The sequence below is a fragment of the Rhizobium sp. NLR22b genome (genome assembly GCF_019685295.1).
Classification (GTDB): domain Bacteria; phylum Pseudomonadota; class Alphaproteobacteria; order Rhizobiales; family Rhizobiaceae; genus Rhizobium.
The window spans coordinates 230,687-344,154 of record NZ_JABDWM010000002.1 but is presented as its reverse complement, the minus strand read 5'-3'; the positions used below and the strand labels follow the sequence as shown (position 1 = coordinate 344,154).

Genomic DNA, 113,468 nt, shown 5'->3' with positions numbered 1-113,468 from the left:
CTCGCCTTTGCCCGCGGCGTCGGCGAATACGGCTCGGTCATCTTCATCGCCGGCAACCTGCCGTTCAAATCGGAAATCGCACCGCTGCTGATCATCATTAAACTCGAAGAATACAATTACGCGGCGGCCACCGGCATCGCAGCTATCATGCTGGTGATCTCGTTCGCCTTGTTGCTCGTCATCAACCTCATCCAGAGCTGGAGCAGGCGGAGGTACGGTTATGGCGCTTGATGCAACCCTTCAACCCGCGAAACTGCGTTCGGTGACCACCGAACACAGAATGGCGCGCTACACGCTGATCGCCGTTTCGCTGCTCTTCCTGCTGCTGATGCTGCTGCTGCCTCTCGCAGCCGTCTTCGTCGAGGCTTTCCGCAAAGGTGGCGGCCCGTTTATTGAAGCCCTCGGCGATGCCGAAACCTTCTCGGCGATCCGCCTGACGCTGACCGTCGCCGGCATCAGCGTACCGCTGAACCTCGCCTTCGGGGTCGCCGCCGCCTGGGCGATCGCCAAGTTCGAATTCAAGGGCAAGGCGGTCCTGACCACGCTGATCGACCTGCCCTTTTCGGTCTCGCCTGTTATTTCGGGCCTGGTCTTCGTGCTTCTGTTCGGCGCCAACACCTGGCTTGGCCACTGGCTCAGCGCCAATGACATCAAGATCCTGTTCGCTGTGCCTGGACTGGTGCTTGCCACCATGTTCGTCACCTTCCCCTTTGTCGCCCGCGAACTGATCCCGCTGATGCAGGAACAGGGCACGGCCGACGAAGAGGCGGCCCTCTCGCTCGGCGCCAGCGGTTGGCAGACCTTCTGGCACGTGACGCTGCCGAACATCAAATGGGGTCTGCTTTATGGCGTGCTGCTCTGCAACGCCCGCGCCATGGGTGAATTCGGCGCCGTGTCGGTCGTCTCCGGCCATATCCGCGGCCAGACGAACACCATGCCGCTACAGGTGGAGATTCTCTACAACGAGTATAATTTCACCGGCGCTTTTGCCGTCGCCACGCTTTTGGCCTTGCTCGCGCTCGTGACTCTTGTTTTGAAGACGCTGCTGGAAATGCGCTATAGCGCTGAAATCTCCGCCAGCCGGCGGCACTGAAGGATCTGGAATGGAAGTACGCGTTCAAAACATCCGCAAGGAATTCGATCGTTTTCCGGCGCTCCACGATGTCTCGCTCGACATCCGCTCCGGCGAGCTGATCGCACTGCTCGGCCCTTCGGGCTCCGGCAAGACGACATTGCTGCGTCTGATCGCCGGTCTGGAAAGCCCGACCGAGGGACAGATCTTCTTCGGTGAAGAGGATGCCTCGAAGAAATCGGTGCAGCAGCGCAATATCGGCTTCGTGTTCCAGCATTATGCCCTTTTCCGCTACATGACGGTGCTCGACAATGTCTCCTTTGGCCTGAGGGTCAGAAAAGGTTCGCGGCGGCCGGCGAAGGCCGATATCCGCCGGCGGGCGCTGGAACTGCTCGAACTCGTCCAGCTTTCCGGTCTAGAAAAGCGCTATCCCGCCCAGCTTTCCGGCGGCCAGCGTCAGCGCGTGGCGCTCGCCCGCGCCATGGCCGTCGAGCCGAACGTGCTGCTGCTCGACGAACCCTTCGGAGCGCTCGACGCCCAGGTGCGCAAGGACCTGCGCAAATGGCTGCGCCAGATCCACGACCGTACCGGCCACACCACCGTCTTCGTCACCCACGACCAGGACGAGGCGCTGGAGCTTGCCGACCGCGTCGTTGTCATGAGCCAGGGCGCGATCGAGCAGGTCGGAACGCCCGACGAAGTCTACGATTATCCGAATTCGCCCTTCGTCTTCGGCTTCATCGGCCAATCCAACTGCCTGCAGGTCGAGATATCGGACGGCGACATCCGCTTCGAAGGCCGCTCGCTCGGCCTCAATGCCGAAGGCGAGCCGGATGGACCGGCGCAGCTCTACTTCCGCCCGCATGATGTCAGGCTGTGCGAAACAGCCGAAAACTGCATCGCCGGCCAGCCCGTCTCCAGCCGCCGTGTCGCCGGCACGCGCCATATCGAACTCGATATCGGCAATGACCGGCCAAATATCGAAATTGAGCTGCCGCCGAGCGAGGCCGACAGGCTCGACCGCAACCGCGTCGCGTTCAAGCCGACTCGCTGGAAGCTGTTTCGCAGCTGATCTCGATTGCGCGCGTCTTTCCTGGCGCGCGCACGGCGCTTGCTTAATAATTCATTAACCCTCCGGATTTATGCACCAGTCGGTCGCAGGGATCAGCCGGAATCGCCCATGGCGAGAGTCCACCCGGCCTTTTGTGATCTCAGGTTGTTTGTAATTCAGTCATATGACGAGTAAAAGATTGTGCGCGTTAATCATAAAGGGCTGGACTAATCCCATAGGAGGCACCTGGCGTTGAGGGCGGAGATTTGCTTTGGAAAATCCCTGATCGGGATTTTACTCGCAGGACTGGCGGCTGCAGGCTGCACCACAACACCGAAGCCGGCGACGACGCCGGGAAAGACCAAACAGGCTCAAGCGGCGAAAGTCACTTTCAATTATACCGCCAAGGATCGCGACTGCCTGAAGCGTGCGATGTATTTCGAATCGCAGCATTCCGACGAGGATGGCTATCTGGCCGTCGGCACCGTCGTCATGAACAGGCTGACGTCAGGCGCCTACCCCCCATCGATCTGCGGTGTCGTCGCCCAGGCGAGGCAGTTTGCGCCCGGGGTCATGACGCGCGAGGTCAAGCCGCAGGCCGAACCGGAACTTGCCACCGCGGCCGATGCGATCCTGCTGAAGGGTGCGCGCCATCCCCAGGTGAAGGATGCGATGTTCTTTCACACCGACGGGCTGAAATTCCCCTACGACAACATGCACTATGTGACGGTCGCCGGCGGCAACGCCTTCTACGAGAAGCGCGATTCCAACGGCATGCTCGAAACGCCGCCGCCGCTGCCGTCTTATGAGGTAGCGATGAATTATGTGCCTGGCGAAAGCATACTGCCGCCGCAATTCGAGGCGCTGATACCTTCCGCCGTTCCCGTTCCTCTGCCGGCGCCCGATCCGATGGCGACGGCGAGCACGGCGCCGATGCAGATAATAACGGCTCCGGTGACCCAACCGGAAACCTCAACCGCGCCCGAGCCGGCAATGCGGATCGCGATCCCCACGCCCCGTCCCGCCTATGACAGCGTGATGCTGCGCGGCGAGATCCCGGTAAATGGCGGCTAAAACTAGATTTCGCACAGCAGGAAGAGCGCCTTAAGCGCGCTCTTCCCAGATCTTCGCAAGCTCCACGATCGTTGCGACCGCCTTTTCCATATCCTGACGGCTCACCCATTCGAGTGGTGAGTGGAAGGCATGGCCGCCGGCAAAAATGTTCGGGCACGGCAGCCCCATGAAGGAGAGGCGCGAGCCGTCCGTGCCGCCGCGAATGCTGCCGCGCACCGGCGCCATGCCGGCACGGCGCACGGCCTCAAGCGCGTTAGCGACAATCTCCGGATGGCGGTCGAGCACCGTCTTCATGTTGCGATATTGTTCCGTCACGTGGAAATGGTAGGTCGAGCCCGGATAGGCTGAGATCACCTGCTTGACGATGGTTTCGAGCATCGCCTCCTTTTGCAGGAGCCCTTCGTCAGTGAAGTCACGAATGATAAAGCTCAGCGAAGCCTTCTCCATCGAGCCGGTCACACCGACCGGATGGATGAAGCCCTGCTTGCCTTCCGTCGTCTCCGGCGCCAAGTCCTTCGGCAGCCGGTCGATGATGGCGCCGGCGATCTTGATGGCGTTCTCCATACGGTCCTTGGCAAAACCGGGATGGATCGCCACGCCTGTTATGCTGATGTCGACGCCGTCGGCCGAAAAGGTTTCGTCCTCGACGTGGCCCACCGTCTCGCCATCCATCGTATAAGCGAAGTCGGCTCCGAGCTTTTCCAGGTGGACCTTGTTGACGCCGCGACCAACTTCCTCGTCGGGCGTGAACAGGATCTTGATCGTTCCGTGCCGGATATCGGGATTGTCGACAAAAGTCTGGGCCGCGGTCATGATTTCTGCCAGTCCCGCCTTGTCATCGGCGCCGAGCAATGTCGTGCCGTCGGTCGTGACGATGTCATTGCCGATCTGGTTGTTCAGCTCCGGATGCTCGGCGACACGGATCACCCGGCTCGAATCGCCAGCAAGCTGGATATCCCCGCCGGCATAATTCCTGACGATCTGCGGCTTGACATCCGTGCCGCTGAAATCGGGCGCCGTATCCATATGCGAGCAGAAACAGATGACCGGCACAGCCTTGTCGCTATTGGCCGGAATGGTGGCATAGACATAGCCGTGTTCATCGAGATGCGCGTCGGAAAGCCCGATCTCGAGCAGTTCGTCGACCAGAACCCGCCCGAGATCCTTCTGCTTCTCGGTGGTCGGCTGAGTCGTTGAGGACGGATCGGATTGGGTGTCGATTACGACATAACGGAGGAAACGGTCGAGAACGGTGTCGGTCATATCAATCCAGTCCAGTGAGATCATCCAAGGATATAGCCCGACCGGGTAATGCGGCAAAAGATTTTTCAACTCGGCGAATGGTGCTGTTACGACGGCAGCTTCATCAATGGAGCACGGTTGGTCCGGCTCGCCGTGTGAAGCGACCATTGATCGCTGCGGTCTTGAACACCCGACAGCTACTTCCAATATTTTTGCCGGAGCAAGCTGGCATCGAAAGGAGGAAGAAAATGCCGTTGAACGATGTGCTCTGGACGCGTCCAGTGACGGTCCGGCTGCAGTGCGGTCTGGAACGAACATTTACCGGCGTCTATGATGCCTTGGATTTCCTGGAAAACGAATGGCCACTGGCCCATGGTGAACGCTATCAGCGTGCGGTCAAGACCTGTCGCGGTGCCCTCAACCGAGTTATTGCGCCATTGATTGCACGGGAGGCCTTCATGGCCGCGTGCTTCGAAGCCGGCATGCCGGCAGTTGCCGCTCCCTGGCAGGTGCAAGCCACCAGCCGCCCGGCCCGACCTACGCGTGTCGCTGCCCTCCGCTAAAGGCGGCGTAACCGGGAGGTCACATCGGACCTCGCGATGCCTGCCGCGCGGCCCCATGCGAGCCGCGCTGGCACAGAAGCCAGGTTTAGCGAACGGATTTGAAATTCTTCCGCAAACAGCTGGGGCTGTTATAGTGGTCATGGGATAACCTCCTTCGCTTGGCGTTCTGCGACGCGAGCGGAGGGGTAGGCGGTCGAGGTGAAGAATGCCGCCGGCATCGATTGAATTTTTGGCCGTGCCCCTTCCCTTTGAGGAATCTGGCCGGTCGCGCGGCGTTGGAACAACGATGTGCGCAATTTCGTTTGTGGACCGAATGTCCGGGAACAGCCATGGCCAGCGACAGCCTATCGAACTACCGATCCAAACGCGATTTCCAGAAGACCGCGGAGCCCAGCGGCGAGCAACGCGTGAAAAAGAGCAATCGCCGCCGGTTTGTCATTCAGAAGCACGATGCGACACGGCTGCACTACGACCTGCGGCTCGAGCTCGACGGCGTGTTCAAGAGCTGGGCTGTCACCAAAGGTCCATCGCTCGATCCGCACGACAAGCGCCTTGCGGTCGAGGTCGAAGATCATCCGCTCGATTATGGCGACTTCGAAGGCACGATTCCGAAAGGCCAGTATGGCGGCGGTACCGTCATGCTGTGGGATCGCGGCTATTGGGAGCCGGAGGGGAGGAAGACTCCCGAGCAGGCGCTTTCCAAGGGCGATTTCAAGTTCACACTCGAAGGCGAGCGCCTGCACGGGAGCTTCGTGCTGGTGCGCATGCGCAACGATCGCGAGCGCAGCACGCGTACCAACTGGCTGTTGATCAAGCATCATGACGAGTTCTCCGTCGAGGAGAACGGTGCTTTCGTCCTGGAAGAGAACGTCACCTCGGTGGCCTCGGGCCGCAGCATGGAAATGATCGCAGCCGGCAAGGGGCGCAAACCGACACCCTTCATGGTGGAAGGCGCCAAGGTCGAGGCTGACGCCGTCTGGGACAGTAATCACGGACTGGCCGCCGAGGGGCGGCAGGAGGCGAGAGGCGGAAAGCGCGCCGGCACCGCAACGGCGGTTGATCTTCCGAATTTCATCGCGCCGCAGCTTTGCGAGAAGCTGGAGCGGCCACCCGGCGGGAACGGCTGGATCCACGAGATCAAGTTCGATGGATACCGCATTCAGATGCGCGTGCTCGACGGCGAAGCGACGCTGAAAACCAGGAAAGGTCTCGACTGGACGGCCAAGTACCCCGAAATCGCTGAAGCGGCGTCAGCGCTTCCAGACTGCATAATCGATGGCGAAATCTGCGCTCTCGATGAGCACGGTGTACCTGACTTCGCCGCGCTGCAGGCGGCGCTGTCGGAAGGCAAGACCGGCAGCCTCGTCTACTTCGCCTTCGACCTGCTCTATGACGGCGGCGAGGATCTCCGCTCCAAGCCCCTCATGGAGCGCAAGACGCGGTTACAGGAGCTGCTCACGCAGGCTGGCAACGATCCTCGCATCCGCTACGTCGAGCATTTTACAGGCGGCGGCGACGCCGTGCTCAGGTCGGCGTGCAAGCTATCGCTGGAAGGTATTGTGTCGAAAAAGGCTGATGCCCCCTATCAGTCCGGTCGAACGGAGAGCTGGGCGAAGTCGAAATGCCGGGCGGGGCACGAGGTAGTCATCGGCGCCTATGCCAAGACCAACGGCAAGTTTCGTTCCCTTCTCGTCGGCGTTTTCAGCGACGATCATTTTGTCTATGTCGGCCGTGTCGGGACCGGCTACGGCGCCAAGAAAGTCGAAACGCTGCTTCCGAAACTGAAGGCGCTGGAGACGGCGAAGTCGCCGTTCACAGGTGTCGGCGCTCCGAAGAAGCAGGCTGAAGTCGTATGGGTGAAGCCCGAGCTTGTCGCCGAGATTGAATTCGAGGGCTGGACCGCCGACGGTCTCGTCCGGCAGGCCGCCTTCAAGGGCTTGCGTGAAGACAAGCCGGCCAGGGAAGTCGAGGCGGAGCGACCGTTAAGATCCTCCAAGGCCGAGATTGCGGAGACGGCTCCGCGGGCCGCACCAAAATCGACGCGCCGCGGGGGTCAGAAGGCCAATGTCATGGGTGTGCTGATTTCAAGCCCGGACAAACCATTGTGGCCGGATGCCAATGATGGTGAGCCGGTGACAAAGGAGGAATTGGCCCGCTATTACGAGGCGGTCGGCGACTGGATGATCGGCCACCTCAAGGGCAGGCCCTGCTCCATCATCCGCGCCCCGGACGGGATTGGCGGCGAGCAGTTCTTCCAGCGTCATGCGATGCCGGGGCAATCCAACCTGCTCGAATTGGTGAAGGTATTCGGCGACAAGAAGCCTTACCTGCAGATCGATCGCATCGAAGGGCTTGCGGCGGTCGCCCAGATCGCGGCGCTCGAGCTCCATCCGTGGAACTGCGAACCCGGCCAACCGGAAGTGCCTGGTCGCCTGGTATTCGATCTCGATCCCGGGCCCGACGTTCCCTTTTCCACGGTTGTTGCCGCTGCCCGCGAAATGCGCGATCGGCTGGAAGACCTCGGATTGATCAGCTTCTGCAAGACGACCGGCGGCAAGGGCTTGCATGTCGTGACCCCGCTTGCAGTCAACAAACGAAAACCGTTGTCATGGCCGGAGGCAAAGGGCTTCGCGCACGACGTCTGCCAGCAGATGGCCCGGAACAACCCCGATCTCTACCTGATCAAGATGACCAAGAGCCTGCGGGGCGGTCGCATTTTCCTCGATTACCTGCGCAATGATCGCATGGCGACGGCCGTGGCACCACTCTCCCCTCGGGCCCGCCCAGGGGCGACGGTGTCAATGCCTCTGACGTGGGCACAGGTGAAATCAGACCTCGACCCCAAAAGGTTCACGATCCGAACCGTGCCTGCTTTGCTGTCGAAGTCGTCCGCCTGGAAGGATTATTGCGAGGGGCAGCGTCCCTTGGAGCAAGCGATCAAGAGGCTCGGCCGCACCGGCAAGCATGCCGCCTGACACGGCTGATGGCCCGCGGCACTCATCTGATTGAAGTGGCATCAGTCAAATCGAAGACGGCGGCGTTATCCTGGATCTCGCGAAGGCCCTTGTATGAGGGGTGCCGTAGGCTGCCCTCACGCGTCCAGCCGCGAAACTCGATCTCGGCAATCAAGGTCGGTTGGGAAAAGACGAGGCGCTTTCCTTTCAGCGGCACGACGGGTTTTTTCGTCTGGAGGCGGTTCAACGTCTTGCGCAAATATTCCGCCTCGGTTCGGTTGAACCCCGTGCCGACGGATCCGACGTAAATCCAGTCGTTGCCCTTTCGGCCTGCAAGCAAAAGACTGCCGAGCCCGCCGCGCGTGCTGGCGGATTCCTCGTAACCGACGATCATGAAACTGTCGCTCTGAACGCACTTGATCTTCTGCCAGTCACCCAGCCGGCCACTCCGGTAAGGGCTGTCACTGCGCTTGGCAATGATGCCTTCGAGGCCCAGATGACATGCGTGTTCGAGCAGTTCCTCGCCACCCAGATCCAGTTCGTGCGAGAACCGAATGGCGCCGTCGTCGGTCTCAGGGACCAGATCCTCCAGAAGATGACGGCGCACCGACAGTTCCGTGCGCGTCAGGTCGTGACCGTCGAGATACAACAGATCGAAGGCGTAGAAGATGGATTCGGTCGAGATCCGCTTGCCGCCCCTGCCGCCGAGCGAGCGCTGCAAGGCTCCGAAGTCCGAGCGACCTTCTTCATCGAGGACGACGGCTTCTCCGTCGAGAATGCAGCTCGACACACCGAGCTCTTTTGCGGCTGCGGCGATGCTTGGAAAACGGTGGGTCCAGTCATGGCCGCCGCGGGTGAGAATACGAATAGCCTTTGGCTGGATGTGGACCGCCAATCGGTAGCCGTCCCACTTCACCTCGTAAAGCCAATCCGGCCCTTGCGGCACCGTCTGCTTCAGCAAGGCCAGGCACGGCTCCACTCTCAACGGCATTGCATCGAACGGCAGGTTTGGCTGGTCGGGATCACGCCGACGGACAGGTCGCGAGTGTATCGCGGAATTGGAATCGCGAAGCAGGGGGGCGGAGGGGCGCCGTGGTCTGGTCATCACTCAATGCCTGCCGGATCGGTTCTCGGCATCGACGGATTTGCGCAGCGCCTCCATGATGTTGATGACGTTGCTGGGAGCCGGTTCTGGCTTCTCCCTGCCCTTGGACTTGGCCTTGACAGGCTTTTTCATCTGTTTCTTCTTGGCTTCGATAAGCTCGAGCAATCTGTCCTGCACCGGGTCGGAGGCCATCTTCGGGTTCCAGTGCTGCGTCTGCTTCTTGATGAGCTGCTGGACCAGCGGCATCATCTGGCTGTCCGCCGGCTGATCGTCCACCCTATCGAAATAGTTTTCAGCGTCGCGCACCTCGTCGCCGTAACGGAGGGTCCAAAGGACGATGCCCTTGCCGCGAGGCTCCAGCATCACGGCCCGCTCGCGGCGCGCAATCACCAGCCGCGAGATGCCGACCATGTCCTCGGCGGCCATCGCGTCGCGGATCACCGAGAATGCCTCCTGGCCGACCGGATCGTCGGGTGAAAGATAGTAGGGCGTGTCGAGCCAGATCCATTCGACGGTGTTGCGCGGCGTAAAGACTTCAATATCGATCGTCTTGGTGCTTTCAAGCGCAACGTTCTCCAACTCATCGTCCTCAAGCAAGACATATTCGTTCTCACCGCGCTGATAGGCTTTTACTTCGTCTTCATCTTTCACGTCCTTACCGGTGACGGCGTCGACATAGTGGCTGACGACGCGGTTCTGGGTGGCGCGATTGAGCGTGTGAAAACGCACCTTCTCATTTTCAGAAGTGGCCGGCATCATCTGCACCGGGCAGGTGACGAGCGACAGTTTGAGGTAACCTTTCCAGTAAGGCCGGATCGCCATGGAAACCTCCGATCACCCGGCGCGGCGCTGGTGAGCGCCGGCCGGGCTGCGTGGTTTCGTCGTCGACGCGCGCGCGGCCTTCTGCCTGCTCTCTCCGGCATTGGCATTTGCAGCGGTGCGCTTCGCCTTGGCCGGCGTCGCCATGCCGGCGCTTTCGCGTAGCGCCTGTAGCAGGTCGCTCGGTTTGGGAGCCGGCGGCGCCTTTTTCTTCGGAAGGGTGCGGCCTTCGATCTTGGCCTTCACCAGCTCGCCCACGGCCGCTTCATATCGGTCGTCGAACTGCTTCGGGTCGAACTCGCCCTTCTTGGTGTTGATGATGTGCTTGGCAAGCTCCAGCATCTCGCCTTCGATCTTGAGATCCGGCATCTCCTCGAATGCCTTCTCCGAGGAGCGAACCTCATAATCGAAGTTCAAGGTTGAGCCGACCAGCCCTTTGCCATGGGGGCGGATGAGGAGAGTTCGCAGGCGGCGGAACAGCACCGTTCGGGCAATGGCCGCGACCTTGGCTTTTTCCATACCATCCCTCAGGAGTTTGAAAGCGTCGCTGCCCATCTTGTCGGGAGCCAGATAGTAAGGCTTGTCGAAATAGACGTCGTCGACCTCGTCAAAAGGAATGAACGCCTCCACCTTCAGCGTCTTGTCGCTTTCAGGAATGGCGGCCGAGACTTCCTCGGGCTCGAGCACGACATAGCGGCCGTCCTCGATCTCAAAACCCTTGACCTGGTCCTCGCGCTCGACCGGGTCGCCGGTCTCGCCGTCCACGAATTCTCGGCGCACCCGGTTGCCGGTCTTCCTGTTCAGTGTGTGAAACGCGATCCGCTCGGATGTGGAGGCGGCGGTGTAAAGGGCCACGGGGAAGGCCACCTCCCCGAACTTGATGAAGCCTTTCCAATTCGCTCTCGGGGCAACCATTTCGCACGCGCTCCTGCCGCAACCAGTGCGAGTCAACCGAATCACTTTACGATTGGTTCCGAATCAAAACGAATCAAATTTCAATAGCTTAGTAAGAATCATCCACGCGTTTTCCGAGTCTCGTTCATCCCGTTGAATCTGATCGATCTTTTTCTCTCGGGTGCTTTTTACAATGACAGCAACCAGCAGATAGGAACGCCTGAGGAGCTCGGCTGCTCAATCGATGCGGTGTCCCTCGCCGTCGAACACATGCAGATATTGGGGCGGGAAGGCGACATTGACCTTCGGCCCCGCCTTCAACGCTTCGCGGTCCAGAGTGAAGATCTTGAAGGGCAGGCCATGGAGGGCGAGGTGCAGGATAATGCCGAAGCCGGTGGGTTCGACGAGCTCGACATCGGTGCCAAGCCCCGTCCCGTCACTCGTCATCAGCACATGCTCCGGCCGGATGCCGAGCATCACCTTCGCGCCGTCTGCAAGCGGCAGCGGCCTTGCCAGCGGCACGATCGTCCCATCCTTCAGCTTGACGCCGCCTGCTTCATAGGTGGCGTCGAGGAAATTCATCCCCGGCGAACCGATGAAACCGGCGACGAAGAGGTTGGCGGGGCGATCGTAGAGTTCCAGCGGACTGCCGACCTGCTGCACCACGCCGCCGTGCATGGCGACGATCCGGTCGGCGAGCGTCATCGCCTCGATCTGGTCATGGGTGACATAAATCGAGGTTGCCTTCAACTCGCCATGCAGCTTCTTGATTTCGGCGCGCATCTGTTCGCGCAACCGCGCATCCAGATTGGACAGCGGTTCGTCGAACAGGAAGGCCTTCGGCTGGCGCACGATGGCGCGGCCCATGGCGACACGCTGGCGCTGACCGCCGGAGAGCGCCTTCGGCCGCCGTTCGAGCAGCGGATCGAGACCGAGCTTGGCGGCGGCCGCCGCCACCGCGCTGGTGATCTTCTCCTTGGCGGTCTTCCGCAGCCTGAGGCTGTAGCTCATATTGCCGGCGACGTTCATGTGCGGATAGAGCGCATAGGACTGGAACACCATGGCGATGTCGCGGTCCTTGGGATGCAGTTCGTTCACACGGGCGCCCGCAATACGGATCTCACCCGATGTGACGTCCTCCAGCCCGGCGATCATCCGCAACAGCGTGGACTTGCCGCAGCCGGAGGGACCGACGAGCACGACGAATTCGCCATCTCTGATCTCGAGGTCGACGCCGTGCAGCACCTGCACGTGGCCATAGGCTTTGCGGATATTCTGAATATCGATCGATGCCATTCGGTTTAACCCTTGACCGCGCCGGCCGTCAGGCCCTGGACGAGATAACGTTGGATGAGCAGGAAGAAGAGGCCGGCCGGAATGAGCGCCATGACGCCCGCCGCCATCATCTGCCCGAAATCCACCGAGAATTTCGAAACGAAGGTTAGAAGTCCCACAGGGAAGGTCGCCGCATCATTGCCGTTGATCAGCATCAGCGCAAACAGCAGTTCGCTCCAGGCGGCGGTGAAGACGAAGCCGAGCGTCGCGGCGATGCCTGGCAGCGTCAGCGGCAGGATGATCTGGCGGAAGGCCGTGAACTGCGTCGCCCCGTCGATCATCGCCGCCTCTTCGAGATCCTTGGGGATGCCGTCGAAGAAGGACTGCATCAGGAAGGTAGCGAAGGGCACGTTGAAGGCGGTGTAGACAATGACGAGCCCGGTCAGGCTGTTGGTCAGATGCAGGGGCGACAGGATCTTGAAGATCGGCGCGACCAGCATGACGAGCGGAAACATCTGGGTCAGCAGCATCAGCGCGACGATCCAGTATTTTGCGCGGAAATTGAAGCGCGACAGCGCGTAACCGGAGAGCGAGGCGCAGATCGTCACCGTCACCGCCGTCGAGGCCGAGACGATCAGGCTGTTCTTGAAGAAGGTGGGAAAGGCACTGTGCTGCAGCACGAAGGCATAATGATCCCAGCTCGTGCGCGACGGCCACATGCGCACGCCTTCCGTATAGAGCAGATCGTTCGGCGTCACCGAGACCTTGAGCAGCCAGAACAGCGGGAAGAGCGCGAAGGCGATGTAGCAGAGGATCGCTAAGTGATGCGCGATGGTGGGAAGGATTGATCGTTTCATGGTCTCAATCCTTGTTCAGCAGCGTCTGCCGCAGCAGGATGATCAGCATCGAATAGGCGAGCAGCAGCGCCAGCAGCACCAGTGCAATCGCCGAGGCATAACCGAAATCGAGCCGCTTGAAGGCCATGGTGAAGATATAACTCGCGACGATCTGCGTCCGGTCGGCCGGGCCGCCATTGGTCATGACGACGATGAGATCGGCGAAGTTGGAAATCCAGACGGTGCGGAGCAGCACGGTGATGGCGATCGTCGGCGCCAGAAACGGCAGGGTGATCGAGCGGAAACGCTGAAACCAGCCGGCACCATCGATCGAGGCGGCCTCGTAGAGATCGCGCGGAATCGCCTGCAGCGCCGCAAGCAGGGTGATGGCAAAGAAGGGAATGCCCCACCAGACATTGGCGACGATCGGCCCCCACATCGCATGATCGGGATCGGAGAGAATGTTGCCCGGCTCATGCATCAGCCCGAGTGCGAAGAGCCAGTGCGGGATCGGCCCGATGACCGGATTGAACAGCCAGGCCCAGTTGAGACCGGCGAGAAAGGACGGCACCGCCCAGGGCAGGAAAACCAGCGCCTGTGCGATCGCCCGGCCCGGGAAAGGCTTGTCGAGCAGCAACGCCAGAATGAGGCCGAAGATGAATTGCAAGACGACGGAGGCGCCGGTCCACCACAGCGTGTTCCTCAGCGCGCCGTAAAAGGCCGCGTCGCTCGACAACTCGCGGAAATGCTCGAGCCCGATGAAGCCGCCGGAAAAGGGATTGAGCAGCTGGATATCGCGGAAGGCATAGGACAGCCCGAGCGTCAGCGGCACCAGCATCACCGCAATGATCAGGATCAGCGACGGCGCGCTGTAGAGATAGGGCTCCGAAGCATCGGCAAGACGACGCAGCCACGGCCTGCGGTCGCGACGCATGTCGAGCATATCGGCGGAAATGGTCATCGGATTGCGGTTTCCATTGTCTTACCCGGTTGGGAATTTGTGACGCTTCTGAACGAAGAGACCGGAGCCCCCTCATCCGACCCTTCGGGCCACCTTCTCCCCGCTGGGGAGAAGGGGAATGAGGCGCCGCCACGAGTCTCTTCTCCCCAGCGGGGGTCCGAAGGACGGGTCGAGACCAGTGGCTCGACCCAGCCATAGGTGCCGGCAGGCGGATGAGGGGGCCCACAGCTCGAAGCCCCCTTTTTTCACTACTTCTTGCTCAAGAACTTCTGCTGCGCCTTGGTCAGATAATCCGCCCACTGATCCGCCAGATCCTTCGCCGAGATGTCGCCGAGCAAGGCCTGCTGCGAGGTCTTGATCGCCAGCGAATCCTTGAAGAAGGCGAACTCTTCCAGATAGGTCGGCATGACGGTCGGCACGGTGTTCGGATCCGCCAGTTCCTCGAACCAGCCCTTGAACTGGTCACCGGCATAGAAGGGATCCTTTTCGGCCGCGGTATAGGCCGGCAGGGCGCCGATGCGCTTGTTCCACTCGATATTGCCTTCCGGCCCTTCGAGTGTGGCGATCAGCTTCCAGGAGAGATCCTTGTTGGCGCTCGTCGAAAACATCGACCAACCGCCATAGCCGATGGTTGGGAAGGACTTGCCGTCAGGCCCCTTCGGCAGCGGCGCAACGCCGAAATCCTCCTTCTTCATGCGTTCGGCGATGGCGATCAGCGCGTCCGGATCCTGGTCGAGGAAGGCGCAGGTGCCGGAATAGAAACCGGCGACGACTTCGTTGAAGCCCCAGTTGACGCTGTCCTTCGGCGCATAGCCCTTCTTGTAGAGATCGACCATCCACTCGATGCCCTTTGCCCAGCCGGGGCTGTTCATGGTCGAGGTGCCGTCTTCCTTGAAGTACTTGTTGTCGCCCGCCATCGTGGCGGCGAAGATCATCCAGCCATTGAGGCCGCCCGGGCCGCCGCGCATGCAGTAGCCATATTTGCCCGGCAGCTTGGAGACCTTTTCGGACGCGGCAGTAAACTCGTCCAGCGTCTTCGGCGGCGCGGCGACACCAGCCTCCGAAAGCAGCTTCTTGTTGTAGAACATCGCCCTGAGATAGAAGCCGTAGGGCAGCATGTAGGCAGTATTCTTGACGTCGCGGCCGAGCTCGAGCGCGCGCGGCGTCAGCTCCTTGGTGTGCTCCCATTTTTCGAGATAGGGCTCAAGGCTTTCGAGCATGCCGTTATTGGCATAAAGCGACAGCCAGGTATCGGGCATCTCCATCACATCGGGCACGTCACCGGCCGACACCATGGTGGCGAATTTCTGGAAGGCTTCGTTCCAGGGCAGCGAGATGATGTCGACCTTGGTGCCGGGATTGGCGGCCTCGAACTTGCCGACGATCGATTTCAGCGTTTCTGTGCGCTCCGGGCTGGTGATGACTTCGACCAACTTCAGCGTCGTATCGGCGAACGCCGTACCCGCCATCATCGAAGCAAAGAGTGTCGAGATTATCAGCTTTTTCATGCTCAGTTCCCCCTTATAGGTCTCTCTTGTCAGGTTCTCTCTGGTTTCAGGATTATGAGGCGGCGGCGAGCGCCTCCTCGATGTCCCTCCACAGCGCCTCGGTTCCTTCGAGGCCGACATGGAGGCGTACGGATCGCGCGTGGATTCCGAAGGTTTGCGCGGAATTCGGCTGTGCCTTCTGCTGCAGCACCACCTCGCCCGGTACGATCAGGCTTTCATGCCCACCCCAGCTTACACCCAGTTTGAAGAGCTTGAGGCGATCGGCGAAGGCGCGGATATCGACGCCTTCTCGGAAAATGAACGAAAACAGGCCCGACGTGCCGTGGAGCCCGGCGGGCAGACGGTTGGCAAGCCCGGGGTGGCAGACCGTCTCCACCACATCGAGCTTCTGCAGCCGTCTGGCGATCTCCAGGGCGGAGGCTTCATGAGCCTTCATCCGCAGCGGCAGCGTGCGCAGGCCGCGGATCAACAGCCAGGCGTCGAAGGGTGAAAGCTTGCCGCCGAGATAAGGATAGGCCTCGGCCTTGACGCGCGCAATCATCGCCTTCGAGCCGGCGATGACGCCCGCCACCACGTCGCTGTGGCCGCCGAGATATTTGGAGGCGGAATGGATGACGAGATCGACGCCGAGCGTCAGAGGCCGCTGGAAGAACGGGCTCGCCCAGCTGTTGTCGATCATCGATACGACGCCGTGTCGCTTGGCAAGGGCCGCGAGCGCACCGACGTCATGCGCCTCCATGACCCAGCTCGTCGGGCTTTCCAGGTAGAGGAGCTTGGCGCCGGGCAGCGCCTTCGCCACCGCCTCCTCGTCGCGACCGTCGACATAGGTCACCTCGATCTTCATCCGCGTCAGGATGGTGCCGAACAGGCGGAAGGCATCGGGATAGACATGCCGGACGGCGACGATGCGGTCGCCCGGCTCGACAAAGCTCAGCACCGCCGACGAGATCGCCGCCATGCCGCTCGCGAAACCCAGCGCATCCTCCGCACCTTCGAGCTTGGCCAGCATTTCCTCGAAGGCGCGCACCGTCGGGTTCAGCCCGCGCGTATAGGTCGGCCGCACCTTCTCGCCGCGATAGACGGTGATCATTTCGTCATAATCGGAAAAGGTGAAAAGCGAGGTCTGGAAGATCGGCGGCACGACGGCGTCGGCGAAGTTGCCGTCGTCGTGGGCGGTGATAAGGGAAGCAAGATCGAACGGGTCTGCGCCGTTGCTCATTTGGACATTTCCTTGATGTCTTCCTCGACAATATCGAGAATTTTCAATGTCTCCGCCCGCGCCGCCTCGGCATCCCGAGCGGCGATCGCGTTAAAAAGCGTGCGGTGAAAGGGAAAGGACCGGCGAGCGAAATCCTGCCGGTCGAACGGATGCTCCCAGAAGCGCTCGAAGGTCTCGCGCATCTGTTCAAGCAACTGGCGAAACAGCGGATTGTGGGTGGCGTCGTAGACGGCGAGATGGAAGGCCAGATCCTCCGGCCCGGATGTGCCCTTCTCCAGATGCACCCGCTCCATCTCGTTGAGCTTCTCCTCGATGACGACGAGGTCTCTTGTCGTGCGCCGCCGGGCGGCGACCATGCCCGCCTCGCATTCGATGCCGCGGCGAACCTCCAGCGTCTGCAGCAGCGCATCGCGCAGATGCGCCGCGTCGAAAGACAGCGGCATATGGATCGTCGCCCGGGACACCGGCTTCAGCAGATAGGTGCCGCTGCCCTTGCGCGTCTCGATGACGCCGAGCGCCTGAAAATGCCGGATCGCCTCGCGAATGGTCGAACGGCCAACGGCAAGGGCCGCCATCAGCTCCCGCTCGGCCGGCAGCCGATCACCCGCCTGCAACCGCGCTTCCTCCACATAATCCGCCAGCGCATCGGTCACCTGACGCGCCCGGTCCATGACGGGAAGCGGCCGGATCACCGGCCTGTCGCTACGATTTGCCTTCATGGTTCCCCATTTTTTCTATCAGGCAGCCAGATCTGAATTGGTCTGACATCTTAGCATTTCGCAAACGGGGCAAGACGTCAAGCCGAGTTGTCTTTATAATAAGGCCGATCTTGCTGCGTCGCTCCCTGGGCAGAAGCGGTTCTACGGTTTGCCATTTTGCGTCGGTAGGTCACCACGTACCAGGGCAGCCTCCTGAAAGGCACCTTGAATTAAAACTCAGCTGATTTGGCCAAGCACATTATCAACAGGACCTAGGCAAGGATTGCCCCGTCACCGGGAGCGCCTAAAGCGTCGGCGCCTGCGACCTGCCCTAACCGCGATTTTCACAATCTCGCGCTCCTGTTTCACGAAGTCGCAACGAACGCTGCGAAGTACGGAGCACTCTCCGTTGGCGATGGGCACGGACGGATGAATGCAGATCCGACCCAGCCCTCTTCGGCTTTGAAAGCATCCTGGAGCAAAGGATAGCGCAAAACCTTGACATCCATATCGAGCGATCATGGACGCCTGATGAATAGTCAATTCGGCTTTCGCTTTTCCGTCTCGTGATCACGTAAGCCTTCCGGCTCGCCTGGGGCTTACAAGGGAGATGCATGGCATGGCCATCGCCATACCGAATGACACCCGCAATTCGGCAGCCTCCGTTTCGCGATTTTGTCCGGTGTTGTTCTCCGCGGCGGCAACAGAGGCGACGCCTAGTCCCTTCATCGGTCCTTAAGAAAAGGATGGCAGCTTTACCTCAAATTTGGGGGGTGCATATATGGTACATGGGTTGATGTGGCGGGCTCGCATTCAGACGAAGGTGCTCGCGCTTTTGGCGCCATTCGTCATTAGCCTATGCGCAGTAGGGTTGACGGGGTACTACGCGTCGAGCCTTCTCGAAGGTCGGATGGAGATCTCCAACCATATTTTGCAGTCTCTGAACGGGTTCAAGCTTGTTTCTTCAAGCATGACCGGCTTTCTGATGAAGCCGTCGCAGGAAGCTCGTGACACCGCGCTTGCGGACGCCCGAGAGCAATTGGCAAACCTGAAGCAGACGATCGAGACTCTAAGGCCGACGACCGATGTGGGGCTTCTCGACCGCGCGCTCGATCAGTCGCAAATCATCCCGCAAAAGATCGAAGCGATCTGGCAAATCGAAACGGGACAGCAGAAAATTCTCAGCGACGTGGACGCTGCTTCCGCGGCGCTTCTTGACCTGCAAGGGCAGGTTGGCAAGCGCTCGTTCATGCTGATGGCGAGTGCGAAAAAGATGGAAAATGCCAACAAGAGCGGCCTCAGCAACGCCGTCTCCATCACCGCGGCCGCCAGTGTTGCGACAAAACTTAGCAATGATTATACGAACGCTACAACGTCGGCTGACAAGCTTAGCCTTCTAGCCAAATATGCGCCCGATTTGCAGAAGACAAGGGAGCAGCTTTCGCCTGCGATAGGGACCGACAGAGAAGCCCTCGCAACGCAGTATGCCGCTGCGGTAGATGCCATCCTTAACGCTTCGAAGGCGTCGCCAGACACTTTGGATGTCCCGACAACGGATACCGCCATCGCTAATCTTGCTGCTATTGGGGACAGTCTCAAGACAATTGGCGACGACCTGATGCGGACCTCAGTACTCGCGCTTGCCGCGTCGGACAAGGATATCTCTCAGGCGACGAATGTCGGCAACCAACTGCGTGCTATCGTTAACAGCAATAACGAGATCCGCGTCGGCTTCGCCGAACTTGCAGGCAAGCCAGACGACGCGCGAGTGAAGAAAGTCCAGCAATCAATCTACATGTATCAGACCGAGCTCGGCCGTCTCGCCGGCGTGGTGACCGACGATCCGGTTTTTGCCGAGATTCCGAAGAAGGCTCAACCCGTTCTCGATCTGCTTGCGGCGAACGCGGCAGCGCTCTCCGACGGTGCGCTCCGCAAGCTTGCTGAGTTCGACCGCGCCGCGGAGCAGATCGACAACACCTGGAACCTGCTTGCGCAGTTCGCCGAGACGCAGAAGGAAAATGCTGGGCAGGATCGTCAACAGGCCAATAGGATATCCGGCGGCGCGATTGTCATCGGCATCCTAATTGCCATGGCCGCAGGTGCCGCGCTGGTCTTCACACTGAAGGGACCTATCGCCCAGATTACCGCAGCGATGCGCAAGATCGCCGAGGGAAGGCTCGACACCACAATAACGGGCGAGACACGGGCCGACGAAATCGGGGAAATGGCCCGTGCGCTTTCGGTCTTCAAACAAAATGCGCTGTCGAAAGTCGAAATGGAACAACAGGCCGAGATCGCGCGTCGTGAGGCAGAATCTGAGCGCGCCCGCAACGAACTCGAGCGACGTAACGCACAGGTTCAGGTTGATGCCGCAATCGAGGCGCTGGCGGAAGGGCTCACGCGGCTGTCGCGCGGGCAGTTGAATTTTGCGATCGATACGCCCTTTGCCCCTGAGCTCGATCGGATCCGCACCGATTTCAACATGTCGGTGGCGGGTCTCAGAGAGACCCTCTGCGAGATCCGTGAGACGTCTTCCCTCATTAGCAATAATGGCCGCCAGATGGCGGAAGCCGTCGAAGACTTGGCCAGTCGGACTGAAAAGCAGGCGGCTGCTCTTGAAGAAACCGCAGCGGCTGTGGAGGAGATTTCTTCCGCCGTCAACACCTCTTCAGGACGGGCAGCAGCAGCGCTGGCGCTTGTCCAACGCGCCAAACAAGGCGCCGACGCCTCGGCTTCGGTGGTCCAAAACGCAGTATCGGCTATGGGACGGATCGAGGACGCGTCGGGCAAGATCGTACAGATTGTCAGCGCCATCGATTCCATCGCTTTCCAGACCAATCTCTTGGCCCTGAATGCGGGAGTCGAAGCGGCGAGAGCGGGCGAGGCCGGCAAGGGCTTTGCAGTCGTGGCGCAGGAAGTGCGGGAGCTGGCGCAGCGATCGGCTCGCGCAGCCAAGGAAATCGGCGAGCTCATCAACAATTCTGTCCGAGAGGTTGCGTCGGGCTCCGAGTTCGTCGGCCGCACTGGCGATGCGCTGATGGAGATTTCCACCGAGATCGTCCACATCGTCGGCCATATTGAACTGATCGCCGCGTCAAGCCGCGATCAAGCGACGACACTCAATTCGATCAATGCGTCGGTGAACGATATTGATCGTATGACGCAGCAAAATGCGGCGATGGTGGAAGAGACCAATGCCGCCACGCAACAGCTATCGTCAGAGGCGCTCGCACTTACCGAGATGATCGCACGCTTTCAGCTTGAAGGCCCTGAGAGCCCGGCTTCTAGAGGCTACGAGGCCGCCGCATGACGGCAGCGTGTATTCGCAGACCCTTTGACTTGCTTTCAAATGTGAATCATCAGCGCCTGCTGCACGTCGTCATCAGCGTGAGCTCGGTATGCCACAAAGTCCCGACGATCACGATTTGTGGCCAACGGCTGTTGGTCAGGACTGAGCCAGTTAGGCGCATAAGGAGCATTGACGGTTCTGAACGCCGTCGGCATCGCTGCGGACGTGATTGTCACAGACCCATGGCCCAGTGACGCAGAAGAAGGCGAATTGGCGGCCTTATAGGTGTCGGCATCGCTCCTCGACCAAGGGCGCCGCAACACAATCTTTTTGCCTTGTCCACCAGTGGCGAGAGGCAGGAAGTGGCGCAGACGCGACATCAAATCCGACATGTCGTTTCCGCGAGGCAAAGGCTTTCCTGCTTCACGCCCAGAACGCATTGATGGAGTGGGCGACCTCTTAAGCGCAGTCGAGGCAGTTATCAAAGGAGTGTCAGACGCATCATACTCGTCGGGAGCTTTCGAAACATCAGCTTAGAGATGCTACCCACCCACCGGCGTCAGGTCAACGAGCGCCTTGATCGGCAGGTGATCCGAGGCGATGCGGGCGAGCGGTGTATCATGCGCCTCCACCTCGGAGATGATGCCCTTGCGGTTGGCGATGATGCGGTCGAGCGCCAGCAGCGGCAGGCCGGCGGGAAAACTCGGCACGGCGGGCGGCAGCTCGCCGAAGGCGGATTGGAAGGTGTTCAGCGACGAGCGGTCGCCGAGCCGCCATTCGTTGAGGTCGCCGAGCAGGATGGTCGGCATCTCGTGCCTGTCGTTGATCAGTTCGACGAGGGTCCGGGCCTGCTGGGCTCTGCTGTGGCGCAGCAGGCCGAAATGCGCGGCGATGATGCGCAGCACCCCGCCCTCCTCCAGCTCGATTTCGGCGACCAGCGCACCGCGCGGCTCCAGCCCCGGCAGCCTGACCTGGTGCACGTCATGCACCAGCCCCTTCTTGAACAGCACGACATTGCCGTGCCAGCCATGCGCCTTCGCCATTCCGGCGACCGGCACAGGGATTAGCCCCGTCTCCCGCTCCAGCCGGCCGAGGTCGAGAATGCCCGTGCGCTCGCCGAAGCGTGTGTCGGCTTCCTGCAGCGCGATCACGTCGGCACCGATTTCATGGATCACCCGGCTGGTGCGCTCCGGATCGAAGCGGCGATCAGTACCGACACACTTGTGGACATTGTAGGAGGCGATCAACGTTCCGGCGCTGCGCGGCCTTGCCTCCATATGCGCCGCGTCAAGCCGCTTTTTCCTGCTCCTGATCGAGGCGAGAATGCTGGCGGGAAGACTGTCTTTCCTGGCGTGCATCGGGAGGCGCACTTGTTCCGTTGATCAAAGAGGCTACTCACTCGGCAGTATAGGCGGCCGCGCGGAACTTGCCATGTCGGAATGCAAAAAATCCGTCAGAGATAGGGCGAACCCAGCCACAGGACCTTCTCGATCAGCCGCACCGGGAAGGGCCGCGCGCGTAAGCCTTCCAGCGTCACCAGCGTTGCCGATTTCAGGATTTCCTCGATATGCTCGTCGATCTCGGCGGCAAAGCCCTCATTCAGCACTTCGAGATCGACCTCGAAATTCAGCCTGAGCGAACGTGGATCGAGGTTGGAAGAGCCGACATAGGCCCAGGTGCCGTCGATCGTCAGAAGCTTCGAATGGCTGAAGCTGCCGGTCGAGCGCCAGATGCGGCAATAATTTTTGAGGATCTGATCGAATTGCGCCGTCATCGCCCGGTCGACCAGCATGAGATTGTTGAGAGCCGGCACGACGATATCGACTTCAACGCCGCGCCGCGCCGCCGTCACCAGGGCGCTGATCAGTTCGCGGTCCGGCAGGAAATAGGGCGACATGATGCGGATCGATTGACGCGCAACCGAAAAGGCGCCCATCAGCATCTTATGGTTGGTCTCGAGGCTGCGGTCCGGCCCTGAGGCGACGATGCGCATCAGGATGGGGTCGCCGGGGCTGCGCGGCGGCGGCTCGATGCGCCAGGCCTCGTCGTTCAACAGTTCGTCGGTGGTGAACCGCCAGTCTTCGGCGGCAAGATCGAAGAGATCGGTGACGACGGGGCCGGTGACGCTGAAATGCGTATCACGGGCAAAGGTCTCGCCCGTCGCCTCCTCGCTGAAACCCGCCCTGATATTCATGCCGCCGGTCAGCGCAATGCGTCCGTCGACGATCAGGATCTTGCGGTGGGTGCGCAGATTGGCATAGGGCAGCCGCAAGCCCATGATGACATTGCCGTTGAAGACGGCGACGGTGACGCCGCCCTCCTTGAGATGGCCGAGAATGCTCGGCACCGAATAACGCGCGCCGACGGCGTCGATCAGCACCCGGACCGTCACACCCCGCTTCACCGCGGCAATCAGCGCATCGGCGATCCGCAGACCAATGACATCACGGTCGAAGATGTAGGTTTCGAGCAGGATGCTGCGCCTCGCTTCATCGATGGCGGATTTCATCGCGGCATAGGCCTCATCGCCGGTCTCCAGCATGTCGATCGTATTGCCCGAGGTCAGCGGGTTGCGGGTCACCCGGTCGCCCAGCGTCTGCAGCGCCGCAAAGCGGCGGCCGAACTGGCTGATCACGGTCTCGGCGTCGGCGTCGAACGTCTCCAGCTCGTCGGTCCCCGGCGCGAGCAGCAGGGCGTCGCGGCGAATGCTCAGCGATTTGCGGCGGATGCGATTGATGCCGGCGATCGCGTAAAGCAGCGCACCGACGATTGGCGAGAGGATGATGACGCCGACCCAGCCGATTGCCGCGCGCACCTCCTCCTTGGTCATGGCGGCATGAATCGCCGCCGCGGCTCCCATGGCGATCGAAACGACAAAGAGGATATGCGGCCAGTAGGTCGACAGGAGATAGAACATCGCTGGCCAATATAGCCGCGAAACGGCGGCGTTCAATTATGCAGCCGCTCCCCCATGGCGCGAAATTTTTCTTCGGGATTGTTTTGCCGGGAGTCCCCGTTCGATCGCGGGAACAATCCCGGTTGAGATCGATTCCTCCTCAGGAGATGAGGATTGCCATCGTGAACATCGCCGCAAACATTGGTCCTGCCCTGGCGCTCGAAGTCGCGGATGCAGAAAGCATTACCGAACTCCGGCATCAGGCCGAGGACTGTACCCGCTGTGACCTTTATCGCAATGCGACGCAGATCGTCTTTGGTGAAGGCCCGGGAAAGGCCGAGATCGTCCTTGTCGGTGAGCAGCCGGGTGACCGCGAAGATATCACCGGCAGGCCCTTTGTCGGCCCGGCAGGCCATCTGCTCGACCTCTGTCTCGACGAGTCCGGTCTGGACCGTCAACGCTGCTACGTCACCAATGCCGTCAAGCACTTCAAGTTCACGCCCCGCGGCAAACGGCGCCTGCATGCGAAACCCAATGCCGGCGAGATAAGGCGTTGCGCCTGGTGGCTTGGCGCGGAGCTCAACATCCTGCAGCCGAAACTCGTGGTGGCGCTGGGCGCGAGCGCCCTCTATGCGCTGCTCGGGCCGAAGGCGAAATTGACGCCCGAGCGCGGTCATGTCCTGCAGCCTGCAAACCATCCCCCGGTTCTGGTGACAATCCACCCCTCTTATCTCCTGAGAATTCGCGATGAGGCCGAGCAGCAAAAGCAGCGCCAGGCATTCGTGTCAGATCTGCACAAGGCGGCGGAATTTCAACTTCGATGAATGCCGATTCTCAACCTTGATATGCTGCAATGCGAAATATTTGCGGTTGCGGTTCGATTTCGCTTGAAACCGGGCTCCTCCTCTGGAACCATCCTGCCAGTATCGCGTTCGAACGACGGCAAAATGTGACTGGAGATCAGCGATGGCAGAAACTCGGGAAGAGTGGATCAAGAAACGTGCATATGCCCTCTGGGAAGAAGAGGGCTATCCGACAGGGCGGGATTCCATCCATTGGGAACAGGCACGCCACGAGCGCGACGCGCTCGAAGGCTCCTCTTCCAACGGCAAAGAGGCCAAACCCAGGGTCAAGCGCGCCGCAACGACCACGAAGGCCGCCCCAGGCGCCAAGACAAACGGCGTCGTCACGCCGGCGCCCAAGCGGACTGCAAGCCGCAAGACGGCGACCTGAATATTGAAAACCGCTGACATCGTTGAAAGGGCGTCACCGTGGCGCCCTTCGGCCTCTCTTTGTCATATGTCTGAATCATCTGTGTTTTATGGAAGCTTGCAGGCGGGTTTTCCGCGCGGGGGGGTGAACAAGGGCCGGATGACGCTGCAAGCTTTGAGGCCTCCGAAAAAATTGAGCCTTCGCCCGCAAGCCGGGGATCATACAAAAACTGTTTATGGCGAAACGAGGGAGGCAGCCATGAACGATCGTATCGAAATGCTCGTCGTCGCGCCTCTTGCCGCCCGCAGCCACGCTTCCAACGTGTGAGCCATGGAAATATCGCTCCTGCTCATCGCCGCTCTGCTTTATCTCGGTCTGGCGCTCGGCTTCATCCTGGTCGTCGATAAGCTCGTCGGTCTGGTTTTCCGCGAGTCCCGTACGCCGCTGCAACTGCCCTCCTTCGACATCGGCCGCGCCTTCGCAGCGTCGCAGAAATTCCACCGGAAATAACGGTTCTCAGCTGGCGCCCGCGCGCGGTTAAAAAGTAGGGTGGATCTGGCGCATCGGCCCGAAAATCGGAATTGATTTTCGGAAAGCAGGATGAGATCGAGGACAATGGGACAGGCCCGAAGCGTTCAGCCGACGACATGGCTTTTTGCAGCGCGCTCCTTGCGCGACTTCGGCGACGGTTTCGTGGCCATCCTGTTGCCGGTCTATCTCCTTGCTCTTGGATTTTCGCCCCTGCAGGTCGGCGTCATTGCGACGACATCCCTCTTCGGATCCGCACTTTTGACGATCATCATCGGCTTTCTCGGCGCGCATCATGATCTCCGCCGCCTGCTTTTGGCCGCCGCCGGCCTGATGGTCGCCACCGGTCTCGCTATGCCGATGATCAGCGACTATGCGCTGCTGCTCGCCGTCGCCTTTGCCGGTACGATCAATCCGTCGGCAGGCAGCGTGAGCATCTTCGTGCCGCTTGAACATGCGGTCCTGGCCCGGGAGGTGACCAACGCCGATCGAACGAGAATGTTTGCGCGTTATAGCTTGGTCGGGGCGCTCGCAAGCGCCGGCGGCGCGCTTGCTGCGGCGCTGCCAGATGTCATGATGCGGCTCGGGATGACGCAACTGAGTTCGATCAGGCTGATGTTCGTTGTCTATGCGCTCGTCGGCATTCTCGGCGGCCTTCTTTATGCCCGCATACCGCCTCGCCCGGTGACGCACGAAGACCACAAGCCGGCGGCACTCGGGCCTTCGCGGGCCATTGTCATGAAGCTCGCAGCCCTCTTCAGTCTCGATGCCTTTGCCGGAGGTTTCGTGGTCCAGTCCTTGCTCGCGCTGTGGCTGTTCGAACGATTCGATCTTTCGCTATCCGAGGCTGGAGTGTTTTTCTTCTGGACGGGCGTGCTGTCGGCGTTTTCGTTTCCTGTCGCCGCCCGGCTATCGAAGCGGATTGGACTCGTGAACACCATGGTGTTCACCCACATCCCGTCCAGCCTTGCCCTCGGCCTTGCCGCATTCGCCCCCACCTTGCCACTGGTGCTTGCCTTGCTGCTGGTCCGGGCCGCGCTTTCGCAGATGGATGTGCCAACCCGTTCTTCCTACGTGATGGCTGTTGTCACTGAGGCGGAGCGAGCCGCTGCCGCAAGCTTCACATCGGTGCCGCGCAGCCTCGCATCGGCGGCCAGCCCTGCGCTGGCAGGTGCTCTTTTTGCCGCGTCTTATCGGGCCTGGCCGTTTGTCATCTGCGCCGGCCTGAAGATCATATACGACCTCTTGCTGTTGCTGCAGTTCCGCCATCTCAAGCCGCCCGAGGAATCCTGAAGTGCACTGCCTGCCTCGGGCGGAAGTTCATCGGCTACCGCCCGTAAAACGCAGCGCTGACGCTGCGCCGCGGGCGCGAGCAGCGTCAGCTGCAACGCGCCTATGCCCCTCAGGTTCGTATTCTGAGCGCTCGTTCCGTTCTGTCGGCGATTTGGGTCACGGCATAGGCGATCACCATGTAGATCACCACGGCAACCAGGAAGGCTTCGAGATAGTAGAAGTTCAGCGCCGCGGTCAACTGCGACTGTGCGAAGATGTCGACCACCTCGATGGCGAATCCTAGCGACAGCGCCTTCATGATCACCATGAAGGAGTTGGCGAGATCCGGGATGGCCGCGACGATAACCTGCGGCAGCATGACCCGGCGGAAGAGCTGGCTCTTCTTGTAGCCGAGCGAATAGGCGGCGTCCGCCTGCCCCGTGTCGAACGAGTTCAGCGCGCCCTTGACCACCTCCGCCTGGAAAGCCGCGACGCAGGCCGTCAGGGCGACGATGAGCGTCACCCAGTTCGGCGTCGAGTGACCATTGTACTCCACGCCGACGAGCGAGGTGAGGAACCGCAGCGTCGACGGAAGTCCATAATAGGCAAGGAAGATCACCACCACCATCGGGACGCCCTTGAACGCCACCTTGTAGGCGATCACGAGCTGGCGGAGCACCGGGATCCTCTGATACTCGACCATGGCGAACAAGCTGCCGACGACCGTCGACAGGACGAAGATGGCGAGCGCCATGACAAGCGTCAGCGGCACAGCGCCCAGGATCTCATAAAGGTCGGGGAGAAGAACTTCGCTGTCGAAAATCATGACTTCCTTCCTCGATCAGACGCTGGCCATCAATGGGGCACGGACTGTCTTTTCGCCTGGTACGTACCTGCCGGAGCGGCGCTCGAAGAGCCGAACGGTCGCCCAGGCGATGAGGCAAAGGACCGAGTACAGCACCGCCAGTACGAGGTAGGTCTCGAACTGATACTGGTTGTAGTCCCGCTCCATGACGAGGTGGGCGGTGGCCATGACGTCGGCCGCGCCGATGTACATGACAAGCGCCACGTTGTGGATCAGGTAGATGATCGAGTTTCCATACCCCGGCAGCGCAATATGGACGGCCTGCGGAGCGATGACGCGCAGCAGCTTATGGCGGAAGGTGTAGCCCAAGCTGTCCGCCGCATCGTGCTGGCCTCGCTCGACTGCGAGATAGGCCGGACGCATGACCTCCGAGAGATAGCCGCCATGGTAGAGGCTGAGGCCCAGCATGGCGGCGATCGTCGGCGAGACGAAGTCGCCGATACCGAATAGGCCGACGAGCACGGGGAGCCCGTAGAAGGCGACGAACAACTGAAGGACGACGGGAACGCTGCGCGCATAGGATACGTAGAGGTCGGCCAACTGGCTAATCACAAGGATCCTGCGCACCCGGAACGTCGTCGCGATCAATGCCAGCACGAAGCCGGCGGCCATGGCCGTGAATGTGATCGCAAGCGTCAGCGGCAATGCCGAAAGCAACTCGGGGATCATTATGGAAAGGTCCACTTGGGAACGCTCCTTCTTTCAGTCTTGGGCCTGGTCGCCGGCTTCGACGCCCGGCGTTACTTCATGTACGTGGTGATGTCCTCGCCGAACCATTTCTGCGAGAGCTTGGCGAGCGTGCCGTCGGCCTTGAGCTCCTTCAAAGCCTTGTCGATGCCGTCGGCGAGCGCCTTGTTCTCTTCCGAGCGGTGGATGAGCACGAAGGTATTATTGATCGCGACCGGCTCACTTGCCTGGACATTCAGCTTCTGCTGGTCGATCACGGTCTGCTCGCCGAGATTCGACGGCAGGACGAGCGCGTCATACTTGCCGTTCTCGACCTCCTTCAGGCGATCCGGATAGGGAATGCCGGCGCTCGAAGCCGTGATCTCGATCTTGTAGTCGGGGTTCTGCTCTTGCCATGCGGTCGCGAACTTGTAGATGCCGCCGCCCGCCGTCACCGGCACGATCTTCTTGCCGACGAGATCCTTCATCTCCTTGATGCCGCTGTCCTTGCGGCTGTAGATCTTGATCAGGCTGGCGCCGATCGGCGCTTCCGGAATGAGGAACTGCTTTTCGCGGGCGGGAGCACGGTAGTAGCCGCCGGTTGCGACATCGTACTTGCCGGTCGCGAGGCCCGTCTCCTGCGCGATGTCGGCAGCACCCTCCATCACGAACTTGTACTGCGGCAGCTTGGCGTTGATCGCCTTCAAGACGTCGGGCTCGTAGCCCTGCGGTTCGACGCCGATCGCGCCCCAGGAGAGCGGCTTCGATTCCGCCGCGGTGGCGATCTTGATCGTCCGAACGTCCTCGGCGAAGGACGCGGTTGCGAACGCGATCGCGACGCCTGCTACGGCGAGACCGAGACCACGGCGGGAGATTGAACTCATGGAAGTCATTTCAGGCATCCTTTCTTACTGGATCGCGCGTTCGGAATTGAGAAACTGAGCGAGGCGCGGGTTGGACGGCGTGTCGAAGATTTCGGACGGACTGCCGTCGGCTGCGACGACACCCCGGTCCATGAAGACGATGCGGTTCGAGATGTTTTTGGCGAACTGCATCTCGTGCGTGACGAGAAGCGAGGTGATGCCCGAGGACGTTACATCCTTGATCACCTTGAGAACCTCGTTCACGAGTTCGGGATCGAGCGACGAGGTCGGCTCGTCGAAGAGCATCACGTCCGGTTTGACCGCGAGCGCTCTGGCGATGCCCGTTCTCTGGAGCTGCCCGCCGGAAAGCTGCGACGGGTAGTTGTCGAGCTTGTCGGAAAGCCCCACCCGCTCAAGCTCCTGCAGCGCGATGGCGCGGGCTTCGTCCTTGGCCTTGCCCTGTACGACCATCAGCGGATCCATGACGTTCTGAATAACCGTCATGTTCTTGAAGACGTTGAACTGCTGGAACACCATCGCGGTGCGCAGACGGATCGCCCGAACGGCGGTCTTGTCCGGCCGCGCGAAGTCCATCCTGATATCGTCGAAGGCAATCGTTCCGGATGCCGGCTTCGCTAGATGGTTGATGCACTTCAACAGCGTCGTCTTGCCGGTTCCGCTGGGACCGATGATCGAAACCACGTCACCTCGTTTCACCGAGAGATCGACGCCATTCAGGATCTGCGTGCGACCGTAGGACAGCTTCAGGTTCTTGATCTCAAGCATTTCGGATCTCAGGTCCTTTCGGAAGATAGTTCGGAAAGCGCTTCGGTCTCGGCATCGAACCACTCGTCGCCGAGAAGTTCCGGCGTGTCGAAGGCCCGGAGGTTTGCAAAGTGCTTCTCGCGGTCTTCGACGAAGAGCGATCGGACGACGCCGCGCGCCAGGCGGTCGGCGCCCTCGCTGATTGCAGGGATGTCGCCGGTGAGCTTGCCGTGGCTGAGGGTCGCCGGGAAGTTGAAGCAATGAATCTTCGAGAGAACCGGGCAGGAACCCGGTTCCCTCTCAAGGAACTCGAAAGCCTCGCCAAGATCGGGCGATCCTTCAAGCTCCGCATTCGCCATCCCGGCCGGCGTCGGAAAGCGGTCGCGCCAAAGTCGGATGTGGGGTTCGAAGACGGCCAGTTCCGGCCGATTGGTCAGATCGATCTTGAAGCCGGTCCCGAAGATCAAGAAGTCGAGGGGGTAGCTGGCCTTCGACGTCGTCACGAGGAGCTGGTCGCCGTCCTGCTGCAGGCCGGTGATCGGGCTTTGGAGATGAAGGTGGGCCTGCTCGAAGGAGCTGACGCGCAGCACGCTCGGACGCGGCGGTGGCGTCTGCTGGCTCATGGCGTAGTCGAGGAAGCGCCACTTCCATTCGTCCGGCAGTCCGGCGAAGCCATGGACGACGCCCTGGCTGCCGATGCCGGTGAACTTGTTGATCCGCGGCAGTTCCTTGCGGCGGACGAACATGTCGAGGCGGGCGACACCGGCTTCGAGCGCCGTCGCGGCGTTGTCCATCGCCGACGCACCCGCACCGATCACCCCTACCCGCTTGCCGCGCAGCGCTGCGAAGTCGATCGCATCGGCGGTGTGCGCCCAGAACCTGCGATCGATATTTTCGGCGATGTCGGGCACGAAGGGGCCGCCGAGACCGTCGCGGCCGGTTGCAAGAACCACATGGCGGGCGATGATCGTTTCCGTGCGGCCATTCTCGCTGCAGGCGAGGTCGAGCATGCCGTCGTCGCGCGGCAGGATCGCATCGACCGAGACGCCGTTGCGCACCGGCAGCTCGAGCACCTTCCGATACCAGATCAGGTAGTCCATCCACGTCTCGCGCGGCGCCCGGTCGAGTGCCACCCACGCCGCGCTTCCAAAGCGCGCTTCATAATAGGCCCGGAAGGTGAGCGCCGGCAGTCCCATCGCGGGACCGGTGAGTTGTTTGGGAGATCGAAGGGTACGCATCCGGGCGAAAGTGACCCACGGCCCTTCCTCCCCGGCAGGTGCCTTGTCGAGGGTGACATGGTTGGCGACGCCAAGGCGCTTCAGCATTCCGGAAGCGACGAGGCCTGCCATGCCGCCGCCGATGATGACGACGTCGATGACAGGCTTGCCATCAACTTCACGCGCCGGAACCCAGGCCTTGGCAGGCAGTTCCAGCCAGGTGAGGTCCTGACGCAGACGCGCTTCGAGGGCGTGAAGATTGTCCGGATGTGTGGAGAGATCGCTCATGCGGGCGCTCCTTCGGGAATTGCCGCCTGCCCGTAAACCGTGTCCGCCAAGGTTTCGATGCCATTCGCCTCCAGCAGGCGGCAGCCGGGCATCTTCAATGCCTCGAGTCGCGCGGCATCGATTACGGCGGCGACGGTCGGTGCGAGCGGCAACGCCGCCGCCGTAATCGCACCGAACAGGAACGGAATGGCCTGGTCGAGCACGCGCATGACGATGCCATCGAGGGGCACGCCGCAGACGGTCGCGGGCTCGACGATGGCAATGCCAAGTCCTGCGCGCACCAGCGAGAGCGCAGTCAGCGAGGCGTTGACGTCGATGATGCGATCCGGCGCCACCCCTGCCCGTTCCAGCGCCTCGTCGACGCGATGACGAAGCCGATAGGGGTTCGCAAGCGTGATGATGCGACGCTCCGCCAGATCGGCCAGGCGAACGACATCGTTCGCAGCGAGAGGATCGTCGGCGCCGATGGCAATCACGCACGGTGCTTCCGCGATCCAGTGGATGTCAAGACCGGGATGTTCGAGCGGCAGGCTCGATATGCCGAGATCGGCCGACCGGGCGAGAACCGCCTGCACGACGTTTTCGGCGGCGAGCGCCTGGACGTGGAGATGACGCGGGATCAGGTCGGGCGAGACGGCCGCCAAAGCCTTCGGCAGGATTCCTGCAGCAAGGGATGGCGTTGCCGCGATGGTCAAGGTCGCGGGCTCGTCAAGACCGATTGCCTCGGCCCGTTCGCGGATGTGGGTCAGGCTGGCGAGATGACGTTCGACCTCGGCATGGAAGCGCAGTCCGCGCGACGTCGGCTGGATGCGCGGACCGCTTCGGTGGAGGAGCGCATAGCCCAGATCGGCTTCCAGATCCTGGATCTGCCGCGTCACGGCTGGCTGCGAACGGCCGAGCAGCCGGGCTGCGCCGGTGACGCTGCCAGCCGACATCACTGCCGCGAAGGCTTCGAGTTGCCGAATGTCGAACGGGTTTCTATTCATATTCAACATGAACTCCCGCCAGCCATGCTTTTGGAAGCATGGGCTTCCCATAATTTGAGCGGATAGTAGATAATTATTTCGCATGGATTGCAAGCCTTCATGCTATTTTGACATAATGAACAGACCCGATCTAATGCTCTCCAGCGAGATGAAAGGAGCCTGCCTTGACGCTCATCCAAACTCTTGCCGCCGTCAGACCCGGTTCGGCCCTTGCCGAAGCCATGGGAAAGCGGGCGGAGATCCTGCGCCTCAGCGAAGCCGCCCACGACGCAGTCCTTCTTCCGCGTGATCCCGGTGGCCTGTCGTATGGTCTCAGGGCGGCGCTTGCCGCCCGTATGGCCCGTCATAACCACAACGAAAAACTGGCGAAGCACTACGACGAACTGGTGAAACGTGCCGCCGAGGCATCGACAGCGCCGCTCGCTAAGCCGGGTACTAGCGCAACCGATGAACGCATCGCAGAGATCGTCCGCCATGCGGACCGACTGACGGTCGCGCCGCAGGAAGCGACCCGCGACCACATAGAAGGATTGCGCCGTGCGGGAACGACCGACGCCGACATCGTCCGGCTGTCGGAGCTTGCGGCCTTCGTAAATTATCAGGTTCGAGTCATCGCAGGGCTGGCGCTGATCGGAGGAAGACAATGAGCGAAGTCGTCCACACCTTCACCACCCAGGTTCCGCGCTGGCAGCCTTACGTCATTCCAGTCGATCTTGAAACTGCGACCGCCGAGCAGCGGGAGGCAATGCAGGTCACGCCCTCCAACAAGGGCATCTCCCCCTACGTCCTGACGCTTGCGCACGACCCGGAATCCCTCGCTGTCCGCTCACCCCTGTTCAACCTGATCATGTACGGGAAGGACGGGCTTTCACCGGGAGAACGCGAACTAGGCGCCACTGCTGCTTCCGTCGTCAATCGCTGCGTCTACTGCGCCGCCGTCCATGCCTCCCGGTTCATCAGCCATACCAAGCGGACTGACGTGATCGACGCCATTTTCGCCGATGGGCTCGACGCCGAACTCGATGAGCACCTTCAAACCATCTTCGATTTCTCCGCCCATCTGTCGATGACGCCGCCGAAAGCAACGCAAGCTGACGCGCAGGCGCTGACGGACGTCGGTCTTTCCGAGCTTGAGGCCCTGGACCTCGTGCTGTCGTCCGCCATATTCGGCTGGGCGAACCGCCTGATGCATACGCTCGGCGAACCAGTCAAGGACTAGGTGCTTTGGCAGGCAGAAGTTCCACATCGCGTCCCGGTCTGGAGTTGATCCGTCGCGCCCGGAGCTGATTCGCATAAGTTAGAAAACTGAGCTGTCTGACGGTTGAAGCTTCTTGAACCGCTGCCTATCGAATTGAGGTCGTCGCAGCCCACGACGACTTCGCGCCGGCGCGACGGAGCAGTGTGGCCGCCGGCATTCATACCTGGCCCCGGAATTAGGCGGTGAGGTTTGAATGCCACGCCGCTGGGGGTGCACCGCGGATTCGGCGTAGGCGTCACCGCATGCGCATCAGGTCCACAGCGCGATTGCTGATGATTGCTTCCATCGAAAAATAGCCGGTCACTGTCGCAAGATCGAAGTTTGTTATCAGCTTCTGGTAGAACGCATCATAGCCCGACATTCCTTTGGTGATGACCTTGATCAGGTAGTCCCAGTCGCCGCCTATTCGGTAGAAATCGACGACTTCCGGCATCCGGTCGACGTGCTTGCGAAAATCTTCCGACCATTCCTTTGAGTGATGGCGAGTTCGGATCATGACGATCACCGTGAGATCAAAACCGAGCGCTTCGAAATCGATGGAGGCGCGCGATCCTTTGATGATGCCTGTCGCATAAAGGCGCTGAAGCCGGCGCCAGCAAGCATTCTGCGACAGTCCGACCTGCTCGGCCAAGTCACGTTGAGAAAGCGAAGAATCCCGCTGCGCGCACGTCAGAATCCTCAGATCAATTTCGTCGATTTTCAAATTATTATCGATCATACGACCCAACCTTATCCCATTCATCCAAAAAATTGGTGAAGTTTTCAACGGTGATGCAGATTAGAATCGTTGTCAAACCCTTCGCGGAGGATGACGATGCACGAGCTGGCGGCGCACTATCCATCAAAAGAACTCTCCACTGTTCTCGGCAAGTTCAAGAGTGATCTCAACCGAGATGACCCCATCGGCAGGTTCAGGGCGGGGCTGATAGGCTCAAAGGCGAAGGTCGACGGCCCGTTCGGCCCCAGGGATCTCGTCTATGCCGACTATGTGGCTTCGGGACGCGCCCTCAGACAGATCGAAGAATTCATCCTCGAAGACGTCCTTCCCTACTACGCGAACAGCCATACCGAGGCGTCCTATTGCGGAGGGATGATGACCCGGCTTCGACGGGAAGCCCGCTCAATCATTGGAGAGCTCTGCGGTGCCGATCGACAGCATGCCGTCATTTTTGCGGGATCCGGCGCGACGGCGGGCCTCAATCGCCTGGTGAACCTGCTGGGCGTCACCGATGCGATCGCGGCCGGCAAAAGCGTGCGCGTCATCCTCGGCCCATATGAACACCACTCGAACATCCTGCCTTGGCGCGAGAGCGGAGCGGAGGTCATCGAAATTGTCGAGGGCAACGACGGTGGCCCCGATCCGGTCATGTTGCAGAAGGGCCTTGAGAACACCCCAGCAGATTTGACCATTTGCTCGTTCTCTGCCGCATCGAACGTCACTGGCATCCTGACCGACGTCACGGCGCTCACGAAGATTGCAAAGGCTGCAGGCGCCAAAGTGGTCTGGGACTACGCGGGGGCCGGACCATACGTTCCGATTGCGATGACTCCCGACCATGGTGCCGAAATCGACGCCATCGTCGTGTCACCCCACAAGTTCCTGGGCGGCCCAGGGGCTTCCGGCGTATTGGTCGTGCGGCACGACGCGGTGGTGGCGAGCAGGCCATCCTGGTCCGGTGGCGGCACGGTCAAATTCGTTTCACCCACGGGTCACGATTACAGCGACAGCCTGGAGTCTCGGGAGGAAGCGGGAACGCCCAACGTCATCGGCGACATCCGTGCGGCGCTCGCCTTCCTGGTCAAGGATGCGATCGGACTCGATGCAATCAAGCGGCTGAATGACGAATACACGCGGCGCGCCTTCACCGCGTGGAAGGACGTTTCGGAGATCGAACTGCTTGGCTCCACCTCTATTGCACGCTTGCCGATCTTTTCGTTTCGCGTGCGCGATGGCAAGGGCAGCTACATCCACCAGCAATTGGTCACCCGCATGCTCAGCGACCGGTTTGGCATTCAGGCCCGTGGCGGCTGCGCCTGCGCTGGTCCTTACGTGCATCGGCTGCTTTCGATAGACGCCCGGACGTCGCAGCGCATGCGGCAGGCGATCTTGGCTGGCAACGAAATCGAGAAGCCCGGATTCACGCGGCTCAACTTGAGCGTCCTGGCATCGGACGAAACGGTTGCCTTCATCCTGGATTCGGTCGCGCAACTCGCGCGGGATGCATCGGCCTATGTCGGGCAATACACCTTCGATCCGGCGCGCGCGATTTTCTCACCGGTCGCGTCCGGTCGACAGGAGGCGGCCTGTGCGTAGACCTGATGTCGCCGCCTTCTTCGACCCGCGTACCTTCTCGATTCAATACGTGGTCAGCGATCCGCAAACCAGGGCCTGTGCGATCATCGACCCGGTTCTCGACTTCGATGAGAAGTCAGGATCGACGACGACCCACAACGCCGAGATGCTGTTGGGTCACATTCGGGACCAGGACCTGCGCCTGCACTGGATCCTCGACACGCATCCGCATGCCGATCACCTTTCGGCCGCCGCCTATCTGAAGGAGGTGACCGGCGCGCCAACGGCGATCGGGAGCCGCATCACGGATGTTCAGAAAATCTGGTCGAAGATCTACAACCGGCCTGATCTTCCCGTCGACGGCAGCCAGTGGGATCGGCTCTTCTTCGATGGAGACACCTTCTCTGTTGGGAACATCGAGGTCGGCGTCATGTATTCGCCCGGCCACACCCTTGCCTCGATCACCTACACAGCGGGCGACGCCGTGTTCGTTCATGACACTGTCTTCATGCCGGACAGCGGCACTGCCCGCGCGGATTTTCCAGGCGGTAGCGCCAGGTCACTCTGGTTGAGCATTCAGAACATCCTGACATTACCCGGCGATACGCGCCTCTTTGTGGGACATGACTATCAGCCCGGCGGCCGGCAACCACTCTGGGAAAGCACAGTAGAACGTCAGAGGGCGGAAAACATCCATGTTGCGCGATGTGCTTGCGCCGATGCGTTCGTCAACCTTCGGGAGGCGCGTGATCGGACGCTGCCAATGCCGAAGCTCATACTTCACGCGCTGCAAGTCAACATCAACGGCGGCCGGCTACCGGAACCCGAAGGAAACGGCCTTCGCTACCTCAAGCTCCCGATGGGTGCCTTTCAAGGTTCCGTCTGGTCCTGAGCAACCCGATCGCTGTTCTCGGCGATACGGCACCTCGTCCGCTTACTGAACATTCTATGCTCGAGCAGGATCCTGAAAATGGCGCTAGATCTTTTTCAATATGGCATGGGGACCCTCAGCGGCGCCTTGGTTGGCTTCACCCTCGCCCTTTTGGGCGGCGGAGGCTCCATCCTTGCAGTCCCGCTTCTTGTGCATGCCGTAGGGCTGACCGACGCCCATACCGCCATTGCCACCAGCGCCGTTGCCGTTGCTTCGAATGCGTTGATCAGCCTGGTCATGCACGCGCGCCGAGGAACGGTGATATGGCGGTATGCGGGACTTTACTGCGCGACTGGGACCGTCGGGGCGCTGCTCGGAGCATCGATCGGAAAGATGCTCGATGGGAAGCATCTACTTTTGTATTTCTCGGGGCTGATGATCGCCATCGCCATCTTGATGCTGCGTCGAATAAGCGTCGCCAGCGAAGATACCTGTATCTTCGAACCTCGGAACACCACCAAGGTTCTTGCGATCGGTGGTGGAAGCGGCGTCGTCTCCGGTTTTTTCGGAATCGGCGGCGGCTTCCTGATCGTCCCCGGCCTGGTGTTTTCCACCGGAATGCCGACGATCAATGCGGTGTCGACCTCTTTGGTCGCGATCGTGGCGTTCGGTTCGACTACGGCTGCCACCTATTCCATCTCAGGTCTCGTCGACTGGCCGCTCGCCGCGGTCTTCATCGCGGGAGGCGCGTTTGGCGCCGTCCTCGGCTGCAAGCTTGTGCACCGCCTTAGGCCCTATCAATCTGCGCTCAACAGTGTTTTTGCGGGCGCCATTCTCACGTTCGGCATCGCCATGGCGTGGAGCACCCTCCTCGGATAGGTCGCCGTTAGCCCCGGTCAATGTGCTTGTGCTTCCACATTCCCTTCAGATTGCCGAGCAGCGGCTTGCCGGCACCTGCATGTAACGGTTTAACGAGTCGGCTCCCGGCGTTCGAGCTTGCCCTATCCTCTCCAGGGGGATAGGAATGGCGGTTTCGAACCTGGAGCAGGCAATGCTTTCGACTATCAAGGAATTGTTCGATTTCGGCCGGGCGGGCCAGGCGCATTCGCACGTCCACGGCGCGCATGGGCACTCGCACGGTGAGGGCGGACACGGCCACACGCACGGCGTCGTCGACCCGAGCATCGCCTCCTCCGAGCGCGGCATCTGGGCCATCAAATGGTCCTTCGTCATTCTGGCGATCACCGCAGCGCTGCAGCTGGTCGTCGTCTTCTATTCGGGCAGCGTTGCGCTCCTTGCGGACACCATCCACAATGTCGGCGACGCCGCGACGGCCATTCCGCTGTGGATCGCCTTTTCGCTCGTCCGTCGGGCGCCGACGAAGACTTTCAACTACGGTCTCGGCCGCGTCGAGGAGTACGCCGGCCTCGTTATCGTTCTCATCATTCTCTTCAGCGCGCTCGTCGCCGGCTACGAAGCGATCGACCGCCTCTTGAATCCGCAGCCGATTACACAGCTCGCCGCGGTCGCAATCGCGGGCGTCGTCGGCTTCGTCGGTAATGAGGCAGTCGCGGTGTTCCGCATCCGGGTGGGCCGCGAGATGAACAGCGCAGCGCTGATTGCCGACGGTTACCATGCGCGCACCGACGGCCTGACAAGTCTTGCGGTCGTGCTCGGCGCGATCGGCGTCTGGCTTGGCTTCCCGCTCGCCGACCCCATTGTCGGCCTCATGATTACGCTGGCGATCTTCGGCATCGTCTGGCAGTCCGCGAGGGCCATTGTCACCCGTAGCCTGGATGGCGTCGAACCGGGGATCACGGACGATATCCGCCATGCAGCCGAACGCATCAGAGGTATCGACGAGATCATCGACGTAAAGGCCCGCTGGCTTGGCCATAAGCTCTTCACCGACGTGGTCATCGCCGTCGATCGGTCGAAGACCGTTTCGGAGGCGAACGCCATCGCGACCGCCCTGCGCCGCGAGTTGCAGGGACATCTGCCCTCGCTTGGAAACGCCACAATCCAGTTCGACGACGGCGGCGCGACCCCGGCTTCGGCTTCCGCGGCGCACGAGCATCAGCCGGCACATGCCGCACCTGACCATCATCACGCGCCCGCTCCGTTCACGGTGAGTTCCCGATTGGCGACCGGACTGCTGGAGATCGTCGACACGCCGGACGGCGAGCGCCTACGCCTTTCGATCTCGAAGCACGTCAAGGGACTCGAGGCCGTGGTGGAGATCGCCCGCGATGGCAGTGTCGAACGGCTGCCGCTTCTTCCTTCGCCGACCGATCATCATGCTTTGGTAAGCGCCGTCGCCCCGGCCGAACCGCACGAGTTCGACGCCATGCTGAAGCTGATGGCGGGCGTCGAGATCGACGACCTTCCCTTCCGGATGGAAGAGCCGGAAGGCCATCATCACTGACTTGTCCCGGGGGCGGTCGCCGGCGTAAGATCGAGCCGCCTTCCCCTCGGAAGGATCGAGAACATGGACACGATGAGCGAACCGCACACCCACGCCACCCATCCGGAGATCGTCAAACGCCTGAAGCGGGCCGAAGGCCACCTCCGAAGCGTCATCGCGATGATCGAGGGCGGCAAGCCGTGCCTCGACATCGCGCAACAGCTTTCCGCCGTCGAGAAGGCCATCGTCAACGCCAAGCGCACGCTGATCCAGGACCATCTCGACCATTGCCTCGAAGACACCGTCGGCGCCCTCCCCCGCGATAAGCGGCAGTCGATCGACGAGTTCAAGACGATCACGAAATATCTTTGACTGCATGGCCGACCTGCTGGCCTATCTGGGATTGTTCGCGACCGCCTTCGGGGCTGCGACGATCATGCCGATGCAGTCGGAAGCCGTTCTGGTCGGCCTCCTCCTGTCCGAGAAATTCCCTGTCTTCTGGTTGCTCGTCGTTGCCAGTCTCGGCAATGTTCTCGGTGCACTGGCGAACTGGCTGCTCGGCCGCGGCATCGAACGCTTTCGGGAGAAACGGTGGTTTCCAGTGGGACCGACGGCCCTCGACCGGGCGCAGCTATGGTATCGTCGCTTCGGCAAATGGTCGCTGCTCGCAAGCTGGCTGCCAATCGTCGGCGACCCGATTACGGTCGTGGCCGGTCTCTTGCGGGAGCCCCTGCCGACCTTCCTGCTGTTGGTGACCGTCGCCAAAGTGGGGCGATATCTGGTGCTTGCAGCAGTGACAACGGGGCTGGCCTGATGTTTCAGCAGATCATCGACATCCAGCGGGAAATTTACCTGACCTTTGCCGGCCATATAAAGGACTTCGCCGCGGGCAGTGGCTGGGCATCGTTTCTGGCCTTCCTGCCGATGGGCGTCGTCTTCGGGGCCGTTCATGCGATGACCCCCGGCCACAGCAAATCGGTGCTCGCCACCTATCTGGCGGGCTCGTCCGCAAAAGCGCATCGGGCGCTCTTCGTGTCGCTCGCGCTGTCTTTCACCCATGTCACGATGGCCGTGGTGATCGCGCTGCTCGCCCTTCCCCTGATATCGCCCTCATTCGTCGACGCCGGGTCGTCGCCGGCACTCGAGGTCGTCAGTCGCGGGCTGCTGGGCGTCATCGGTCTCTGGATGGTGCTGACCGCGCTCCTCCGGCATAGCCACTCGCACGCTCAGGGTGAAGGCCTGCTGATGGGATTTGCCGCCGGCCTCGTGCCATGCCCGCTTACCTTGTTCGTGATGACTTTCGCGATGATCCACCAGGTCGTCGTCACCGGCCTGCTGTTCGCCGCCACGATGATGATGGGCGTCGCTCTGACCTTGTCCGCGGTCGCCCTGCTCGCAGTGGTCTTCCGGAACAGGATCTCCTATCTGATGAGAAGGCATCCGCAATTGCTTGCCTCCGTCTCGCGCGCGACGTCCGGTGTGGCTGGCCTCGTGCTCGTCGCCGTCGCCGCGGTCGAGATAGCGAACTGGCTGAACGCGCGATGAGGATCAGAGCGATGCGAAGACTTCAGACTATACTCGTCTCGGCGGCGATTGCATTCGGGCCTCTCGCCGACGCCCTGGCCGACGATGCTCTGTCTTCGTTCGACCGCTTTGCCGACCGCTGCCTGGACCGCGGGCCGCAGTATGATCGCGCGGCCGCTCTCGCGCACCGAAACAAGTGGCCGGCGCTTGCTGCCGACATGGTGTTGAGCATTCTGCCTCTTTCGGAGCCCGTGGCATTCGACGGCTGGATCACCGGGGCGGGCAGCGCCGCGCCCTTCGAGGCCCTGGTCGTTGGAAGGGCTACGGTCGGCGAGAAGGCTGTCGAGAGCTGCACGATGGCCTTCGCCGGTACCGATGCCGAGGGCTTCGAGCGCAGTCTGGTTTCGACGAGAGCGGCAAAACCGTCCGGCGAGCAGAACGGTGAAGGACGTATTCGGAAGTTCTTCACGATCGAGCGCGACGGGTTGAAAGAGGCGGTGACGCTCGATCTTCCCATCTACCCGAACGGTAGCGACGAGGTGCTCGCGAGCGTCGTCGCCGAGCAGCAAACCGAGCACTGAACCTGTCCCGATGACAAAGCACTGAACACCGATATTTCAACCGGACCCTTTCCCTGCCATTGCAAGCCTCTATGTTGACGGTTGGACGAGCTGAACCCCTACGGTGCGCACCTTTTCAGGCGCGCAAGAGATGCTGTAGAACGTTGAACTTCTGCCGTTCACACCGGCGCGGCGGGCGACAGGGAAGCGGTTTTGAATGGGAAGCGTCGGCAACGGCTGGCCGAGAGGCGGCGGCAAAATCGGCGAATTGTTGCGGCATCCGGCCTTTGACGCCGTCGGTCTCGGACCGGTCGAAAGCTGGCCTGCTTCTCTCAAGCATATCGCCGAAATGGTGTTGAATTCGCGCCAGCCGAAATTCGTCGCCTGGGGTCCGGATCTCGCCTTTCTTTACAATGATGCCTATGTGCCTGTTTTCCCCGACCGGCATCCTGCCGCACTCGGAAGACCCTTTCGCGAGGTTTGGGCGGATATCTGGGAACAGTTCTCGCCGATCGTCGCCAGCACGCTCGAAGGCAGGCCGCAGCTCTTCAAAGAGCTGCTCATCCCGATGCGCCGGGACGGCCGCACCGAGGATACCTGGTTCACCTTCTCCTATACGCCGCTGCGCGACGATGACGGCACCATCGCCGGCATCCTCTGCGCGACCCTCGACGTCACCGACCAGGTAGCCGCCAAGCGCGGCGAGAAGCTGGCGTTGGAAGAACTGCGCGCCAAATCGGAGGCGCTTGCAGTCGTCAACCAGGCAGGCGCCGCTATCACCATCGAGCCCGATGTCGAACGTCTCACCCAGATTGTTGTCGATGCCGGCGTGACGCTGACGGGCGCCGAATTCGGCGCCTTCTTCTACAATGTCGATGACGGCGAGGGCGGCAGCTACATGCTTTACGCGCTCTCCGGCGTCGACCGGAAGAACTTCGAGAAATTCCCGATGCCACGCAATACAAAAGTCTTCGAGCCGACCTTCAACGGCGAAGGCATCATGCGCTCCGACGACATCCAGCTCGACCGGCGCTACGGCCAGAATCCGCCGCATTCCGGCATGCCGACGGGGCATCTGCCGGTCAGGAGCTATCTCGCCGTGCCGGTGAAATCGCGCGACGGCAGCGTCATCGGCGGCTTGTTCTTCGGCCACGGCGAACCCGGCCGCTTCTCTCAAGCGGCCGAGGCGAGCCTCGTCAGCCTCGCCGGCCAATCGGCCGTCGCGATCGACAATATCCGGCTGTTCCGCGCCGCCAAAATCGAAATCGACCAGCGTCGCCACATGGAAGATCAGCTGCGCAAACTCAACGAACTGCTCGAGGTCCGGGTCGCGGCCGAGATCGCCGATCGCCAACAGGCCGAAGCAGCGCTCCAGCAGTCGCAGAAGATGGAATCGATCGGCAAGCTCACCGGCGGCGTTGCCCATGACTTCAACAATCTGCTGCAGGTGATCTCGGGCAATCTGCAGCTTCTCGGCAAGGACGTGGCGGAGAACGGCCGGGCCAGGGAGCGCATCGCGAATGCGCTCGCTGCCGTCGAACGCGGGTCGCGGCTGGCAAGCCAGCTGCTCGCTTTCGGCCGCCGCCAGCCGCTGGAGCCGAAGGTCGTCAATATCGGCCGCCTGGTCACCGGCATGGACGACATGCTGCGTCGCGCGCTCGGCGAGGAAATCGAAGTCGAGACCATCGTTTCCGGCGGTCTCTGGAGCACCTTCGCCGATCCGGCCCAGATCGAAAACGCCCTGCTCAACCTCGCGATAAACTCGCGCGACGCGATGGATGGCGTCGGCAAGCTGACGATCGAGGTCGGCAACGCCTTCCTTGACGATTCCTACAGTCGCAGCCATCCTGAGGTGAAGGCCGGCCAGTATGTCGTGCTCGCCATCACCGATACCGGCTCCGGCATGACGCAAGAGGTGATGGAGCAGGCCTTCGAGCCGTTCTTCTCGACGAAACCGGAAGGCAAAGGCACCGGTCTCGGCCTGTCGATGGTCTACGGCTTCGTCAAACAATCCGGCGGCCATGTGAAGATCTACAGCGAGATCGGCGAAGGCACGACCGTCAAACTCTACCTCGCCCGCTCGTTCCGCAGCGAGGATCGCGCCCTGGCGGCCGACACCATGCCGGCGACCGGCGGAACCGAAACCATTCTTGTCGCCGAGGACGACGAGGGCGTTCGCGCCACGGTCGTCGAGATGCTCTCGGACCTCGGCTATTACGTGCTGAAGGCGAAGGATGCGCACAGCGCCCTCACCGTCATCGAGAGCGGCGCCCATATCGACCTGCTCTTTACCGACGTCGTCATGCCCGGCCCCTTGCGGAGCCCGGAGCTTGCGCGCATGGCGCGACAGCGCCTGCCCGACATCGCCGTGCTCTACACCTCGGGCTATACCGAAAACTCGATCGTCCATGGCGGCAGGCTCGATCCGGGCCTGGAGCTGCTCTCCAAGCCCTATACGCGCGAGGAGCTCGCCCGCAAGATCCGCCAGGTGCTCGCCAACCGGCCGCAACGCCACCAGGTGGAGGCCAATGCGCCGGTGTCCAATGCAAAGCAACCTGATCCAAAGGTTTCCGGCACGGCCGGCAAGCTGAGGCTGCTGCTCGTGGAAGACGACGCATTCATTCGGATGGATACCGCAGCAATCCTGCAGGACCTCGGCTACGACGTCATCGAGGCCGACAGCGGCGAACAGGGCGTTGATATCCTTGGCCACACGCTCCTCGACGTCATCGTCGTCGACGTCGGCCTGCCCGGCATGTCGGGCTCGGCCTTCGCCGCCAAGGCGCGGGAGGCCTTTCCGTCCATCGGCCTGGTCTTCGCCACAGGCGACAGCGACCCGCCGGACGCCGATCGCTTCTTCGGCTCGGTGCTGCTGACGAAACCCTACACCAGCGCCGCACTCGATCGGGCGGTCAAGAGCGCCGCCCAGCTTTCCCAAGCTGAACCGCTCTAACCCGCACCGTCGAATTCGGGATATTTGCGCATCAGGTCGACCTCGCTGGTGCAGCTGTCGTCGCGGGCCGTCAATACGATCGAGATCGTGTCGCCAGGATCGAGGCGGCCGCCGTCATGATGATCGTCATCGTGATGGCTGCCGCCATCGTGATGATTGGCACCATCGTGATAGACGGGAATCCGGGCGCCGCTCTGGCTGACAAGCACGGCATCCCTGTTGAAACCCCTCTGCAGCAGCCAGTCGCGCGGCGCCATCAGGCGGATATCGACCTCGTAGGAATGCCCCTTCCCTTCCTTGACGCTGACGGTGTAGGTGACCGGCGATACCTGGCCGTTCACGTCGATCGCGCCGTTTCCATCGGCTTTGACGATGTGTTTTTCCATGTTCTCGGTTCCTTGCCGCATGCAGGCTTTAAGCAGGCTCACACATCGGAAACCTGAGAAAACCGGCTTTTGTTCCGAAATCTGGGACAATGACCCTAGAGGGAACTTTTACCCTCGGCACCGGTTGGTTTCTCTTACAAACCGCGTTCGAGCGCTTTGCAAACCACAGGAGGCGAAGATGCCGCGAGGAGACAAATCCGACTATACCGACAAGCAGAAACGCAAGGCCGAACACATCGAGGAGAGCTACGAGGAGCGCGGCGTCTCCGAAAAGGAGGCCGAACGGCGCGCCTGGGCGACCGTCAACAAGGAAAGCGGCGGCGGCAACAAATCGGGTTCCGGCCCCGACAAGAAGGATACGCATGAATCCTCTGAAAAAGGCGGCCGGGCTGGCGGCGCTGCATCCGCGGCACGCTCGAAGGAGGAACGGTCCGCTTCCGCCAAGAAGGCGGCCGCGACACGCAAGCGCAACGAGCACCATAGCCACCACTAAGCATGTGCCGAAGGGTGTGAGCGGTTTCGGGCGCCGTCATGCTCCAACTCTGTAATCGATAAGGGAAACGGCAAGCGTCAGTCTATCGCCAGCCCGTCCGGCAAAGGGGTTTTCGTCATGGCCAAATCGAAGAAGAAATGGTCCCAGAACGTTACCGAGCACAGCAACGCTATGGACCTCAAGGAAGGCGCGTTCAAATCGGACGATCCGAAGAAGATTGCCCGGTCGATCAAGCATTCCGCCGAGGAGAGCGATCGCCGCAAGTCCAGCCCGTTTCGCGCTGCCATGTCGATGCTGACCTTCTACATCAACCGCGCCGGCGAGCAGCTGTCGAAAAAGCGGCGCGACACCCTTGAAAAGGCCAAGGACGAACTGCGAAAAGACTTCGGTCGTCAACCGAGGCATTGAGCATGGCATATGAGCTTTATTATTGGGACGGCATTCAAGGCCGCGGCGAATTCGTGCGGTTGGCACTGGAAGCAGCCGGCGCCGACTATGTCGACGTCACGCGTCAGCCCGGCCGGGGAACAGGCGCCATGCTTGAGATCATGAAGAGCGAAGGCGAGCCGCACATCCCCTTCGCTCCGCCCTTCCTGAAGGACGGCGACCTCCTCATCCCGCATGTCGCCAACATCCTGTTTTACCTCGGGCCGAAGCTCGGCCTTGCGCCGGAGGACGAAAGCCTTCGCTATGTCGCCAACGGCCTGCAGCTCACCATCACCGATTTCGTCGCCGAAGCGCACGATACGCACCACCCGATCGACCTGTCTCTTTATTACGAAGACCAGAAGCAGGAAGCCAAAACCCGTTCGGCCGCCTTCACCCGCGATCGCATTCCAAAATTCCTCGGTTATTTCGAGCGTGTCCTGAAGCGCAATCCAGAAGGCGCCGATCATATGATCGGCAACGCTCTCACCTATGTCGACCTCTCGGTCTTTCAGGTGATCGAGGGTCTCACCTATGCCTTTCCCAAAGCCATGGCGAAGCGCAACGCGGAGTACCCTGCTCTCCTTGCCCTGCACGATGCGGTGGCGAAGCGGCCGAACATCGCCCGTTATCTCGCCTCCCCTCGCCGCCTCGCCTTCAATGAGGATGGAATTTTCAGGCACTATCCCGAGCTAGACGCCGAAAGCTGAAGAGTTCAGTTCAGTCTCGCGTATGAGGAAATCAAGCAGCCTGTTTTCCTCGGCGCGCAAGCCCCGCAGCGGTTCGTTGCCGCCTTCGATCAAAGCATGGCCATTGCCGGCGAGGCCGATGATGGCCGGATGGATGTAGCTCGAGCGTGAGATCGCCGGTGTATTGTGCAACGCCTCGGCCGCAGCCTCCGACATTTCCTTCACCGTCGGCCGCCCGCCGCCGACGATCCTTTCGCGGGCGACCCCGAAGGCCGCCAGCGATCCGGCCCAGGTGCGGAACGTCTTGGCGGAGATCGGAATCCCCGATATTTCGGCCAGGTAGGCATTCAGCCGGCCAGAATCGACCGGTTTCAGCGCGCCGCTTTCATCCTTCCAGACGAAGAGCTGGCGGCCGGGAAGGTCGGAAATTTCTTCCAGGATTTTCTGTAGCCTCGGATGCTTGAGGCTGCGCTGCACGCGCTTGCCGCCCTTGGCCCGGAACTTGAGCTCGATCCGCCCGTCGACGATTTTCAGATGGCGCTTCAATAGGGTCGTCGCGCCATAAGTGCCGTTCTCCCTGACATAGGCCTGGTTGCCGACCCGCAGATGCGCCTCGTCGAGCAGTGTCGTCAGAGCCGCCAGTACGCCGTTGACATCCTCGGCACCGGTGTCGAGATGCCGCAGCACGGTGCGGCGGATCTTCGGCAATGCCTGACCGAATTCAATCAGCTGGTAGAACTTCCCGGCGCTGCGGAACGATTGCCAGTCCTTGTGATAGCGGTATTGTTTGCGCCCGCGCGCATCGATGCCAGTCGCCTGCAGATGACCGTTCTCGTAGAGACAGATCCAGACGTTCTCGTAGGCGGGCGGCAGGCCGAGCGCACCGATGCGCGCCCGCTGCGATTCATCGGAAAGCGTCGTACCGTCAGGCATCACATAGCTGAAGCCCTTGCCTTTCCTTCGCCTGCGGATGCCCGGTTCGGTATCGCTGACATAGATCAGGCCAAGTTCGGTAATGGTTTCGGCATTCATGCTGATGGCGACCCGCTATTTGTCACGGCGGCCGAACTGAAACCACCGGCGGCGCTGGGCCTTGGTCGCCCCTTCCGGCGGTTGCGTCTGGCCTGTCGGCGCAAAGACGGCCAAGCTCTGGGTGTAGACCATGACAGGATTGGCCTCGTCGTGTACCTCGAAGGCGCCGGTCTCCGCCCCGGTGTCGAGAACCCGTGACCACTGCGTCAGTCCGTTCACCTCAGGCAGATGAACTTCGCAATCACCGCCGGCATTGAAGACGAGGAAGAGGTCGTCCATCTTCTCGGTATCGAGTGCATGCGCGCTCTTCGAGAAGTAGACGCCGAGTACCTGCAGTCCGTCGTCGTTCCAGGCTCCGTCGTCCATGAAACTGCCGTCGGGTTTGTACCAGGCGATCTCGATACGCCCGTCTTCACTGGTCTCCCCCGTCAGGAACCGCTCCTGGCGCAGGACGGGATGAGCCTTGCGGAAGGCAACGGCCTGCCGACAAAAATCGAGGAAGGGGTCGTCCAGCCCGTCCCAGCTCGTCCAGCCGATCTCGTTGTCCTGGCAATAGGCGTTGTTGTTGCCGCCCTGGCTGTTGCCGAGCTCGTCGCCGGCCAAAATCATCGGCACGCCCTGTGACAGCATCAGCGTCGCCATCATGTTGCGCCGTCGGCGTGCGCGTGCCGCGTTTATCTCGAGATCATCGGTCGCACCCTCGACCCCCATATTGTCGGAATGATTGTCGGAATGCCCGTCGCGGTTATCCTCGCCGTTTGCCTCGTTGTGCTTGCCGTCGAAGGACACCGTATCCATCAGCGTGAAGCCATCATGGGCAGACAAAAGATTGATCGAGGAGGTCGCGCCCCGATCGGAATGATTGAATTGCGGCGCCGAACCGGTGATGCGCGCCGCCAGCTCCGACACCATGCCGCCGTCGCCCTTCCAGAAACGGCGCACGTCATCGCGGAACTTGTCGTTCCACTCGCGGAAGGGATGTGGGAAACCGCCGACCTGATAACCGCCCGCGCCAATATCCCAGGGTTCGGCGATCAGCTTGACGCCGGCAAGGATCGGATCCTGACGGATGGCGCCGAAGAACAGGCCCTGACGGTCGAATTCCAGATCCTGTCGGCCGAGCGTGCTGGCAAGATCGAAACGGAAGCCGTCGATATGCATGACGCCGACCCAATAGCGCAGGCTGTCGAGCACCATGCGCATCACCATCGGATTGGCGACATTCAGCGTGTTGCCGGTCCCCGTCGTATCGAAAGTGTGGCGGGGATCGTCGGGAGAGAGGATGTAATAGCTCGCATTGTCGAGCCCACGGAAGGAGAGCGTCGGCCCTTTCTCGCTGCCTTCGGCCGTATGGTTGTAGACCACGTCCATGATGACCTCGATGCCGGCCGCATGGAACCTCTTCACCATGGTCTTGATTTCGGTGATCTTGTCACTTGAGAGATAGCGCGCCTGCGGCGCGAAGAAGCCGAGCGTCTGATAACCCCAATAATTCCTCAGATTCTTTTCGAGGAGATAGCGGTCGTCGAGGAAATACTGGATCGGCAGCAGCTCGATCGCCGAGACGCCAAGTCCGACGAGATGATCGATGATCGGATCGCTGCACATGCCGAGAAAGGTGCCGCGCAGCCGGTCCGGCACTTTCGGATGCGTCATCGTCAGGCCGCGCACATGCGCCTCGTAGATGATCGTATCCGGCCACGGCCGCCGGATCGCCTCTTCGCCTGCCCAGTCGAAGTCGGGATCCTGGACGACGCCCTTGACCATGAAGGGCGCGCTGTCGCGGTCGTCGAAGGAAAGATCGTCCTCGCCGATCCGATAGCCGAAGAGTGCATCGTGCCATTGCAGTTCGCCCGTCACCTGCTTGGCATAGGGGTCGAGCAGCAGCTTGTTCGGATTAAAGCGATGGCCGGCACCCGGATCATAGGGGCCATGGGCGCGATAGCCATAGACGGTGCCCGGTCCGATACCGGCTATATAGCCCGACCAGATGTCGCCCTCGCGTTTGGGCAAGGGCAGCCGGGCGATCTCATCTTTTCCGTCAGGGGAAAACAGGCAGAGCTCGATCTGTTGCGCATGCGCCGAGAAGACGGCGAAATGAGTACCGGAACCCGTATACTCCGCCCCCAGCTCCGGCTTGAGGAAGTCGAGTTCCGAAAAGGAAAAGCTCATGGCGCCCCGCTTGATGAAAAGACCAAGCGGGAAACGTGAAGGTGGTTCGAAAGTTCCGTAGCCCTAGGCAAAAGCGGACGCTGTCGTTTGCCGATCGAAGCGTTTACGGCATCAGTTGGCCGCCGTTGACCTCGATGACCTGGCCGGTGATGTAGCCCGAAAGTGTTGGCGAAGCGAGGAAGAGATAGGCCCCGACGCAATCCTCCGATGTGCCGACGAAGCCCATCGGAATCGATTTGCGTTGCAACTCCATCTGCTCGTCATTGGTATAGCGCTCGTGGAAGGGCGTGGCGATCACGCCCGGCGCCACCGCGTTGACGCGGATCCTGTCGGCGACGAACTCCTTGGCATGGCCGCGGGTGATGGTCGAGACGAAGCCCTTGGAGGCGGCGTAGAGGACCGCGCCATTGCCGCCGCCGTTGCGGGCGGCGATCGAGGTGGTGTTGATGATGAAGCCGCCCTGCTTTTTCAGCCAGGGATGGGCCGCGCGCGTCGCCGCCAGCACCGAGCGGGCGTTGAGGTCCATCACCGCGGCATAATGGGCGTCGGTATATTCGGAGGTTGGCTTGCGCCCCAGCATGCCGCCGGCATTGTTGATCAGCCCGTCGAGATGGCCGAAGGTCTTCGCCGTCTCCTCGACGACACGCTCGGTCTCGCCTTCCCTCGACACGTCGCCCTGGATCAGATGCACCGTACCGCCGGCGGCTCGGATTTCCTCGGCGAGCTTCTCGGCCGGTTCACGGCTGGCGTTATAATGCACCCCGACCTTGCAGCCTTGAGCCGCAAAGGCGCGGGCGAGCGCCGCGCCGATCCCGGTCGAGGCGCCGGTGATCAGCACGGCCTTGCCGGCGAGATCCGGCAGATTGATGGATGCGAGCAATTGAGCAAGTTCTGTCATGGCCAAGAAGCCTCCCGAAAACCAAGGACATAGGTGATGAAACAGATGGGGGAAGTCTATCAGCCGAAATCGGGGAAGGGCAATGCACGAAAGCCGGAGATTTGCGTCCTGGAAGATGTCATGGCTGGCCGGTTCGGGCCAAAGACCCCTCCCCACAAGGGAAGGGACCAAAGTGCCGCAACCGCGTACCATTTCACCGTTTCATCTGCAGAAAAGTTTCGCTGTTTGGCCCCATACAGCGAGAGCTTAGCCCCTCCCCCTTATCGGGAGGGATTGGGGAGGGTTCTTTCTTGAGACTGGTCTTGCAGACTTCCTTGATTGGAGACTCCTCAAGACGACACACCGAAAACCGCCTCCTGCTCCCGCCGGACAAGCGGCGGAAATGCCAGCGCGATTGCCGCAGCCCCGAGCCCAACCATCGCAGAACCGATGAACAGCCAGGAATAATTAGCGAACGTATCGAAGATCCAGCCGCCGATCAGAGGGCCGAAGGCCATGCCGAGGCTGGAGAGCATCGTCGCCGCGCCCAGCACGGTGCCGATGATGCGCTGGCCGAAATATTCCCGCGCCAGCACCGCATAGAGCGGCATTACGCCGCCATAGGCACTGCCGAAGACGATGGCGAGCGCATAGAACTCCGTCAGCTCGCTGACCAGGAGATAGGTCGCGAGCGCGGCCGCCTGCACGAGGAGGCCGGCGACCAGGACCGGCTTCACGCCGAGCCTGTCGGCGAGGCTGCCATAGAGCAGCCGGCCGCCGAGGCCCGCCAGGCCTTCGACACTGTAGATGCTGACGGCCGCCATCGGCGCGACGCCGCAGATCGTCGCATAGTTGACCATGTGGAAGATCGGCCCGGAATGGGCCGCACAGCAGGCAAAGAAGGTGAGGCCGAGCACGATGAATTGCGGCGACCGGAAGACTTTCGACAGCTGCGGCCGAGCGCCCGCCGCGGCAAACTCCGTGCCGGCATCGACGCTCTCGGCAGGCGGGCGCCTGACCAGCAGCGCGGCCGGCACCAGCAGCACCCAGGTGGCAATGCCGATGATCAACATGGCGGGGCGCCATTCATAGGCCGAGATCAGCCAGCGGGCGAAGGGCGAGATGGTCATCGGCGCCACCCCCATGCCGGCCGATACGAGTGATACGGCAAGACCGCGGTTGACGTCGAACCAGGCGGTGGTCGCGGCGATCATCGGCGCGAAAAAGGCGCTGGCGGCCAGTCCGACCAGGATGCCATAGGTCAGCTGGAATTCGATGAGCGTTGCGGTGCGGCTGGCGAGCACCAGCGCCAGGCCGAGCAACACCGAGCCGACCAGCACGACGAGGCGCGGCCCGAAACGGTCGCTTGCCGCCCCCCAGAGGAAACCGCCGAGACCCATGACGAGGAAATTCAGCGTCATGGCGCTGGCAATCCCGACATGCGACCAGCCGGTCGCGGTGGCGATCGGCTCCTGGAAAATCGCCAGCGAGAACATTGCGCCGATGGCGACGCACGACATCAGGGCGCCGACTGCGACGATGACCCAACGATAGGAAACACTCATGGCTTCATACCTCCATGCCGACAGAGTGATCGCGGCGCGTGCAGCCGGTCCGCCGGTTCCGCGCCTTGCGATTAAAGACGTTTGAACCGCTGCGATTTCGACAGCGCGCTTACATCTTTTTTCCACGTGCCGTTTAGAGAGTGCGGAACATCACCAAGGCGTCGACATAGCCCTCGGTCGGATGAAGGAAGACGCCGGGCAGCCGGCCGACGATGTCGAAGCCGAGCGATTGCCACAGCGCGACGGCGCGGCGATTGCTGCTGACGACGAAGTTGAACTGCATGGCCCGAAAACCCCGCAAGCGGGCATGCTGCAGCGAATGTTCATGCATGCGGCGGGCGACGCCGCGGCCTCTTGCGGCGGGATCGGTCATGTAGCCGCAATTGCAGACGTGGCGCCCGCCGCCCGCCTGATTGGCCTTGATGTAATAGGTGCCGAGGATAATGCCATCCTCTTCCGCGACGAAGGTCTCGCGGTCCGCTCCCATCCAGTAGGCGAGCGCATCGGCTTCGGAAAGATCGCGATCGAGCGCATAGGTCTCGCCGGCGCGGATCGTCGGGCCGATGATCCGCCAGATCGCGCTTCGGTCGTCGTCGTTTGCGAGTCGGATCAGCATGCCGGGTTTTTATCGAAGGAGATCGCGGCACGCAACGTTCCGCGCGTTTCATAGCGCGGCCGGTTATATCGTGCCGGTTACGATGCGCCCTGCCGGGAGCGAACAGCGCGCTGTCTTCACAAAGCTCCAGGGGCGAATAAGGCGCAAACGTCAGCAACCAGGATCAAGCACCCCTTCAGAGCCCATGGCAGAACAGGCGTACCGGCAGTCCATCCGCAGGAGGTTTATCATGAACGCCAAGGCCCTTTCCGCCCCTTGCGCGGGCAATGATGGCGCGCAGCATTGCAAGCATGAACATTATACAAGGCATTCTGCCTTTAGCGCGCCCGGCCGCCATTCTGCGCTCCTCGACATACTGCCGTCCGATCCGGCCGGCGTTGCCCACACGGCGCAGGCTTTGCTGATCTACGAGCACGCCGCAGAACCATTCTACGGTTACAAGGTTCCCGAAGCGCGCCGCGGCGAAAGCCACGTCCGGCCGTTGGAGAAGATGCTCGATGCGTTGCTGGTGCTCGACGACCGTCCGCTCTCCGTCGCCCGGCCGCCCCAGAAGCGTCTGGTCGGAATCTGCCGCCATTACATGTTGCTGTCCGTCGCAATCCTTCGGCAGCACGGAATTCCCGCCCGTGGCCGCGGAGGCTTCGCCACTTACTTCAATCCGGGCAAGTTCGAGGATCATTGGGTATGTGAGTATTGGAAAGCGGCTGATGGGCGCTGGGCCCTGCTGGACAGCCAGCTCGACGGGGGTTTCATCCGCAATCTCGGAATTCGTTTCGACATCCATGACGTTCCGCGCGCCCAATTCCTGACCGCTTCCGAGGCCTGGCGCAGATGCCGCAGCGGAGAACTCGATCCAAATCTGTTCGGCATCGAGTTTGAGCAGCTTCGTGGTCTGTGGTTCATCGCCGGTAACCTGATCCGAGATCTCGCCACTCTCAACGGTCGCGAAATCCTGCCTTGGGACGTTTGGGGAGCGCAACCCGCGTTAAATGCGACGCTTTCGCATTCCGAACTGGATTTCTTTGACGAGGTCGCTTTGATTACGGCCGATCCAGATGCAGATTTCGATGCGTTGAGCCGGCGTTTTTCCGAGGATCCTAAACTACGGCTCCCGCACACGGTCTTCAACTCATTGCGACGGCGTCAGGAAAGCGTGCTCGAGGGCTGAAGCGCTGCAAGATTGCCCACGCTTTCAGACTGAAAGGACCTGCTTTCCCACTGCCCATGACCCATGCGCGCAACCGGAATCCATCTCCCGTGATAGGATTTCGCGTCTGAAATGATGTGCCGCGGCAACGGAGCACCTTCAGCTGGAGATGCGGCGCCTCTCGATATCAAGCGTCGGTTTTGCGCTCAAACCCTCTCGAGCGCGATCGCAATCCCCTGCCCGACACCGATGCACATGGTCGACAGTGAATACCGTCCGCCGGTTTCGGCAAGCTCCAGCGCCGCCGTGCCGGTGATCCGGGCGCCCGACATGCCGAGCGGATGGCCGAGCGCGATCGCGCCGCCATTGCGGTTCACCCGTTGATCGTCATCGACAATGCCGAGTTCGCGTAGCACCGCCAACCCCTGGCTAGCAAAGGCCTCGTTGAGTTCGATGACGTCGAACTGCTCCTGGATCAGGCCGAGCCGCGCCATCAGCTTGCGCGAGGCCGGGATCGGCCCTACGCCCATCACCCGTGGCGGAACGGCGGCAGATGCGCCGCCGAGGACGCGGGCAATCGGCGTCAGGCCGTATTTTCGCGCCGCCGCTCCCGAGGCGACGATCAGCGCCGCCGCTCCGTCATTGACACCGGAGGCATTGCCCGCCGTCACCGTGCCGCCTTCCTTCTTGAATGGCGTGCCAAGTTTCGCCAGAGCCTCGATCGTCGTCGCGCGCGGATGCTCGTCCTTGTCGACGATGACGGGCTCGCCCTTGCGCTGCGGGATGGTGACCGGGATGATCTCCTTCGCCAGCCGTCCGCTCGCCTGTGCTGCCGCCGCCTTCGTCTGGCTGCGTAGCGCGAAGGCATCCTGGTCCTCACGGCTGACATGGTAGTCCTCGGCGACATTCTCACCGGTCTCTGGCATGGAATCGACGCCGTACTGCTTCTTCATCATCGGGTTGACGAAACGCCAGCCGATCGTCGTGTCGTGGATTTCGGCGGCCCGGGAAAAGGCCGTCTCGGCCTTCGGCATAACGAAGGGCGCGCGCGACATGCTTTCGACGCCGCCCGCGATCATCAGCTCCGCCTCGCCAGCGCGGATGGCGCGCGCCGCAGTGATCACCGCATCCATGCCGGAGCCGCAAAGCCGGTTGATCGTCGTGCCCGGCACCGCGACCGGCAGGCCGGCGAGCAGCGCCGACATGCGCGCGACATTGCGGTTGTCCTCGCCCGCCTGGTTGGCGCAGCCGAAGATCACGTCGTCGACGGCTTCCCAGTCGACGCTGCCGTTGCGCGCCATCAGCGCTTTCAGCGGGATGGCGCCGAGATCGTCGGCCCGCACCCCAGAAAGCGCGCCGGCGAAGCGGCCGATCGGCGTCCTGATATAGTCGCAGATGAAGGCTTCGGTCATGGCGTTTCCTTTAGAGTTTCGGGACGACGAGATCGGCCACCGGCCCCTCGAGATGGAGGGCCGCGCCGGTCATCGCCTGCAATTCCTCCAGCGACATGGCGGCAAGCTTCTCGCGCAGGACGAAACGGCCGTCGACGATGTCGATGACGGCATGGCTGGTATAGACGCGGGTGATGCAGGCCACACCCGTCAGCGGAAAGCTGCATTTCTCCACCAGCTTCGGCTCGCCTGTCTTGGTGACGTGCTCGGTGATGACGCAGACCTGCTTGGCGCCATGCACCAGGTCCATGGCGCCGCCGACCGCCGGCACGCCCTTGCTGCCGACCCGCCAGTTGGCGAGATCGCCGTTCTCCGCCACCTGGTAGGCGCCGAGGATCGCGACATCGAGATGACCGCCGCGCACCATGGCGAAGCTGTCGGCATGGTGGAAGAAGGCGGCTCCCGGCTTCAGCGTCACCGCCTTCTTGCCGGCATTGATCAGATCCCAGTCCTCTTCGCCTTCGGCTGGCGGCTCGCCAAAATTGAGGATGCCGTTTTCGGTGTGGAAGATCGCCTGGCGGCGGGGCGGCTGATAGCGGGCGACCATTTCGGGAAAGCCGATGCCGAGGTTGACGTAGGCGCCGTCGGCGATGTCCTGGGCGGCGCGCCAGGCGATCTGCGCGTTGGAAAGCTTGATGTCGTCCCTGATATCGACGGTCATGCGTAGGCCACTCCGGCTCGGATGAGCTCTTCTTCCTGCTGCGGATGGGGGACGGCGACGAGACGGTCGACGAAGATACCGGGGGTCACCACATGTTCGGGATCGATGCCGCCGGCCGGCACGATCGACGAGACCTGGGCAATCGTCCTGGCCGCCGCCATGCACATCAGCGGATTAAAATTGCGGCCGGCCTTGTTGTAGGTGAGGTTGCCGTGGACGTCGCCGACCTGAGCCTTGACGATCGCAAAATCGGCCTTCAGCCAGCGCTCCTGCACATAGTGGCGGCCGTCGAATTCGGCGATGACCTTGCCCTCGGCCAGTTCGGTGCCGTAGCCGGTCGGGGTGTAGAAGGCCGGAATGCCGGCGCCGCCGGCGCGGATGCGCTCGGCCAGCGTTCCCTGGGGCACCAGTTCGAGCTCAATCTCGCCGGCCAGATATTTGTCGGTGAAGGCGCGCGGATCCGAGGAGCGCGGGAAGGAGCAGATCATTTTCCGGACCAGGCCGGCATCGATCATTGCGGCGATGCCGATGCGGCCGTTGCCGGCATTGTTGTTGATCACAGTCAAGTTTTTCGGCCCCTTGTCGATCAGGGCATGGATCAGCTCGATCGGTGCGCCGGAGCCGCCGAAACCGCCGATCATGACGGTGGCGCCGTCGCCGATCTCGGAGACGGCCTGCGCCGTGCTCGCGATTGTCTTGTCCATGGGGATCTCCTCAGCCCGTTCTTGTCATCAGAAATAGAATGCAGCAGGAGCAGCGGCAAGATATTTTGTGCGTTATTTGACTTTTGTTCGTATATCGCACACGATGCTGGATAAGTGGAGAAGCGAATTCATGCGCGAAACCGATTTCGTCAGCGGCTTTGCCCGCGGCCTGAAAGTCATCGAAGCCTTCGGCGAGACGCGCCCGCGGCTGTCGATCGCCGAAGCCGCTAAGCTGACCGGGCTCGACCGCGCCACCGTGCGCCGCTCGCTGCTGACGCTCGCCGAGCTCGGGTATGCCGATTACGATGGCAAGTTCTTCACGCTGACGCCGAAGATATTGCGGCTCGGCCATGCCTATCTGGCGGCGACACCGCTGCCGGCGCTGTTGCAGCCGCATCTCGATCATCTCTCGGAACAGGCCGGCCAGAGCGCCTCGGCCTCGGTGCTCGACGGCACCGAGATCGTCTATATCGCCCGGGCCGCGCAGCGCCGGGTCATGTCGATCAATCTCACCCCCGGCAGCCGCCTGCCCGCCTATTGCGCCTCGATGGGCCGGGTGCTGCTGGCAGCCCTTTCCGAAAACGAGGCGCGCGCCATCCTCGCCCGCAGCGAGCTCAAACAAAACACGCCAAAGACCAGGACCGACCCGGAAGAACTGATCGAAGAATTCCGCCGGGTGCGCGCCGAGGGCTACGCCATCATCGACCAGGAGCTGGAAATCGGCCTCTGCTCGATCGCCGTCCCAATCGAAAACGACCGCCGCGAAACGATCGCGGCGATCAATATCGGCGCGCCGGCCGCCCTCGTCCCGGCCGCCGAGATGAAAGCGCGCTATCTCGAACTGCTGAAGGAAACGCAGGCCGCCTTGCGGCCGCTGCTGCGCCGGTGAAGAAGAGCCTGAAGGCGGCGCGGCCCCAGTTAAAACCGGGGCCACGTGCAATCGGTCAATGCGTCAGCTCGAGCGCGGCTGTGAGGTCGCCCAGCGGCGGCTGGCCGTTGGCGCGCAGCGCCGTGTCGCGGGCGGCAGATCGTAGCGCGCGGTGATCAGACGGATGATCGAAGTCGTATCGTGCTGGGTGTGATCGACCATGCCAGCCCTGGCGAAGGGCGAGATGACGAAGGCCATGCGGTTGCCCGGGCCCCCAGCGGTCGGCTTTCGGCGGCGCGACGTGATCCCAGAAACCGCCATTCTCGTCATAGGTGACGATGACCAGCATATGGCCCCATTGCGGGCTCTTCTCGAGATGCGAGACGATATCGGCAAGATGCTGGTCGCCGCTCGAAACATCGGCATGGCCGCCATGTTCGTTGAGGTTGCCCTGCGGCTTGTAGAAGGAGACGGCCGGCAGCTTGCCGTCGTCGATATCTTTCAGGAAGGCCTCGCCGGCCAGGCCGCCATCCTTCAGATGTTCGGCACGCGCCGGGGTGCCGGGGGCGAAATTGGCGAAATAGTTGAAGGGCTGGTGGTGGAACTGAAAGTTCGGCACCGGCGTGACGTTCTTGCCGTCAAGGGCCGCCTGCCAGGCGCCGCTTTACCAGGCCCAGCTGACGCCCTTCAGCGACAGGAGATCGCCGATGGTGGTTTCATGTTGCGGCGGCAGGGTCGTTGCCGCATTGGGATCGGCATAGGCTGGATCGCCGTCCTTGGCAGCGCCGAGGCCTTCGCCCGGGCCGAGACGCTGACCGCACTCGGCCGCAAACTTTTCTCGGATCCATCGCTGTCGGCCTCCGGGCTGCAGGCCTGCGCCTCCTGCCATGACCCGGCGCATGCTTTCGGCCCGGCATCGGCCGCGCCGGTCGAATTGGGCGGCGAGCATATGGACCGGCCGGGCCTGCGCGCCGTTCCGACGCTGCGCTACCTGCAGGCCGTGCCCGCCTTCACCGAGCATTATTACGATTCCGAGGACGAGGGTGACGAAAGCGTCGACAACGGCCCGACCGTCGGCCTGACCTGGGACGGCCGGGTCGACCGCGGCGCCGATCAGGCGAAGATCCCGCTGCCCGCCCTTCGGCCGGAAACCCGGTGATGCGCCCGCACTGACCGATCCCGAGATCGACGACATCGTCGCCTTCCTCGGGACGCTGACGGATGCCGATCTGCAGCCCGAGGCGAACGGGCACTGACGCAATCGCTGAATAGGCTGAAGGTTCTAACAATTTCCGACGTATCGGGGTCGAGTCAAGCATGGATCTCAGCACCAAATGGTGCTATTTAAGCGTCAGAACAGGGAACTGGACGATGCGATCGACTATCAACCTCGACGACGCTCTCATGCAAAAAGCCAAGGCCCTGACCGGCACAAAAGAAACTGCCGCTCTCGTCCGCCAAGCGTTGGAGACACTTGTCCGGGTGGAATCCGGAAAACGCCTCATCGCGCTCGGGGGAACCATGCCGGAGGCAGAGGCAGCCCCACGACGCCGGAGCGCCGTGGCCAAGTGATTCTGGCGGACACTTCGATTTGGATTGATCATTTCCGCCATGCCGATCCAGAGCTGCGCAAGATTATCGAGGATGATCGTCTCCTGTGCCATCCGGCTGTGATTGGCGAGTTGGCTCTTGGCAGCCTTCGCAATCGCGGCAGCGTTATCGCTTTCCTCGCGGCCCAACGCGAAGTCGCCGTCGCCACACACGACGAAGTCATGGTGATGATTGATCGCCACAACATTTTCAGCATGGGCATTGGCTATACGGATGCCCATGTGCTGGCCTCGGTCCTCCTTGATCGGCGAGCAGCCCTCTGGACCAGAGACAAGCGTCTGCAGGGAGCAGCCGGAAAGGCGGGCGTTTCACTATACACCCCGGTCGATAGGCGCAGCTAATTGCCGACACTTAGTTTCGTGCCCGCCTCTGCTTGCGTTTTGATTTTCACCGAGCGCAATCAAGGCAGCCTGCGCCTGCTGGCCAGGGATCGCGCGCGCCTAGCGCCCAAATGACTTTGACCGCGAGAGCTCGAGCTTCGTCAAATTCCAGATAAGCTGGAACCCACAAGCAAGCTTGAGACAACGCTTCTATAGCTTCCGGCGCTTTCAATTCAGCCAAAGCGGATACGACATCCTCATGTTTAAAATGAGTATCCTTGCGCAGCAATTGTTTAAGAAGATCCAGACTCTCCTTGGTAAAACCAAATTGAAGCCAACAATCAAAGCGCATTCCGTGTGAAGGATGCCGGACAGGCCCGCATTCTGGCGATTCTCCAGGGCGAGTATGCTACAGCACAAACCAGACTGCCCTTGGAGCGGCTCTATTGTCTCGAAGACACGATAGCCCAACTGGCTGCGAGTCGTGGACTGATAGACTGAGAATTGAAACGCATTTCGTGACCGTTGCTTGAGAACATGCATCAATGATTTATATGCTATCATTGATGAATGGAGGCAAAATGGCCAGCATGACGATCCGCAATCTGGATAAGGGATTGAAGCAGCGGCTGCGCGTTCGCGCCGCGACGCATGGCCGTTCCATGGAAGATGAAGCACGCGATATTCTGCGTACGGCACTTGCGACCCCGAGCCGGCAGCGCGCAACCTGGCCGAGATCATTCGCGCCCGCCTGCAGCCCGTCGGGGGAGTTGAACTCGAAATTCCACCCCGAGAGCCGATCCGCGACGCGCCGGACTTCGACGCGTGATCATTCTCGATACCAACGTCGTTTCGGAACTGCTCACGCCGGCGCCGACTGCGGCTGTCATCGACTGGCTGGGCGCACAACATCCCTCATCGGTATTTACGACAGCGGTCACCGAAGCGGAAATTCTATATAGCTTGCGCCTCCTCCCTCCCGGTCGGCGCCGGAGTGATCTCGAGGCGGCGGTCCTGCCGATATTCAATGAGGATCTCAGTAGCCGTGTCCTGCCATTCGATCGTGACGCGGCAGATGTCTACGCCATCATTGCCACCGATCGTCGCAAGGCCGGCAGGCCGATCAGCCAGTTTGAGCACAGATCGCGGCGATCACCATCTCGCGCGGCGCTTCACTCGCTACCCGCAATGTGTCCGATTTCGAGGGAAGTGGCTTGCAGATCATCAATCCGTGGAAGTATCGCTGAGCCCGCATCGAATGCAACTCGTATAATCCAGACCTGGTCGGCCGAACTATCCCTTGATGCATCATAATTTCCGATATACATCATTACTTCGGAAATTATGGGGACATGATGGAACGTTCGTTTTTAACGATCGCCGCCGGCGAGAATAGTGAGGCCATTCGAGCGCTTTCGGCGCCGGCGCGGATCGAGATCTTGAAGCTGCTCTGCGCCAAGGGACCGCTCAACATCAACGATATCGCCCAGACGCTTTCCCTGCCGCAATCCACCGTCGCCACCGGCATCCAGATCCTCGAGGATGCCGGGCTGGTCGATTCCAGGCTCGCCAAGGCGCGCAAGGGCAACCAGAAGATCTGCTCGGCGGTCTATAGCGAAATCCTGATCAGCTTCGAGGAAAGTGCGGCGCAGCGGGCCAACAATATCATCGAGGTCGAGATGCCGGTCGGGCTCTATACGAGCTGCGACGTGCATGCGCCCTGCGGCCTCTGCTCGACCGAAAGCGTCATCGGCCCGCTCGATGTGCCCGACTATTTCCTCGATCCGCAGCGCATGCAGGCTGGGCTCGTCTGGTTCGGCCGCGGCTATGTCGAATATAAATTTCCAAACAATGCCAAGGTGTTGAACAAGGAAATCCGGGCGATCGAATTTTCGCTGGAGCTGTCGTCCGAGGTGCCGGGCACCAATCCGGACTGGCCGTCCGACATCACGCTCTGGGTCAACGGCATGGCGATCGGCACCTGGACCTCGCCCGGCGATTACGGCGACAAGCGCGGCGCCTTCACCCCGGCCTGGTGGAAGCTCGAGGGTTCGCAATACGGGACGATGAAAACCTGGCGGATCTCGACGCGCGGCACCTTTATCGACGGTATCGCCGCATCGAATATCACGCTCAGCGATCTGGCGCTTGGCCAGCATTCCTCGATCCGGCTGCGCGTCGGCATCGCCGAGAACGCCGGCCATACCGGCGGCGTCAATATCTTCGGCCGCGGCTTCGGCAATCACGGCCGCGATATCATCATGCGGCTGCATGTGTGAATTTATAATATCGGATATCCTGATTTAAAAATTGCATTTATTTCCTATTTCAGTAGCCGCTAAATTTAGGTAAGTTATTGTAACTTAACATATTTCATCCGGATAGGCATTAGTATGATTAAATCAGCCTCTCGGTTGACATCACCACATTCCTGATATCAAGTTAGAGGCACGAAAACAAAAATCCTGATACATAAACGGGGAGGATCCGTTGAAGACGAATGTCGTTGCCCACCGCGATTTTCGCATCGCGACCATTGACGCCAGGCTCTACAGCTCGTTTCTCGAGCATCTCGGCAGAGCGATCTACGGCGGCATCTACGAGCCCGGACATCCGACGGCCGATGAAGACGGCTTCCGCCGCGACGTGCTCGATCTGGTGCGTGAGCTCGACACGCCCTACTGCCGTTATCCCGGCGGCAATTTCGTCTCGGCCTATAATTGGGAAGACGGCGTCGGCCCGCGTTCGGAGCGCCCGGTGCGCCTCGACCTTGCCTGGCGCACCCGCGAGGCCAACCAGGTCGGCGTCAACGAATTCGTCGACTGGTGCAAGAAGGCCAATACCAAGCCGATGCTCGCCGTCAACCTCGGCTCCCGCGGCCTCGACGCCGCCCGCAATTTCCTCGAATATTGCAATCATCCCGGCGGCACCTACTGGTCGGACCTGCGCCGCAAGCACGGCTGGTCCGATCCGCATGATGTCAAACTCTGGTGCCTCGGCAACGAGATGGACGGCCCCTGGCAGGTCGGCCACAAATCGGCCTATGAATATGGCCGGCTGGCGGACGAGACGGCGAAAGCCATGCGCGGCTTCGACAAGTCGCTCGAGCTCGTCGTCTGCGGCTCGTCGAATTCCGACATGAAGACCTATCCGCAATGGGAGGCCGAGGTTCTCGACCAGTGCTATGACAGCGCCGACTACATCTCGCTGCACATGTATTTCGCCAACCGCGAGAAGAACACGCTGAACTATCTCGCCCGAGCGACCAAGCTCGACCGCTACATCACCACGATCGGCGGCGTCATCGATTACATCAAGGCGAAGAAGCGCTCGAAGAAGACGATCGGCATTTCCTTCGACGAATGGAACGTCTGGTATCATTCCAACCAGCAGGACAAGGAGATCCTGGCGCGCGACGAATGGCCGGATGCGCCGCATCTGCTTGAGGACGTCTATAATTTCGAGGACGTGCTGCAGGTCGGCGGCATCCTCAACACCTTCATCCGCCGCTCCGACCGGGTCCGCATCGCCTGCATCGCCCAGCTCGTCAACGTCATCGCCCCGATCATGACCGAGGATGGTGGTGCGGCCTGGCGCCAGACGATCTATTATCCCTTCTATTACGCCTCGCGATATGGCCGCGGATCGGCGCTGCAGCTCGTCGTCGACGGCCCGACCTATGACAGCGACGAGGAGAACGAGGTTCCCTATCTCGACGTCTCGGCCGTGCATTCCGAGGATGGCCGGTCGCTGACCTTCTTTGCCGTCAACCGCCACCCCGATACGGCGCTCGATCTCGACGTGCGGCTGGAAGGTTTCGGCGGCGCCCGGCTGATCGAGCAGGTGGAAATGACCCATGGCGATCTCGAAGCGGTCAACACCGCGCGGCGGCCGGAGACGGTGGTGCCCGCCAAGGTCGACAGCGCCAAGATCGAAGACGGACGGGTGCGGGCGGCGCTGAAACCGCTGTCCTACAACGTCATCCGGCTGTCGGTGTGACAGCCGCCGCCGGTGCCGATCGGCCCGGCTGAGAAATCGGCCCCCTGCGAGGAGGCAGGCGGCCGGAGGATGGTTCGCCGAAGCGTCAGGCTCACAAGCCCGCTTCTGCGAACCGACAACCGCGACATGCCCCTGCGTGCCTCGAAGGCCGCCGCATCGTCGCTTACAAGGGAGGAGTTCATGCAAAAGTGGAAGAGGTTTGCATTCGGCTTCGTGCTGGCCACGCTCGGCCTGACCGCGGTGGCCGGAGCCCAAGACTATACCTCCTTGCCGCGCAAGGAGACGCTCATCGTTGAAAATCCGGAAGGGACGATCAAGAATCCCGGCTGGTTCAATATCTGGGTCAATGGCGGCGGCGGTGTTTCGACCGGCCTGCAGCAGCTGACCATGGATACGCTCTGGTATATCGACCCCGAACAGGGGCTTGGCGGCGCGGCCTGGGACAATTCGCTCGCCGCCGACAAGCCGCAATATAATGCCGACTTCACCGAAATGACCGTGAAACTGCGCAAGGGGCTCTATTGGAGCGACGGCGTGGAATTCACCGCCGATGACGTCGTCTATACCGTCAAGACCCAGATGGACCATCCCGGCATGGTCTGGAGCGCGGCCTTCTCGGTGCAGGTGGCAAGCGTCGAGGCAACCGATCCCCAGACCGTGGTGTTCAAACTGAAGAAGCCGAATTCGCGCTTTCATGCGATCTTCACCGTGCGCTGGAACGGCGCCTGGATCATGCCGAAACACGTCTTCGAGAAGGTCGAAGATCCGCTGCGCTACGATTTCGCCAATCCCGTCTCGCTCGGCGCCTACAAGCTCAAGGCCTACGACCCGCAGGGCAAATGGTATACCTGGGAGAAGCGCGACGACTGGCAGCGCACCTCGCTTGCCCGTTTCGGCGAGCCGGCCCCGAAATATGTGACCTATACCGATCCCGGCCCGCCGGATAAGCGCACGATCGCCCAGCTCGAGCACAATCTCGATATCATCCACGACAATACGCCGGAGGGCATGTTCACCCTCAAGGAGAAGTCGAAGACTGTCGATACCTGGTTCCCGGGCTTCCCCTTCGCCCATCCGGATCCGACGCTGCCGGCCGTGATCTTCAACACCCAGGAAGCGCCCTTCGACAAAGCCGACGTGCGCTGGGCGCTGGCTCTGCTGATTGACATCAAGGCCGTCGACATGGCGAGCTACCGCGGCGCGGCGACGCTTTCGGCACTCGGCGTGCCGCCGACGGCGGCGACGATGAAAGACTATCAGGCGCCGATGCAGGACTGGCTGAAGGATTTCGAGATCGATACCGGCAAGAGCAAGATCAAGCCTTATGACCCGACAGTCGGGCAACAGATCGCCGATATCCTGCGCAAACAGCCGAAGTTCAAGGACCAGATCCCGACCGATCCGGAAGCGATCAGCGGTGCCTTCGGCTATGGCTGGTGGAAACCGAACCCGAAAGCGGCCGGCGAACTGCTGGAGAAGGCCGGCTTCAAAAAGTCAGGCGGCAAGTGGCTGACCCCTGATGGACAGCCCTTCAAGATCCGGATGACGGTCGAAGGCGACACACGCTCGGTCTTCACCCGCGCCGGCACGCTGATTGCGCAGCAATGGGCGGCCTTCGGCATTGACGCCAAAGCCGTGCCGGCCGCGAAGCTCTGGCAGACGGCGCTGCAGCCCGGCGATTTCCAGGTGGCGATCGCCTGGAGCGTCGAGACCTGGGGCGGCGATCCCGACCTCTCCTTCTTCCTCGACAGCTGGCACTCTCAGTTCGTCGCCAAGAAGGGTGAGGTGCAGCCGCCGCGCAACTGGCAGCGCTGGTCCAATCCGGAGCTCGACAAGATCATCGAGAGCATCCGCGGCATCAGCGCCGACGATCCGAAGGGCATGGAGCTTGGCAAGGACTATCTGAAGCTGGTCGCCCGCGAAATGCCGACGATCCCGCTGATGTCCTATAACGTCTTCACCTCGATGGATACGACCTATTGGACCGGCTATCCCACCATCAAGGACCCCTATACGGATCCGGTGCCGAACTGGGCGAATTCGCGGCTGATGATGGTCAAGCTGAAGCCGGCTCAGCCGAAATAACCCTCCCAACGCCGGCGCGTAAGCCACCGCGCCGGCCCCCTTATCGGCGGGCATGTGCCTCGGTTGCCATGCTCGTCGATCCTTTCAAGAAAGGAACCAGAGAGGAACTTCCGCCTTATGACGCCCTATCTGATCTTTGTGCTGAAGCGGTTTGGTCAGTTTCTGCTCGTCGTCTTTCTCGGCGTGACGATCACCTTCTTCGTCACCCACCTGACCCCGATCGATCCGGTCGAAGAAAGCATAGGCGCCATCACCCAGATGGGTCAGTCCGATCCCAATGCGATCGAGCTGATGCGCCAGTCGCTGCGTGAGCTCTACGGCATGCAGGGCTCGATCTGGGAGCAATATCTGCATTTCTGGCTTCGGCTGGCGACCGGCGATCTCGGCCCCTCGCTCTCGGCCTTTCCGACCCCCGTCTCCACCATCATCCTGCGCTCGCTGCCCTGGACGATCGGGCTGATGACGGTCTCGACGCTGATCACCTTCGTGCTTGGCAATGCGATCGGCGCGCTTGCCGGCTATTATCGCAAGGACATGGTGCTGAAGGCCGTCAGCCTCGTCTTCATCGCGATGCTGCCCATCCCCTATTATATCCTCGCCTTCGTGCTGCTCATCGTCTTCGGCTTCATCTGGCCGGTGCTGCCGATCAATGGCGGCTATGAGATGAACGCCAATCTGGACCTCTCCTTTGCTCTCGTCATCGATATCCTCAAACACTCGATCCTGCCGGCCTTGTCGCTGATCCTGGTCGGCGCCGGCAGCTGGCTGATCGGCATGCGGGCGCTGGTTTCCAACATCATCACCGACGACTATGTCGTCTTTGCCGAGCTCGGCGGCGTGCCGAAGGGCAAGATCCTGCGCTCCTACATCGCCCGCAACGCCATGGTGCCGCAATTCACCGGGCTTGCCATGTCGCTCGGCGCGATCTTCAACGGCACCGTCATCACCGAAATCGTCTTCGGTTATCCCGGCATCGGCAATCTCTTGATCGAAGCGGTGCATGCCGGCGATTACAGCCTGGTGCTCGGCCTCAGCGCGCTGTCGATCGTCGGCGTCGCCGCCGCCGTCTTCATCATCGACGTGCTGAGCCCGCTGATCGACCCGCGCATCAAGGTGGAATAGGCCATGTTTACCATCATCCGCGACCTCGCCCGCCAGAATATGGAATTCCTCTGCGGCCTGCTTCTCTTTGCCGTCATCGTCGGCCTCGTCATCCTGTCGTATTTCTCGCCCTATGGCGCGACCGACATCTATCTCCTGCCGCCCGACATGCCGCCGGACAGCGAATATTGGCTGGGCACGACATCGCGCGGCCAGGACGTGTTCTGGCAGCTGACGATCGGCCTTCGCAACACGCTCTATTTCGGCATCGGCGTCGCCTTTCTCTCGCGCATCATCTCGCTCGTGGTCGGGCTGGTCGCCGGTTATGCCGGCGGCGCGGTGGACCGGGTGCTGATGGCGATCAACGACAGCGTCATGGTCATCCCGCAATTTCCGCTGCTGATCCTTTTCTATTTCGTGCTGAAGGACAACATGACCTGGGTGGCGCTGATCGTCATCATGGCCTCGCTCGGCTGGTCCTATGACGCGCGGCTGATCCGCTCGGTGGCGCTCGGCCTGAAGAGCCGGCCGTTCACCACCCAGAGCGTCTATTCCGGCATGACGATGCGCAAGATCCTGGTCGAGGAGCACCTGCCCTATGTGCTGCCGATCGTCTTCGCCACGACGATGAACAACATGATCTGGTCGATCGGCATGGAGATCACCCTTTCGGTGCTCGGTTTCACCGATATCGAGACGCCGACCATGGGGATGATGATCTATTGGGCCAATGCGCATTCGGCGCTGATCTCGGGCATCTGGTGGTGGGTGGCCGCCCCCGTCGCCGTCATCGTCATTCTCTTCCTGGCGCTGTTCCTGCTCTCCATGTCGATGAACGAATACAATGATCCGCGCAGCCGGCTGAACCGGATGGGAAGTTAGCATGGAGAATCTGGTCGAAATCGACAACCTGAAAGCCTATTACCGCGCCTTCCTCTATGGCGTCGATCGCGAGGTGCGCGCCGTCGACGATATCAGCCTGACGATCCGCCGCGGCGAGGTCTATGGCGTCGCCGGCGAATCGAGCAGCGGCAAGACGACGCTGATCAAGACCATTGCCGGCGCCATCCGGCCGCCGCTCCGGGTCGTCTCCGGCAGCGTCAAATTCCACTTCGGCGGCGGCACCCAGGATCTCTATGCGATGACGCCGGAGGAGCGCGTGGCGCTGCGCTGGAAGCATCTCTCCTACATCATGCAGGGCTCGATGAATGTGCTCAATCCGGTGCGCCGGATCCGCCATTCCTTCACCGATTTCGCCTTTCGCCACATGAAGGTGAGCAAATCGGTCTTCTTCGAAAAGGTCGCCAACCACCTGCAGCGGCTGAAGCTCGATCCGCAGCTACTCGACGCCTATCCGCACGAACTCTCCGGCGGCATGCGCCAGCGCATGACCATTGCGCTCGCCACCATCCTGACGCCGGAATTCATCATCGCCGACGAGCCGACGACGGCGCTCGACGTGATCGTGCAGCGCGACGTCCTGTCGATGATCCGCGACATCCAGCGCGAGATGGGCTCCTCATTCCTGTTCGTCACCCATGATATGGGCGTGCATGCGACCGTCTCCGACCGCATCGGCATCGTCTATGCCGGGCGGCTGGTGGAGGAGGCGCCGACGGCGAAGCTCTTCAGCGCGCCGCTCCACCCCTATACGCAGCATCTCGTCGGCAGCCTGCCGAAGATCGGCGACCCCACCACCCGGCCCTCGCTGGAGGGGCGGCCGCCCAACCTTGCTATGCCGCCGGAAGGCTGCCGCTTTCACCCGCGCTGCCCGAAGCGCATGGAGATCTGCTCACAGAAGGTTCCGCCCTTGGTCACCGTCGCGCCAGAGCGGCGGGTGGCGTGTTTTGCGGTTACGGGGGATCAGGTTTGACGCTGCTTAGCCTCTCGCATGTGACGAAAATCTACCGCCAGGGCGGCATGCTCGGCCGGCGGCTGATCACCGCCGTCAAGGATGTCAGCTTCGAGATCGGCGACGAGCCGGAGATCCTGTCGATCGTCGGCGAATCCGGCTCGGGCAAATCGACGGTGGCGGCGATGATCCTCGGCCAGGCAGAGCCGACCGAAGGCGAGCTGCAATTTGCCGGCAAGACCGTGGCGATCCACAGCCGGGCCGAACGCAAGGCCTTCATGAAGGAGGTGCAGCCGGTGCTGCAGAACCCCTTCGAAGCCTTCAACCCGCTGAAGCGAGTGGACCGCTACCTCTTCGAGACCGCCCGCAACTTCTCCGCCTCCGGCAACCGGCCGGACCGGCGGGAAGTGGAGAAGATGGCCGACACCGCCCTCCATCACGTCGGCCTGACGCTGGAAGAGGTGAAGGGCCGCTTCCCCCACGAACTCTCCGGCGGCCAGCTCCAACGCGTCGCCATCGCCCGCGCGCTGATCCCTGAGCCGCGCCTGCTAGTGGCCGACGAACCGGTCTCCATGGTCGACGCCTCGCTGCGCATGGCGATCGTCAACCTCTTCGGCCGGCTGAAGAACGAGCTCGGGCTTTCGATCATCTACATCACCCATGATCTCGCCACCGCCTATTACATCAGCGACAACATCATCATCATGCGCAAAGGCGAAATCGTCGAGCGGGGGCGGGCGCGGGCGGTGTTGGACGATCCGCAGCATGAGTATTCGCGGGCGTTGAAGGATGCGGTGCTGGCGGCGGATTTTAGTGCGGTGGTATAGTTCGCCAGTAGCTGACATCGGCGGCTTGGATGCAACGTCTGATTTGGGGCCGTGAGGGGAACCGAAAAGCGGACAACCGAGCTTGTTGATCATGCGGCGGCAATCAGGGAGTCTGTCGATTGGTTCAGGCTCCGATGATCATCGCACGACGAGGCCCTGGAAACCCAAAGGCTTCATGGACCGAGCTGCCGCGAGCCACGCCCACCTACATTCCCAGCGTGCGTCGTATAGTGCAACTTCCATCCCGCATCCTTGTGAGCTTTTATGGCTTCTTCTTTTGGATGTCGGTAGACATTCCCCTTTCCAACGGAGACAACACAGGAAGCTCCCTCAAACGGAGGCCGCGGAACGTCGCCCTCGAATGAAGCTCCATGGTGGGTTGCAACCAAGTAATCGGGCCTGAATGAAACCGGCAGCCTTAAAAATTTGTAGTGTGCATCTCCGACCAGAAGCGCTTGCTTCCCAGACTGAAGGGTGATGGTGAACAGAAGCCCACTGTTGTTGGCGTCATTTCGCAATCCGCCGGCTTGGCGGATGCTTCCCCATCCAAGATCAAGATCCCGAAATGCGACTATCAGTCTGCCATCGCGCTCGAGAAGGGAAGCGAAGCGTCTTGCGCCAGGCCCCATTTTCTGGTCAGGGACGATCCAGCAGGCTTTTCTGAGGTATGGGTACCTGTATCCAGAAAGCAGATGATCGAAGTCCCAGTGCGACAAGACTACGAAATCGACCCTCCGCGGTGCAAAGTGTGCAGGCTCGGTGCGCTGGTTGAATATAAGTGGCCAGCCGGCATCGAAATACAACTTCGCTTCACCCGCCTCGTCATTCAGGCCAACGAAGCTCGCTTGCCCGACGTCGTGTACCTTGAGGTGTGACGGTGCGCCGACTGCCGCCAATGTTCGCTCGACGTCTGCAAGGGCATGCTCGTCAGGGTACGGAAGACCGCAACTGCGGTGGAGGTCGTTCGCGACAGACCGTTGATCGGGGATGCCCGCACCGCCTGGAAACGGGCGGGAATCCTCTGGTCCATCGCTGAAAAGGTACTCACCGCGGCTCACCCAGACGTCGGTGGCCTGTGCGTACCCCGTTGGCCCCAAAACCGCGATGTTTGCCCTGAGCGATCGATCTTCCCGAGCACCTATTTCTAGAAAAAGCCACGCCCCTTCGCCAATCGCTTCTGCGTCGATGCCGAAAACCTCTGAAAACCGTCTTCCTGTATTGCTGACCCGGACGAGTGCAAAGTTCTGCAGCGCACTGTCGGCTTTCAGCAAGTGCGGGTCGAGTCCTGCGTCTGAGACAAGAACGGCGTCAATCTCGATCGTGAGGCGCCTACCTCTGCCGGACGGCGTATCTTCTGCCGCGTAGATCCGTCCAACGATCCTGCGCTTCTCCAAATTGTCCCCCTCTCGATTATGTGGTTAACCTCGTTAGAAGCATCCAAACAGCTTGACGATCATGATCGTTAATTACGTGATAGGCGCATAGCGATTCATTTTTCAAAAGCAGATCTCAACTGCAGCGTCGGAGTCGACCGCATTTCGCCCGGGAGCCGCGGCCAGCCTTTATTCGACCGATAACTAAGTTGGCGAAGACCTGCACGATATGGTTGAAATCAGTGAAAATGGAAGATAAATACTTCGCGTCCGGGCGGAGTGGTGAAAACCACTGATTCACTGATGTGGGTCACTGTTACCAAGACTGGCATGCCTGAGCTTAAAGCTGCACTCCTTGGAGTGCTTAATCGTTATGAAATCTTTGCGTCCGGACACCTTAACCAATACTTGACGGGAACGAAATTGAGCAATGTTGACGACCGCATCTGGATTACCTCCCGTGTCAGAATGATCGCTGAACGAAAAGCTATTCGAAATCAGAACATTAGCTACCTATCTGTTACATATTATTCCCTATTCACGGTAGTCCTATCAGTATTCTCCAAGTTCTATGTGCAAACCTATCCTCTGCTTGAGGAGATCAACCTTTCGGCCTCGGTCATTGTGTTGGTCGCGTCTCTTGTCGCTGGAGGATTTCGGTTTGAAAGCCGCGCGAATATATTCCGCGAGTGCTATTTAAAACTTCAGAAACTTGAGAGCAAAGGCACAAGCTCGGAAGAGAGACTTAACCAATATCTTGAAATCCTTGAGATCTACCCGAACCATTCCGAAAAAGATTACTACGATCTGATCGTAAATCATACATACTGGGAGGGCAAGAAACTGAATATGGGCGAAAAGCCGCTCACTCCGACAAAGTATATGTGGCTATCTTATATTTTCCGCCATACTTTTTATTACGTTGCCATCACATTTTTATTTTCAGTCCCATTGGTCTTTCTTGCCTGGCCTTTGATTTCTGGGTGGGTGTGCAGGTGACCGCGCTCGACATTTTTACCATCGAGTTCGCCCCACAGCGATTAGCGGAAATCTTCAACGAACGTGTCCTCCACTCTCACACCATCGGGAAGGATGGCGCTCATCCCTCCGTCTTCGCCCAAACCCTCGATGAGGGAGTACAGCGAATTTCTGACAGGGCACTCGCTGGATCGTACAATTTCACGACGTTTAAACAAAAGCTCGTACTCAAAGGCCCGGATAAGCCGCCACGGCAAATTTCTGTTGCCACGGCAAGAGATCGGGTCGCATTACGTGCGCTAACCAATGTTTTGATGTCGGTTTTTCCCGACGCTAGGGTCCCACCCGCCCATCATATCGTAGACGAAGTAGCTGCTTTGATAGCGCCGCTCGCAGATGACTACTCGTTCATTCAAATCGACATAAAAAACTTTTATCCCACAGTGCAACACGACGAGTTGCTTCGCCGATTGAGAACTCGCATTCGTCACAGGCCGCTTCTTAAGCTAATCATCCAAGCAGTTAGCACTCCGACCTCAGCCAGCAAGGAAACTCGACCCAACAGGATTGGCATCCCGCAGGGTCTCAGCATATCTAACGTGTTGTCTTCGATCTATATGATGAAATTCGATGATTTTGCCCGGTCGCGCTTTGCATATTTCCGATATGTCGACGACATCTTGATCGTGTGCCCCACGACACATGCCAAGCGGAACTTTCGTTTGATCAAAGGACGGTTGGCGCAGATTGGGCTGGAGTGTCATCGCCTCGAAGACAAAACAAAGACTAAAATTGTCCCACTCTCCCAAGGAGTCGACTATCTTGGCTTCCATCTCGCGCCCGAAATCACGTCGGTGCGAGAAAGCTCATACCGGCGCATCATCGACAAGGTGATGAGGGTGATGACCGGAGTGAAATATAACGCAAATCACGCCAAAATCCTCACTCGTCTAAATCTGAAAATCACCGGATGCATCTTTGATGGCCGAAGAATGGGCTGGATGTTCTTCTTTTCGATGACGGACGACCTAAAGCAACTTCAGCGGTTAGACAGCTTTATTGCGAAAACATGGCGGAGGTTGGGGATGGATCAGTTCGGCACTCCAAAGCGATTTGTTAAGGCATATCATGAGATAAATTTTAACCTTGCCTCAACTCGCTACATTCCCAGGTTCGACGAATATTCCACCGATCAGAAGATCGACATGATCGCTACAATGAAGATTATCGACCGTTCTATAGTGGCAAACTGGCCTATCGAGCGGATTAATCGCAAGTTTTTTCAGCTGATCAGAAAGGAAGTCGCGGAACTCGAAAAGGATATCACGCCACTCAGTTGAAACGAGACGTTAGCAACCCACGCTAACACCGTGCATCCCGCTCCACACGACGCGGAAAGGCGAACTGGTCACATGGCTACCGAAGTATTTGTGACCGCAGCCCACGCGATGGCGACTCAAGTTCGTGGTGGCCACGAGCCTCACGCTCGCTGGCTTGTCGAGCATACTTCGATAATCTCGTTACCATCGAAGTAACCCAGATCGTTATGCATGTATTTCATACCTTGATCTTCTGTCTGTTTCCCTTCGGTGCCGCTGTGGCATTACGACCATAGCGGGGCCAACCTACCAAGCTCACGATCAACCCTTGGGAGGATAAGGATCTTTCCCATAGCTATAGGCTTCCCGGAACCGGGCATCGCGGCCCGCCACCGACCCGGCCGAAACAATCGTTGCGGCGGACGTTCTGATGGATGCGGTGGGCGAAATCGCGCAGCACGATATCGCCGGCGTGGTGGCCGTGCCTGTCGTTGATGCGTTTGAAATTATCGATGTCGAAGACGGCGAGGCAGCCCGGGCTTCCGTGCCGGGCGGCGGCCAGCATGTCGTCGACGCGCGCCATGACGAAGCGGCGGTCGGCGACACCGGTCAGCTCGTCGGTGTAGGAGGCCTTGATCGCCTGGTCGCGATCCTGCCGCACGCTCCTGCCCTGCGCGCGCAGATGGGTGATGTCGCTTGCAATGCACATCATCCAGCCGTTGGTCTGGACTGCCTCGGTCATCCAGAGCCAGCGGCCATCCCAGACGTCCGTCTCGGAGGCGCGATAGCCCGCAATCCCGCGCGCTATCCGCCGGGCTTCAATTCGGAGATGTAGCGGACGATCGGGTTGACCTGCCGGTTCTCGATTTCGGCATCGTTGCGCAAGCGGATCGCCTTGCGGACGAGCCTGGCGCCGAGATAGCGGATCGGCTCCGGCGGCAGCCTCTTGCGCTTGCCAAGTCCGACAAGACCGCTGCGGCTCCATTGATCATCCCGGCCGAGCACCAGACTCGCGAGGATGCGGCCGGCCACAGGCGTCTGGGCGATGCCGGTGCCGTTGAAGCCGATGCCGAAGAAGATATTGGGCTGGCCCGCGAGATGGCCGAAGATCGGCAGATGATCCGCGGTGCAGTCGATCGGTCCCGACCAGTCGTGCTCGATCTCCACGGTTCTCAGTTCGGGATAGACCCGGTCCAGCTCGCGCCTGTTGTCGGCGCCCTTTTCCGTGCCGCGGTTGAAGGAGGGACCGATCCGATCGCCGTAGGCGATCTTGCCGCTGCCGCGGCCGAAGATCACCCGCCCCTCCGGCGTGCGCTGGTAATAGAGCACATGCGCCTGCGCGTCGCAGATCGATTCGCCGCCCATCCACCCCAGGCGCTGAAGCAGATCCGGCACAGGTTCCGTGGCGACGATCTGGCTTTCGACCACATAGATGTAGCGCAGGAGCTCGGGAATGGATGCAAGCCAGGCATTCGCCGCCAGCACGACGCGGCCGGCGCGAAGGCGGCCCTGCGGCGTGTGCAGGGTGGCGACGGCCCCCGGCTCGATCGCGGTGACGGGCGTCTTTTCGTGGATGATCACATGGCGCGCGAGAGCGAGCCGGCGCAGGCCCGCGGCGAGCTTTGCCGGCTGCACCGTTCCTGCCCGCATCTCGGCAATGCCCATGTAGGAGGCGCGGGAGCCGGTGCGGCGGGCAATCTCGCCGGCATCGAGCCGGGTGAAGCGCGCTTCGCCCTGGGCCTCCGCCATATCAACCGCCTTCCGCCATGCGCCTTCCTGGGCCCTGGCGCTTGCCGTCCACAGCCATCCATCCAGCCTGAGATTCATGTCGATCGCGCCGCTTGCCTGCAGGGCCTCCAGCTCGTCGATTGCATCGGCGGTCGCCCGGCAGAGCGAAAGCGCCTCCGTCTCTCCCACTACGGCGGCGAGGAGATCAATCTCGGCAAACCAGGAGTGGACCTGGCCGCCATTGCGGCCGGATGCCCCTGCCCCGCAGCAATCCGCTTCGAGCAGCACGATCTTGAGCCCGGGATCCTGCTCCGTCAGGCGCAGCGCCGTCCACAGGCCGGTATAGCCGCCGCCGACGATCGCGACATCGGCGGCCTGATCGCCGACGAGGGGCGTGGTGACGGGGCCGGCGCCGGCGTCCTGGAGCCAGAAGGAGCGGTCCGTGCCACGCGCCAGGACCGGCGGTCTCAAGGTGTAGCGCATGATGTCAGCCCTCCGCGGCAGAGATTTCGGCGGAATATTTCTGCAGGAGCCATGGCGGAATGGCGGCGAGCCTCTGCGGGAAGCCCCCTTCGTGCAGGCAGGTCCCGGCAGCCGCATCGGTTGCGAGGCGCATGGCCGCCTCGGCATCCATGCCTTTCAGAAGATGCGCGACAATAAAGGTGGCGATGAAACTGTCGCCGGCGCCGCAGGTATCGACGACATCGACTGCTTGCGCCGGCACATGGACAAGCTCCGCACCGTCGTCAAAGAAGGCGCCGCGCCGGCCGCAGGTCAGGACGATCCTCGCGGCGCCACGCTCCTTCAAGGCTCCGATGACGGGCTCGACCGGCACGTGCGGCTCATCCGGCCCGGATGCGAAGACCAGCGGCACGCCCTTGAGATCCAGTGACTGGTGCGCCGTCGAGACGTCAATGCTGAAGCGAATGCGGTCCTCGATCAGCCGCTCGATGAGCTCGGCGCTGGAATTGGTGCCGAGGTGAACCCAGTCGGCCCCCCTGAGTGCCGCATAGCGCTCCGGAGACGGAACGTAATTGCGCCCGACCCCAAGATCTTCAAGCAGGAACCTGCGGTCGCCTTCCTGCTCCAGGAGCAGGGTGACGGCGGTAGCGCCGTCCCGCCGCTCCAGGTCCGCCCCAGGCAGACCGACGGCTTCGATCGCTGTGGCGATCACGTCGCCCTCGGCATCCCTACCGACCACGCCGAAATAGCGGGCATCGCAGCCTTGCCGATGCCACTGCGCCGCCACATTAAGCGCATTGCCGCCGACAGCCATGCTATTCTTGCTGAGGTAAACGTCCAGGCAGTTGTCGCCAACCGCAATCAGCCTCATCGCCGCCATCACGCGACCTCCCCTGCCTGCTGGAGATAAGGCGCGATCCCCTCAAGGCAGCGGCTCCAGGTCGTGACCGGGTCAAGAGCATAGGAGCCGTTGCCGAAGGGTTCAAAGGTGAGCTTGCCGCGGTATCCGGCATCCGCGAGCTGCTGCAGATAGCTGCCCAGCGGCAGGTTGCCGTCGCCCCAGGCAAGATGGCCTGCCGGGTTGCCGTCGACCAGCTGCACATGGGCGAGACGCTCGCCGAAGAGGCGGACATAATCTGCGACAGTATCGCCTGCCGTTGCCATGCCGACGGTATCCAGGACCACGTCGATGACGGGCGATCCGACATCGGAAAGCATGCGCGAGAGCTCGGCGGCATTGGTGACGATATTCGTCTCGACTCGCTGCAGCGGTTCCAGCAGGCAGCGGATGCCGCAGGCGGCAGCGTGAGCTGCGATCTGCCGCAGCGCGTCGGCCGCATCCTCCCAGGCCCGCTCTCGGGGCGCGCTTTCAAAACCGCGGCCGGTCGTCAGGAACAGGTAGCGTCCACCGAGCTCGGCGCAGATCTCCGCCGCGTGGCGGAAGCGGTCGATGCTGTCCTGCCTGAACTGCCGGTCACCGGAGGCTATGTTGATCGGATAGATGACCTGCTCGGGCGTGAAACACCATGTGGAGAGGCCATTGTCGGCAAGGATGCCTCGCACCCGGGCAATACGGGCTTGATCGGCATGGAAGAGGTCGAGATGGGGGGCGATCCCCCAGAGCTCGATTTCGGCGAAGCCGAAGCCGCGGATGATTTCCGCGACCTTTTCGAAGGGATAGTGCTGAAAGCTGAAATTGGCGCCGATCAGCTGCCTGGCCGAGAGTTTTGGCACTTCCGGTTTCCTCATGGAATCACTTGCCGATGCCTTCGGTGAGGCCGCGGATGAAATAACGCTGGGTGAAGAAGAAGATGATGACGATCGGCAGCGCCGAGATGGTCATGGCGGCAAAGACCTCGGCGAAATTGGTGCCATGCTTGGCCATCAGCGAGGTCAGGCCGACCGGCAGGGTCTGCACGTCGATCTGGTTGGTGAAGATCATCGCGAAGATATATTCGTTCCAGGCAAACAGGATGTGCAGGATGATGCAGGAGACGATGATCGACCGGCAGAGCGGCAGCATGATCTTGCGGAAGATCTGCCCCTCGCTGGCACCATCGATCATGGCCGCCTCGTCCAGATCGCGCGGCAGATCGAGCATATAGGCGCGGATCAGGAAGGTGGTGAAGGGCACGCGGAAGGCCGTGTAAAGGATGATCAGCGCCCAGTGCGTATTGTAGAGGCCAAGGCTCTGCATCATCTGCACGAGCGGCACCAGCGCGACCGTCGGGCTGAGCATCATGCCGCCGAGCACGAAACCAACGATAACAGGCTTGCCGAACATCTGCGTCCGGGTTAGGCCATAGGCGGTCCAGGCACTGATGAAGACCGTGGTGATTGTGGAAACGACGGTCACCAGCAGGCTCGAGAACAGGAAATTGCGCACACCCTGGTTCCAGGCCGCGACGTAATTGTCGAAGGACCAGCGGTCGGGAAGCGCGAAGGGATCGCTGAAGATCTGGCTGTTCGACTTGAAGCCGCCGAGCGCCATCCAGATCAGCGGGTAGACGACGAGAATGCCCGCCGCCACCAGCAGCGCCATCAGCACTCCCTTGCCGATGACCAGCCAGGGGTTGCGCAGCGACGCGCCCGCAGGAATGACCACCGCGCTCATGCCTCCACCCTCCGCCGCTTGGTGTACCAGAGCTGGAGCAGGCCTGTCGTCAAGGTGGCCAGGAAGATGACCCCGCCGATCGCGGCCGCATAGCCCATGTCGTTCTGGTTGAAGCCCTGTTCGTAGAGCCATGTGCCCAGCACCTGGCTCGAATTGTTCGGCCCGCCGCCGGTCATCACCATGACTTCGTTGAAGACCTGGAAGGCGCCGGCAATGGTGACGATGATCATCATGCCGGTCATTTCGCGGGTGAGCGGGAAGGTGATGCAGAAGAGCTGGCGAAGCGGTCCGGCCCCATCGACAGTGGCGGCATCGTAGAGTTCGCGCGGGATCTTCTGGATGGCGATGGTGAAGAGCAGCGTGGAATAGCCGAAGCCCTGCCACTGGCTCATCGCGATGATCGCGTAGATCGCCGTGCGCTCGTCACCCAGCCAGGTATAAGACAGGTTCTGCAGCCCGAGCAGATGCAGCAGGGCGTCGAGAAGGCCGATATCGGGCTGGTAGATGAAATAGAACAGCAGGCCGGTGACCGTGGTGGAGATTGCCGAGGGAATGAAATAGACGGCCCGCCAGAAATTCCGCCAGGCGCGGCTCCTCAGCCCCTCGATGATGGCGGCAAGCACGAAGGCGGCGAAAACCTGGAAGACGACGGAGAGCACGGCATAGAGGCCGTTATTGGTCAGCGCCCGCCAGACGACCGGATCGTCCAGCAGCCGGCGGTAATTGTCGAGCCCGACGTAAGCGACCTCGCCGGTGAAGATGTCCTGGGTGGTTGTGCTGACAAAGAGGTTGTCGACGATCGGATAATAGACGAACCAGCCGACAATGATAAGCGCCACGATGCCCCAGCGCAACGCCGCCAGCTGCTGCAGCAGGCCGTGCCGCAGCCATCTCCTGCGGTTGGAGACGGCGCCGCGCAGGGCGGCACCGTTGCTTGTCGGGGTTGCCGTCACGCTCGCCATCGTCATTGCCCGGCGGCAGCCGCGGCAGCTTTGCGGACAGAGGCGAGAAGATCTTCCGCCGACATGGAGCCGCCGGCGAAGGCCTGCACGCCGGAAAGCCAGGCAGCGGCGACACGCGGATGGTTGACCGTGTCGAGCCATGGCATGAGGTAGCTTGCCTTGGCGATCTCCTCCATGCCTTCGGCGACATTGGGATTGATCCTGGTCTTGTCCGCGCCGCCGATCACCGCGCTCGGCTGGCCATAGGGCGGCGCCGACAGCGTCCTGCCGTTTTCCTGGCTGGTGAGGAACTTCAGGAAGTCGATCGCCAGGGGAAGGTTCTTCGCCTTGGCATTGACCATGTAACCCTCGGGCGCGCCTTCGAGCGCCGTGGCCGAGCCCTTGCCATCGCTCGGAGCCGGCAGCTTGAAAAAGCCGAACTCCTCCGGCTTCAGGGCGGTTTCCTTGGTCGCGGCCTGATCGAACTCGATGATCTCCTGGTAGTACATGGCCGCCTTCCTGTCGCTCATCGACTGGAGTGCGGTCTGGTAGGAGAGGCCGTTGACCTGGGCGCCGCCGGCGCAGCGCTCCTGAAGCGAGCGGTACTGCCCGAGTGCTGCGATATAGCCGGGATGGTCGAAGATCGCCGTCTTCGGCTTTAAATCGCGCTCCAGCGTCTCGGTCGGCACGTTATAGGCCAGCAACTGCCCGAGATAATGGACGAGCGGCCAGGATTCCTTGTTGCCGATCGCGATCGGAACGACGCCCGAACCCTTCAGCGCATCGCACGCCTTCAACAGCGCGTCGAAATCCTTCGGCGGCTCGATGCCAAGATCGGCGAACATCTTCTTGTTGTAGCCCATGAATTTCGCATCGAGATAAAGCGGCACACCGAAATACTTGCCGTTATACGAAAAGGCTTTCACGGCGGCCGGGCTCAGCGTCTTGCCCCATTCGGTCTCCGGCCCGATGACCTTGGACAGATCGACGGCGCGATTGCCGCGGATGAAGTTCTCGCCCCAGGTCCCCGTCCAGGAGAAATAAATGTCCGGCAGCGAGTTCGAGGCGACCAGCGTCTTGGTCTTGCCCTTGATGCTGTCGTCGTTCTCCTGGATGAGCTCGATCTTCACGTCGGGATGCTGCGCCTCATAGGCCTTGGCGACATTGACGAAATAGGGGGAAAGCTGCTGCAGGCCGAACTTGGTCAGGATCGTCAGCTTGCCGCTGTAGTCGACCTTGGCGGCCGGATCGGCAACCGGCGCATCGCCGGCCGCAGAGGCCGTTGCCGGGAAGGCTCCCCAGGAAATCGAGATGACCGATACTGCCGCAATCATCGCAGCAGTGGAGTGGATGGACCGTTGCATTTTCATTCCCCTTTTGCTTGTTGATCGTGCGGCAGATCGCGGTGTCCTACCGTCCGCCATCCGCCGGTCAGAAGCGGCAAGCCTCTTTCGCCGCTGCGGCGAAGAGGCTCGCGGCATGCATCAATACTCGACCCGCTTGTAGTAGCGGCGGGTCGTCAGCGGGTGCTGGCGCAGCACTTCGAGATGGGCGCTCAGCCGCTCCAGCAGCGTGGCGAGGACCACCGGCGAGATCAGGCTGCGGACCTCCGGCGAAATGCCGGGAAGGGCGACGGATGCGGAATCGAGGATCCAGACCTTGTCGGTATAGCGATGGACGAAGCGCTCGACCCGCTCGCCGAGCGGCCGCAGCGCATCCTCGCCCTTGAACAGGAACACGCTGACGCCCGGCTCGACCAGTTCCAGCGTGCCGTGGAAGAAATCGGCGGCATGAACGGGCCGCGTGCGGATCCACTGCATTTCTTCCAGGATGCACATGCCGTAATAATGCGCCTCCGGCCAGACCGAGCCGGCGCCGGTGAAGATATGGTATGGCTCGTCCTTGATGGACTGGGCGAGCTTCGCCGCCTCGTCTTCATAGGCGGCCTTGGCCTCCGCCAGCAGCCCCGGCAGCCTCTTCAGCTCGGAAACGATCGCGTCGAAATTCGCGATCCTGCCTGTTTCGGCGAGCAGCGCCAGGACGATGATCATGGTCTGCAGGTAGAAGGACTCCGACGACGTGTCGTCTTCGGCGAAGTTGGTATAGGTGTGATCGGCCTGCTGAGCGAGCGGCGTGTCGGCATGGCCGGTGAGCGTCAACAGGCGCACGCCGCGTTCCTTGAGGAAGGGCAGAAGCGCGACGCTCTCCTTGGTCGTGCCCGACAATGACGGCATCACCACCAGCGCCTTTTCGTCGAGGCCAGCCGGCGGATCGAGGATCACCTGGGCCGGGAAGCAGGCCGATACCGGAAAGGTCGTATGGCGGGCGGCGAGCTCGATCGCAGGAAAGGTCAGGAGCTGCACGCCGCCGGTGCCCATGAAGTAAAGCCGCTCGATCCCCGCATCGAGCAGTTCGCGCATCAGCGGGCGGATCCAGTCAGCAATCGCAACGGCGCCCGTCTGGATCTTCAGGAAGCGGGCTTGGTCAAAGTTCAACATTCGAGTCCCTTGTCTGTCAGTAGTGAGCACGCACACGTCCCCCACTTCAGGCGGCAGACTGCGGCGCGCCGGCATGCAGTCGCCAATTCGAAAATGTGATATCGATCTCACACGAAGATCAAAAGAAAGACCGGCCGCCCCTCGGGAGTGATGAGAGACCGATCTCACACGCGGATTAATGCATGGTCCGGCCGGCATGGCAAGCCTCTTCTTGCAGAAATTTCACCTGATGCTGGAAAGAGCCTGTCTCGGACAAACGAGGAGAGGCGCGAGCAGATCAGCGTCCGGTCGTGCGGGAAGGCCGGGAGACGGAGCCGCGCACGACCAGGCGCGTCGGGAACTGCTCCCTGTGCGGCGGCTCACGGCTGCCGTTGATCCGCTGCATCAGCAGCTTCACCGCAAGCGGGCCGATCTGCGCGATCGGCTGCGCCACGACGGTGATCTGCGGGTCGGTGAACGTGGCGAGGTTGAAGTCGTCGAAGCCGACCAGGGAAACGGCATGCGGCACGGCAAGCCCCATCGAGCGCAGCCCGAGAAGCGCCCCTTGCGTCATCAGGCTGTCGACGGTGAAGACCGCTGTCGGGCGCGACGGCCGGCTGAACAGGCGGATGGTGGCATCGATTGCATATTCCACCGTCGATCGCGAGACGATGATCAGCGATTCGTCCACCTCGATGCCATGGCTCTGCAGCGCCTGGATATAGCCGGCGAGACGGCCGCGGGCAGTCGTGATGCGGGAATCGTCCTGGATGAGACCGATGCGGCGATGGCCGTTGGCGATCAGATAGCTCACGGCCTCGCGGGCTCCGCCTTCATTGTCGACGGTAACGCTGTCACAGGCAACCTGCGGCAAGGCGCGGTCGATGAGGACGAGCGGCGTTCCGTCCCGGACCAGCCGAACCAGGTGCTCCTTGTTGTCGGCCGAGGTCGGCGCGACGATGAAGCCGCGCACATTGAGGGACCTCAGGCTTTCGAGCAGTTCCACCTCCTGCTCCGGATCCTCTTCGCTGCTGGCGATCAGCAGGTTGTGGCGAAAGGCGCGCAGATCGACATCGACATCATGAGCGATCCGGGCAAAAAACGGGTTCTGGATGTCGCCCGGCATGAAACCGATGAGCGGCAACTGCCCTCGCCGCAAGGCTTGCGCCACGCGATTGCTGCGATAGCCGAGCCGATCAGCCGCTGCCAGCACCCGCTCTGCCGCGTCTCCGCCGACATAGCCGTAACCGTTCAATGCGCGGGCGGCGGTCGCGCGCGACACGTTCGCGGCGCGCGCAACGTCTATCAGCGTCACTGCCTTTGGCGCCACTTCGCTGGTCCCCGCTGGATCCTGTCCGGCCTTCAAAGCCAGGATGACGCCTAGCAGAGGTCGCCCGACCAATTCAAGAGCGGCATCTGGAAAGCGCAACTATCAGAGCCGCGGGGACAACCCCGCCCTGTGCCCCCTCAATGGGCAATCAGCGCATAATCCTCATCCGCAAGCTCGAACCTCGGCAGCGTCTTCGGCAGATCATTGATCCCATATATTTCCGTTATGATCGGGCTTTCGCCGATGATGACGGAGCCGCAGGGTGGGCCGTCGGGCTGGAAGATGGTGATCACGTCGGTCAGTTGCCAGCGCAGCACCAGGCAGGCCTGATCGGTATAGGGATTGGTCAGCTCGTCGGCGAAATAGGCGGTGTTCTGCTCGCTCACGGTCACCTGCTGGAAAGAGCGCGAGGTCATGCTCAGGCTCGACGACACGCTTGCCGAGAACGGGCCGAAACCGACGTTCGCGTTCATGCCGAGGCTCGCTGCCAAGGTGCTTTCGTGGGTGGAAGTCTCCTGCCGGCCTGTCGTCACCGTGGTGGTGATCGTCTTTTTCTCGCCGGGCGCCAGGGTGCAGGAATCCCCCTGCCGATCCCAGAATTGTTCGCGCAGGACGGTCTTGCCGTCTGCAAGCGTGGAGCATCCCACCAGCACACGCGGGGAATCGGGCGGCACGAGCATGCTTGCTGTGGGCTGCGGCACCGGGCCAATGTCATTAGGCGAAGTCAGCAGCATGTAGTTGGCGGGGACGATCTCGCCGTCAGTTTGCATTATGATCGAGCACATATAGGAGCCCGTCTGCGCTGCCTGCAGGATGCAGACGTCATCCTGAATGAAGGCCAGCTGCCCGGGATCCCCCGGAGCGACGTAGCTCTTGCTTGCGGGCGAGAGCATGGAGCTGAGATAGATGGGGATGTCGAAGCCGTTGAGGATCGTGAACACTCCGACCGGCGGCGGCGGGGCGTCCGAGGTTGCGTCCGAATGCAGATTGGCCGGCAAGGGCCAGCTGCTGTACAGCGTTTTCCGATAAAGCGAGCGCATGCATCACCTCCGTTGCCTTTTCAGATAAACAACCATATATTGCATTTTATTGCAACACTACCTGAGTTGGCAACGATGAGGATCGTCGGCATCAATATGCAGGGCTCGAACGTGGGGACGGGCCAGAGCAAGTTCGTGGGGGTGATTTCGCAATTCTTCCTCGACCGCAGGGTGGCAGCCGACATCGTCTGCATTCAGGAAGCCGGGCCGTCTCCGCCGACCGGCGGCTCCTTTACCGCATACAATCCCGCCAACTATCCGCCCTGGCTCGGAGGGGTGGCGCCGCCGCCTGCGGCGCTGATGTTCATCGGCAGCTGGGCAGTCGGGAGGGAGCCTCTGATCGTCAAAGTGTTCTGGCTGCAGACCGATCCGGGCGGCAATCGCTGCAATCTCTGCATCTGCATCCGCGACAGCATCGAAACTCCGCATCTGATCTACATCCCCGCGGCCGGCGCCGCGGCATCACGCGGCGCGATCGGATTTGAAGTCAGGCTGACGGGCGGCGCAATTCGACGCATCTATACGCTGCATGCTTTGAGCGGCGGCGGGGCCGACGCCCCCGCTCTTATGGCCGGCATATCAGTCGCCCCCTTGGCCCCGGGGGCTGCGGCCGCACCGCCCTGGATTGCCGTCGGCGACTACAACCGCGCTCCGTCGGCGGCAGCATGGCCCGTGCCGCCGCCGGGCACTATTTGCCCGCCCAACGCAGCGACCTTGCCTTCTCATGATTCGAAGCTGGATTATGCCATCTGCTCGCCGGGGCTGGGCCCCGCCACGGTCATCGTCCAGCCCGCCGGAAGCGTCTCCGATCATCAGTATATCGTCTGCGATGTTTAGGGGCGCGGCTGAGTTAGGACCCCGCGGAACTGAGCCAGCATCAGCGTCCTACGCCGCCCGCACCCTATCCCGGCCGCTCATCTTCGCATCATAAAGCGCCTGATCCGCACGCCGATAGAGCTCGGACACGCTGTCCGTCGGCACACACCCTGCGATACCGGCAGAACAGGTGTAGCTGAAGTCAGGCGAGTCCGGCAGCGGCCGCGAGAAGCGGATCACCGTCAGCATGCGCTCGACCATGGCAAGCGCGTCTTCCGGGCCGGTGGCCGGCATGACGAGGAGGAATTCCTCGCCGCCGACGCGGCCGAAACAGTCGTTGCGGCGGACATTCTGGTGAATGCGGTGGGCGAAATCTCGCAGCACGAGATCGCCGGCGTGGTGGCCGAGCCGGTCGTTGATGCGTTTGAAATTGTCGATGTCGAATACGGCGAGGCAGCCGCTGCTGCCGTGGCGGGCGGCGATCAGCATGTCTTCGACGCGCGCCATCACGAAGCGGCGGTTGGCGACGCCGGTGAGTTCGTCGGTGTAGGAGGCCTTGATCGCCTGGTCGCGATCCTGCCGGACGGTGCGGCCATGGACCTTGAGACGGGTGATGTCGCTGGCGATGCAGAGCATCCAGCCGTTCTTCTGCACCGCCTCGGTCATCCACAGCCAGCGGCCGTCGGCAAGATCGGTCTCGAAGGCGCGATAGCCAATCTTGCCGCGGCGCGACTGGGTCGAGCGCAGCCATTCCTCGAAATTCTCCGTGCGGATGACAGTGCCGCGGCCGAGCTCGAAATTGCGCCGCATCAGATCCGGCCAGAGCGGCGTTTCCTCCGGCTCGATGAAATAGGCCGAGCGGAAGGCGCTGTTGGCATAGCGCAGCCGGTCATCGCCATCATAGACCGCCACCAGCGTTTCCGTCTGTGCGGTAAGATGGAGAAGCTGTTCGATTGTCTCGTCCATACAGCACCCCGTCTGGTTGCCCTGGCAAGAGATGGCGCAGAAATCCTATGAGAAAAGAGCCGCCCGGCAAAGCAAAGGCGCTTGCCGTGATTACGGAAGCGTCAACATTCCCGCTGGTGATCGGACATCGACTGCCGCGGGATCGGGCGAAGGGTATCCGTGCCTGATGTGTGCAGGCTCGCGCGGGCGCAACCCTTCGCCCTCTCCCTCGCGCTGCTGGCGCTGGGGGTCACGGCGCGCTTTTTCCTGCCGCCCGCCGGAGGACGCGTCATTGCGCCGGCCGCGCCGGGGATGCGGCACCATGGCCCGGAAAGCCTCCCTGGAAATACTGTCCGGGAGAGACACCGAAGGCCGTCCGGAACACCGCAATGAAGGCGCTGGGGCCTGAGTAGCCGAGCGAGAAGGCGATATCGCCGACGCTTCGGCCGGCGGCGAGCCACTCCACGGCTTTGAGGAGTTTCGCCTGCTGCCGCCAGGCGCGGAAACTCATGCCTGTCTCGGTTTGGAAATGGCGCTGAAAGCTGCGGGGGGACATGGCCGCACGTGACGCAAGTTCATCGAGTGGCCAATCGGCACCCGGTTCGTTGCGGATGTCCGAAGCGATGCTGCGGAGGCGTTCGGATGCCGGCGAGGGAAGCGACAGCGGCGCGACCGTACTCGTCTGAAGCTGGTCGAGAATGACGGCGACGAGCCGTTCGGCAGGGGCACTGCCGGCGTCGGCGCGCGGTATCTCCAGGAACGCCAGGATCAGTTCGCGCAGGAGCGGCGTCGTACCGATCACTGAGACCTCGGAGGGCAGGTTCACGACCGCGTCGGGCCGGAAGAAGAGGTAGCTGCGCTCCGTTTCCTGCAGGTATGTCACCTCGTGGAGGACGTCTGATGGCACGAATACGGCACGTTCAGGCGGAACAATGAAGTAGCCCCGCTCGGTCTCGAGCCGCAGCGAACCGCGCACGATCTGGAAAAGCTGGGCGCGGTGGTGCACGTGGAAAGAATAGGTTCGCCCGGCGGGCTCTGCGCCACCCTGGGCGACGGCGGTGTGCGGATAATCTCCAAATGCGTCTTCCGGCAGATGAACGTTGGTCAGGTTGTCGCGGGCAATCATGGCGTCTCACAGACATAATTTGACAGACTGCCGATAACACGTCGGCCGGCATTTCACTAGATTGATATCACCGCAACACAACTTGGACGTAGGTTATGACATTCGAACTCCGGCACATTGAACTTTCGGATCGTTTTGCTCCCAGCCTTCTGACGAAGATGGCAGCTTTGCGGTTTGCAGCGCCCGCCCTCCTCCTCTGGTGGCAAAGGCGCGAAACGGAACAGGCACTGCAGTGGCTGTCGGACCGCGATCTGGAAGACATTGGCGTCGCCCGCCAAGAGATTCACGAGCTGGCGCGATCGCTAGGACCAATTGATGCGTTGCCCGCGAAGCGGCGGGCAAGGTGATGGCACCACCCCCCTCAGGCAACCGCTATCAGAGAGGTAAGCAAGATGCATGACGACGGTTTTTTTGACGATGAGGTCGCGGCTACCTACGATGACGCTGACGGGATCTCGGCCCCGGAGGTCATTGATCCGGCGGTCGATCTCCTGGCCGAATACGCAGGTGGCGGGCGCGTGCTGGAATTCGCGATCGGGACCGGGCGCCTGGCGCTCCCCCTCGCGCGGAAAGGGGTAGAGGTGGAAGGCATCGAGCTGTCGCGCGCGATGGTGTCGCGCCTTCGCGCCAAAGAAGGCGGACGGGACATTCCGGTGGCGATCGGCGACATGGCGACAACCCGTGTCGAGAGACGCTTCTCCCTCGTTTATCTGGCTTTCAACACGATCAACAACCTGACGTCGCAGGAAGCCCAGGTCGCCTGCTTTCAGAACGCCGCCGCGCACCTTGAAACTGGCGGGCACTTCCTGATCGAGGTTGGCGTCCCGCCGCTTCAGCGGCTTCCGCTCGGCGAGACGATCCTGGCGTTCGACCGCAGCGACACGCATTGGGGCGTCGACGAGTACGACGTGGTAAGCCAGAACTTCACGTCCCATCACATCCGGATCCGGGACGGAAACTGCAGGCAGTTCTCGGTCCCGTTTCGTTATGCATGGCCAGCGGAATTCGACCTTATGGCGCGGCTGGCCGGCCTGAAGCTCAAAGCCCGATGGGGCGGCTGGAAAAAGGAGCCGTTCACAAAGGTCAGCGATCGGCATGTCTCGGTCTGGCAGAAGATCGCAGCTTAGGCCCAAGGAGATGGACGGCGAGGTCGGTCGCGATCGTGTCAAGATAGGCCAGACCGATCCCGCCTTTTACTCAGGCCGGTGAGGGGTCGCCGCGGGCTTCATCCAGCTCGGCAGCTCCGTCAGGCCGGTTCCCAACTCCTCGAAGGCTTCCGTGGCGAAACTCGGCACGGCGCCTGTCCAGCGCAACTCGCCATCCGAATTGGAATGGCCGCCGCCGTCGAGCTTGTAGATGCTCTCGACGACATACTGGCCGTCATCATTCAGCCCCTTGATCTCGGAAATTTCGATGACCCGTCGCCGCCCGGTGCGCTTGAACCGGGCAATCTGGACGACGACGTCGACGGCCGAAGCGATCTGGGAGCGCAGCGGTCGCAGCGGCATGTCGATATCCGACATCAGCGCCAGGGTTTCCAGCCGGTGCAGCGCGTCATAGGGCGTATTGGCATGCACGGTCGAAAGGCTGCCGCTGTGGCCCGATGTCATCGCCTGGATCATATCGAGCGCTTCGCCGCCGCGGCACTCGCCGACGATGATGCGGTCCGGCCGCATTCGCAGCGAAGAGCGGAACAGCTCGCGAATGCTGGCGCCGCCGCGACCGAACCTGTCGGGCTTGGTGACTTCGAGATAGACGACATGCTCCTTGCGGATCTGCAGTTCCGAGGTGTCCTCGATGACGATGACCCGCTCATGATCGGCGAAGGCTTCCGACAGCGCGTTCAGCATCGTCGTCTTGCCGGTGCCGGTGCCGCCGGAGATGATGACATTCTTCTGCAGCCCGACCGCCGCCTGCAGCAAGGACAGCGACTCCTCCGTCAGGCTTCCCTGGGTGACGAGGTCGCGAATGCTGCGATGTTCTCTCAGAAAGCGGCGGATGGAGATGCAGAGCCCGGTGCGGGCGGCCGGCGGCTGGATCATCTGCACGCGCGAACCGTCCGGCAGACGGGCTTCGACGCTCGGTTCCTCCGGCGTCAGGCGCTTGCCTGAGAATTGCGCGATGCTGCGCGCCGCCGATTCCAGATCCTCGCGGCTGGCGAAGCGCGTATCGGCGCGTTCGAGCTTGCCTCGCCGTTCGACGAAGATGTCGGAGGTTCCATTGATCAGGATTTCGGAAACGCTCGGATCCTCGAGCAGGAAGCGGATGGGCGCCAGGAGCTTGTCCAGCGCCCGGGTCAGAACCTGGAAGGTCGCCTGTTCGGCAGCGTCGTCGGAAACGGCTTTCATCAGAGCGGCATCCCGACAAGAACGGAGCTCATGCCGAACAGCGTCACCATCATCTGGACCGCAGTCGGAAAGAACAACATCAGTGGAATGAGGACCAATGCAAGTATCAAGACGCTGCTCATCGTTTCCATGATTTTGCCTCCGGAACGACTGACGGGCCACAGCCAATATTGAAGACGAGCTTAATCCAGATCGGCAAGCAACGCCATGGGGACGCCCTCGCCCGCCCGCCACTATGCGTGCGTGGCTTCCGCCTGTTCTATCGCCTTGAAACAATTGACCAATAATGGAGCAGCTGACGCTGTTCGCGAAAACCGCTTCACAACATGCCTCACCGGAGAAAATTACAGCGTAATCAGCCAGTTAGCGTGAAAACACCACCGTCAACCGCATGTCTGCAGCCGACGCCTCCAAGACAATTGGAACCCTGCCTTCCGTTTGCTTGACGGAGGGCTGGCCTTGGGCGCACTCTTGGGTCTTAATGATGTTGCTCAACAAGCGTTGGCGACCGGGGAAGAAAAGCAGAAGCAGAAAACATCATTGGAATGAGCAACGTGCTGGTTCTGATCGATAGCGTATGCTTGCTTCTTTTCACCAAGGTCTTCGATCCGAAACAAACTTGGGAACGAGGAATACGCAGATGTTTGCAAAACTCAAGACTCTCGCAATTGCACTTCACAAGGACGAACGCGGCGACATGGCCCAGATCGTCCTCGCAGTCGCCCTGATCGTCATTCCGCTGATGCTGCTGCTGCTCGCATTCGGCAAACAGATCGGCGAATGGTTCAACGAAAAGAACACGGCTCTCTCCGACGCCGAGAGAATTCCTGAGCCGGGTCAATAAGCGGGATCGGTGTCATGGACATGACCTACGATCTGACCCTGATGCCAGCGGCGGCGGCTCTTGCCGTCGCCTGCGCCACGACCGCGGCGGTGTTCGATCACCGCCATGGTCAGATCCCGAACGCCATCACCTACCCCTGCCTGCTTGCCGGCTTCATGCTGGCAGCGATCAGCGGCGGCCTTGCGGGGATCGGCCTGGCTTTCGCCGGCCTCCTTGCCTCAGGCCTGATCTTCATCATCGCCTTCGCAGCCGGAGGCTGCGGCGGCGGTGATGTCAAGCTGATGGCGGCGCTCGGCGCCGTTCTCGGCCTCTGGCCCGCCATCGACGTGACGCTCGCATCGCTGATGATCGGCGGCACGATTGCCGTCTTCTCGATGGCGCGGCGGGTTCAATGGGGCGCGCTGGCGCGAAGCCTCGGACTGTTCGCCCTGCTGCTGCCCGCCGGTTTCCGCGATGCCGCTTCCGTGCTGAAGCCGCGCGAAACCCATCATACCGTCCGCTTCGGCGTCGCCGCCGCTCTCGGACTTCTCTGGTGCCTGTTCATGCCTGATTTCACCCCTCTTTCATTCGTGAGGTAACGGCAATGCGCGCGGAACTCGAACACCCCACTTTCGACGGTGCGTTCTGGAGTTCGATCCTGCACTCGCGGACCTTCTGGATCCCTCAGGATCACGGCGCGCTTCTCGGCACCTTCGCGATCGCCATGCTGTTGCTAACCTCGATGCTGTTGCTGCCGCGGCTGTCCGCCCGCCGGCGCCGGATGTCGGAGCTTCACGGCGATATCTCAGGCAGCACGACGATGATGGATTTCGTGCTGGTCACGCCGATCTTCGTCTTCTTCATGTTCGTGGTCTTTCAGTTCACGATCCTGGCGAAGAACCACCTGTTCACCCACTATGCCGCTTATGCGGCGGCCCGCAGCGCCCGCGTCTATTTCTGCCCGGCCCTGCCGATCACCATCCACAGCTTCATCGGCCCCAAGACCTGCGATAACGACGCCGCAGAGGGCAAGGCCGATCTTGCCGCCCGCCTGGCGCTGATCCCGGCGGCGCCCTACGACCAGCTGAAATGCGTCGGCGCCTGCCAGCCGCCGGAAGAGGCGCTGAAGAGCCTGGCCGACGCCTCGGGCCTCTCGAAGAACTGGCGCGCGATGCGCAACCAGGCCCGCTACATGTTCGACCCGCAGAACGTCACGGTCACCGTCGACCGCGCCCCGATGGCGCTCTTTGCCGCCATCAACCGCTCGCCGCATGTGCCCGTCACCGCCAGGGTCGAAGCGCGTTTCCTGCTGCTCGAATATGCCGGCTGGGTCTTTGCCCGCGGCCAGCGGAAGGACGGGCGCTACTACACGATTTCGACGGCGGAGGTGAACCTGCTATGACACCGTCCTTCATCCATCGCCTGCACCGCGACCAGCGCGGCTTCCTGTCTCCGATCATCCTCTACATGACGATCGCGCTGGCGCTGATGATCGTCTGGATCCTGAACACCGGGCAGATGATCTACGACAAGCAGCGCACCCAGGACACCGCCGATGCCGCCGCCCTCGTCCATGCCGACTGGGAGGCGCGCTATCTCAACATCATGGCGATGAACAATGTCGCCTCCTCGCAGGCCACCGTGGTCATGGCGACGTCGGTCGCCTATCAGCTGACCACCGCGGAACTGGCCCTGCGCTCGGCCGCCATTCTGGCGAAACTCGCCGAATATTCCTTCACCGAGGGCTTCGGGCCGGCGTCGCTCCTGCCGCCGCTGCCGCCGATGCCCTATTGCCCCGGCTGGCAGAAGGTCCCGATCGTCGGCGGCATCATCTACGGCGCTTGCCTGGCGTTCCAGGGGTTCCGGGCAACCGAAGCCACCAAGGCGATCGCCTATACGGTGGCGGCGCAGATCAAATATGATCCCCTGGGTCTGATCAACAAATCGAGCGACATCATCGACGCGATGAATGACCTGAACGATTACCTCGTCGAAAGCTTTCCCGAGCGGGTCGGCAACGACGCCTTGCATCTGGTTCGTTTAAACAAGTCGGATCATGTCGTCTTCCATCCGCCCTGCGAATCCTGCGGCCAGGCCGGGGAAGGCGCCGGAGGCAACCTGCCGGTCGACCGTGACGGCATCAATCCAGCCGCTGCCTATACCGAAATGTGCCTTGCCATGTCCTATGGCACCCAGGGACAGGATCCATTCCTGATGCGCGGCGAGTTCGCCAATCGCGGCTTCCCCAACGGCAAGGGTCCGTTGACGGCAGGCGGCGTCGACGGCAGCCATATCCGCGACTGGGTCAACCATGAGAGCGGCATCGACGATCAGCTGGTCGAGTTCTACATCTTCTATGAGGCGTTCGGCCCGAAATACCTGAGCAAGATCCCGTTCAAGGCGATTATCGAGCAATATGCCGATCTCAGCTGGTGGCAGGAACTGCTGCTCGATGGCAGCTTCTTTGTGGCGGAGGAATTCTTCGGCATCAAATTCGGGGTTGTGAACCCCTTCCAGCTGCCGATCGACGTGCCGCCACGTTATTCCGACAAACAGACGAAGGACGAGAACGACTTCACCCGCAAGTTCGACATGATCTGGAACCAGGTCTGTGGTCCGGCGGGCGGGGCGATCTCGGTGACCGGCGTCAGCCTGCCGCTCCTCTCCTTCCCGAAGCCCTACTGGCTGAAGGGACGCATCCCCTTCAACTTCACGCCCTTCGGCGGCGACCAGCTCTCCGACTACCAGACGCTGGCGATTGTTTCCCGGGCGCCCCGCGCCAGGCTCCAGGTCCGGCTGTTCAAGGACAGGACCCCGTCCGCTTATGCCCTGGCGCAGAGCTGGGTCCACAACTACACCGCCTTCGACCTCTACACGCAGGACTGGCTTGCCTCGCTGGCGCCGGCGACGCTCGCCGACGATATCGGCGCGGTTTCCGGCACGATCAAACAAAGCCCGGCTGCCGACAGTTTCACCGGCCTGACACGCGTCTTCGACAATGGAGGAGCCAATGCCTGGGCTGCCGTCAACACACACTGAGCAAGCGGTCGGCGCTCCGGCCGGCGGCCTCATGATGCGGCTGCATCGCGACCGGCGCGGTCTGGCCTCGATCGAATTCGTGCTCGCCGCGCCGGTCATCCTGCTGATCGTGATCTTCGTCATTCACGCGAACAGGATTTCCACCAAGAAGGTCGCGACCATGCTTGCCATGCGCAACGCCGCCTTCGCCGAGGCGTCCGGCCTCAACTGCACCTCGGATTTCTCGAAGGTTTTCCCGATTCCGGCCTTGCCGGCCCTGCCCGGAGGCGACGCGATCAACTGTTCGCGCACGCCCTCGCATGAAGGCGGCGGCGATCCGCAGCGGACCTTTATCTGGGACGACGTGCAGAACACTCTCAAGGGCAATGGTCGCGACTTCGGCGACATGGTCGGCGAACTCGCCGACGAGAAGCCGCAACTCGTGACCGCGACCGCCGACCGCGTCTACAAGTTCAGGGATTCCGACGATCTCGACACCATCCGCAGCATCCGCTGGAAGGATGCGTTCACGGTGGACGACTCGACGCTGTTTATCTCGCACAACAACGACACCACGCGGCGCGGCTACGACCCGACGCTGCGCCGGGAAATCCGCGATGTGGCCAGCGATTCCGGCGATCTCTTCGACGGCGTCTTTCCGGGGGCGAAGTGACATGGCACAGCGATCGCGCATCTCCGCTCATTTCCTCGGCACGGCGCTGGTCGTCGGGCTCGCCGTAATGGTGGCCACGCCCGGCCGCGCCACGATCTACAAGGATATCCGGGTGACGCTGAATTCGATGCTGGCCGGCATCCTCGGCGCGCCGGAACGCGCGCCGCGCGATCTCGTCATCAACGGCCAGCCGCTCGAGTTCACCCCCTACCAGAGCGATCGCAGCATTTCCGATATTACCGACGAGTGGCTGCGGGTGCTGGCCGCCAATACCCGGCCCGCCATGCCGAAAAGCAGCGACCGGGAGGAACTGACCGCCGTCATCGCCGCCAACATGATGGTCGTCCCGAAGGTCAGCCGCATCCGCGACGATCTTGCCGTTGTCGTGCGCTTCTTCGACGGCGACGGCGAGGCTGCGCTCGCCTACATGAGACGGCAGGATCCGAACAATCCGTCGGCGAGAGCGCCGATCCCGGGTGTCTCGATCATGATCCGCCGGCCTGCAAATGCGCCGATGACCGAAGTGCTGATGAGCCGCTTCGACGATGTCGCCGCGACGCTCCCGGCTTTCGCCGCCCCTGCCGATGTCGCCAAGCTGCCGACGTCGCTGCGTCCGCCGGCCGGCGTCGAGGTGCTGAGCGATATCGGCGACCATGACAAGGGCCATATGTCGCGCACCGTGGTGTCGAAGGGCACGCTTGCCGCCGCGCGCTGGTCCGATCAGCGCGCCGACCTGCTCGTCCGCGACGGCTTCACCATCGAAACGCCGCCGGCCGAGCGCGGCGGGGTCATCGCACTTTACGGCCGGCGCGGCAGTGTCGAAGCCAATGTTCTCTACACCAGAAGCAAAACCGACGGCAGGACCGTTGAGGTCATTCAAATCAGGCAACCCTTCTTAGAGGGAATAACACCATGAACTGGAAGCTCATTGCCGCCGTGATCGTCGGGCTGATCACCGGCGTCCTCCTCTACTTCTGGACCGAGAGCGTCAAGAACGAGCAGGTGGCCTATGCCTTCATGCGGCTCCAGCCCGACAAGAAGGTGACGAGAGGACAGGCGATCACCCCGGACATGCTCGCCGAACCGGTGATGCTGCCGGAAAGCTTCGGGGCGCTTGCCAAGCTCGCGGTTCCGGCCGCCAGCGCCTATCAGGAATGGCTGAAGGACCGGACGGCCGCCGCCGACATTCCGGCCGGCTCGGTGCTGCTCTTCCAGTATTTCGACGATACCGACGGCGGCCGCCTGACGACGATGATCGCGCCCGGCAAGCGGGCGCTCACCCTGCCGGTCAACGCCGCCGAGGCGGTCGGCCATTTCGTCGAGCCGGGCAGCTATGTCGACATTCTCGGCACCGTCGACGAACCGGTCGAGCCGGTGGCGCCGCCCGCCGCGACGCAGCCGGGAACGCCCGGGCAGACGCCGGCCGCACCCGGCCAGACGCCCGCCGCGCCGGTCCAGCCGCCCTCGCCGGTCGAGCAGATGCTGAAGAACTATCTCACCCAATATCCCGGCGCCGACGAGAACGACATCAACGCCTACCGGAAGCAGGCGCAGGACTACAAGCTCGGCATCAGCTCGCGCACCCGCGTCGTCACCCGCACCTTCCTCCAGAACGTCAAGGTGCTCGCCGTCGGCGCGGCGACCACGCCGGAAGGTGCGGTCACCAAGGCCAATAGCAGCTATAATCACGTGACGGTCGAAGTGACGCCGTCGGAAGCCGAGATGCTGATCTTCGCCATGGGCCAGGCGAACGGCAGCCTCAACCTCGTGCTGCGCAATCCGACCGACAATAGCGTCGAAGACCTGCCGAGCATCAACTGGACGCGCATGTGATCGTTTCGGGGATTGAGCCATGCTGTTGAAGATTTCCTATGAGGACGGCAGCGGGCGGGAGGTGATCCCGCTCTCGGCGAACGAGACCTATTTCGTCGGCGAAAGCAGCACGCTTTCGCTGCCCGCCGGCGCCGGCGTCGTGCGGCTGCGCGGCAGCCATGTCTCCTCGCCGCAATTCGTGCTGCGCAAGTCAGGCCAGGGCTGGTCGGTGCAGCATCATGGCCGCAACCCGACGCGGGTCGACGACCAGCCGCTGAGGGCCGGCACGCCGGTGGCGGTTTCGGCCGGCATGTCGATCTGGGTGCCGAATGTCACCATCGAACTCGTCGAGCCGGCGGCGGCGCCGGAAGCGGTGACGCAGTTTCCGGACCAGGAGCGGGTGCTGGCGCTGCAGATGGAAATACATGAGCGATTGCTAAAAGACACGCAATATGACCGGCTGGTGAAATCCTCCGATTTCGGCCGCGAGGAGACGCGCGGCCGCATCCGCGAGCGCCTCGACCTGTTCATCAAGGAGGCGCTTGATGCAGCGCCGCAGGATCTCGTCATCCTCGTCATCAAGAACGCCGTCTACCGGTGGCTGGCAAAACGCATCGCCCGCACCGGACGGCGCGACGGCACGTCGAATGCGGCAAGCCTCGCCCGCGAAGAGCAGGACAACCGCCGGCTCTTCGATGTCGGCAAGGCGCTGATCTCGGCGCTGCAACTGAAGCTGAACTTCGAATCCACCCGTTCCGACTTCGCCCAGCTCGACACCAAGTTCGGCGCCGCCTTCCAGGCCCGGCAGGCCCTGTTCAACGCCGGCGACCGCTACGAGATCGCCCATATGCACCTGCGCTCGAATATCGAGGAGCTGATGTATCGCTGGGGCACGATCTCGGAACTGATGGATCTCGACGTCATCTCGGAAATCATGGTGACGCGGTATGACGAGATCTATGTCGAAAAATTCGGCCTGCTCGAGCGCTATCCCTTCGCCTTCGCCAATGAGCGGCAGCTGATGAAGGTGATCGAGCGCATCGCCGTCGATTCCAACCGCTCGATCAACGAGAGCGAGGCGATGGCCGACTTCCGCATGCCGGACGGTTCGCGCGTCAACGCCGTCATCCCGCCGCTCGCCGTCAAGGGCGCCTGCCTCACCATCCGCAAGTTCGGCGGCAAGTCGCGGCTCGACATCAGCAAGCTGGTGGCCGCCGGCGCGCTCAGCGAGCCGATGCGCGCCTTCCTCGAGGCGGCGGTGCGGGCCCGCAAGAACATCGTCGTCTCCGGCGGCACCGGCTCCGGCAAGACGACGCTGCTGAACAGCCTGTCGCAATTCATTCCGGTCGGCGAGCGCGTCGTTGCCGTCGAGGACACGTCCGAACTGCAGCTCGACGGCATTCACGTCGTCTACCTGCAATCGCGGCCGAAGACGGCGGAGAGCGAGACCAGCGTCACCATCCGCGACCTGGTGCGCAACGCGCTGCGCATGCGTCCCGACCGCATCATCGTCGGCGAGTGCCGCGGCGCGGAGGCGATCGACATGCTGCAGGCGATGAACACCGGCCATGCCGGCTCGATGACGACGGCGCATGCCAACACGCCGCAGGACATGATGACCCGGCTTGAGGTGATGGTGCTGCAGGGCCAGAGCTCGCTGCCGGTGACGGCGATCCGCCAGCAGATCGTCGCCGCCGTCGAGCTCGTCGTGCAGCTCAACCGCCTGGAAAGTGGCCGGCGCGCCGTCACCGAGATATCGGAGGTCATCGGCATCGATCCGGACACCGGCCTGATCATCGTCGAGCCGATCTTCAATCTCGTCGGCCGCGCCGGCGGCCAGGCGGTGCATGCCTTCACCGGCTATCTGCCGAGCTTCGTCGCCGAGCTCGTCGCCTTCGGCGAAGACGGCGAGATCAAGAACCTGGATATGTTTGTTTGAGGGTGGAACCATGGACATCAGCATTCTGCAGATCCTGACGATCGCCCTCGGCGCGGTGACGGCGGGACTGCTCGTCTGGGGCGCACCGGTGCAATGGCCGGCGCCGCTGCTGCGCGCCACCGAACGGGATATCGCGCTCGCCAGCGAAGCGGCCCAGGTCTTCGGCCGCGATGCCGTGCCGCCCTATACGATGATCCTCGCCTATGCCATCACCGCCATCGTCGTCTTTGCCCTGATCTCGCTGATCTTCGGGCCGATCGTCGGCATCGTCGTCGCCGTTCCCGTCGCCTTCTTCCTGCCCAAGGCGACGATCCGCTATTTCCTGCAGCGCCGCTGGCTGCAGATCGAATCGCAGCTTCCCTATGCCGTCGACCAGATCGTCTCGGCGGTGCGCACCGGCAAGCCGCTCGCCGTCGCCGTCAATGCGGTCGCCGACACCGGCCAGATGCCGTCCTCGCGCGAGTTCGAGCGCATCGCCCGCGAGCAGAAGCTCGGCATCGGCCTGGTCGAGGCGCTCGACCGCCACGGCCGCACCGTGCCGAGCCTGCATTTCAAGATGGTCGACGCCGCCCTCGGCCTGTTTGCCCGCCAGGGCGGCGACATATCCGAGCCGCTGACGGAAATGTCGAAATCCTTCAAGGAGATCTGGAAGCTCGACCAGAAGATCAGCACCTCGTCGTCGCAGGCGCGGATGAACTTCCGCGTCGTCAATGGCGGCGCGCTGTTCATGATCCTGATGATCTTCTTCGGCCAGCCGGAGCTGATCGACAAGGTGTTCGGCAACGCCATCGGCATCGTTATCGCGATCGTCGGCGCCATTCTCTACGCCACCGGCTTCTTCTGGATGCGCTCGATGATGAAGGTGTCGGTATGATGTCGCAAATCCCGCTCGCCCCGATCATCATCGTCCTTGCCGGCATCACCGCGGCGCTCATCGTCTGGTGGCTCGGCGACCTGCTCGGCAGCATCCAGGTGGTGCGGCGAAAGGCCGGCGGCGACGGGCCGCCGCCGAATATCGTCGACAGCATCGGCATGCGCACGCCCGTCGAATTCGTGCTGAGACACTTCGAGCCGCTCCTCGCCGATTTCGGCGCGCAGCTCGAAAAGAAGCTGATCTATGGCGGCCGGCCCTTCGGCGGCGTGACGGGGCGTGAATATATCGCCCTTCTCATCGTCTTGAGCCTGTTCGGCTTCATCCTGCTCGGTGTGCTGTTCGGCATCGCGAGCGGCAGCATCATCGGCGGGCTGGTCGCCGGCCTGATCCTCGGCTTCATCCCCGCCACCTATTTCTGGGTCGTCGCCGACGACAAGATGCAGGACCGCAAGGAACGCATCTCGCGCGAATTTCCCTATTTCCTCGATCTCGTCGTCATGACGCAGCAGGCGCAGGCGACCCTGCCGGAAAGCCTGCGGCTCTATGCCGAGGCCGCGCCCGGCACCGTGATGAGCGAGGAGATCGAGCAGACACTGAAGGACGTGGCGCTCGGCACCGGCATGATCGAGGCGCTGCAGCGCCTGGAAGCACGCATGACGGCCGAGGAGGTGGTGCGCGTCATCCGCGCCGTCATCCAGGGCGAGGTCGAGGGCAGCAACCGCGTCGAGCTGCTGCGCGAGCATGCGCGCGACCTGCGCTTCCGCCGCTGGGAGAAGGCCGACAGGGCCAGTGAAAAGCTGAAAGCCAAGATCGTCATGCCGGCGATGATGATCGTCGTCTCGATCCTGCTTCTGGTGCTGGCGCCGGCTATCGTCGAGATGATGTCGAGTGGGATGTTCTGATCATGGTGTTTTCCTTCTTTCGCGGCAACAAACCCAGCCTTCTGCAGACCGGCCCCGGCGGCCAGAGCCGCAGCCATGTGCTCGACCGGGCGGAAATGTCGATCGGCCGGGCAGCCAATGCCGATATCGTCGTCGACGATCCCTTCCTGGCGCCGATCCATGCGCGCATCGAAAAGCAGAGCGACGGCGGCTTCATCATCCGCCGCATGGGGCTGAACCCGATCATGCTGCGCGGCGAGGCGCTGCTGCAGACGGCCTCACTGAAAACAGGCGACAGCTTCCGCCTCGGCAAGGATGTCGAATTCCAGTTCGTGGAGAAGGCGCCGACCAAGGAGGCGCCGAAAAAGGAGGCTGCTGCCAAGGCAGACGACGGCAAGCCGAAAAAGCCGCTCTTCAAGCAGCCGGCCTTCCTCGCCGGCATGGGCCTCGTCTACCTCGCGGTCGTCGGCATCATCGGCTATGTGATCCTTTCCGGCGGCGGCAGCACGGAGGCCGGTCCGACGGCCGAGCGCATCAATGCCGAATCCGCCCGCATTCCGACCTGCATCAAGAACGCCCGGCGGATGCGCCAGGTTTCCGAGCAGAGTTTCAACGGTGCCGTCGGCGGCCGCGTCGGTAGGGACGGCGATGTCACCTATGCCGCACTGGCGCTTAGCACCGAACCCGCCGACGACGCGGCGCTGGCAAAGGCGGCGGAGCCGATCGTCGAGGCCTACAAGCGCACGGCGCTCGCCGCCCTCGCCTCTGAAAACCGCGGCAACAACACGCTGGCCCAGAGCCTCTACCAGCAGACCTACGATCTCGTTCCCGACGTCAACTGCTCGGCCGCGCGTTTCGCGCTGCAACGGCGCGCCGCTACCAAGCCGCCGGCGCGGCGGTGATTGGCGGTTCGGGGCGCCTCAGGATGAGGCTCTCTTGAAACCCGGCGCTACATTCTCCCACCGCGTGATTTGTAATGCATCTCCAAGAGCCTGTTATCGGAGCGCGGCATCCTCCAACGTCCCTCACGCTGAGGTGCAAAGCCCGAAGGGGCGAAGCCCCGAAGCGCGCCGCAACGCTGCGGCATTATGGAGCAAGTGCCACAAGTTTCCGATGAAGGCCGATGTTATCTCCTAAGGGTGCCTCGGGAGCGTCGCGTATGGTCGAAGTCGTAGACGAATTGGAAGCGAACCTGGGTGAGATCGATGCCCGGATCGAGGATCTGCTCAGCACGCCACGCCAGTGGGTTCCAAATTCCGAAACGGACCTTCCTTCGAATAAAGCCGTTCTTCCATGGGGCGGCAACAGACCTTTGCGTTGACCGCTTCGCGGCTCCAGTTCCGTTGCAGGCGGCACCCTTGTGAATCGTCGCCATATGAGCGTCTCAGTGGTATCATGAACCGGCACGGTCGCGGTGTCGGGCAGCCGGATGGTGCATGTCGCGTCAATCGCCTGGGCTTCATTCGGCGCATCTCCTGAGGGGAGACAGCCATGGCAACCGCAAGAGCAGAGCGGCGGCTGGCCGCGATCCTGGCCGCTGACGTCGTCGGCTATTCCCGCCTCGTCGAACATGACGAGACTGGGACGTTGTCGGCCCTCAAGGTTCTGCGTCGGGAGGTGATCGATCCGCTGCTGACCGAGCATCAGGGCCGTATCGTCAAGCTGATGGGCGACGGTGCGCTCGTGGAGTTCGGCTCGGTCGTCGATGCCGTCGCGTGCGCGGTCGCGATCCAGAAGGGGGTTGCCGAGAACCAGGCCGATATCCCGACGGAGCGACGCATCGTCTTCCGGATCGGCGTCAATCTGGGTGATGTGGTCCACGAGCTCGATGGGGATCTCTACGGCGATGGCGTGAACATCGCGGCCCGCCTCCAGACCTTGGCGGATCCGGGCGGCATTTGCATTTCCGGCACGGCCTACGATCACCTCCCGGGCAAGCTTGACTGCGACTACGAATACCTCGGCGAGCGCGCGCTGAAGAATATGGAAAGGCCGGTGCGACTGTACCGCCCCCTTCAGGAAAGGACGGCCGCAGGAACGGCATCGTTGAGGTCTGCACTTCCGGAGCGGCCATCCATTGCCGTGCTGCCGTTCAACGCCCTGAGCGCCGAACCGGAGCAGGACTTCTTCAGCGATGGGCTGACCGAGGACATCACCACCGCGCTATCCAAGCTCAAGGGCTTCTTCGTGATCGCCCGCAACACGATGTTCACCTACAAGGGAAAGCCCGTGGATGTGCGCGCAATCGGGCACGAACTCGGGGTCCGCTATGTTCTCGAGGGGAGTGTCCGCAAGTCCGGCAGCCGGATGAGGGTGACCGCGCAGCTCATCGATGCGGCCTCCGACGTCCATCTCTGGGCCGAGAGGTACGACGGCGACCTCGGCGACATCTTCGCCATTCAGGACGAAATTACCGCAAGCGTCGTCGGCCGCATCGGGCCGGAACTCCTGGCGGCGGAGCATGCTCGCGAAAGCCCCAAGCCGCATCATGGCCTTGATGCCTGGGAATGTGTCGTGCGGGCGGTGTTCCTGTGTTCCCAACTATCTGAGGAGAGCAGCAGGAAGATGCTCCCGCTGCTCGATCGGGCAATCGAACTGGCCCCCGGCTATGCCCAGGCGCTCGCCATGAAAGGTTGGATTACCATGTGGCGCGCGTTCCAGGGGTGGGAGGACATGGGATATGCCTTGGGCCTTGCCAGGGATGTCGTTCAACAAGCCATGGCCGCGGACGATAAGGAACCGTGGACTTACCTTGCGCAGGCGATGATAGCCTTTGGGACGCGCGACAATGTCCTGGCGGTGGCAGCGATCAGCCAGGCTGTCGCGATCAACCCCAACTCCGCGTTTGCACACGGCCAGTTGGGACTTGCGCATGCCAACGGGGGCCGCGCGGCGGACGCCATTCGTTGCATCGACTACGCCCTCAGACTGAGCCCGCGCGAGGCCTTTCTCGGCGACTTTCAGTTTTACTACGCCATGGCTCATTTCCAGGGCGCGAATTACGAACTTGGATTGAGTTACGCACGGGAGGCGCATCGATTGCGGTCCGGCCATGCGGTTCCGCTGATCATTGGCACGGCCTGTGCCGGACTTCTCGACAACCGGGAGGCTGCCATGGACTTGCTCGGACGGCTTAAATCGCTGGTTCCTGATATCTCACGGGACGCGGTCGGAGCAACATCTTCTTTCGTCCGCGCCGAGGATCGGGCGCGTCTGATCGAAGGACTTACCCGTGCCGGCCTGAATTGACGGGTCGGATTGTCCTCGAGAACCGATGGTGGCGTTTGCTACCGAATGCCGCAACGCTGCTTCTTGCAGGTAACAATGGCTGAGCACCCGCCTCGTCCTTCGAGGCCCCCTGCGGGGCAACTCATGATGAGGCTCTCTTGAACCCCGGCGCTGCGGTCCGGCGGGGAGGCCGCTGCACATGCGCAGAGTATCTGGCAGCCGCGCCGACTCTGGCATAAATTGATTTCATCAAGGGAGGCACCATGATGCAGAGGAACGCGCCGGACTTCAGCCTTGAGGGCAAAGTGACTTTGGTAACAGGCGCGAGCCGTGGCATCGGGCGAGCTTGCGCGCTTGCCTGTGCCGCGGCAGGCTCCGATATTGTCTTGGGGGTCCGTGACGTCGCAGCCTCGGCGGACCTGGTCGCCGAGCTCGAGGGCACGGGACGAAAAGTCCTCGCTGTTGAACTGGAAATTCCCAACAAAGCCCATATCGCACAAGCCGTCGACGCGGCGTTGACGACGTTTGATCGGATCGACGTCCTCGTCAACAATGTCGGCGTGGCTCCCGGCAATCTCGCCGAGCTCGTCGAGGAGAAGGACCTCGACGAGATCCTCGATGTCAACGTCAAGGGCACCTTCCTGATGACCCAGGCGGTCGGGCGCCAGATGATCAAGCAGAATGGCGGCCGGATCATCAGCATCAGCTCACAGGCCGGCACCGTGGCCCTGCGCGGCGAGGCCATCTATTGCATGAGCAAGGCGGCCATCAATCACCTCTCGCGCTGCCTTGCGGCCGAGTGGGCACGCTACAATATCACCGTCAACACCGTCTCGCCGACCTTCATCCATACGGATGGCACGGCACCCTTTCTATCCGACGCCGCCAATCGCCAAGCGACGCTCGATCACATTCCCCTCGGCCGGATCGGTGAAACCGATGATGTCGTGGGCGCCGTCGTCTTCCTGGCATCGCCGGCTGCGAGCCTGATCACCGGCGCGAACCTGCTGGTGGACGGTGGCTGGTCCGTCGCCTGAGGCAAGGCCACATCGCCGGCATTGTAATGCGACTTATGGCGCTTTTGGAAGCCGCTGAAGATGCCCGGTAAAAGCCTCCGAGCCGATCCTCGCAGCGGCATCTAGCTGACGATTTCGAAGCAAAAATCAATAAAGGCGCGAACCTTGGCCGGCACATGATGGCGGGAGGTGTAGAAGCAGTGCAACGGAAAGGTCTCATCGGGCCAATCCGGATAGAGAGCGACCAACTGGCCACTGTCAAGATAGGGCTTCATTCCGAGCGAGAAGACCTGGGCAATCCCGATCCCGGCGAGACAGGTGGCAAGGGCCGTACCGGCATCATTGACGAGGATGCGCCCATGCGTTTGGATCGGCACCACCTTCTTTCCGCGCCGCAACTCCCATTCGAAAGGCCTGCCCGTCAAGGGGTCCTCATACTGGATGCAGGTATGATCGGTCAGGTCGGCAGGCAGCGTCGGCGTGCCATGCCGTGCGAGATAGGACGGCGCGGCAACCGTGATCACCCTCGTGCGAAAGAGTTGCCGGGCAATTAGCGAGCTCTTGGCCGGGATTTCGCCGAAGCGCACCGCCACATCCATGCCGTCGGCGACAAGATCGCCGATCTCGTTCCTTGTAACCACCTCGAGCTGAAGATCGGGATAGCGGTCGAGAAAGGTGCCGAGCTTCGGCGCGAGGATCAGCCGCGAAAAATAGGGATCGACATTGATCCGCAGCCTCCCACGCACCGTCTGCGTCGTCCCGGCCGCATAGGCAGCGGCTTCTTCGATGCCACCGAGTAACGGCACGACCTGCTCGTAGAAACGCGTGCCGTCATCGGTGAGCCTCAGGGAACGGGTCGTCCGCTCGAGCAGCCGCACGCCGATACGGCTCTCAAGTCGCGCCACCGCCCGGCTGACCCCGGAAGCTGTCAGCCCCAGCGCCTCGCCTGCCCTCACGAAACTGCCGCTCTCAACGACGGCGGCCAGCACGCTGACCCCATTCAGCAATCGTCCGTCGAACATCATTCGGTTCCTGATATTTTGTCATGAGTTATCTGACAAAAGGGCAATTCAGTCAAAGGCGACTTTGGCGCATCATTCACTCGGCGCGGCGAAAGCCGCTGACAAAAGGAGTCCGATAATGTTTGCTGTCACTGGAATAACAGGTCAGGTCGGCGCCGTGGTCGGCGCGAAACTGATAGATCAGGGTCTTGCTGTCCGTGCAGTCCTGCGCAACGCGGAAAAAGCAGGCGCCTGGCGGGATCGAGGTGCGGAAGTCGCCATTGCCGACATGACGGACGCGGCGGGTCTCGCCCAAGCCTTCGAAGGCGCCGAGGGCGTCTTCCTGCTTCTGCCGCCAAGCTTCGATCCTGCGCCGGGTTTCCCGGAGGTGAAAGCAATCATAGAAGTGCTCAAGACGGCGCTCACAAAGGCGTCACCGAAGAAGGTGGTCTGCCTGTCGACGATCGGCGCGCAGGCAAAGCAGGAGAATCTGCTGAGCCAGCTCGGCCTCGTCGAGCGGGCAATGTCGACACTCCCGATGCCGGTAGCGTTCTTGCGCGCCTGCTGGTTCATGGAGAATTCAGCCTGGGACATCGCGCCGGCAAGGGAGAGCGGCATCATGCCAAGCTTTCTGCAGCCGGTCACCAAACCGGTGCCAATGGTTTCCGTGCGCGATGTCGGCGCAACTGCGGCTGAAATGCTGCAGGAGGACTGGACCGGTAAACGCATCGTCGAGCTTGAGGGTCCGCTCCGCATCACGCCGCTGCAGATGGCGGAGGCCTTCTCTGCCGTGCTCGGCAAGAGGGTCCGTGCCGAGCCGGTGGCAAGGGAGACATGGGAAGCGCTGTTTTTGAACCAGGGCATGCAGAACCCCCGACCCCGTATGCGCATGCTTGACGGCTTCAACGAAGGCTGGATCGAGTTCGAAGATGGCGAGGCCCGATCGCGCAAGGGCACAACGACCTTTGAGACCGCTATCCGCAAACTGGTCGAACGCGGTTGATGAAAACGCCGTGGCGGCTTCAGCGATCCCATGGAGGTCGCCACCTGAAGACGAGGCGCCTGCCCCGGCACAAGTCCCATACGAAGGCGCGTCAGGACGAGTCCCGAACGAGCCCATCTATGTATGTCTGGAGCGAGATCGATCCGCGAATTGAGTCCTCGGGATATTCGGGGCCATCGGCGGTGAGCGCCGTCATCCTGGCATATGAGTGGGCCGCCGCGTCGGAGAAGCCCAAATTGCGGTATGCGTCTTCCCAGGTTTCGCGCGGGATCACCTCGACGCGAACGGCCCGGCCGAGGGCGGCGGCGAAGGCTGCGGCAACGTCATTGGGAGAGTATCGTTCCGGCCCTTCGACGGGGTATATGCCGATCCGGTCGATCGGCTCCCGCAGGAGTTGTGCAGCCACACTTCCCAGATCCTCGGGCGCGACCATCGGGAGCTTCAGATCGGCCGGGAGCATGGTCGACAGCACCCCGTCCTTCGTGACGGGTTCCACCATCGTGTCCCAGTTGCTGTAGTAATAGGCTGCGCGGATGACACTGGCGGGAATCGGCTGGCCTCTCAGCCCCGTCTCCAGTTCGTAAAGGACATTGAGATCGCCGCATTGCTCGCCCGGCTGCGCGCCCATGGTTGATTGCGCCACCACCTTCTCCAGCCCGGACCCTTCGATCGCCTCGAGCAGGCAGCGCACGGTCTCGCGCTCCTCCCGGTCCGTATCGCTCGCGATGTCAGCGTTCGGGTTCAGCAGGAAGGCCCGCTTCCCGCGGCGGAACACGGTCCGCAGCGAGGTGACGTCGTGGACGTCGGCGATCGCCACTTCTGCGCCCCGCTGTCGCCATGCGCCCGCCTTCTCAGGGTTTCGGGTGACGATGGTGACGGCTTCGCCCCCGTCGAGCAGCGTCTTCGCCACTGCTGAGCCAACGCGCCCCGTCCCGCCAACAATGATGTACATCGGTCATGCCTCCCGCAATCATGCCGAGCACAACACTTCGGCGCTGCCGAAGGTTCCATTGCCGTTAGGCGCGCGCAAACCAGAGCGTCAAGCAGCGGCGCTATCTTCGCTGCGTATCGAATGGACGGGAGGGCGGCTCCGCAAGGGTGATGCGATTGCCGTCCGGGTCCGCGATCTGGGCAATCCTTCCGTAGTCACCCTCGGATTCACCTGTGAGCGTCACCCCAATCTCTTCGAGCGCTCTGCGGGCTTCATCCATTTTCGGCACCACAATGGTCAGCCTGCCGAAACCAGCATTCTCCTTGTCGAGGAAGATTTGAATGTTCGCTCCGGCGACGTTGCGCCATTGGATCAACGCCTCCATCGGACGATCATCGGGCTCCCGGTCAAACAGCTGCGTGTAAAACTTCTCCGCTTTATCCATGTCTGCCGTTGCGAGCGCGGCGTAGATTCCCTGGATCAGCATTGCCATAACTCCCCTTGCTTACCGCCTCCGCGGTAATGAAACAGGACGAGTTGCGTTCCAGATGTGCGTGGATGGCGGCAAAGGCGGCCTGAAGGCCGTGCGCTACTCGGTCAGGCTGGAAAGCAATTCGTCGAGCTGTTCCAACTGCTCCGGCAATGCGACAGCCGAGCCCTGCAGTGCTTCCTCAAGCGCCTCCCTGGTCGGATAGACTTCGTGGAAAACCACAAGTGTCTTCCCGCCCTGGTCTTCGAAGGTCACGGTGGTGATTGCGCCCTCTTCGCCCTCATCATTGGTCCAGACGATGCGCTCGTTCGGCGCCACCTCGAGATACTTGCCATAGAAGGCCATGGTATCCGAACCGCCGGCGCCGAATTCCAGCCGATATTTGCCGCCGGTGCGGACGTCCATTTCGCATGATACCAGCGAAATGCCGGGCACCGATTTCGGCACCCACCAGCGCTGGAACAACTCGGGCCGGCTCCACGCCCTGTAAACCGTGCTCGGCGGCGCATCGAATATCCTGGTTACCACGAGTTCGCGATCCCCTCTGCGCTCGACCGACGTGCGGTTCTGCGCGCCACCTGCCCTCTCAACTTGCTCAGTCATCGCTTTCCTCCCGTTTCATTTCGCTGATGATTTCGTCCAATGCTTCGAAGCGGGCCTCGAACAGCCTGCGATGCGCCTCGATCCACTCGGCCTCTGCCTTGAGGCCGCGTTTCCCGAGCTTGCAGGTTCTCACCCGTCCGACCTTCTGCGTGACGACGAGCCCCGCCCGCTCGAGAACCTGGACATGCTTCTTCATGCCGGTCAGCGTCATCTGGAACTTGTCCGCGAGACTGGTGATCGACGCGTCCCCTCGCCCAAGCTGATCGATGATCCCGCGGCGGGTCGCATCCGACAGCGCCGCGAATGAGAGATCGAGAGGAGGACTTTCATACTGAACCATATGGTTCAGTGTATAACCTGCTCGCGCAGGTAGCGCAAGCGTCCCCGAACTTTCCCCGCCGAAGACCGGCCACTCGAGGTCATGCACCGCGGCGGCTGCCGGTGCCTACGAACGGAAATCCAGCTGATCAGCTTTCACGCGGCTTAGCGCACTTCGAACAATGATCGAGCGCTTCGCATCCGATTCAGCTTCAGGACTTTAGGTGAGCTGAGCGAGGATATCGTCGACGACACCCGTAATGCTGCCCGCCGTGTCGATATTGATGCCGACGGGAAGATACTCCCGGGTCTTATGGTAACGGAGCACCAGAGCCCGCTCGGCCGGCTCGAAGCCAGGCTCATCGGGCCGCCCATCCAATCGCCGGTTCAAAGTCTCAACGTCGATGTCGAGCACGAAAACCTTATCGAACAGGTGCAAGAACTTGTGGAAATTGCGCGAGCCGCCACAGAAGAAAGTGACAGGGTGGGTGGTGTCGGCAGCAATGGCCCGGACCTTTTCGGCAGGCCAGATCCAATGCGCGTATCCCCAGACAAGGCGATCGGCGCCTTCAGGTGGTCCCGCGAGTGCCTGGCCTGTCTCGGGGTCGCCCACATATGCCAGGACGCGGTCGCCATGGACAACATGGTAGCCCCGCCGCTCCAGTTCGGAAGCGACAGAGGTTTTTCCAGTGCCCGAACTGCCTTCGATCAAATAGTTCTTGATGCCCATGAGCGCTCTTATCACGGGCTTTGATCCGGTGAGAAGAGTCTCACCGGACGGAGGATGAGCCGGCACGCCCGTCACTATGTCGACATCGATCGGCTTAGCCGAATCGTTCCACCAGGAAATCGATCACCGTCCGCAGCATCGCTGTCGGACGCCGGTTTGGGGCATAGATGAGGTACATCGGCACAGGCCTGTAGGACCATTCCGGCAGCACCTGCTCAAGCCGCCCTTCGGCGATATCGGCGGCGAGCAGCAGTTCCGGCTGAAGCACGATTCCCGCGCCGCTGAGCGCGGCCATGCGCAGTGCTGCGCCCTGATTGGTGGAAAATTTTCCGGAGACCGGCACATCGCGCATTTCGCCGCCCGGCCCGACCAGGTGCCAGCGGTCACGCATGCGCCAATAGGAATGGCCGAGGCAGAGATGGGTCGTCAGATCCTCCGGCAAGGCCGGCCGGCCATGGCGGGCAAGATAACCCGGCGAGGCGGCGAGAATGCGCCGATAGGGCGTGAGTGCGCGGGCGACGAGGCTGCTGTCCGATAGCGGGCCGATGTGGATGCCGAGCTCGAACCCCTCGCCGACGAGATCATGGACATTGTTGTCGAGCGACAGCTCGATGCTGACGTCGGGATAGGCATTCTGGTACTCGATCAGCGCCGGCACCAGGACTTGTGTGCCGAAGCTGACGGGCGCCACCAGCCGAAGCCGGCCGCGCGGCGCCGATTGCAGCTCGCTTGCCGAAGCCTCGGCCAGCGCCACTTCGGCAAGCGCGCGCTTGCAGCGCTCGTAATAGAGCTGGCCGACCTCCGTTAGCTGATGGCGCCGCGTGGTGCGATGGATGAGCTTGGCCCCGAGCCGGGTCTCGATCGTCTTGATGTGCTTGGCTACCATGGCCGGCGACACCCGCGCGATCTCCCCGGCGGCCGCGAAACTGCCATTGTCGATGACCCTGACGAACATCGCCATGCCGGCCAGCTTGTCCATGATTGCCTACTCACAGGTTTCGAATGACGATACCGGCAGCTTATTTATCAACCTCAGCATTTACAACATAGTCGTGATGCCCGCCGCAAGGCGAAGGACATTGCCAAAAACGAAGGAAAAACATGCCCATTCTTCACCTGCAGATGCATCCCGGCCGCACCGACGAGCAGAAACGCGCCTTCGTGCGCGAAGCAACCAAGGCCGCCGTCGAAACCCTGGCCTGCCCGCCGGAATCGCTGGAAATCCTGATCACGGAGATTGCCAAGGATTCCTGGGGGGTCGGCGGCAAGCTGAAATCCGAGGGCTGAGAGACGACCGCAGCGTCAAAGGCTCCGGCTGCGGTAAGCCGGCCATGGTATTGGAAAGGGAGCCGGCACCCGGCTCCCGTGCTTACCGGCCTAGGGCAGCCGCATCTCGACCGCGCGCGGGCCTATGGAAAGCCACTTTTGGATTCGGCAACGAGCAGACTTCTTCCTTTACCGAAGAGAAAGACTGCTTTGCGTCCCCATTCCGGCCCTTAAGATAAGTCGAGCGGAATGTCCAAAGCCGACGTTCCGCTGGACGCCTGAGCCACCTCCTGTATGGGCGGCAAGCAGCCATTCCGGACGCCAAACCATAGTACCTGCTTTGTCACGCAGCCGAAACAAGCGAGGCTCTAAAGCCACCGTCTCACGTTCCGCGCGTAGTCGTCGAAAGCCGGGCCGAACTGGCGGCGCATCTTGGCTTCCTCGAAGGGGATGTGGACCCAATTGGCGGTAGCAAACACCAAGAGGGGGGCGGCGAACATAAGAATAGCGCCCGTCGCCACAGCCACACCGAGGCTGAGGACGACGAGGCCCAGATACATGGGATTCCGCGTGAACTGAAAAGGTCCGCCTGTGACCAGCTTGTTGTTGGTTTCCGAGGTGGGATTGACCTGGGTGCCCTCACGTCGGAACAGTATCAAGGCCCAAACTGGTGCAATGAAACTCACCGCGATGAGCCCGATCCCGACGAAGAGGCTATGTACCCAAGGTACGGCGGGCCACCCGGCCAAGTAGCTGGCGCCCGCTGTGAGGATCAAGAAGAGAAGGGCCCATATCGGTGGCGGAAGTTTCAACATATTCGTTCACCTCGCGGAGTGCGATCGGCGCTCTATTGCCGACACTGGGAGCGACTATAAGGAATGTTGCCCTCAAAGCCATTTGCGGCCGCTATGGGTCGGAAGCGGCCTATCAGCAAAGCGCCTCCAAGTCGGCCGTTGAGCCGATCCCTCGAAACCTCAGAAGCAGACGTCCCAGCGGACAGCAAAAATATTTCTATGTCTAAAAGAAATCCGGTGCGGCACTTCTATTCTGCCCCGGTAGGCCACGTTGAGACTGCGAAAGGGCACATCACAATTGCACTTTATAGTGGAACTCCTTACAGAGTGCTCCGTAGCGCATTTCCTTTTTCGGGGCCGACATGCGAATCGCAAGAGTAAAGATAAGCAATTTTCGAGGCATCAAGACTGCCGAGCTTCTTCTGCCTGCCCACGCCGTTCTCATTGGCGACAACAATGTTGGCAAGTCCACAGTTCTGGAGGCGATCGATTTGTGCCTTGGGCCTGATCGCCTCAACAGGCTACCGCCAATCGATGAACACGATTTCCATCTCGGTCGATATTTGGCGAGTGCTAACGCCCTTCCCGAGGGCGACGCAGTAGATGCTGCCACTGAAGCGGCGCCCGAACCAGCGGGTGATGCCCCTACTGCGGCCAACGCAGAAAATCCGATAATCGAAATCGAGCTCACCATAACGGGACTATCGGAAGAACAGCAGGATCACTTCAGTTCCAATATCGAATGGTGGAACGAAGCCACCGGAGCTCTCTTCAACGGCAGCGCCGATGAACTTGATGATTCGCCGTCGATCCCGGCAATTCGTGTAACCTTCCGCGGATGGTATGACGAAGCGGAAGACGATTTCACCGGGAAAACCTACTACACACGCAGTCTGGCCGAGGATGAAGCGCCGTCGGCTTTCGGGAAGCGAGACAAGCAGAAGTGCGGCTTCCTTTATCTGCGAACGCTTAGAACCGGATCCCGTGCGCTCAGTCTTGAACGCGGAAGCCTTCTCGACATCATCCTGCGGCTGAAGGAGATCAGGCCCAGGATGTGGGAGGACACCCTTCAGGGGCTGAAGTCACTCGACGTCGCGACGGATCCGGCGCTCGGGCTCAGCGGAGTGCTGGAGAGCGTCGCGAAGGCGATGAAGAAATACGTTCCGAAGGAATGGGGCACGAACCCTCACCTGCGCATTTCGAACCTGACGCGCGAACATCTGCGGAAGGTAATCACGGCCTTCATCGCGACGGGCGAAGGAGACCATGCCGCGCCGTTCTTCCGACAAGGTACGGGAACGATCAACATGCTGGTGCTAGCGCTGCTGTCGCAGATCGCGGAGGACAAGCAAAACGTCATCTTCGCGATGGAGGAAGTCGAAACCGCGATACCGCCATACGCGCAAAAGAGGATCGTTCACGAACTACGCCAGCTTTCGGCGCAGTCGATCGTGACTTCTCACTCTCCCTACGTGCTGGAGGAGTTCGGCCTCGACGAGACGTTGATCCTGTCACGTGCTGCAGACGGCGTTCTGAATAAGTCGACAGTACAGCTTCCTGACAGCCTCAAGCCCAAGCGCTATCGACAGGACTTCCGTCAACGTTTCTGTGAGTGCCTGCTTTCCGGACGAGTACTCGTCGTGGAAGGCGCGACGGAGGCCAGTTCCTTCCCCGCGGTCGCCCGCAGGCTGGCCGAACTCGATTCACAGTCCTACCAATCGCTGGAAGCTCTCGGGATCAGCGTCTTCGACGCGGGAAGCGACTCGCAAGTCGCGCCGATGGCGAAGCTCTTCGGCGACCTTGGAAAGCGAATCTTCGGAGCCTGCGATCACCAAATCCCGGAGATCCAGGCAGCGATCGAGGCACAGGTAGAGAAGCTCTACATGCACGACCAGCATGGTTTCGAGGCGATGGTGCTCGCTGACACCACGACTGCGGCAATGGAGCGTTTCGCTGACATCGTCGAGTGGCCCCAACATCTCACGATGAAGTATGGAGGCAATCCGAAATCGAACATCGCTGCGGCCCTGATGGATCTTTTCACCTGGAACAAGGGCGGATGGAGTGCCGCCGACTTCCTCGCTCAATGCAGTGAAGCGGAGTTGCCCCAGTTCCTGAAGGACGCGTGCAAGGATCTGAAGGATCGGTGCGCACCCTCGGAGCCGGAAGAGGAAGGTGATCCCGGTGAACTCGGTGGCTTGGATGCCGCTTGAACTGACGGACGGCCAAAAGGACATCCTGGGAACCGACGGCTATCTGCTCGTTAGGGGCGGACCAGGTTCTGGCAAAACGACGGTCTCGATCCTGAAAGCGGCGGAGATGACCGCCGGCTTGAGGTCAACACAGCGCGTTCTTTTTCTCAGCTTCGCGAGGGCCACCGTGGCGCGCGTTCTCGGGGCGATCGCGGAAGAAGAAACACTGACTGCTGAGCAGCGCCGGGCCATCGAGGTCGACACCTACCATTCGTTCTTCTGGGGTCTGCTCAAGACGCACGGTTATCTTCGAGGCTGGCCGCGTCGCCTCACGGTGCTGCCGCCACCGGGGGAAGCAGCAGTCGTGTCCGACATAACGTCGCAATACAAGGCGTTGAGCGGCCTTTCGGACGGGGAAAAGACGGAGCGGCGGGCGCGGATCGCCGCAGAGCTGGAAAGAGTGGCACGCGATGAAGGACGCGTCTGCTTCGACCTTTTCGCTCCGACGGTCGCAGCACTACTCGAGGGAAGCAAAAAGCTCCGGCAGCTTGTGTCAGCGAAATATCCATTCATCGTGCTCGATGAGTTCCAGGACACGAACGCCGAGCAGTGGCGGGTAGTCAAAGCCCTGGGCGAGTTTTCGACCCTGATTGCCCTCGCCGACCCTGAGCAGAGAATCTTCGACTTCATAGGCGCTGATCCGGAGCGGCTCGACCATTTCATCGAGGCCTTCAATCCGACGACGTTCGACCTTGCCGGCGACAACCACCGCAGCAAAGGTACGGACATTGCACTGTTCGGCAATGACATTCTCCGAGGCAGTTTCAGTAAGGGCTCGTATGAGGGCATCGACTTCGGTACCTTCGCCTCCGCCGAAGCGACCGCGATGATAAAGCTCAAGTCGACTGTACTGGCTGCTCGGGGCAGACTTCAGGCGAGCGGTGATCCTGCTTGGTCGATGGCGGTCCTTGTGCCCACAAAGAAGCTGACGAGGCTCGTGTCAGACGGCTTCAGGACACCAACTGGTCAGATGCCAGCCATTCCACACGAGGCGGTTGTCGAGCTTGATGCTGTCATCCTGGGCGCCGAAGTGATCGCATTTCTTATGCAGCCCGGAGACGGTGGATCTCATCGAGACGAATTCATCAGTCTGGTCGCCGAATACTTTCGGGGCAAGAACGGCAGCGAGGCCTCAATTACGAGCATCCGTCAGGCGTCAGCTATCTTCAGCGCCAACGAAAAGATGAAAGAGCGGGCCGAGCGTGGGCTTCCGCCAATGGCAACCAGCATTATGGTCGCGATGATGGAAGTCTATAACGCATGCCGCGCGCTGGTTCTGAACGGTGATCCGGAAAGCGACTGGAGAGCGATCAGAGATGTTCTTGAAAATGGAGCATGTCAGCGCTTGAAGGAGATTGGCACCGAGACCCGCAATGTGCGGCTTCTTGGCCGCGGAAGCCAACTTCGGCAGGCGTTATCGGAGGACCGACGTGCGAACGGCTCCTACAGGAATGCC

110 protein-coding genes and 6 pseudogenes (2 of these 116 running past the window's edge) are annotated in these 113,468 nt (G+C 61.6%); 63 read left to right on the top strand and 53 right to left on the bottom strand.

The annotated features are described in order from the left end of the window. The 4 genes from cysT to HJC00_RS05300 form a co-directional block, all read left to right on the top strand. Nucleotides 1–231 carry the 3' portion of a sulfate ABC transporter permease subunit CysT gene (gene cysT / locus HJC00_RS05315; RefSeq protein ID WP_210632283.1) on the top strand. 627 nt of this gene lie to the left of the window's left edge, so 231 of the gene's 858 nt are visible here — the last part of the coding sequence; the start codon falls outside the window, past its left edge; its stop codon occupies nt 229–231. Beyond that, the gene (gene cysW / locus HJC00_RS05310) at nt 221–1,093 is read left to right on the top strand and encodes a sulfate ABC transporter permease subunit CysW (protein ID WP_210632282.1); all 873 of its coding nucleotides are present in this window, start codon (nt 221–223) and stop codon (nt 1,091–1,093) included. The genes cysT and cysW overlap by 11 nt, the downstream gene beginning before the upstream one ends. 10 nt (nt 1,094–1,103) lie before the next feature. Further along, nucleotides 1,104–2,144 (top strand): sulfate/molybdate ABC transporter ATP-binding protein, encoded by a 1,041-nt coding sequence (locus HJC00_RS05305; RefSeq protein ID WP_221153355.1) that lies wholly within the window; start codon nt 1,104–1,106, stop codon nt 2,142–2,144. 231 nt (nt 2,145–2,375) lie between these two features. After that, nucleotides 2,376–3,197 (top strand): cell wall hydrolase, encoded by an 822-nt coding sequence (locus HJC00_RS05300; RefSeq protein ID WP_210632280.1) that lies wholly within the window; start codon nt 2,376–2,378, stop codon nt 3,195–3,197. A 30-nt stretch (nt 3,198–3,227) separates the two neighbouring features. On the opposite strand, the gene pepT is transcribed toward HJC00_RS05300, so the two are convergent. Next, nucleotides 3,228–4,460 carry a peptidase T gene (pepT, locus tag HJC00_RS05295; RefSeq protein ID WP_221163725.1) on the bottom strand — a complete coding sequence of 411 codons (1,233 nt, stop codon included), beginning with the start codon at nt 4,458–4,460 and terminating at the stop codon, nt 3,228–3,230. Between the two features lie 227 nt (nt 4,461–4,687). Between pepT and HJC00_RS05290 the strand changes: the two genes are divergently transcribed. Both HJC00_RS05290 and ligD (HJC00_RS05285) read left to right on the top strand, forming a co-directional pair. Beyond that, nucleotides 4,688–5,002 (top strand): DUF982 domain-containing protein, encoded by a 315-nt coding sequence (locus tag HJC00_RS05290; RefSeq protein WP_210632278.1) that lies wholly within the window; start codon nt 4,688–4,690, stop codon nt 5,000–5,002. A 329-nt stretch (nt 5,003–5,331) separates the two neighbouring features. After that, nucleotides 5,332–7,977, top strand: a complete 2,646-nt coding sequence (gene ligD / locus HJC00_RS05285) for a DNA ligase D (RefSeq protein ID WP_221145020.1) — start codon at nt 5,332–5,334, stop codon at nt 7,975–7,977. A 22-nt stretch (nt 7,978–7,999) separates the two neighbouring features. Here the strand turns inward: ligD (HJC00_RS05285) and ligD (HJC00_RS05280) are convergent, their stop codons facing one another. The 9 genes from ligD (HJC00_RS05280) to HJC00_RS05240 all read right to left on the bottom strand — a co-directional run bounded on the left by ligD (HJC00_RS05280) (nt 8,000) and on the right by HJC00_RS05240 (nt 17,292). Beyond that, entirely contained in the window at nt 8,000–9,061 is a 1,062-nt protein-coding gene (gene ligD / locus HJC00_RS05280) for a non-homologous end-joining DNA ligase (RefSeq protein WP_210632276.1), read from the bottom strand. A gap of 3 nt (nt 9,062–9,064) precedes the next feature. Then, entirely contained in the window at nt 9,065–9,883 is an 819-nt protein-coding gene (locus HJC00_RS05275; RefSeq protein WP_210632275.1) for a Ku protein, read from the bottom strand. 12 nt (nt 9,884–9,895) lie between these two features. Next, nucleotides 9,896–10,795, bottom strand: coding sequence for a Ku protein (locus tag HJC00_RS05270; RefSeq protein WP_221163724.1), 900 nt, complete (start codon nt 10,793–10,795; stop codon nt 9,896–9,898). A 216-nt stretch (nt 10,796–11,011) separates the two neighbouring features. Beyond that, nucleotides 11,012–12,070 (bottom strand): ABC transporter ATP-binding protein, encoded by a 1,059-nt coding sequence (locus tag HJC00_RS05265; RefSeq protein WP_221163723.1) that lies wholly within the window; start codon nt 12,068–12,070, stop codon nt 11,012–11,014. Between the two features lie 5 nt (nt 12,071–12,075). After that, a complete protein-coding gene (locus HJC00_RS05260) occupies nt 12,076–12,906 on the bottom strand; it encodes a carbohydrate ABC transporter permease (RefSeq protein WP_221163722.1) in 831 nt (276 codons plus the stop codon). A 4-nt stretch (nt 12,907–12,910) separates the two neighbouring features. Then, the gene (locus HJC00_RS05255) at nt 12,911–13,846 is read right to left on the bottom strand and encodes a carbohydrate ABC transporter permease (RefSeq protein WP_221157977.1); all 936 of its coding nucleotides are present in this window, start codon (nt 13,844–13,846) and stop codon (nt 12,911–12,913) included. Nucleotides 13,847–14,094: 248 nt separating this feature from the next. Then, the gene (locus tag HJC00_RS05250; RefSeq protein WP_210632271.1) at nt 14,095–15,354 is read right to left on the bottom strand and encodes a sugar ABC transporter substrate-binding protein; all 1,260 of its coding nucleotides are present in this window, start codon (nt 15,352–15,354) and stop codon (nt 14,095–14,097) included. A gap of 52 nt (nt 15,355–15,406) precedes the next feature. Continuing rightward, a complete protein-coding gene (locus tag HJC00_RS05245; RefSeq protein ID WP_221163721.1) occupies nt 15,407–16,573 on the bottom strand; it encodes a PLP-dependent transferase in 1,167 nt (388 codons plus the stop codon). Beyond that, a complete protein-coding gene (locus HJC00_RS05240) occupies nt 16,570–17,292 on the bottom strand; it encodes a FadR/GntR family transcriptional regulator (protein ID WP_210632269.1) in 723 nt (240 codons plus the stop codon). The genes HJC00_RS05245 and HJC00_RS05240 overlap by 4 nt, the downstream gene beginning before the upstream one ends. Nucleotides 17,293–18,052: 760 nt before the next feature. Between HJC00_RS05240 and HJC00_RS05235 the strand changes: the two genes are divergently transcribed. Beyond that, nucleotides 18,053–20,581, top strand: coding sequence for a HAMP domain-containing methyl-accepting chemotaxis protein (locus HJC00_RS05235; RefSeq protein WP_221163720.1), 2,529 nt, complete (start codon nt 18,053–18,055; stop codon nt 20,579–20,581). Nucleotides 20,582–20,616: 35 nt separating this feature from the next. Here HJC00_RS05235 and HJC00_RS05230 read toward each other — a convergent pair whose 3' ends face one another. The 3 genes from HJC00_RS05230 to HJC00_RS05220 all read right to left on the bottom strand — a co-directional run bounded on the left by HJC00_RS05230 (nt 20,617) and on the right by HJC00_RS05220 (nt 23,477). After that, nucleotides 20,617–20,952: a hypothetical protein gene (locus HJC00_RS05230; RefSeq protein WP_210632267.1), complete on the bottom strand. Its 336-nt coding sequence runs from the start codon at nt 20,950–20,952 to the stop codon at nt 20,617–20,619. A 150-nt stretch (nt 20,953–21,102) separates the two neighbouring features. Next, nucleotides 21,103–21,918, bottom strand: coding sequence for an endonuclease/exonuclease/phosphatase family protein (locus HJC00_RS05225; protein ID WP_210632266.1), 816 nt, complete (start codon nt 21,916–21,918; stop codon nt 21,103–21,105). A gap of 95 nt (nt 21,919–22,013) precedes the next feature. Next, nucleotides 22,014–23,477: a phosphatidylserine/phosphatidylglycerophosphate/cardiolipin synthase family protein gene (locus HJC00_RS05220; protein WP_210632661.1), complete on the bottom strand. Its 1,464-nt coding sequence runs from the start codon at nt 23,475–23,477 to the stop codon at nt 22,014–22,016. A gap of 161 nt (nt 23,478–23,638) precedes the next feature. Here HJC00_RS05220 and HJC00_RS05215 point away from each other — a divergent pair, with 161 nt between their 5' ends. The 5 genes from HJC00_RS05215 (at nt 23,639) to HJC00_RS05195 (ending at nt 26,489) form a co-directional block, all read left to right on the top strand. After that, entirely contained in the window at nt 23,639–24,280 is a 642-nt protein-coding gene (locus HJC00_RS05215; protein WP_210632660.1) for a UdgX family uracil-DNA binding protein, read from the top strand. A gap of 142 nt (nt 24,281–24,422) precedes the next feature. Continuing rightward, on the top strand, nt 24,423–24,689 hold the full coding sequence (locus HJC00_RS05210) for a DUF2934 domain-containing protein (protein ID WP_210632265.1): 267 nt from the start codon (nt 24,423–24,425) through the stop codon (nt 24,687–24,689). A gap of 3 nt (nt 24,690–24,692) precedes the next feature. After that, complete coding sequence (locus tag HJC00_RS05205) at nt 24,693–24,995, top strand: hypothetical protein (protein ID WP_221145230.1); 303 nt, start codon at nt 24,693–24,695, stop codon at nt 24,993–24,995. A 3-nt stretch (nt 24,996–24,998) separates the two neighbouring features. Beyond that, on the top strand, nt 24,999–25,178 hold the full coding sequence (locus HJC00_RS05200) for a hypothetical protein (protein WP_210632263.1): 180 nt from the start codon (nt 24,999–25,001) through the stop codon (nt 25,176–25,178). Nucleotides 25,179–25,283: 105 nt separating this feature from the next. After that, the gene (locus HJC00_RS05195) at nt 25,284–26,489 is read left to right on the top strand and encodes an MFS transporter (protein WP_210632659.1); all 1,206 of its coding nucleotides are present in this window, start codon (nt 25,284–25,286) and stop codon (nt 26,487–26,489) included. Between the two features lie 109 nt (nt 26,490–26,598). Here the strand turns inward: HJC00_RS05195 and HJC00_RS05190 are convergent, their stop codons facing one another. From HJC00_RS05190 to HJC00_RS05165, 6 genes are read right to left on the bottom strand one after another with little or no spacing between them, the layout of a single operon-like run. Then, nucleotides 26,599–27,291: an amino acid ABC transporter permease gene (locus HJC00_RS05190; protein ID WP_210632658.1), complete on the bottom strand. Its 693-nt coding sequence runs from the start codon at nt 27,289–27,291 to the stop codon at nt 26,599–26,601. Nucleotides 27,292–27,309: 18 nt separating this feature from the next. Further along, nucleotides 27,310–28,017 carry an amino acid ABC transporter permease gene (locus HJC00_RS05185; protein ID WP_210632262.1) on the bottom strand — a complete coding sequence of 236 codons (708 nt, stop codon included), beginning with the start codon at nt 28,015–28,017 and terminating at the stop codon, nt 27,310–27,312. A gap of 56 nt (nt 28,018–28,073) precedes the next feature. Then, nucleotides 28,074–28,892, bottom strand: coding sequence for an amino acid ABC transporter substrate-binding protein (locus tag HJC00_RS05180; RefSeq protein ID WP_221145009.1), 819 nt, complete (start codon nt 28,890–28,892; stop codon nt 28,074–28,076). Nucleotides 28,893–28,907: 15 nt separating this feature from the next. Beyond that, nucleotides 28,908–29,648, bottom strand: a complete 741-nt coding sequence (locus tag HJC00_RS05175; protein WP_221145007.1) for an amino acid ABC transporter ATP-binding protein — start codon at nt 29,646–29,648, stop codon at nt 28,908–28,910. A gap of 8 nt (nt 29,649–29,656) precedes the next feature. Further along, a complete protein-coding gene (locus HJC00_RS05170; protein ID WP_221145005.1) occupies nt 29,657–31,132 on the bottom strand; it encodes an NAD(P)-binding domain-containing protein in 1,476 nt (491 codons plus the stop codon). Next, nucleotides 31,129–32,118 carry a LysR family transcriptional regulator gene (locus HJC00_RS05165; RefSeq protein WP_405048782.1) on the bottom strand — a complete coding sequence of 330 codons (990 nt, stop codon included), beginning with the start codon at nt 32,116–32,118 and terminating at the stop codon, nt 31,129–31,131. Before HJC00_RS05165 ends, HJC00_RS05170 begins: the two co-directional genes overlap by 4 nt. Nucleotides 32,119–32,282: 164 nt before the next feature. Here HJC00_RS05165 and HJC00_RS05160 point away from each other — a divergent pair, with 164 nt between their 5' ends. After that, complete coding sequence (locus HJC00_RS05160; protein WP_210632257.1) at nt 32,283–32,765, top strand: CMD domain-containing protein; 483 nt, start codon at nt 32,283–32,285, stop codon at nt 32,763–32,765. After that, the gene (locus tag HJC00_RS05155; RefSeq protein WP_210632256.1) at nt 32,762–33,337 is read left to right on the top strand and encodes a peroxidase-related enzyme; all 576 of its coding nucleotides are present in this window, start codon (nt 32,762–32,764) and stop codon (nt 33,335–33,337) included. Before HJC00_RS05160 ends, HJC00_RS05155 begins: the two co-directional genes overlap by 4 nt. A 274-nt stretch (nt 33,338–33,611) precedes the next feature. Here the strand turns inward: HJC00_RS05155 and HJC00_RS05150 are convergent, their stop codons facing one another. Further along, a complete protein-coding gene (locus HJC00_RS05150; protein ID WP_210632255.1) occupies nt 33,612–34,094 on the bottom strand; it encodes an Lrp/AsnC family transcriptional regulator in 483 nt (160 codons plus the stop codon). A gap of 96 nt (nt 34,095–34,190) precedes the next feature. Here HJC00_RS05150 and HJC00_RS05145 point away from each other — a divergent pair, with 96 nt between their 5' ends. The 9 genes from HJC00_RS05145 to HJC00_RS05105 all read left to right on the top strand — a co-directional run bounded on the left by HJC00_RS05145 (nt 34,191) and on the right by HJC00_RS05105 (nt 43,981). Then, on the top strand, nt 34,191–35,690 hold the full coding sequence (locus tag HJC00_RS05145; RefSeq protein WP_221145000.1) for an aminotransferase class V-fold PLP-dependent enzyme: 1,500 nt from the start codon (nt 34,191–34,193) through the stop codon (nt 35,688–35,690). After that, the gene (locus HJC00_RS05140; RefSeq protein WP_221144998.1) at nt 35,683–36,561 is read left to right on the top strand and encodes an MBL fold metallo-hydrolase; all 879 of its coding nucleotides are present in this window, start codon (nt 35,683–35,685) and stop codon (nt 36,559–36,561) included. The genes HJC00_RS05145 and HJC00_RS05140 overlap by 8 nt, the downstream gene beginning before the upstream one ends. A gap of 78 nt (nt 36,562–36,639) precedes the next feature. Continuing rightward, nucleotides 36,640–37,419, top strand: coding sequence for a sulfite exporter TauE/SafE family protein (locus HJC00_RS05135; RefSeq protein WP_210632252.1), 780 nt, complete (start codon nt 36,640–36,642; stop codon nt 37,417–37,419). A gap of 172 nt (nt 37,420–37,591) precedes the next feature. Further along, nucleotides 37,592–38,965 carry a cation diffusion facilitator family transporter gene (locus tag HJC00_RS05130; RefSeq protein ID WP_221163770.1) on the top strand — a complete coding sequence of 458 codons (1,374 nt, stop codon included), beginning with the start codon at nt 37,592–37,594 and terminating at the stop codon, nt 38,963–38,965. A 63-nt stretch (nt 38,966–39,028) separates the two neighbouring features. After that, nucleotides 39,029–39,316: a metal-sensing transcriptional repressor gene (locus tag HJC00_RS05125; protein ID WP_405047652.1), complete on the top strand. Its 288-nt coding sequence runs from the start codon at nt 39,029–39,031 to the stop codon at nt 39,314–39,316. Between the two features lie 4 nt (nt 39,317–39,320). Continuing rightward, nucleotides 39,321–39,758 (top strand): YqaA family protein, encoded by a 438-nt coding sequence (locus HJC00_RS05120; RefSeq protein WP_210632251.1) that lies wholly within the window; start codon nt 39,321–39,323, stop codon nt 39,756–39,758. Beyond that, the gene (locus HJC00_RS05115; RefSeq protein ID WP_221144995.1) at nt 39,758–40,489 is read left to right on the top strand and encodes an ABC transporter permease; all 732 of its coding nucleotides are present in this window, start codon (nt 39,758–39,760) and stop codon (nt 40,487–40,489) included. Before HJC00_RS05120 ends, HJC00_RS05115 begins: the two co-directional genes overlap by 1 nt. A gap of 11 nt (nt 40,490–40,500) precedes the next feature. After that, complete coding sequence (locus HJC00_RS05110) at nt 40,501–41,049, top strand: hypothetical protein (protein ID WP_221144993.1); 549 nt, start codon at nt 40,501–40,503, stop codon at nt 41,047–41,049. Nucleotides 41,050–41,245: 196 nt separating this feature from the next. After that, entirely contained in the window at nt 41,246–43,981 is a 2,736-nt protein-coding gene (locus HJC00_RS05105; protein ID WP_221163718.1) for a response regulator, read from the top strand. On the opposite strand, the gene HJC00_RS05100 is transcribed toward HJC00_RS05105, so the two are convergent. After that, nucleotides 43,978–44,367 (bottom strand): hypothetical protein, encoded by a 390-nt coding sequence (locus HJC00_RS05100; protein WP_221144989.1) that lies wholly within the window; start codon nt 44,365–44,367, stop codon nt 43,978–43,980. The two genes, HJC00_RS05105 and HJC00_RS05100, sit on opposite strands and share 4 nt — an antisense overlap. A 178-nt stretch (nt 44,368–44,545) precedes the next feature. Here HJC00_RS05100 and HJC00_RS05095 point away from each other — a divergent pair, with 178 nt between their 5' ends. The 3 genes from HJC00_RS05095 to HJC00_RS05085 all read left to right on the top strand — a co-directional run bounded on the left by HJC00_RS05095 (nt 44,546) and on the right by HJC00_RS05085 (nt 45,996). Then, nucleotides 44,546–44,860, top strand: a complete 315-nt coding sequence (locus HJC00_RS05095) for a plasmid stabilization protein (RefSeq protein WP_221163717.1) — start codon at nt 44,546–44,548, stop codon at nt 44,858–44,860. 117 nt (nt 44,861–44,977) lie between these two features. Further along, a complete protein-coding gene (locus HJC00_RS05090) occupies nt 44,978–45,268 on the top strand; it encodes a DUF3175 domain-containing protein (protein WP_221144987.1) in 291 nt (96 codons plus the stop codon). A 2-nt stretch (nt 45,269–45,270) separates the two neighbouring features. After that, on the top strand, nt 45,271–45,996 hold the full coding sequence (locus tag HJC00_RS05085; protein ID WP_221144985.1) for a glutathione S-transferase: 726 nt from the start codon (nt 45,271–45,273) through the stop codon (nt 45,994–45,996). Here HJC00_RS05085 and HJC00_RS05080 read toward each other — a convergent pair. The 5 genes from HJC00_RS05080 to HJC00_RS05060 form a co-directional block, all read right to left on the bottom strand. Further along, nucleotides 45,979–47,007, bottom strand: a complete 1,029-nt coding sequence (locus HJC00_RS05080) for a DNA topoisomerase IB (RefSeq protein ID WP_210632243.1) — start codon at nt 47,005–47,007, stop codon at nt 45,979–45,981. The genes HJC00_RS05085 and HJC00_RS05080 overlap by 18 nt on opposite strands. 15 nt (nt 47,008–47,022) lie before the next feature. Further along, a complete protein-coding gene (gene glgX, locus HJC00_RS05075) occupies nt 47,023–49,179 on the bottom strand; it encodes a glycogen debranching protein GlgX (RefSeq protein WP_221144983.1) in 2,157 nt (718 codons plus the stop codon). Nucleotides 49,180–49,282: 103 nt separating this feature from the next. Continuing rightward, a complete protein-coding gene (locus HJC00_RS05070) occupies nt 49,283–50,077 on the bottom strand; it encodes an SDR family NAD(P)-dependent oxidoreductase (RefSeq protein ID WP_210632241.1) in 795 nt (264 codons plus the stop codon). 329 nt (nt 50,078–50,406) lie between these two features. Continuing rightward, entirely contained in the window at nt 50,407–51,621 is a 1,215-nt protein-coding gene (locus HJC00_RS05065) for an MFS transporter (protein WP_221163716.1), read from the bottom strand. Nucleotides 51,622–51,754: 133 nt separating this feature from the next. After that, nucleotides 51,755–52,237 (bottom strand): GNAT family N-acetyltransferase, encoded by a 483-nt coding sequence (locus HJC00_RS05060; RefSeq protein WP_221144978.1) that lies wholly within the window; start codon nt 52,235–52,237, stop codon nt 51,755–51,757. A gap of 229 nt (nt 52,238–52,466) precedes the next feature. On the opposite strand from HJC00_RS05060, the gene HJC00_RS05055 reads away from it, so the two are divergent. After that, entirely contained in the window at nt 52,467–53,405 is a 939-nt protein-coding gene (locus HJC00_RS05055) for a transglutaminase domain-containing protein (RefSeq protein WP_210632238.1), read from the top strand. 185 nt (nt 53,406–53,590) lie between these two features. On the opposite strand, the gene pcaF is transcribed toward HJC00_RS05055, so the two are convergent. From pcaF to HJC00_RS05040, 3 genes are read right to left on the bottom strand one after another with little or no spacing between them, the layout of a single operon-like run. After that, nucleotides 53,591–54,796 (bottom strand): 3-oxoadipyl-CoA thiolase, encoded by a 1,206-nt coding sequence (gene pcaF / locus HJC00_RS05050; RefSeq protein ID WP_210632237.1) that lies wholly within the window; start codon nt 54,794–54,796, stop codon nt 53,591–53,593. A gap of 10 nt (nt 54,797–54,806) precedes the next feature. Next, nucleotides 54,807–55,496: a CoA transferase subunit B gene (locus tag HJC00_RS05045; protein WP_221163715.1), complete on the bottom strand. Its 690-nt coding sequence runs from the start codon at nt 55,494–55,496 to the stop codon at nt 54,807–54,809. Then, entirely contained in the window at nt 55,493–56,200 is a 708-nt protein-coding gene (locus tag HJC00_RS05040) for a 3-oxoacid CoA-transferase subunit A (RefSeq protein ID WP_210632235.1), read from the bottom strand. Before HJC00_RS05040 ends, HJC00_RS05045 begins: the two co-directional genes overlap by 4 nt. A gap of 130 nt (nt 56,201–56,330) precedes the next feature. On the opposite strand from HJC00_RS05040, the gene HJC00_RS05035 reads away from it, so the two are divergent. Further along, nucleotides 56,331–57,089 carry an IclR family transcriptional regulator C-terminal domain-containing protein gene (locus tag HJC00_RS05035; protein WP_221163714.1) on the top strand — a complete coding sequence of 253 codons (759 nt, stop codon included), beginning with the start codon at nt 56,331–56,333 and terminating at the stop codon, nt 57,087–57,089. Between the two features lie 55 nt (nt 57,090–57,144). Here HJC00_RS05035 and acpA read toward each other — a convergent pair. After that, nucleotides 57,145–57,849, bottom strand: a pseudogene (gene acpA / locus HJC00_RS05030) (acid phosphatase); the annotation flags it as partial. Here acpA and HJC00_RS05025 point away from each other — a divergent pair. The 12 genes and pseudogenes from HJC00_RS05025 to HJC00_RS04975 form a co-directional block, all read left to right on the top strand. Continuing rightward, nucleotides 57,844–58,200 (top strand): annotated as a pseudogene (locus HJC00_RS05025) (cytochrome c peroxidase); the annotation flags it as partial. The pseudogenes acpA and HJC00_RS05025 sit on opposite strands and share 6 nt — an antisense overlap. A 239-nt stretch (nt 58,201–58,439) precedes the next feature. Further along, nucleotides 58,440–58,640, top strand: a complete 201-nt coding sequence (locus tag HJC00_RS05020) for a type II toxin-antitoxin system VapB family antitoxin (protein WP_210632655.1) — start codon at nt 58,440–58,442, stop codon at nt 58,638–58,640. Further along, complete coding sequence (locus HJC00_RS05015) at nt 58,637–59,020, top strand: type II toxin-antitoxin system VapC family toxin (protein WP_221123299.1); 384 nt, start codon at nt 58,637–58,639, stop codon at nt 59,018–59,020. Before HJC00_RS05020 ends, HJC00_RS05015 begins: the two co-directional genes overlap by 4 nt. 560 nt (nt 59,021–59,580) lie before the next feature. Beyond that, nucleotides 59,581–59,828, top strand: a pseudogene (locus tag HJC00_RS32330) (FitA-like ribbon-helix-helix domain-containing protein). Next, nucleotides 59,825–60,246: pseudogene (locus tag HJC00_RS05010) on the top strand (type II toxin-antitoxin system VapC family toxin). The pseudogenes HJC00_RS32330 and HJC00_RS05010 overlap by 4 nt, the downstream one beginning before the upstream one ends. A gap of 105 nt (nt 60,247–60,351) precedes the next feature. Next, entirely contained in the window at nt 60,352–61,278 is a 927-nt protein-coding gene (locus HJC00_RS05005) for a transcriptional regulator (RefSeq protein ID WP_210632230.1), read from the top strand. A gap of 211 nt (nt 61,279–61,489) precedes the next feature. Beyond that, nucleotides 61,490–62,998 carry an alpha-N-arabinofuranosidase gene (locus HJC00_RS05000; protein WP_210632229.1) on the top strand — a complete coding sequence of 503 codons (1,509 nt, stop codon included), beginning with the start codon at nt 61,490–61,492 and terminating at the stop codon, nt 62,996–62,998. Nucleotides 62,999–63,178: 180 nt separating this feature from the next. Then, nucleotides 63,179–65,083 carry an ABC transporter substrate-binding protein gene (locus HJC00_RS04995; protein ID WP_210632228.1) on the top strand — a complete coding sequence of 635 codons (1,905 nt, stop codon included), beginning with the start codon at nt 63,179–63,181 and terminating at the stop codon, nt 65,081–65,083. Nucleotides 65,084–65,200: 117 nt separating this feature from the next. Further along, entirely contained in the window at nt 65,201–66,205 is a 1,005-nt protein-coding gene (locus HJC00_RS04990) for an ABC transporter permease (RefSeq protein WP_210632227.1), read from the top strand. A gap of 3 nt (nt 66,206–66,208) precedes the next feature. Next, on the top strand, nt 66,209–67,066 hold the full coding sequence (locus HJC00_RS04985) for an ABC transporter permease (protein WP_221163713.1): 858 nt from the start codon (nt 66,209–66,211) through the stop codon (nt 67,064–67,066). 1 nt (nt 67,067) lies between these two features. After that, nucleotides 67,068–68,057: an ABC transporter ATP-binding protein gene (locus HJC00_RS04980; protein WP_221123293.1), complete on the top strand. Its 990-nt coding sequence runs from the start codon at nt 67,068–67,070 to the stop codon at nt 68,055–68,057. A gap of 47 nt (nt 68,058–68,104) precedes the next feature. Beyond that, nucleotides 68,105–68,863, top strand: coding sequence for an ABC transporter ATP-binding protein (locus HJC00_RS04975; RefSeq protein WP_221163769.1), 759 nt, complete (start codon nt 68,105–68,107; stop codon nt 68,861–68,863). A gap of 173 nt (nt 68,864–69,036) precedes the next feature. Here HJC00_RS04975 and HJC00_RS04970 read toward each other — a convergent pair whose 3' ends face one another. After that, complete coding sequence (locus HJC00_RS04970; protein ID WP_221163712.1) at nt 69,037–70,257, bottom strand: hypothetical protein; 1,221 nt, start codon at nt 70,255–70,257, stop codon at nt 69,037–69,039. A gap of 261 nt (nt 70,258–70,518) precedes the next feature. Here HJC00_RS04970 and HJC00_RS04965 point away from each other — a divergent pair, with 261 nt between their 5' ends. Next, a complete protein-coding gene (locus HJC00_RS04965; RefSeq protein WP_311044163.1) occupies nt 70,519–71,235 on the top strand; it encodes an SLATT domain-containing protein in 717 nt (238 codons plus the stop codon). Then, the gene (locus tag HJC00_RS04960) at nt 71,232–72,554 is read left to right on the top strand and encodes an RNA-directed DNA polymerase (protein WP_221163711.1); all 1,323 of its coding nucleotides are present in this window, start codon (nt 71,232–71,234) and stop codon (nt 72,552–72,554) included. Before HJC00_RS04965 ends, HJC00_RS04960 begins: the two co-directional genes overlap by 4 nt. A 367-nt stretch (nt 72,555–72,921) precedes the next feature. Here the strand turns inward: HJC00_RS04960 and HJC00_RS04950 are convergent. The 10 genes and pseudogenes from HJC00_RS04950 to HJC00_RS04905 form a co-directional block, all read right to left on the bottom strand. Next, nucleotides 72,922–73,335 (bottom strand): annotated as a pseudogene (locus HJC00_RS04950) (GGDEF domain-containing protein); the annotation flags it as partial. 2 nt (nt 73,336–73,337) lie between these two features. After that, on the bottom strand, nt 73,338–74,744 hold the full coding sequence (locus HJC00_RS04945; protein ID WP_259672191.1) for an FAD-binding oxidoreductase: 1,407 nt from the start codon (nt 74,742–74,744) through the stop codon (nt 73,338–73,340). Between the two features lie 4 nt (nt 74,745–74,748). Continuing rightward, nucleotides 74,749–75,603: a PfkB family carbohydrate kinase gene (locus HJC00_RS04940; RefSeq protein WP_221163709.1), complete on the bottom strand. Its 855-nt coding sequence runs from the start codon at nt 75,601–75,603 to the stop codon at nt 74,749–74,751. Then, nucleotides 75,603–76,457, bottom strand: coding sequence for a sugar phosphate isomerase/epimerase family protein (locus HJC00_RS04935; protein ID WP_311044162.1), 855 nt, complete (start codon nt 76,455–76,457; stop codon nt 75,603–75,605). The genes HJC00_RS04940 and HJC00_RS04935 overlap by 1 nt, the downstream gene beginning before the upstream one ends. Before the next feature lie 19 nt (nt 76,458–76,476). After that, on the bottom strand, nt 76,477–77,337 hold the full coding sequence (locus tag HJC00_RS04930) for a carbohydrate ABC transporter permease (RefSeq protein ID WP_064707261.1): 861 nt from the start codon (nt 77,335–77,337) through the stop codon (nt 76,477–76,479). Beyond that, nucleotides 77,334–78,299, bottom strand: coding sequence for a carbohydrate ABC transporter permease (locus tag HJC00_RS04925; RefSeq protein WP_221163707.1), 966 nt, complete (start codon nt 78,297–78,299; stop codon nt 77,334–77,336). The genes HJC00_RS04930 and HJC00_RS04925 overlap by 4 nt, the downstream gene beginning before the upstream one ends. 2 nt (nt 78,300–78,301) lie before the next feature. Beyond that, complete coding sequence (locus tag HJC00_RS04920; protein WP_221163706.1) at nt 78,302–79,642, bottom strand: ABC transporter substrate-binding protein; 1,341 nt, start codon at nt 79,640–79,642, stop codon at nt 78,302–78,304. 120 nt (nt 79,643–79,762) lie between these two features. Continuing rightward, nucleotides 79,763–80,776, bottom strand: coding sequence for an SIS domain-containing protein (locus HJC00_RS04915; protein WP_221163705.1), 1,014 nt, complete (start codon nt 80,774–80,776; stop codon nt 79,763–79,765). A 277-nt stretch (nt 80,777–81,053) separates the two neighbouring features. After that, nucleotides 81,054–82,085, bottom strand: a complete 1,032-nt coding sequence (locus HJC00_RS04910) for a LacI family DNA-binding transcriptional regulator (RefSeq protein WP_221163704.1) — start codon at nt 82,083–82,085, stop codon at nt 81,054–81,056. A gap of 137 nt (nt 82,086–82,222) precedes the next feature. Next, on the bottom strand, nt 82,223–83,125 hold the full coding sequence (locus HJC00_RS04905) for a hypothetical protein (protein WP_221157961.1): 903 nt from the start codon (nt 83,123–83,125) through the stop codon (nt 82,223–82,225). Between the two features lie 75 nt (nt 83,126–83,200). On the opposite strand from HJC00_RS04905, the gene HJC00_RS04900 reads away from it, so the two are divergent. Next, the gene (locus HJC00_RS04900; RefSeq protein ID WP_221163703.1) at nt 83,201–83,962 is read left to right on the top strand and encodes an endonuclease/exonuclease/phosphatase family protein; all 762 of its coding nucleotides are present in this window, start codon (nt 83,201–83,203) and stop codon (nt 83,960–83,962) included. A 48-nt stretch (nt 83,963–84,010) separates the two neighbouring features. Here the strand turns inward: HJC00_RS04900 and HJC00_RS04895 are convergent, their stop codons facing one another. Further along, nucleotides 84,011–84,907: a GGDEF domain-containing protein gene (locus HJC00_RS04895; protein ID WP_221123139.1), complete on the bottom strand. Its 897-nt coding sequence runs from the start codon at nt 84,905–84,907 to the stop codon at nt 84,011–84,013. A gap of 268 nt (nt 84,908–85,175) precedes the next feature. After that, the gene (locus HJC00_RS04890; protein ID WP_221163702.1) at nt 85,176–86,012 is read right to left on the bottom strand and encodes a helix-turn-helix domain-containing protein; all 837 of its coding nucleotides are present in this window, start codon (nt 86,010–86,012) and stop codon (nt 85,176–85,178) included. 95 nt (nt 86,013–86,107) lie between these two features. On the opposite strand from HJC00_RS04890, the gene HJC00_RS04885 reads away from it, so the two are divergent. Together HJC00_RS04885 and HJC00_RS04880 are read left to right on the top strand one after the other, a co-directional pair. Then, complete coding sequence (locus tag HJC00_RS04885; protein ID WP_221163701.1) at nt 86,108–86,359, top strand: DUF1127 domain-containing protein; 252 nt, start codon at nt 86,108–86,110, stop codon at nt 86,357–86,359. Nucleotides 86,360–86,404: 45 nt separating this feature from the next. Beyond that, complete coding sequence (locus tag HJC00_RS04880) at nt 86,405–87,139, top strand: class I SAM-dependent methyltransferase (RefSeq protein ID WP_221163700.1); 735 nt, start codon at nt 86,405–86,407, stop codon at nt 87,137–87,139. A 66-nt stretch (nt 87,140–87,205) separates the two neighbouring features. Here the strand turns inward: HJC00_RS04880 and HJC00_RS04875 are convergent, their stop codons facing one another. Together HJC00_RS04875 and HJC00_RS32325 are read right to left on the bottom strand one after the other, a co-directional pair. Further along, on the bottom strand, nt 87,206–88,360 hold the full coding sequence (locus HJC00_RS04875; protein ID WP_246717755.1) for a CpaF family protein: 1,155 nt from the start codon (nt 88,358–88,360) through the stop codon (nt 87,206–87,208). Further along, nucleotides 88,360–88,491 carry a hypothetical protein gene (locus HJC00_RS32325; protein WP_257784635.1) on the bottom strand — a complete coding sequence of 44 codons (132 nt, stop codon included), beginning with the start codon at nt 88,489–88,491 and terminating at the stop codon, nt 88,360–88,362. The genes HJC00_RS04875 and HJC00_RS32325 overlap by 1 nt, the downstream gene beginning before the upstream one ends. Before the next feature lie 509 nt (nt 88,492–89,000). Here HJC00_RS32325 and HJC00_RS04870 point away from each other — a divergent pair. The 14 genes from HJC00_RS04870 to HJC00_RS04805 all read left to right on the top strand — a co-directional run bounded on the left by HJC00_RS04870 (nt 89,001) and on the right by HJC00_RS04805 (nt 102,645). Then, complete coding sequence (locus tag HJC00_RS04870) at nt 89,001–89,204, top strand: hypothetical protein (protein ID WP_064808298.1); 204 nt, start codon at nt 89,001–89,003, stop codon at nt 89,202–89,204. Nucleotides 89,205–89,218: 14 nt separating this feature from the next. Further along, the gene (locus HJC00_RS04865; RefSeq protein WP_210632639.1) at nt 89,219–89,782 is read left to right on the top strand and encodes a prepilin peptidase; all 564 of its coding nucleotides are present in this window, start codon (nt 89,219–89,221) and stop codon (nt 89,780–89,782) included. 5 nt (nt 89,783–89,787) lie between these two features. Continuing rightward, nucleotides 89,788–90,585, top strand: coding sequence for a TadE/TadG family type IV pilus assembly protein (locus HJC00_RS04860; RefSeq protein ID WP_210632638.1), 798 nt, complete (start codon nt 89,788–89,790; stop codon nt 90,583–90,585). After that, nucleotides 90,582–92,222, top strand: coding sequence for a Tad domain-containing protein (locus HJC00_RS04855; RefSeq protein ID WP_210632637.1), 1,641 nt, complete (start codon nt 90,582–90,584; stop codon nt 92,220–92,222). Before HJC00_RS04860 ends, HJC00_RS04855 begins: the two co-directional genes overlap by 4 nt. Further along, nucleotides 92,194–92,874 carry a TadE/TadG family type IV pilus assembly protein gene (locus tag HJC00_RS04850; RefSeq protein ID WP_210632636.1) on the top strand — a complete coding sequence of 227 codons (681 nt, stop codon included), beginning with the start codon at nt 92,194–92,196 and terminating at the stop codon, nt 92,872–92,874. The genes HJC00_RS04855 and HJC00_RS04850 overlap by 29 nt, the downstream gene beginning before the upstream one ends. Nucleotide 92,875: 1 nt before the next feature. Beyond that, the gene (locus HJC00_RS04845) at nt 92,876–93,790 is read left to right on the top strand and encodes a hypothetical protein (RefSeq protein WP_221163699.1); all 915 of its coding nucleotides are present in this window, start codon (nt 92,876–92,878) and stop codon (nt 93,788–93,790) included. Beyond that, a complete protein-coding gene (locus HJC00_RS04840; RefSeq protein WP_210632634.1) occupies nt 93,787–94,707 on the top strand; it encodes a Flp pilus assembly protein CpaB in 921 nt (306 codons plus the stop codon). The genes HJC00_RS04845 and HJC00_RS04840 overlap by 4 nt, the downstream gene beginning before the upstream one ends. Before the next feature lie 19 nt (nt 94,708–94,726). Next, the gene (locus HJC00_RS04835) at nt 94,727–96,625 is read left to right on the top strand and encodes an ATPase, T2SS/T4P/T4SS family (RefSeq protein WP_210632633.1); all 1,899 of its coding nucleotides are present in this window, start codon (nt 94,727–94,729) and stop codon (nt 96,623–96,625) included. Nucleotides 96,626–96,635: 10 nt separating this feature from the next. Further along, nucleotides 96,636–97,499: a type II secretion system F family protein gene (locus tag HJC00_RS04830; protein WP_210632632.1), complete on the top strand. Its 864-nt coding sequence runs from the start codon at nt 96,636–96,638 to the stop codon at nt 97,497–97,499. Next, nucleotides 97,496–98,401 (top strand): type II secretion system F family protein, encoded by a 906-nt coding sequence (locus HJC00_RS04825; RefSeq protein WP_221163698.1) that lies wholly within the window; start codon nt 97,496–97,498, stop codon nt 98,399–98,401. Before HJC00_RS04830 ends, HJC00_RS04825 begins: the two co-directional genes overlap by 4 nt. Nucleotides 98,402–98,403: 2 nt before the next feature. After that, a complete protein-coding gene (locus HJC00_RS04820) occupies nt 98,404–99,282 on the top strand; it encodes an FHA domain-containing protein (protein ID WP_221163697.1) in 879 nt (292 codons plus the stop codon). Nucleotides 99,283–99,539: 257 nt separating this feature from the next. Beyond that, complete coding sequence (locus tag HJC00_RS04815) at nt 99,540–99,701, top strand: hypothetical protein (protein WP_210632629.1); 162 nt, start codon at nt 99,540–99,542, stop codon at nt 99,699–99,701. Nucleotides 99,702–99,871: 170 nt separating this feature from the next. Beyond that, nucleotides 99,872–101,629 (top strand): adenylate/guanylate cyclase domain-containing protein, encoded by a 1,758-nt coding sequence (locus HJC00_RS04810; RefSeq protein WP_210632628.1) that lies wholly within the window; start codon nt 99,872–99,874, stop codon nt 101,627–101,629. Nucleotides 101,630–101,874: 245 nt separating this feature from the next. Further along, the gene (locus tag HJC00_RS04805; protein ID WP_097598957.1) at nt 101,875–102,645 is read left to right on the top strand and encodes an SDR family NAD(P)-dependent oxidoreductase; all 771 of its coding nucleotides are present in this window, start codon (nt 101,875–101,877) and stop codon (nt 102,643–102,645) included. Nucleotides 102,646–102,746: 101 nt separating this feature from the next. Here the strand turns inward: HJC00_RS04805 and HJC00_RS04800 are convergent, their stop codons facing one another. Beyond that, nucleotides 102,747–103,646 carry a LysR family transcriptional regulator gene (locus HJC00_RS04800; RefSeq protein WP_221123128.1) on the bottom strand — a complete coding sequence of 300 codons (900 nt, stop codon included), beginning with the start codon at nt 103,644–103,646 and terminating at the stop codon, nt 102,747–102,749. A 118-nt stretch (nt 103,647–103,764) separates the two neighbouring features. Here HJC00_RS04800 and HJC00_RS04795 point away from each other — a divergent pair, with 118 nt between their 5' ends. Beyond that, a complete protein-coding gene (locus tag HJC00_RS04795; RefSeq protein WP_210632626.1) occupies nt 103,765–104,628 on the top strand; it encodes an NmrA family NAD(P)-binding protein in 864 nt (287 codons plus the stop codon). A gap of 91 nt (nt 104,629–104,719) precedes the next feature. Here the strand turns inward: HJC00_RS04795 and HJC00_RS04790 are convergent, their stop codons facing one another. The 6 genes from HJC00_RS04790 to HJC00_RS04765 form a co-directional block, all read right to left on the bottom strand. Further along, nucleotides 104,720–105,580, bottom strand: a complete 861-nt coding sequence (locus HJC00_RS04790; protein WP_221163696.1) for an NmrA family NAD(P)-binding protein — start codon at nt 105,578–105,580, stop codon at nt 104,720–104,722. A 100-nt stretch (nt 105,581–105,680) separates the two neighbouring features. Beyond that, on the bottom strand, nt 105,681–106,046 hold the full coding sequence (locus tag HJC00_RS04785; protein WP_097598955.1) for a VOC family protein: 366 nt from the start codon (nt 106,044–106,046) through the stop codon (nt 105,681–105,683). Nucleotides 106,047–106,148: 102 nt separating this feature from the next. After that, the gene (locus tag HJC00_RS04780) at nt 106,149–106,652 is read right to left on the bottom strand and encodes an SRPBCC family protein (RefSeq protein WP_097598909.1); all 504 of its coding nucleotides are present in this window, start codon (nt 106,650–106,652) and stop codon (nt 106,149–106,151) included. Further along, the gene (locus tag HJC00_RS04775; RefSeq protein WP_221123148.1) at nt 106,645–106,992 is read right to left on the bottom strand and encodes a helix-turn-helix transcriptional regulator; all 348 of its coding nucleotides are present in this window, start codon (nt 106,990–106,992) and stop codon (nt 106,645–106,647) included. The genes HJC00_RS04780 and HJC00_RS04775 overlap by 8 nt, the downstream gene beginning before the upstream one ends. A 198-nt stretch (nt 106,993–107,190) precedes the next feature. After that, a complete protein-coding gene (locus HJC00_RS04770; RefSeq protein ID WP_221123124.1) occupies nt 107,191–107,700 on the bottom strand; it encodes a nucleoside kinase in 510 nt (169 codons plus the stop codon). Between the two features lie 94 nt (nt 107,701–107,794). Next, entirely contained in the window at nt 107,795–108,679 is an 885-nt protein-coding gene (locus HJC00_RS04765) for a LysR family transcriptional regulator (protein WP_221123122.1), read from the bottom strand. Between the two features lie 110 nt (nt 108,680–108,789). On the opposite strand from HJC00_RS04765, the pseudogene HJC00_RS04760 reads away from it, so the two are divergent. Continuing rightward, a pseudogene (locus tag HJC00_RS04760) lies at nt 108,790–108,987 on the top strand (4-oxalocrotonate tautomerase); the annotation flags it as partial. Nucleotides 108,988–109,334: 347 nt separating this feature from the next. On the opposite strand, the gene HJC00_RS04755 reads toward HJC00_RS04760, so the two are convergent. After that, nucleotides 109,335–109,781: an isoprenylcysteine carboxylmethyltransferase family protein gene (locus tag HJC00_RS04755; RefSeq protein ID WP_184459833.1), complete on the bottom strand. Its 447-nt coding sequence runs from the start codon at nt 109,779–109,781 to the stop codon at nt 109,335–109,337. A gap of 341 nt (nt 109,782–110,122) precedes the next feature. Between HJC00_RS04755 and HJC00_RS04750 the strand changes: the two genes are divergently transcribed. Together HJC00_RS04750 and HJC00_RS04745 are read left to right on the top strand one after the other, a co-directional pair. Continuing rightward, the gene (locus HJC00_RS04750) at nt 110,123–111,973 is read left to right on the top strand and encodes an ATP-dependent endonuclease (protein WP_221163695.1); all 1,851 of its coding nucleotides are present in this window, start codon (nt 110,123–110,125) and stop codon (nt 111,971–111,973) included. After that, nucleotides 111,936–113,468 carry the 5' portion of an ATP-dependent helicase gene (locus HJC00_RS04745; protein WP_311043566.1) on the top strand. 327 nt of this gene lie beyond the right edge of the window, so 1,533 of the gene's 1,860 nt are visible here — the first part of the coding sequence; it begins with the start codon at nt 111,936–111,938; the stop codon falls past the right edge of the window. The genes HJC00_RS04750 and HJC00_RS04745 overlap by 38 nt, the downstream gene beginning before the upstream one ends.

Coding starts and splice junctions, on each gene's coding strand:
- cysW (WP_210632282.1), top strand. CDS start 221: ATGGCGCTTGATGCAACCCTTCAACCCGCGAAACTGCGTTCGGTGACC.
- HJC00_RS05305 (WP_221153355.1), top strand. CDS start 1,104: ATGGAAGTACGCGTTCAAAACATCCGCAAGGAATTCGATCGTTTTCCG.
- pepT (WP_221163725.1), bottom strand. CDS start 4,460: ATGACCGACACCGTTCTCGACCGTTTCCTCCGTTATGTCGTAATCGAC.
- HJC00_RS05290 (WP_210632278.1), top strand. CDS start 4,688: ATGCCGTTGAACGATGTGCTCTGGACGCGTCCAGTGACGGTCCGGCTG.
- ligD (WP_221145020.1), top strand. CDS start 5,332: ATGGCCAGCGACAGCCTATCGAACTACCGATCCAAACGCGATTTCCAG.
- ligD (WP_210632276.1), bottom strand. CDS start 9,061: ATGACCAGACCACGGCGCCCCTCCGCCCCCCTGCTTCGCGATTCCAAT.
- HJC00_RS05275 (WP_210632275.1), bottom strand. CDS start 9,883: ATGGCGATCCGGCCTTACTGGAAAGGTTACCTCAAACTGTCGCTCGTC.
- HJC00_RS05270 (WP_221163724.1), bottom strand. CDS start 10,795: ATGGTTGCCCCGAGAGCGAATTGGAAAGGCTTCATCAAGTTCGGGGAG.
- HJC00_RS05265 (WP_221163723.1), bottom strand. CDS start 12,070: ATGGCATCGATCGATATTCAGAATATCCGCAAAGCCTATGGCCACGTG.
- HJC00_RS05260 (WP_221163722.1), bottom strand. CDS start 12,906: ATGAAACGATCAATCCTTCCCACCATCGCGCATCACTTAGCGATCCTC.
- HJC00_RS05255 (WP_221157977.1), bottom strand. CDS start 13,846: ATGACCATTTCCGCCGATATGCTCGACATGCGTCGCGACCGCAGGCCG.
- HJC00_RS05250 (WP_210632271.1), bottom strand. CDS start 15,354: ATGAAAAAGCTGATAATCTCGACACTCTTTGCTTCGATGATGGCGGGT.
- HJC00_RS05245 (WP_221163721.1), bottom strand. CDS start 16,573: ATGAGCAACGGCGCAGACCCGTTCGATCTTGCTTCCCTTATCACCGCC.
- HJC00_RS05240 (WP_210632269.1), bottom strand. CDS start 17,292: ATGAAGGCAAATCGTAGCGACAGGCCGGTGATCCGGCCGCTTCCCGTC.
- HJC00_RS05235 (WP_221163720.1), top strand. CDS start 18,053: ATGGTACATGGGTTGATGTGGCGGGCTCGCATTCAGACGAAGGTGCTC.
- HJC00_RS05230 (WP_210632267.1), bottom strand. CDS start 20,952: ATGTCGGATTTGATGTCGCGTCTGCGCCACTTCCTGCCTCTCGCCACT.
- HJC00_RS05225 (WP_210632266.1), bottom strand. CDS start 21,918: ATGCACGCCAGGAAAGACAGTCTTCCCGCCAGCATTCTCGCCTCGATC.
- HJC00_RS05220 (WP_210632661.1), bottom strand. CDS start 23,477: ATGTTCTATCTCCTGTCGACCTACTGGCCGCATATCCTCTTTGTCGTT.
- HJC00_RS05210 (WP_210632265.1), top strand. CDS start 24,423: ATGGCAGAAACTCGGGAAGAGTGGATCAAGAAACGTGCATATGCCCTC.
- HJC00_RS05200 (WP_210632263.1), top strand. CDS start 24,999: ATGGAAATATCGCTCCTGCTCATCGCCGCTCTGCTTTATCTCGGTCTG.
- HJC00_RS05195 (WP_210632659.1), top strand. CDS start 25,284: ATGGGACAGGCCCGAAGCGTTCAGCCGACGACATGGCTTTTTGCAGCG.
- HJC00_RS05180 (WP_221145009.1), bottom strand. CDS start 28,892: ATGACTTCCATGAGTTCAATCTCCCGCCGTGGTCTCGGTCTCGCCGTA.
- HJC00_RS05175 (WP_221145007.1), bottom strand. CDS start 29,648: ATGCTTGAGATCAAGAACCTGAAGCTGTCCTACGGTCGCACGCAGATC.
- HJC00_RS05170 (WP_221145005.1), bottom strand. CDS start 31,132: ATGAGCGATCTCTCCACACATCCGGACAATCTTCACGCCCTCGAAGCG.
- HJC00_RS05165 (WP_405048782.1), bottom strand. CDS start 32,118: ATGAATAGAAACCCGTTCGACATTCGGCAACTCGAAGCCTTCGCGGCA.
- HJC00_RS05155 (WP_210632256.1), top strand. CDS start 32,762: ATGAGCGAAGTCGTCCACACCTTCACCACCCAGGTTCCGCGCTGGCAG.
- HJC00_RS05150 (WP_210632255.1), bottom strand. CDS start 34,094: ATGATCGATAATAATTTGAAAATCGACGAAATTGATCTGAGGATTCTG.
- HJC00_RS05145 (WP_221145000.1), top strand. CDS start 34,191: ATGCACGAGCTGGCGGCGCACTATCCATCAAAAGAACTCTCCACTGTT.
- HJC00_RS05135 (WP_210632252.1), top strand. CDS start 36,640: ATGGCGCTAGATCTTTTTCAATATGGCATGGGGACCCTCAGCGGCGCC.
- HJC00_RS05130 (WP_221163770.1), top strand. CDS start 37,592: ATGCTTTCGACTATCAAGGAATTGTTCGATTTCGGCCGGGCGGGCCAG.
- HJC00_RS05125 (WP_405047652.1), top strand. CDS start 39,029: ATGGACACGATGAGCGAACCGCACACCCACGCCACCCATCCGGAGATC.
- HJC00_RS05120 (WP_210632251.1), top strand. CDS start 39,321: ATGGCCGACCTGCTGGCCTATCTGGGATTGTTCGCGACCGCCTTCGGG.
- HJC00_RS05115 (WP_221144995.1), top strand. CDS start 39,758: ATGTTTCAGCAGATCATCGACATCCAGCGGGAAATTTACCTGACCTTT.
- HJC00_RS05110 (WP_221144993.1), top strand. CDS start 40,501: ATGCGAAGACTTCAGACTATACTCGTCTCGGCGGCGATTGCATTCGGG.
- HJC00_RS05105 (WP_221163718.1), top strand. CDS start 41,246: ATGGGAAGCGTCGGCAACGGCTGGCCGAGAGGCGGCGGCAAAATCGGC.
- HJC00_RS05100 (WP_221144989.1), bottom strand. CDS start 44,367: ATGGAAAAACACATCGTCAAAGCCGATGGAAACGGCGCGATCGACGTG.
- HJC00_RS05095 (WP_221163717.1), top strand. CDS start 44,546: ATGCCGCGAGGAGACAAATCCGACTATACCGACAAGCAGAAACGCAAG.
- HJC00_RS05090 (WP_221144987.1), top strand. CDS start 44,978: ATGGCCAAATCGAAGAAGAAATGGTCCCAGAACGTTACCGAGCACAGC.
- HJC00_RS05085 (WP_221144985.1), top strand. CDS start 45,271: ATGGCATATGAGCTTTATTATTGGGACGGCATTCAAGGCCGCGGCGAA.
- HJC00_RS05080 (WP_210632243.1), bottom strand. CDS start 47,007: ATGAATGCCGAAACCATTACCGAACTTGGCCTGATCTATGTCAGCGAT.
- glgX (WP_221144983.1), bottom strand. CDS start 49,179: ATGAGCTTTTCCTTTTCGGAACTCGACTTCCTCAAGCCGGAGCTGGGG.
- HJC00_RS05070 (WP_210632241.1), bottom strand. CDS start 50,077: ATGACAGAACTTGCTCAATTGCTCGCATCCATCAATCTGCCGGATCTC.
- HJC00_RS05065 (WP_221163716.1), bottom strand. CDS start 51,621: ATGAGTGTTTCCTATCGTTGGGTCATCGTCGCAGTCGGCGCCCTGATG.
- HJC00_RS05060 (WP_221144978.1), bottom strand. CDS start 52,237: ATGCTGATCCGACTCGCAAACGACGACGACCGAAGCGCGATCTGGCGG.
- HJC00_RS05055 (WP_210632238.1), top strand. CDS start 52,467: ATGAACGCCAAGGCCCTTTCCGCCCCTTGCGCGGGCAATGATGGCGCG.
- pcaF (WP_210632237.1), bottom strand. CDS start 54,796: ATGACCGAAGCCTTCATCTGCGACTATATCAGGACGCCGATCGGCCGC.
- HJC00_RS05045 (WP_221163715.1), bottom strand. CDS start 55,496: ATGACCGTCGATATCAGGGACGACATCAAGCTTTCCAACGCGCAGATC.
- HJC00_RS05040 (WP_210632235.1), bottom strand. CDS start 56,200: ATGGACAAGACAATCGCGAGCACGGCGCAGGCCGTCTCCGAGATCGGC.
- HJC00_RS05035 (WP_221163714.1), top strand. CDS start 56,331: ATGCGCGAAACCGATTTCGTCAGCGGCTTTGCCCGCGGCCTGAAAGTC.
- HJC00_RS05020 (WP_210632655.1), top strand. CDS start 58,440: ATGCGATCGACTATCAACCTCGACGACGCTCTCATGCAAAAAGCCAAG.
- HJC00_RS05005 (WP_210632230.1), top strand. CDS start 60,352: ATGATGGAACGTTCGTTTTTAACGATCGCCGCCGGCGAGAATAGTGAG.
- HJC00_RS04995 (WP_210632228.1), top strand. CDS start 63,179: ATGCAAAAGTGGAAGAGGTTTGCATTCGGCTTCGTGCTGGCCACGCTC.
- HJC00_RS04990 (WP_210632227.1), top strand. CDS start 65,201: ATGACGCCCTATCTGATCTTTGTGCTGAAGCGGTTTGGTCAGTTTCTG.
- HJC00_RS04985 (WP_221163713.1), top strand. CDS start 66,209: ATGTTTACCATCATCCGCGACCTCGCCCGCCAGAATATGGAATTCCTC.
- HJC00_RS04980 (WP_221123293.1), top strand. CDS start 67,068: ATGGAGAATCTGGTCGAAATCGACAACCTGAAAGCCTATTACCGCGCC.
- HJC00_RS04975 (WP_221163769.1), top strand. CDS start 68,105: ATGCTCGGCCGGCGGCTGATCACCGCCGTCAAGGATGTCAGCTTCGAG.
- HJC00_RS04945 (WP_259672191.1), bottom strand. CDS start 74,744: ATGCGCTACACCTTGAGACCGCCGGTCCTGGCGCGTGGCACGGACCGC.
- HJC00_RS04940 (WP_221163709.1), bottom strand. CDS start 75,603: ATGGCGGCGATGAGGCTGATTGCGGTTGGCGACAACTGCCTGGACGTT.
- HJC00_RS04930 (WP_064707261.1), bottom strand. CDS start 77,337: ATGAGCGCGGTGGTCATTCCTGCGGGCGCGTCGCTGCGCAACCCCTGG.
- HJC00_RS04925 (WP_221163707.1), bottom strand. CDS start 78,299: ATGGCGAGCGTGACGGCAACCCCGACAAGCAACGGTGCCGCCCTGCGC.
- HJC00_RS04920 (WP_221163706.1), bottom strand. CDS start 79,642: ATGCAACGGTCCATCCACTCCACTGCTGCGATGATTGCGGCAGTATCG.
- HJC00_RS04915 (WP_221163705.1), bottom strand. CDS start 80,776: ATGTTGAACTTTGACCAAGCCCGCTTCCTGAAGATCCAGACGGGCGCC.
- HJC00_RS04905 (WP_221157961.1), bottom strand. CDS start 83,125: ATGCGCTCGCTTTATCGGAAAACGCTGTACAGCAGCTGGCCCTTGCCG.
- HJC00_RS04900 (WP_221163703.1), top strand. CDS start 83,201: ATGAGGATCGTCGGCATCAATATGCAGGGCTCGAACGTGGGGACGGGC.
- HJC00_RS04895 (WP_221123139.1), bottom strand. CDS start 84,907: ATGGACGAGACAATCGAACAGCTTCTCCATCTTACCGCACAGACGGAA.
- HJC00_RS04890 (WP_221163702.1), bottom strand. CDS start 86,012: ATGATTGCCCGCGACAACCTGACCAACGTTCATCTGCCGGAAGACGCA.
- HJC00_RS04885 (WP_221163701.1), top strand. CDS start 86,108: ATGACATTCGAACTCCGGCACATTGAACTTTCGGATCGTTTTGCTCCC.
- HJC00_RS04880 (WP_221163700.1), top strand. CDS start 86,405: ATGCATGACGACGGTTTTTTTGACGATGAGGTCGCGGCTACCTACGAT.
- HJC00_RS04875 (WP_246717755.1), bottom strand. CDS start 88,360: ATGAAAGCCGTTTCCGACGACGCTGCCGAACAGGCGACCTTCCAGGTT.
- HJC00_RS32325 (WP_257784635.1), bottom strand. CDS start 88,491: ATGGAAACGATGAGCAGCGTCTTGATACTTGCATTGGTCCTCATTCCA.
- HJC00_RS04870 (WP_064808298.1), top strand. CDS start 89,001: ATGTTTGCAAAACTCAAGACTCTCGCAATTGCACTTCACAAGGACGAA.
- HJC00_RS04865 (WP_210632639.1), top strand. CDS start 89,219: ATGGACATGACCTACGATCTGACCCTGATGCCAGCGGCGGCGGCTCTT.
- HJC00_RS04860 (WP_210632638.1), top strand. CDS start 89,788: ATGCGCGCGGAACTCGAACACCCCACTTTCGACGGTGCGTTCTGGAGT.
- HJC00_RS04855 (WP_210632637.1), top strand. CDS start 90,582: ATGACACCGTCCTTCATCCATCGCCTGCACCGCGACCAGCGCGGCTTC.
- HJC00_RS04850 (WP_210632636.1), top strand. CDS start 92,194: ATGCCTGGGCTGCCGTCAACACACACTGAGCAAGCGGTCGGCGCTCCG.
- HJC00_RS04845 (WP_221163699.1), top strand. CDS start 92,876: ATGGCACAGCGATCGCGCATCTCCGCTCATTTCCTCGGCACGGCGCTG.
- HJC00_RS04840 (WP_210632634.1), top strand. CDS start 93,787: ATGAACTGGAAGCTCATTGCCGCCGTGATCGTCGGGCTGATCACCGGC.
- HJC00_RS04835 (WP_210632633.1), top strand. CDS start 94,727: ATGCTGTTGAAGATTTCCTATGAGGACGGCAGCGGGCGGGAGGTGATC.
- HJC00_RS04830 (WP_210632632.1), top strand. CDS start 96,636: ATGGACATCAGCATTCTGCAGATCCTGACGATCGCCCTCGGCGCGGTG.
- HJC00_RS04825 (WP_221163698.1), top strand. CDS start 97,496: ATGATGTCGCAAATCCCGCTCGCCCCGATCATCATCGTCCTTGCCGGC.
- HJC00_RS04820 (WP_221163697.1), top strand. CDS start 98,404: ATGGTGTTTTCCTTCTTTCGCGGCAACAAACCCAGCCTTCTGCAGACC.
- HJC00_RS04815 (WP_210632629.1), top strand. CDS start 99,540: ATGGTCGAAGTCGTAGACGAATTGGAAGCGAACCTGGGTGAGATCGAT.
- HJC00_RS04810 (WP_210632628.1), top strand. CDS start 99,872: ATGGCAACCGCAAGAGCAGAGCGGCGGCTGGCCGCGATCCTGGCCGCT.
- HJC00_RS04805 (WP_097598957.1), top strand. CDS start 101,875: ATGCAGAGGAACGCGCCGGACTTCAGCCTTGAGGGCAAAGTGACTTTG.
- HJC00_RS04800 (WP_221123128.1), bottom strand. CDS start 103,646: ATGTTCGACGGACGATTGCTGAATGGGGTCAGCGTGCTGGCCGCCGTC.
- HJC00_RS04795 (WP_210632626.1), top strand. CDS start 103,765: ATGTTTGCTGTCACTGGAATAACAGGTCAGGTCGGCGCCGTGGTCGGC.
- HJC00_RS04790 (WP_221163696.1), bottom strand. CDS start 105,580: ATGTACATCATTGTTGGCGGGACGGGGCGCGTTGGCTCAGCAGTGGCG.
- HJC00_RS04785 (WP_097598955.1), bottom strand. CDS start 106,046: ATGCTGATCCAGGGAATCTACGCCGCGCTCGCAACGGCAGACATGGAT.
- HJC00_RS04780 (WP_097598909.1), bottom strand. CDS start 106,652: ATGACTGAGCAAGTTGAGAGGGCAGGTGGCGCGCAGAACCGCACGTCG.
- HJC00_RS04775 (WP_221123148.1), bottom strand. CDS start 106,992: ATGGTTCAGTATGAAAGTCCTCCTCTCGATCTCTCATTCGCGGCGCTG.
- HJC00_RS04770 (WP_221123124.1), bottom strand. CDS start 107,700: ATGGGCATCAAGAACTATTTGATCGAAGGCAGTTCGGGCACTGGAAAA.
- HJC00_RS04765 (WP_221123122.1), bottom strand. CDS start 108,679: ATGGACAAGCTGGCCGGCATGGCGATGTTCGTCAGGGTCATCGACAAT.
- HJC00_RS04755 (WP_184459833.1), bottom strand. CDS start 109,781: ATGTTGAAACTTCCGCCACCGATATGGGCCCTTCTCTTCTTGATCCTC.
- HJC00_RS04750 (WP_221163695.1), top strand. CDS start 110,123: ATGCGAATCGCAAGAGTAAAGATAAGCAATTTTCGAGGCATCAAGACT.